This window comes from Saccharopolyspora rhizosphaerae (genome assembly GCF_003931915.1).
In the GTDB taxonomy this organism is placed as follows: Bacteria; Actinomycetota; Actinomycetes; order Mycobacteriales; family Pseudonocardiaceae; genus Saccharopolyspora; species Saccharopolyspora rhizosphaerae.
Genome location: NZ_RSAA01000002.1, coordinates 1 through 115343 on the forward strand (window position 1 = coordinate 1; position 115343 = coordinate 115343).

Annotated in this window: 94 protein-coding genes, 1 pseudogene and 1 riboswitch (1 of these 96 running past the window's edge); of the genes and pseudogenes, 39 read left to right on the forward strand and 56 right to left on the reverse strand. The window is 70.8% G+C overall.

Going from position 1 to position 115343, the window contains the following annotated elements; all coding sequences use genetic code 11:
* From EIL87_RS27295 to EIL87_RS02425, 6 genes are all read right to left on the reverse strand, one after another.
* Positions 1–107: adenosylhomocysteinase (locus EIL87_RS27295; protein ID WP_148101511.1), on the reverse strand; the 107-nt coding region annotated here is incomplete at its 3' end.
* A 48-nt stretch (positions 108–155) separates the two neighbouring features.
* On the reverse strand, positions 156–3722 hold the full coding sequence (gene metH, locus EIL87_RS02405) for a methionine synthase (protein WP_125088484.1): 3567 nt from the start codon (positions 3720–3722) through the stop codon (positions 156–158).
* A gap of 18 nt (positions 3723–3740) precedes the next feature.
* Entirely contained in the window at positions 3741–4715 is a 975-nt protein-coding gene (locus EIL87_RS02410) for a carbohydrate kinase family protein (protein WP_125088485.1), read from the reverse strand.
* Between the two features lie 93 nt (positions 4716–4808).
* Positions 4809–6011: a methionine adenosyltransferase gene (metK, locus tag EIL87_RS02415; protein ID WP_125088486.1), complete on the reverse strand. Its 1203-nt coding sequence runs from the start codon at positions 6009–6011 to the stop codon at positions 4809–4811.
* A gap of 75 nt (positions 6012–6086) precedes the next feature.
* A complete protein-coding gene (locus tag EIL87_RS02420) occupies positions 6087–7787 on the reverse strand; it encodes a glycine/sarcosine N-methyltransferase (protein ID WP_125088487.1) in 1701 nt (566 codons plus the stop codon).
* Positions 7788–8505: 718 nt separating this feature from the next.
* Complete coding sequence (locus EIL87_RS02425) at positions 8506–10212, reverse strand: AMP-binding protein (protein ID WP_125088488.1); 1707 nt, start codon at positions 10210–10212, stop codon at positions 8506–8508.
* 269 nt (positions 10213–10481) lie between these two features.
* Here EIL87_RS02425 and EIL87_RS02430 point away from each other — a divergent pair, with 269 nt between their 5' ends.
* From EIL87_RS02430 to EIL87_RS02445, 4 genes are all read left to right on the forward strand, one after another.
* Positions 10482–12224: a glycoside hydrolase family 2 protein gene (locus tag EIL87_RS02430; protein WP_125088637.1), complete on the forward strand. Its 1743-nt coding sequence runs from the start codon at positions 10482–10484 to the stop codon at positions 12222–12224.
* A gap of 8 nt (positions 12225–12232) precedes the next feature.
* Positions 12233–13246: an aldose 1-epimerase family protein gene (locus tag EIL87_RS02435; protein WP_125088489.1), complete on the forward strand. Its 1014-nt coding sequence runs from the start codon at positions 12233–12235 to the stop codon at positions 13244–13246.
* 71 nt (positions 13247–13317) lie between these two features.
* Positions 13318–14154 (forward strand): alpha/beta fold hydrolase, encoded by an 837-nt coding sequence (locus tag EIL87_RS02440; protein ID WP_125088490.1) that lies wholly within the window; start codon positions 13318–13320, stop codon positions 14152–14154.
* A gap of 72 nt (positions 14155–14226) precedes the next feature.
* Positions 14227–15771 (forward strand): acetolactate synthase large subunit, encoded by a 1545-nt coding sequence (locus EIL87_RS02445; RefSeq protein ID WP_125088491.1) that lies wholly within the window; start codon positions 14227–14229, stop codon positions 15769–15771.
* A gap of 60 nt (positions 15772–15831) precedes the next feature.
* Here EIL87_RS02445 and EIL87_RS02450 read toward each other — a convergent pair whose 3' ends face one another.
* Complete coding sequence (locus EIL87_RS02450) at positions 15832–16893, reverse strand: 2-oxoacid:ferredoxin oxidoreductase subunit beta (RefSeq protein ID WP_125088492.1); 1062 nt, start codon at positions 16891–16893, stop codon at positions 15832–15834.
* Entirely contained in the window at positions 16890–18770 is a 1881-nt protein-coding gene (locus EIL87_RS02455; RefSeq protein WP_125088493.1) for a 2-oxoacid:acceptor oxidoreductase subunit alpha, read from the reverse strand. The genes EIL87_RS02450 and EIL87_RS02455 overlap by 4 nt, the downstream gene beginning before the upstream one ends.
* Before the next feature lie 352 nt (positions 18771–19122).
* Between EIL87_RS02455 and EIL87_RS02460 the strand changes: the two genes are divergently transcribed.
* Together EIL87_RS02460 and EIL87_RS02465 are read left to right on the forward strand one after the other, a co-directional pair.
* Positions 19123–20055, forward strand: coding sequence for an alpha/beta hydrolase (locus tag EIL87_RS02460; protein ID WP_125088494.1), 933 nt, complete (start codon positions 19123–19125; stop codon positions 20053–20055).
* A gap of 56 nt (positions 20056–20111) precedes the next feature.
* Entirely contained in the window at positions 20112–21470 is a 1359-nt protein-coding gene (locus tag EIL87_RS02465) for a dihydrolipoyl dehydrogenase family protein (RefSeq protein ID WP_125088495.1), read from the forward strand.
* Between the two features lie 152 nt (positions 21471–21622).
* On the opposite strand, the gene EIL87_RS02470 is transcribed toward EIL87_RS02465, so the two are convergent.
* Positions 21623–22858, reverse strand: coding sequence for a sensor domain-containing diguanylate cyclase (locus EIL87_RS02470; RefSeq protein ID WP_125088496.1), 1236 nt, complete (start codon positions 22856–22858; stop codon positions 21623–21625).
* A gap of 127 nt (positions 22859–22985) precedes the next feature.
* On the opposite strand from EIL87_RS02470, the gene EIL87_RS02475 reads away from it, so the two are divergent.
* Positions 22986–23621 (forward strand): GntR family transcriptional regulator, encoded by a 636-nt coding sequence (locus tag EIL87_RS02475; RefSeq protein WP_125088497.1) that lies wholly within the window; start codon positions 22986–22988, stop codon positions 23619–23621.
* Positions 23622–23667: 46 nt separating this feature from the next.
* On the opposite strand, the gene EIL87_RS02480 is transcribed toward EIL87_RS02475, so the two are convergent.
* Both EIL87_RS02480 and EIL87_RS02485 read right to left on the reverse strand, forming a co-directional pair.
* The gene (locus tag EIL87_RS02480) at positions 23668–24378 is read right to left on the reverse strand and encodes a TetR/AcrR family transcriptional regulator (RefSeq protein ID WP_125088498.1); all 711 of its coding nucleotides are present in this window, start codon (positions 24376–24378) and stop codon (positions 23668–23670) included.
* A gap of 237 nt (positions 24379–24615) precedes the next feature.
* Complete coding sequence (locus EIL87_RS02485; protein ID WP_125088499.1) at positions 24616–26367, reverse strand: acyclic terpene utilization AtuA family protein; 1752 nt, start codon at positions 26365–26367, stop codon at positions 24616–24618.
* A gap of 187 nt (positions 26368–26554) precedes the next feature.
* Here EIL87_RS02485 and EIL87_RS02490 point away from each other — a divergent pair, with 187 nt between their 5' ends.
* Complete coding sequence (locus EIL87_RS02490) at positions 26555–27358, forward strand: crotonase/enoyl-CoA hydratase family protein (RefSeq protein WP_233575966.1); 804 nt, start codon at positions 26555–26557, stop codon at positions 27356–27358.
* A 195-nt stretch (positions 27359–27553) separates the two neighbouring features.
* Here EIL87_RS02490 and EIL87_RS02495 read toward each other — a convergent pair whose 3' ends face one another.
* Positions 27554–28438, reverse strand: coding sequence for a LysR family transcriptional regulator ArgP (locus EIL87_RS02495; RefSeq protein WP_125088500.1), 885 nt, complete (start codon positions 28436–28438; stop codon positions 27554–27556).
* A gap of 66 nt (positions 28439–28504) precedes the next feature.
* Here EIL87_RS02495 and EIL87_RS02500 point away from each other — a divergent pair, with 66 nt between their 5' ends.
* The gene (locus EIL87_RS02500) at positions 28505–29119 is read left to right on the forward strand and encodes a LysE/ArgO family amino acid transporter (RefSeq protein ID WP_407690507.1); all 615 of its coding nucleotides are present in this window, start codon (positions 28505–28507) and stop codon (positions 29117–29119) included.
* A gap of 406 nt (positions 29120–29525) precedes the next feature.
* Here EIL87_RS02500 and EIL87_RS02505 read toward each other — a convergent pair whose 3' ends face one another.
* On the reverse strand, positions 29526–30413 hold the full coding sequence (locus EIL87_RS02505) for a crotonase/enoyl-CoA hydratase family protein (protein ID WP_125088501.1): 888 nt from the start codon (positions 30411–30413) through the stop codon (positions 29526–29528).
* Positions 30414–30499: 86 nt separating this feature from the next.
* On the opposite strand from EIL87_RS02505, the gene EIL87_RS02510 reads away from it, so the two are divergent.
* Positions 30500–31192 carry a histidine phosphatase family protein gene (locus tag EIL87_RS02510; RefSeq protein ID WP_125088502.1) on the forward strand — a complete coding sequence of 231 codons (693 nt, stop codon included), beginning with the start codon at positions 30500–30502 and terminating at the stop codon, positions 31190–31192.
* Between the two features lie 18 nt (positions 31193–31210).
* Here the strand turns inward: EIL87_RS02510 and EIL87_RS02515 are convergent, their stop codons facing one another.
* From EIL87_RS02515 to EIL87_RS02525, 3 genes are read right to left on the reverse strand one after another with little or no spacing between them, the layout of a single operon-like run.
* Positions 31211–32167 (reverse strand): LLM class F420-dependent oxidoreductase, encoded by a 957-nt coding sequence (locus EIL87_RS02515; protein ID WP_125088503.1) that lies wholly within the window; start codon positions 32165–32167, stop codon positions 31211–31213.
* Between the two features lie 20 nt (positions 32168–32187).
* The gene (locus tag EIL87_RS02520) at positions 32188–33717 is read right to left on the reverse strand and encodes an acyl-CoA synthetase (protein ID WP_125088504.1); all 1530 of its coding nucleotides are present in this window, start codon (positions 33715–33717) and stop codon (positions 32188–32190) included.
* Between the two features lie 42 nt (positions 33718–33759).
* Entirely contained in the window at positions 33760–34416 is a 657-nt protein-coding gene (locus tag EIL87_RS02525; RefSeq protein WP_125088505.1) for a PaaI family thioesterase, read from the reverse strand.
* 184 nt (positions 34417–34600) lie between these two features.
* Here EIL87_RS02525 and EIL87_RS02530 point away from each other — a divergent pair, with 184 nt between their 5' ends.
* Positions 34601–35383: an IclR family transcriptional regulator domain-containing protein gene (locus tag EIL87_RS02530; RefSeq protein WP_233575967.1), complete on the forward strand. Its 783-nt coding sequence runs from the start codon at positions 34601–34603 to the stop codon at positions 35381–35383.
* Between the two features lie 73 nt (positions 35384–35456).
* Here EIL87_RS02530 and EIL87_RS02535 read toward each other — a convergent pair.
* A pseudogene (locus EIL87_RS02535) lies at positions 35457–36266 on the reverse strand (glycine/sarcosine N-methyltransferase); the annotation flags it as partial.
* Positions 36267–36645: 379 nt separating this feature from the next.
* Here EIL87_RS02535 and EIL87_RS02540 point away from each other — a divergent pair.
* Positions 36646–37665: a glycoside hydrolase family 43 protein gene (locus tag EIL87_RS02540; RefSeq protein ID WP_233575968.1), complete on the forward strand. Its 1020-nt coding sequence runs from the start codon at positions 36646–36648 to the stop codon at positions 37663–37665.
* Between the two features lie 66 nt (positions 37666–37731).
* On the opposite strand, the gene EIL87_RS02545 is transcribed toward EIL87_RS02540, so the two are convergent.
* The 4 genes from EIL87_RS02545 to EIL87_RS02560 all read right to left on the reverse strand — a co-directional run bounded on the left by EIL87_RS02545 (position 37732) and on the right by EIL87_RS02560 (position 46090).
* A complete protein-coding gene (locus tag EIL87_RS02545; protein WP_125088508.1) occupies positions 37732–39183 on the reverse strand; it encodes a glutamate synthase subunit beta in 1452 nt (483 codons plus the stop codon).
* The gene (gltB, locus tag EIL87_RS02550) at positions 39176–43738 is read right to left on the reverse strand and encodes a glutamate synthase large subunit (protein ID WP_125088509.1); all 4563 of its coding nucleotides are present in this window, start codon (positions 43736–43738) and stop codon (positions 39176–39178) included. Before gltB ends, EIL87_RS02545 begins: the two co-directional genes overlap by 8 nt.
* A gap of 432 nt (positions 43739–44170) precedes the next feature.
* Positions 44171–45442: a glycosyltransferase family 87 protein gene (locus EIL87_RS02555; protein WP_233575969.1), complete on the reverse strand. Its 1272-nt coding sequence runs from the start codon at positions 45440–45442 to the stop codon at positions 44171–44173.
* A gap of 162 nt (positions 45443–45604) precedes the next feature.
* Positions 45605–46090 (reverse strand): MarR family winged helix-turn-helix transcriptional regulator, encoded by a 486-nt coding sequence (locus EIL87_RS02560; protein WP_125088510.1) that lies wholly within the window; start codon positions 46088–46090, stop codon positions 45605–45607.
* A gap of 44 nt (positions 46091–46134) precedes the next feature.
* Here EIL87_RS02560 and EIL87_RS02565 point away from each other — a divergent pair, with 44 nt between their 5' ends.
* Entirely contained in the window at positions 46135–47775 is a 1641-nt protein-coding gene (locus EIL87_RS02565; protein ID WP_125088511.1) for an FUSC family protein, read from the forward strand.
* Here EIL87_RS02565 and EIL87_RS02570 read toward each other — a convergent pair.
* Positions 47676–48395, reverse strand: a complete 720-nt coding sequence (locus tag EIL87_RS02570; RefSeq protein WP_125088512.1) for an ABC transporter ATP-binding protein — start codon at positions 48393–48395, stop codon at positions 47676–47678. The genes EIL87_RS02565 and EIL87_RS02570 overlap by 100 nt on opposite strands.
* Positions 48368–49213, reverse strand: a complete 846-nt coding sequence (locus tag EIL87_RS02575; RefSeq protein ID WP_125088513.1) for an ABC transporter permease — start codon at positions 49211–49213, stop codon at positions 48368–48370. The genes EIL87_RS02570 and EIL87_RS02575 overlap by 28 nt, the downstream gene beginning before the upstream one ends.
* Before the next feature lie 272 nt (positions 49214–49485).
* On the opposite strand from EIL87_RS02575, the gene EIL87_RS02580 reads away from it, so the two are divergent.
* Complete coding sequence (locus EIL87_RS02580) at positions 49486–50121, forward strand: 4'-phosphopantetheinyl transferase family protein (protein ID WP_125088514.1); 636 nt, start codon at positions 49486–49488, stop codon at positions 50119–50121.
* Between the two features lie 133 nt (positions 50122–50254).
* The gene (locus EIL87_RS02585; protein WP_233575970.1) at positions 50255–50731 is read left to right on the forward strand and encodes a MarR family winged helix-turn-helix transcriptional regulator; all 477 of its coding nucleotides are present in this window, start codon (positions 50255–50257) and stop codon (positions 50729–50731) included.
* A 186-nt stretch (positions 50732–50917) separates the two neighbouring features.
* Here EIL87_RS02585 and EIL87_RS02590 read toward each other — a convergent pair whose 3' ends face one another.
* Positions 50918–52444, reverse strand: a complete 1527-nt coding sequence (locus tag EIL87_RS02590; RefSeq protein ID WP_125088515.1) for a 3-hydroxyacyl-CoA dehydrogenase — start codon at positions 52442–52444, stop codon at positions 50918–50920.
* 196 nt (positions 52445–52640) lie between these two features.
* On the opposite strand from EIL87_RS02590, the gene EIL87_RS02595 reads away from it, so the two are divergent.
* Together EIL87_RS02595 and EIL87_RS02600 are read left to right on the forward strand one after the other, a co-directional pair.
* A complete protein-coding gene (locus EIL87_RS02595) occupies positions 52641–53849 on the forward strand; it encodes an acetyl-CoA C-acetyltransferase (RefSeq protein ID WP_125088516.1) in 1209 nt (402 codons plus the stop codon).
* A gap of 245 nt (positions 53850–54094) precedes the next feature.
* Complete coding sequence (locus EIL87_RS02600) at positions 54095–54556, forward strand: PPOX class F420-dependent oxidoreductase (protein ID WP_407690508.1); 462 nt, start codon at positions 54095–54097, stop codon at positions 54554–54556.
* Between the two features lie 39 nt (positions 54557–54595).
* On the opposite strand, the gene EIL87_RS02605 is transcribed toward EIL87_RS02600, so the two are convergent.
* From EIL87_RS02605 to EIL87_RS02620, 4 genes are all read right to left on the reverse strand, one after another.
* The gene (locus EIL87_RS02605) at positions 54596–55258 is read right to left on the reverse strand and encodes a DUF998 domain-containing protein (RefSeq protein WP_125088518.1); all 663 of its coding nucleotides are present in this window, start codon (positions 55256–55258) and stop codon (positions 54596–54598) included.
* Between the two features lie 64 nt (positions 55259–55322).
* Complete coding sequence (locus EIL87_RS02610; protein WP_158628569.1) at positions 55323–56447, reverse strand: DUF6923 family protein; 1125 nt, start codon at positions 56445–56447, stop codon at positions 55323–55325.
* Entirely contained in the window at positions 56417–57184 is a 768-nt protein-coding gene (locus EIL87_RS02615) for a bestrophin-like domain (RefSeq protein WP_125088520.1), read from the reverse strand. Before EIL87_RS02615 ends, EIL87_RS02610 begins: the two co-directional genes overlap by 31 nt.
* A complete protein-coding gene (locus EIL87_RS02620; protein ID WP_125088521.1) occupies positions 57181–57459 on the reverse strand; it encodes a helix-turn-helix domain-containing protein in 279 nt (92 codons plus the stop codon). Before EIL87_RS02620 ends, EIL87_RS02615 begins: the two co-directional genes overlap by 4 nt.
* 561 nt (positions 57460–58020) lie before the next feature.
* Here EIL87_RS02620 and EIL87_RS02625 point away from each other — a divergent pair.
* Genes EIL87_RS02625 through EIL87_RS02635 form a run of 3 tightly spaced genes read left to right on the forward strand, consistent with a single transcriptional unit; the run spans position 58021 to position 61932 of the window.
* Entirely contained in the window at positions 58021–59433 is a 1413-nt protein-coding gene (locus tag EIL87_RS02625) for a family 2B encapsulin nanocompartment shell protein (protein ID WP_125088522.1), read from the forward strand.
* 58 nt (positions 59434–59491) lie between these two features.
* Positions 59492–60871: a family 2B encapsulin nanocompartment shell protein gene (locus EIL87_RS02630; RefSeq protein ID WP_233575971.1), complete on the forward strand. Its 1380-nt coding sequence runs from the start codon at positions 59492–59494 to the stop codon at positions 60869–60871.
* Between the two features lie 17 nt (positions 60872–60888).
* A complete protein-coding gene (locus tag EIL87_RS02635) occupies positions 60889–61932 on the forward strand; it encodes a family 2 encapsulin nanocompartment cargo protein polyprenyl transferase (protein WP_125088523.1) in 1044 nt (347 codons plus the stop codon).
* A 65-nt stretch (positions 61933–61997) separates the two neighbouring features.
* Here the strand turns inward: EIL87_RS02635 and EIL87_RS02640 are convergent, their stop codons facing one another.
* Together EIL87_RS02640 and EIL87_RS02645 are read right to left on the reverse strand one after the other, a co-directional pair.
* Positions 61998–63320: a purine-cytosine permease family protein gene (locus tag EIL87_RS02640; RefSeq protein WP_125088524.1), complete on the reverse strand. Its 1323-nt coding sequence runs from the start codon at positions 63318–63320 to the stop codon at positions 61998–62000.
* Positions 63311–63425: riboswitch (TPP riboswitch) on the reverse strand. Its footprint overlaps the gene before it by 10 nt.
* A gap of 38 nt (positions 63426–63463) precedes the next feature.
* On the reverse strand, positions 63464–65008 hold the full coding sequence (locus EIL87_RS02645; protein WP_125088525.1) for a helicase HerA-like domain-containing protein: 1545 nt from the start codon (positions 65006–65008) through the stop codon (positions 63464–63466).
* Positions 65009–65250: 242 nt separating this feature from the next.
* Between EIL87_RS02645 and larE the strand changes: the two genes are divergently transcribed.
* The 4 genes from larE (at position 65251) to EIL87_RS02665 (ending at position 69147) form a co-directional block, all read left to right on the forward strand.
* Positions 65251–66069 carry an ATP-dependent sacrificial sulfur transferase LarE gene (gene larE / locus EIL87_RS02650; protein ID WP_233575972.1) on the forward strand — a complete coding sequence of 273 codons (819 nt, stop codon included), beginning with the start codon at positions 65251–65253 and terminating at the stop codon, positions 66067–66069.
* A complete protein-coding gene (larB, locus tag EIL87_RS02655; RefSeq protein WP_125088527.1) occupies positions 66066–66728 on the forward strand; it encodes a nickel pincer cofactor biosynthesis protein LarB in 663 nt (220 codons plus the stop codon). The genes larE and larB overlap by 4 nt, the downstream gene beginning before the upstream one ends.
* Entirely contained in the window at positions 66725–67861 is a 1137-nt protein-coding gene (gene larC / locus EIL87_RS02660; protein WP_125088528.1) for a nickel pincer cofactor biosynthesis protein LarC, read from the forward strand. Before larB ends, larC begins: the two co-directional genes overlap by 4 nt.
* A 284-nt stretch (positions 67862–68145) precedes the next feature.
* On the forward strand, positions 68146–69147 hold the full coding sequence (locus tag EIL87_RS02665; RefSeq protein ID WP_125088529.1) for an alpha/beta fold hydrolase: 1002 nt from the start codon (positions 68146–68148) through the stop codon (positions 69145–69147).
* Positions 69148–69153: 6 nt separating this feature from the next.
* Here EIL87_RS02665 and EIL87_RS02670 read toward each other — a convergent pair whose 3' ends face one another.
* From EIL87_RS02670 to ligD, 4 genes are all read right to left on the reverse strand, one after another.
* Positions 69154–71223 carry a xanthine dehydrogenase family protein molybdopterin-binding subunit gene (locus tag EIL87_RS02670; RefSeq protein WP_125088530.1) on the reverse strand — a complete coding sequence of 690 codons (2070 nt, stop codon included), beginning with the start codon at positions 71221–71223 and terminating at the stop codon, positions 69154–69156.
* Positions 71220–72206, reverse strand: coding sequence for an FAD binding domain-containing protein (locus tag EIL87_RS02675; RefSeq protein WP_125088531.1), 987 nt, complete (start codon positions 72204–72206; stop codon positions 71220–71222). Before EIL87_RS02675 ends, EIL87_RS02670 begins: the two co-directional genes overlap by 4 nt.
* Entirely contained in the window at positions 72203–72697 is a 495-nt protein-coding gene (locus tag EIL87_RS02680; RefSeq protein ID WP_125088644.1) for a 2Fe-2S iron-sulfur cluster-binding protein, read from the reverse strand. The genes EIL87_RS02675 and EIL87_RS02680 overlap by 4 nt, the downstream gene beginning before the upstream one ends.
* 623 nt (positions 72698–73320) lie before the next feature.
* Entirely contained in the window at positions 73321–74160 is an 840-nt protein-coding gene (ligD, locus tag EIL87_RS02685; RefSeq protein WP_125088532.1) for a non-homologous end-joining DNA ligase, read from the reverse strand.
* 164 nt (positions 74161–74324) lie between these two features.
* Here ligD and EIL87_RS02690 point away from each other — a divergent pair, with 164 nt between their 5' ends.
* The 3 genes from EIL87_RS02690 to EIL87_RS02700 all read left to right on the forward strand — a co-directional run bounded on the left by EIL87_RS02690 (position 74325) and on the right by EIL87_RS02700 (position 77067).
* Positions 74325–74549 carry a hypothetical protein gene (locus tag EIL87_RS02690; RefSeq protein WP_125088533.1) on the forward strand — a complete coding sequence of 75 codons (225 nt, stop codon included), beginning with the start codon at positions 74325–74327 and terminating at the stop codon, positions 74547–74549.
* A gap of 210 nt (positions 74550–74759) precedes the next feature.
* The gene (locus EIL87_RS02695; protein ID WP_125088645.1) at positions 74760–75560 is read left to right on the forward strand and encodes an exodeoxyribonuclease III; all 801 of its coding nucleotides are present in this window, start codon (positions 74760–74762) and stop codon (positions 75558–75560) included.
* 85 nt (positions 75561–75645) lie between these two features.
* Positions 75646–77067: an amidase gene (locus EIL87_RS02700; RefSeq protein WP_125088534.1), complete on the forward strand. Its 1422-nt coding sequence runs from the start codon at positions 75646–75648 to the stop codon at positions 77065–77067.
* A 321-nt stretch (positions 77068–77388) separates the two neighbouring features.
* Here the strand turns inward: EIL87_RS02700 and EIL87_RS02705 are convergent, their stop codons facing one another.
* On the reverse strand, positions 77389–78048 hold the full coding sequence (locus tag EIL87_RS02705) for a hypothetical protein (RefSeq protein WP_125088535.1): 660 nt from the start codon (positions 78046–78048) through the stop codon (positions 77389–77391).
* Positions 78049–78465: 417 nt separating this feature from the next.
* Here EIL87_RS02705 and EIL87_RS02710 point away from each other — a divergent pair, with 417 nt between their 5' ends.
* Positions 78466–79917, forward strand: a complete 1452-nt coding sequence (locus EIL87_RS02710) for an MFS transporter (RefSeq protein WP_125088536.1) — start codon at positions 78466–78468, stop codon at positions 79915–79917.
* A gap of 10 nt (positions 79918–79927) precedes the next feature.
* Positions 79928–80503, forward strand: a complete 576-nt coding sequence (locus EIL87_RS02715; protein WP_125088537.1) for a TetR/AcrR family transcriptional regulator — start codon at positions 79928–79930, stop codon at positions 80501–80503.
* Positions 80504–80520: 17 nt separating this feature from the next.
* On the opposite strand, the gene ssuE is transcribed toward EIL87_RS02715, so the two are convergent.
* Positions 80521–81081: an NADPH-dependent FMN reductase gene (gene ssuE, locus EIL87_RS02720; protein WP_125088538.1), complete on the reverse strand. Its 561-nt coding sequence runs from the start codon at positions 81079–81081 to the stop codon at positions 80521–80523.
* Between the two features lie 359 nt (positions 81082–81440).
* Between ssuE and EIL87_RS02725 the strand changes: the two genes are divergently transcribed.
* The 4 genes from EIL87_RS02725 to EIL87_RS02740 all read left to right on the forward strand — a co-directional run bounded on the left by EIL87_RS02725 (position 81441) and on the right by EIL87_RS02740 (position 85886).
* Positions 81441–82691: an aminotransferase family protein gene (locus tag EIL87_RS02725; RefSeq protein ID WP_125088539.1), complete on the forward strand. Its 1251-nt coding sequence runs from the start codon at positions 81441–81443 to the stop codon at positions 82689–82691.
* Positions 82692–83058: 367 nt separating this feature from the next.
* Positions 83059–83568: an ATP-binding protein gene (locus EIL87_RS02730; RefSeq protein ID WP_125088540.1), complete on the forward strand. Its 510-nt coding sequence runs from the start codon at positions 83059–83061 to the stop codon at positions 83566–83568.
* Positions 83569–83640: 72 nt separating this feature from the next.
* Entirely contained in the window at positions 83641–85464 is a 1824-nt protein-coding gene (locus tag EIL87_RS02735; RefSeq protein ID WP_125088541.1) for a transketolase, read from the forward strand.
* Positions 85465–85685: 221 nt separating this feature from the next.
* Positions 85686–85886 carry a DUF2795 domain-containing protein gene (locus EIL87_RS02740; protein WP_125088542.1) on the forward strand — a complete coding sequence of 67 codons (201 nt, stop codon included), beginning with the start codon at positions 85686–85688 and terminating at the stop codon, positions 85884–85886.
* 16 nt (positions 85887–85902) lie between these two features.
* Here the strand turns inward: EIL87_RS02740 and EIL87_RS02745 are convergent, their stop codons facing one another.
* Both EIL87_RS02745 and EIL87_RS02750 read right to left on the reverse strand, forming a co-directional pair.
* Positions 85903–86181 (reverse strand): DUF3040 domain-containing protein, encoded by a 279-nt coding sequence (locus EIL87_RS02745; RefSeq protein WP_125088543.1) that lies wholly within the window; start codon positions 86179–86181, stop codon positions 85903–85905.
* 223 nt (positions 86182–86404) lie between these two features.
* Complete coding sequence (locus tag EIL87_RS02750) at positions 86405–87421, reverse strand: MBL fold metallo-hydrolase (protein ID WP_125088544.1); 1017 nt, start codon at positions 87419–87421, stop codon at positions 86405–86407.
* A 176-nt stretch (positions 87422–87597) separates the two neighbouring features.
* On the opposite strand from EIL87_RS02750, the gene EIL87_RS02755 reads away from it, so the two are divergent.
* Together EIL87_RS02755 and EIL87_RS02760 are read left to right on the forward strand one after the other, a co-directional pair.
* Positions 87598–88224: a FadR/GntR family transcriptional regulator gene (locus EIL87_RS02755; RefSeq protein WP_125088545.1), complete on the forward strand. Its 627-nt coding sequence runs from the start codon at positions 87598–87600 to the stop codon at positions 88222–88224.
* A 57-nt stretch (positions 88225–88281) separates the two neighbouring features.
* Positions 88282–90126, forward strand: a complete 1845-nt coding sequence (locus EIL87_RS02760) for a CocE/NonD family hydrolase (protein ID WP_125088546.1) — start codon at positions 88282–88284, stop codon at positions 90124–90126.
* Between the two features lie 272 nt (positions 90127–90398).
* Here EIL87_RS02760 and EIL87_RS02765 read toward each other — a convergent pair whose 3' ends face one another.
* From EIL87_RS02765 to EIL87_RS02780, 4 genes are all read right to left on the reverse strand, one after another.
* Complete coding sequence (locus EIL87_RS02765; RefSeq protein WP_125088547.1) at positions 90399–92162, reverse strand: acetyl/propionyl/methylcrotonyl-CoA carboxylase subunit alpha; 1764 nt, start codon at positions 92160–92162, stop codon at positions 90399–90401.
* Positions 92163–92226: 64 nt separating this feature from the next.
* Positions 92227–92466 (reverse strand): acyl-CoA carboxylase subunit epsilon, encoded by a 240-nt coding sequence (locus tag EIL87_RS02770; protein WP_125088548.1) that lies wholly within the window; start codon positions 92464–92466, stop codon positions 92227–92229.
* Between the two features lie 22 nt (positions 92467–92488).
* The gene (locus tag EIL87_RS02775) at positions 92489–94129 is read right to left on the reverse strand and encodes an acyl-CoA carboxylase subunit beta (RefSeq protein WP_125088549.1); all 1641 of its coding nucleotides are present in this window, start codon (positions 94127–94129) and stop codon (positions 92489–92491) included.
* Between the two features lie 186 nt (positions 94130–94315).
* Positions 94316–95527 carry a TetR/AcrR family transcriptional regulator gene (locus tag EIL87_RS02780; protein ID WP_233575973.1) on the reverse strand — a complete coding sequence of 404 codons (1212 nt, stop codon included), beginning with the start codon at positions 95525–95527 and terminating at the stop codon, positions 94316–94318.
* A 431-nt stretch (positions 95528–95958) separates the two neighbouring features.
* On the opposite strand from EIL87_RS02780, the gene EIL87_RS02785 reads away from it, so the two are divergent.
* Positions 95959–97305, forward strand: a complete 1347-nt coding sequence (locus tag EIL87_RS02785; protein WP_125088550.1) for a DUF2252 domain-containing protein — start codon at positions 95959–95961, stop codon at positions 97303–97305.
* 3 nt (positions 97306–97308) lie between these two features.
* Here EIL87_RS02785 and EIL87_RS02790 read toward each other — a convergent pair whose 3' ends face one another.
* The 4 genes from EIL87_RS02790 to EIL87_RS02805 all read right to left on the reverse strand — a co-directional run bounded on the left by EIL87_RS02790 (position 97309) and on the right by EIL87_RS02805 (position 101249).
* Positions 97309–97986: a GNAT family N-acetyltransferase gene (locus EIL87_RS02790; protein WP_125088551.1), complete on the reverse strand. Its 678-nt coding sequence runs from the start codon at positions 97984–97986 to the stop codon at positions 97309–97311.
* A gap of 57 nt (positions 97987–98043) precedes the next feature.
* The gene (locus EIL87_RS02795; RefSeq protein ID WP_125088552.1) at positions 98044–99423 is read right to left on the reverse strand and encodes a type I glutamate--ammonia ligase; all 1380 of its coding nucleotides are present in this window, start codon (positions 99421–99423) and stop codon (positions 98044–98046) included.
* 123 nt (positions 99424–99546) lie between these two features.
* A complete protein-coding gene (locus EIL87_RS02800) occupies positions 99547–100149 on the reverse strand; it encodes an FMN reductase (RefSeq protein ID WP_125088553.1) in 603 nt (200 codons plus the stop codon).
* Entirely contained in the window at positions 100146–101249 is a 1104-nt protein-coding gene (locus EIL87_RS02805; RefSeq protein WP_125088554.1) for an LLM class flavin-dependent oxidoreductase, read from the reverse strand. The genes EIL87_RS02800 and EIL87_RS02805 overlap by 4 nt, the downstream gene beginning before the upstream one ends.
* 186 nt (positions 101250–101435) lie before the next feature.
* Here EIL87_RS02805 and recQ point away from each other — a divergent pair, with 186 nt between their 5' ends.
* Both recQ and EIL87_RS02815 read left to right on the forward strand, forming a co-directional pair.
* Positions 101436–103301, forward strand: coding sequence for a DNA helicase RecQ (gene recQ / locus EIL87_RS02810; protein ID WP_199740213.1), 1866 nt, complete (start codon positions 101436–101438; stop codon positions 103299–103301).
* A gap of 62 nt (positions 103302–103363) precedes the next feature.
* Entirely contained in the window at positions 103364–104167 is an 804-nt protein-coding gene (locus EIL87_RS02815) for an SAM-dependent methyltransferase (RefSeq protein WP_125088556.1), read from the forward strand.
* 799 nt (positions 104168–104966) lie between these two features.
* On the opposite strand, the gene EIL87_RS02820 is transcribed toward EIL87_RS02815, so the two are convergent.
* The gene (locus EIL87_RS02820) at positions 104967–105170 is read right to left on the reverse strand and encodes a DUF4236 domain-containing protein (RefSeq protein WP_125088557.1); all 204 of its coding nucleotides are present in this window, start codon (positions 105168–105170) and stop codon (positions 104967–104969) included.
* Positions 105171–105469: 299 nt separating this feature from the next.
* Between EIL87_RS02820 and EIL87_RS02825 the strand changes: the two genes are divergently transcribed.
* Positions 105470–106087, forward strand: coding sequence for an acyltransferase (locus tag EIL87_RS02825; RefSeq protein ID WP_125088558.1), 618 nt, complete (start codon positions 105470–105472; stop codon positions 106085–106087).
* A gap of 25 nt (positions 106088–106112) precedes the next feature.
* Here the strand turns inward: EIL87_RS02825 and EIL87_RS02830 are convergent, their stop codons facing one another.
* From EIL87_RS02830 to EIL87_RS02870, 9 genes are all read right to left on the reverse strand, one after another.
* Complete coding sequence (locus EIL87_RS02830; RefSeq protein WP_233575974.1) at positions 106113–107600, reverse strand: acyl--CoA ligase family protein; 1488 nt, start codon at positions 107598–107600, stop codon at positions 106113–106115.
* A 218-nt stretch (positions 107601–107818) separates the two neighbouring features.
* Positions 107819–109201, reverse strand: coding sequence for an MFS transporter (locus EIL87_RS02835; RefSeq protein WP_125088560.1), 1383 nt, complete (start codon positions 109199–109201; stop codon positions 107819–107821).
* A gap of 147 nt (positions 109202–109348) precedes the next feature.
* Positions 109349–109873 carry a dienelactone hydrolase family protein gene (locus tag EIL87_RS02840; protein WP_125088561.1) on the reverse strand — a complete coding sequence of 175 codons (525 nt, stop codon included), beginning with the start codon at positions 109871–109873 and terminating at the stop codon, positions 109349–109351.
* Between the two features lie 13 nt (positions 109874–109886).
* Positions 109887–111521 (reverse strand): thiamine pyrophosphate-binding protein, encoded by a 1635-nt coding sequence (locus EIL87_RS02845; RefSeq protein ID WP_125088562.1) that lies wholly within the window; start codon positions 111519–111521, stop codon positions 109887–109889.
* 18 nt (positions 111522–111539) lie between these two features.
* Complete coding sequence (locus EIL87_RS02850) at positions 111540–112316, reverse strand: SDR family oxidoreductase (RefSeq protein ID WP_125088563.1); 777 nt, start codon at positions 112314–112316, stop codon at positions 111540–111542.
* Between the two features lie 12 nt (positions 112317–112328).
* Positions 112329–113075: a 3-oxoacyl-ACP reductase family protein gene (locus EIL87_RS02855; RefSeq protein ID WP_233575975.1), complete on the reverse strand. Its 747-nt coding sequence runs from the start codon at positions 113073–113075 to the stop codon at positions 112329–112331.
* Positions 113069–113869: an alpha/beta fold hydrolase gene (locus EIL87_RS02860; protein ID WP_233575976.1), complete on the reverse strand. Its 801-nt coding sequence runs from the start codon at positions 113867–113869 to the stop codon at positions 113069–113071. Before EIL87_RS02860 ends, EIL87_RS02855 begins: the two co-directional genes overlap by 7 nt.
* Complete coding sequence (locus EIL87_RS02865) at positions 113866–114648, reverse strand: aspartate dehydrogenase domain-containing protein (protein ID WP_125088564.1); 783 nt, start codon at positions 114646–114648, stop codon at positions 113866–113868. The genes EIL87_RS02860 and EIL87_RS02865 overlap by 4 nt, the downstream gene beginning before the upstream one ends.
* Positions 114645–115343: the 3' portion of a VOC family protein gene (locus EIL87_RS02870; RefSeq protein ID WP_125088565.1), read on the reverse strand. 237 nt of this gene lie beyond the right edge of the window; the window shows 699 of its 936 coding nt (coding positions 238–936); its start codon lies beyond the right edge, outside the window — the gene reads right to left on this strand; it ends in the stop codon at positions 114645–114647. The genes EIL87_RS02865 and EIL87_RS02870 overlap by 4 nt, the downstream gene beginning before the upstream one ends.

Here is a 115343-nt window from a genome sequence, read left to right on the forward strand (position 1 = left end):
GGCATCTCGTGCTCGGCCAACCGGATCTGATGCCGACCGGACTCAGCCAGCCCCAGGTCCTTCACGGCGAACTCCAGGCCGTTGACCTTCTGCAGCTTGACGCTCATGACTTCCCTTCTGTTACTTACTGATTGGCAGCTGATGGACCAGCGGAATCAGGTGTTGAAGTACTTGGCTTCCGGGTGGTGCGCGATGATCGCGTCCGTCGACTGCTCGGGGTGCAGCTGGAACTCCTCGGAGAGCACGACCCCGATGCGCTCGGCCTCGAGCAGGTCGACCAGCTTGGCGCGGTCCTCGATGTCCGGGCAGGCGCCGTACCCGAAGGAGTAGCGGGCGCCCCGGTAGCCGAGCTTGAAGAACTCGCGCACGTCGGTCGGGTCCTCCTGCGCCACGTTGCCGCCGTTGGCCCAGGCCATCTCGCGCCGCACGCGGCGGTGCCAGTACTCGGCCAGCGCCTCGGTGAGCTGCACACCCATGCCGTGCACCTCCAGGTAGTCCCGGTAGGCGTTCTTGGCGAACAGCTCGTTGGCGTAGTCGGCGATGGGCTGGCCCATCGTCACCAGCTGGATCGGCAGCACGTCGACCTGACCGGTCTTCTCGGCCTGCTCCCGCGTGCGGAAGAAGTCGGCCAGGCACAGTCGGCGGTCGCGCTTCTGCCGGGGGAAGAAGAACCGGTGCCGCTCCTGGGCGTCGGGCTCTTCCTTGTCCAGCACCACGAGGTGGTTGCCCTCGGTGACGCACGGGAAGTAGCCGTAGACCACCGCCGCGTGCTGCAGGATGCCCTGCGTGGACAGCTCGTCGATCCAGTGGCGCAGCCGCGGCCGGCCCTCGGACTCGACGAGTTCCTCGTAGGTCGCTCCCTCGCCCTTCTTGGCGCCGCGCAGGCCCCACTGGCCGAAGAACGTGGCGCGCTCGTCGAGCAGCTGCAGGTAGTCGTTGACCGAGACGCCCTTGACCACCTTCGAGCCCCAGAACGGCGGGGTCGGGACCTCGACGTCGGCGGCCACGTCGGACCGCGTGGTGTCGTCGTAGCCCGGCTCGTCACCGGCCTCGGCCTTGCGCTTCTCGGCGATGCGCTGGGAACGCGCCCGGCGTTCCTTGCGCTCGGCCTTCTTGGCCTCCTCGGCGGCGTCCTCCTCCGGGGTCTCGCCGCGCTTGATGGCCATCAGGCGGTCCATCAGGTGCAAGCCCTCGAAGGCGTCCTTGGCGTAGCGGACGTCGCCCTCGTAGACCTCGTCGAGGTCCTGCTCCACGAAGGTGCGGGTCAGGGCCGCGCCACCGAGCATCACCGGGTACTTCTCGGCCAGCCCGCGGGAGTTCATCTCCTGCAGGTTGTCCTTCATGATCACGGTGGACTTCACCAGCAGACCGGACATGCCGATCGCGTCGACCTTGTGCTCCTCAGCGGCCTCGATGATGGCGTTGATCGGCTGCTTGATGCCGATGTTGACCACGTCGTAGCCGTTGTTGGAGACGATGATGTCGACCAGGTTCTTGCCGATGTCGTGGACGTCGCCCTTGACCGTGGCCAGCAGCAGCTTGCCCTTGCCGCCGGAGTCGTCCTTCTCCATGTGCGGTTCGAGGTAGGCCACCGCCGCCTTCATGACCTCGGCCGACTGCAGCACGAACGGCAGCTGCATCTGGCCGGAGCCGAAGAGGTCACCGACGACCTTCATGCCGCCGAGCAGGTCCTCGTTGATGATCGCCAGCGGGGCCTTCTCCTGCATGCCCGCTTCGAGGTCCTCTTCGAGGCCGTTGCGCTCACCGTCGATGATCCGCTTCTGCAGGCGCTCGAACAGCGGCAGCTTGGCCAGCTCCTCAGCGCGCGAGGCGCTGGAGGACTTGGCGGTCTGGCCCTCGAACAGCTGCATGAGCTTCTGCAGCGGGTCGTAGTCCCCGTCACGCCGGTCGTAGACCAGGTCCAGGGCGACCTTGCGCGGCTCCTCGTCGATCTTGTTCATCGGCAGGATCTTCGAGGAGTTCACGATCGCCGAGTCCAGCCCGGCCTCACGGCACTCGTTGAGGAACACCGAGTTGAGCACCTGGCGGGCCGCCGGGTTCAGACCGAAGGACACGTTGGACAAGCCCAACGTGGTCTGGACCTCGGGATGGCGCCGCTTGAGCTCCCGGATGGCCTCGATCGTCTCGATGCCGTCCCGGCGGACCTCTTCCTGACCGGTTGTGATCGGGAAGACCAGGCAGTCGATGATGATCGCGGACTCGTCGAGACCCCAGTTGGTGGTGAGGTCCTCGATCATCCGCTCGGCGACGCGCAGCTTCCAGTCCTTGGTGCGCGCCTGGCCTTCCTCGTCGATGCAGGTGACCACGACGGTCGCACCGTGCTCGCGGACCATCTCCATGACGCGGTGGAAGCGCCCGCCCGGTTCGGTGCCGTCCTCGTAGTTGATCGAGTTGACCGCGCAGCGCCCGCCCAGGTGCTCCAGGCCGGCCTCGATCACGTCGGGCTCGGTGGAGTCCACCATGATCGGCAGCGTCGACGCGGTGGCCAGCCGCGAGGCCAGCTCCCGCATGTCGTGCGTGCCGTCGCGGCCCACGTAGTCCACGCACAGGTCGAGCATGTGCGCACCCTCGCGGGTCTGGGCCTTGGCGATCTCGACGCAGTCCTCGTAGCGCTCCTCGAGCATCGCCTCGCGGAACGCCTTCGACCCGTTGGCGTTGGTGCGCTCACCGACGTTGAGGATCGAGGCGTCCTGCTGGAACGGGACGCTCTGGTACACCGAGGACACCGACGGGATGATCTCCGGGGTGCGCGGTGTCGGAGCGGTGCCGCCCACTGCCTCGGCCACCGCGCGGACGTGCTCGGTGGTCGTACCGCAACAGCCGCCCGCCAGGCGCACGCCGTAGTCGCGGACGAAGCCGGCCAACGCTTCGGCCAGCTCGTCGGGCTGCAGCGGGTACACCGCGCCGTTGGGGCCCAGTTCCGGAAGACCGGCGTTGGGCATCACCGACAGCGGGATCCGCGAGTTCTCCGCCAACACCCGCAGGTGCTCGCTCATCTCGGCCGGACCCGTCGCGCAGTTCATGCCGATCATGTCGATGCCGAGCGGTTCCAGCGCGGTCAGGGCCGCGCCGATCTCCGAACCGACCAGCATCGTGCCGGTGGTCTCCACCGTGACCTGCGCGATGATCGGCCGCTTCTGGCCGGTCTCGGCCATCGCGCGCTTGGCGGCCACGATCGAGGCCTTGGTCTGCAGCAGGTCCTGCGAGGTCTCGACCAGGAACACGTCGATGCCACCGTCGAGCATGCCCAGGGCCTGCTCGTAGTAGGCGTCACGCAGCTTGGCGTAGGGGGCGTGCCCCAGGGTGGGCAGCTTGGTGCCCGGCCCCATCGAGCCCAGCACGAACCGCTTGCGGTCCGGCGTGGAGTACTCGTCGGCGGCCTCCCGGGCCAGCCGCGAACCGGCCTCGGCCAGCTCGCGGATGCGCTCCGGGATGTCGTACTCGGCCAGGTTGGCCCAGTTGGTGCCGAAGGTGTTGGTCTCGATCGCGTCCGAGCCCGCTTCCAGGTAGCCCCGGTAGATCGAGGTCACCACGTCGGGCCGGGTCACGTTCAAGATCTCGTTGCAGCCCTCGAGGTTGGAGAAGTCGTCCAACGTGAGGTCGTAGGCCTGCAACGCGGTGCCCATGCCGCCATCGGCGACGAGGACTCGCTCGTCGATGGCAGCGAGGAAACCGCTGGGATCGTTGTGCCGGTCTGACATGCCGCTACTCCCCGTTCGTCAGCGCAGCTTCGGCCCGATGTCGGCCGCAGCTTCGTCGCCGTAGGCCTCGGCGATGCGGGCCAGGAACGAGTCCCGTTCGACGTCGTACTCCTGCGGACCGTCGGTCTCCAGGGACACTGTCGCGAGGGTGCAGCCCAGCTGCAGCGAACGCTCCAGGCTCAGGCCACCGCCCAGTCCGGCGAGGAAGCCCGCGCGAAGCGCGTCACCGACACCGGTCGGGTCGCCCTTCTGCTTTTCCTTCGGGGGCTCGACCAGCAGCGTCGGCTCGCCCTTGGCCTTGACCTGCACGCCCTTCGGGCCGAGCGAGGTGACCCACTTGCCGACCCGGCCGAGGACCTCGTCCTCGCTCCAGCCGGTGCTCTGCAGCAGGAGGCCGTGCTCGTACTCGTTGGTGAACAGGTACTGCGCGCCGTCCACGAGTTTACGGATGTCATCGCCTTCCATGCGGGCCAGCTGCTGGCCCGGGTCGGCGAGGAAGTCGTAGCCGCGGTCGCGGCACTCCTGGGTGTGCCGCACCATCCCGTCGGGGTCGTTCGCCGAGATCACGACGATGTCGAGGCCGCCGAGGCGGTCGGCGACGGGCTTGAGCTCGATCTCGCGAGCCTCGGCCATGGCGCCGGCGTAGAACGACGCGATCTGGTTGTGGTCGGTGTCGGTGGTGCACAGGAAGCGCGCGGTGTGCTTCGTCTCCGAGACGTGCACCGACCCGGTGTCCACGCCGTGCCGCTCGAGCCACGCGCGATAGTCGTTGAAGTCCTGGCCGACCGCGCCCACCAGCGTCGAGGTCACACCCAGCTTGCCGAGACCGAAGGTGATGTTGCCGGCGATGCCGCCACGACGCACCTCCAGCTCGTCCACCAGGAACGACAGCGAGACCTGCTCCAGCCGGTCGGCCACGAGCTGGTCGGTGAACCTACCGGGGTAGGACATCAGGTGGTCGGTGGCGATCGAACCGGTCACCGCAATCCGCACTTGGATAACTCCTTCACCAGGGCAGGCTGCGGGACACTGCCGTTGGGCGGCGCCCCGCAGCCTGCGAACAGCTTCGTCGGTATGGGGGGTTGTTTACAGACCCGCGGCGCTCTTCAGGGCCTCCGCGCGGTCGGTGTTCTCCCACGGCAGGTTGACGTCGCTGCGCCCGAAGTGACCGTAAGCGGCGGTCGGGGCGTAGATGGGCCGGAGGAGGTCGAGGTCACGGACGATCGCGCCGGGGCGCAGGTCGAAGACCTCGTTGATGGCCGCCTGGATCTTGACCGGGTCGACGTTCTCGGTGCCGAAGGTCTCCACGAACAGGCCGACCGGAGCCGCCTTGCCGATCGCGTAGGCGACCTGGACCTCGATGCGGCCGGCCAGGCCCGCGGCGACCGCGTTCTTGGCCACCCAGCGCATGGCGTAGGCCGCGGAGCGGTCGACCTTCGACGGGTCCTTGCCGGAGAAGGCGCCACCACCGTGGCGGGCCATGCCGCCGTAGGTGTCGACGATGATCTTCCGGCCGGTCAGACCGGCGTCACCCATGGGGCCACCGACGACGAAGCGACCGGTCGGGTTGATCAGGACGCGGGCGTCGCCCGAGTCCAGACCGGCGCGCTCCAGCTCCGGCGCGATGACGTGCTTCTGGATGTCGCCGACCAGCTGGCCGTCGAGGTCGATGTCCTCGGCGTGCTGGGTCGACAGCACGACCGTGTCCAGGCTGACTGCCTGGTCACCGGCGTACTCGACGGTGACCTGGGTCTTGCCGTCGGCACGCAGGTACGGCAGCGTGCCGTCCTTGCGGACGTTGGTCAGGCGGCGCGACATGCGGTGCGCCAGGGTGATCGGCAGCGGCGCCAGCTCGTCGGTGTCGTTGCAGGCGTAGCCGAACATCAGGCCCTGGTCGCCGGCGCCCTGCTTGGCGATCTCGTCCTCGCTGCCCTCGACGCGCTTCTCGTGCGCCTCGTCAACGCCCTGGGCGATGTCCGGGGACTGCTTGCCGATCGCGACGTTCACACCGCAGGTGGTGCCGTCGAAACCCTTGATCGAGGAGTCGTAACCGATCTCCAGGATCTTCTCCCGAACCAGGCTCGGGACGTCGATGTTGGCCTTCGTGGTGACCTCGCCGGCGACGTGCACCTGGCCGGTGGTGACCATGGTCTCCACGGCGACGCGCGAAGCCGGGTCCTGGGCCAGCATCGCGTCCAGGATCGAGTCGCTGATCGCGTCGCACATCTTGTCCGGGTGGCCCTCGGTCACCGACTCACTCGTGAACAACCGGCGGTTGATCTCACTCACGACTGCTCCTCACCTCACAAGCTCTGCAGCTTTTGATCCTTGCGTACGGTATTCAGGTCCTTCACCCGGGGGACCTCATGCACGGGCGTGGATGATGCCCCACGCGAGGTTGCCCGCCTTGCCCCCGGACACCCAGTTCTTCAGACCGGCCTTCATCTTGGTGCGGTAGGCGTCACTGATCTTGTCGGCCAGATCACCCTCTCGGGCTTCCAGTTCCTGCAGGACCCGGCCGTAGTGGGTGGCCAGGTACTCGGTCAGGTCCTCGAACTCGAAGTTCTGCAGACCAAGACGGGCCAGCTCGCGGCGGTAGAAGCCGGGCGAACCCATCGTGTCCAGGCTCAGCCGATCGAGGATCGGGCCGAGATCGGCGCGCTTGGCGGTGTCGGCCGCCATCGGGTCGGTGAACAGGAAGGACCCGGTCGGCTTGAGGACGCGGACGACCTCTTCGAGCACGCGGGGACGGTCACCGCTGTGCAGGATCGCGTCCTGGGACCAGACGATGTCGAAGGCGTTGTCCTGGAACGGGATGTCTTCGAAGGAACCGTCCTTGACCTCGATGAGCTCGTCGAGGCCTTCCGCCCGGTTGAACTCGACGTTCCGGGCGTTCTCGACCTCGGAGAGGTTGAGGCAGGAGACCTTGCAGCCGTACGTCCTGGCCAGGTAGCGGGCGGCACCACCGTAGCCCGAGCCGATGTCGAGGACGCGGGTCTCCGGCGTGATCTCGACCTGAGAGGCCATCCGCTCGACGGTCCGGCGGGAAGCGGCGTCGATGTCCTCGGTCTCCGAGTTGTAGAGACCGATGTGGATGTCGTTGCCGCCCCAGACGTGGTAGTAGAAATTGTCCGCGTCTTCGGAGTTGTAGTAGTCGCGGGCGGTGTGCACCGCGTTCGAGTAGACGTCGGAGAGTTCCTCGTCCGGACGGTACTTCTTCTCCGCGACGTGGATGTAGAAGTCCGGCTCGCCTTCCTGGTAGGTCTCCTGGAAGTCGCCGTAGGTGTCGATCCGCTGGAACCCGACCTCACGCATGAGCCGCCGCATGTAGTTCTTCCGCAGCGGGTACATGTTCAAGAAGAATTCGGATTTGTCGGGGAAGGTGTACTTGAACCTCGCCAGACCTTCATCGACGTAGTCCGGCTCCGCGGAAACGTCCTCACCCGCGTAGTAATAGGTGTGCTTGGAGCTGAATCCGTCGTCCAGGATGGAGTCGTAATTCCGCTGGTCGATGATCAGAACGCCGTCGTGCTTGAGCATGGCGTAGAACTCGGCGAGGGTCTTCCGGCGGTCCCGCTCGGAGAACAGGTGCGTGAACGAGTTCCCCAGGCAGATGATCGCGTCGTATTCGCCGTGGACGTCACGATTCAGCCAGCGCCAGTCCGCGTTCACCACGCGCAGGATGTGGCCGCCGTACTCGAGCCCGTTCTGGAAGGCCTTGGCCAGCATCTGCGGGCTGCCGTCCGCGGAGACCGTCTCGAAGCCCTCCTCGAGCAGCCGCACCGAGTGGAAACCGGTACCCGTGGCCGCGTCCAGGACGGACTTGACACCGCGAGCCTTGAGCTGGTCGATGAAGAAGCTGCCCTCGCTCTCGTAGCGCTTCTTCCAGTCGATCAGATCGTCCCACTTCTCCACGAATCCGCCGACGTACTCGTGGGTGTAGTGGTCCGACTCGCGGACCTCCAGCGGATTGTCGCCGAACACCTGCTCTTCACGGGCCACCAGATCGGCCGTGTCAGGCGAACCAGCCCCGTTAGAAGTCAGGTCGTCCACGCTCTTGGCCATTTTCACTCCCACCACTCACGTTGGTCATGCGCCAGCCCGCGAACTTCAGGCATGCGCAAATCCGTGCCCCGAGCATGTGTCTCGCGGCCGTGCGGGTCGCCACTGCGAAAAAAGGCAACACCTCCGACCGGCGCGGGCAGCCGAGAAAACGCTCAAGGCCGCAGCACCAACGCCGATCGCACTCGGTCGGCACCCTTGCCAACCGGCGCAACGCATTTCCGTGCGTCGCTTAACCAACCTAGGCGAAGGAGATCACGAAGCAAGCGTACGAACGTGTGACGGTAATCACCGCAATGCGATGATTGCGTGATTCGCGTTGTCACCCTGGGTGAAAAAATGCGCTATCACCAGGGCACTCTCGAGATGATTTTGGCGCCGGTAACGATCACGTGAGTGCAAAAAATCTTGATGAGATGTACACTAACGCGCGCCTGATGTAGCACAAAGTTCGCGCCACATCAAGAGTTCCGACCGACAAAATTCTTGTGAATAGCCGGAGCGGCGGTTGACTTTTTGCTCCTCGCACTACTTCCATCGAAGAGCGGAGCACGGATGTTACGGTGTTCGCCCGCGCAGCGCCATAGCTTTTTCCGGAGTGTCAGTCAATTGGTGCACCCGCCCTGGGATCGCCGGACCGATCCAGCGCCCGGACCAGCGAGGAGCACCGCCGACCGGGAGGGCTCAGGCCCCGGCCCGGACGGCGGCCCTGCGCCTCGGTTCAGCTCCTGAGACCGGGGAAGTCCTCGTCGCGGTACTCGGTCCGCACCCGCTCCCCCGACGCGTGGAGCTCGTTCTCCCGGCCGCGCAGCTCGACCCGCCGGATCTTGCCGGAGATGGTCTTGGGCAGCTCGAAGAACTCGAGCCGCCGCACCCGCTTGTAGGGCGCGAGGTTCTCCCGGGCGAAGCGCAAGATCGACTCGGCCGTGCGCTCGTCGGGTTCGTGGCCGGGCGCCGGCACCACGTAGGCCTTGGGCACCGACAGCCGGACGGGGTCCGGTGCGGGCACCACCGCGGCCTCGGCGACCGCCTCGTGCTCCAGCAGCACGCTCTCCAGCTCGAACGGTGAGATGCGGTAGTCGGAGGCCTTGAACACGTCGTCGGTGCGCCCGACGTAGGTGATGTAGCCGTCCGCGTCCCGCGATCCGACGTCCCCGGTGTGGTAGTGCCCACCGCGGGTGACCTCGTCGGTGCGCTCGGTGTCGTCGGCGTAGCCGGTCATCAGCCCCACGGGGCGGGGCTGCAGCGCCAGGCAGATCTCGCCCTCGTCGGCCTCCTCGCCGGTCGCCGGGTCCAGCAGCACCACGTCGAAGCCCGGCAGCGGCCTGCCCATCGACCCGAGCCGCACCGGCTGGCCGGGGGTGTTGGCGACCTGGACGCTGGTCTCGGTCTGGCCGAAGCCGTCGCGGATGGTCACCGACCACGCCCGCCGCACCTGCTCGATGATCTCCGGGTTCAGCGGTTCCCCCGCCCCGACGACCTTCTCCGGCGGCGTGCGCAGCGACCCGAGGTCGGCCTGGATGAGCATCCGCCACACCGTCGGGGGTGCGCAGAAGCTGGTGATCCGGCAGCGCTGCACCTGCTCCAGCAGGCCTGTCGGGTCGAAGCGCGAGTAGTTGTAGATGAACACCGTCGCCTCGGCGTTCCACGGCGCGAAGACGTTGCTCCAGGCGTGCTTGGCCCACCCCGGCGAGGAGATGTTGAGGTGAACGTCACCGGGTTCCAGGCCGATCCAGTACATCGTGGACAGGTGGCCCACGGGGTACGAGGCGTGCGTGTGCTGGACGAGCTTCGGCTTCGCCGTGGTACCGGACGTGAAGTACAACAACAGCGGGTCGTCCGCCCTGGTAGGACCGTCGGCGGTGAAATTCGTCTCCGCTCCGGCGCTTTCGGCGTAGGAGTGCCAACCGGTCACATCGGACCCGACGGCGATGCGGGTGTAGTCACCCGGCACGTCTGTGAACTTCGTCGCGTCGTCCGATGTGGTCACCACGTGGCGCGCCCTGCCACGGTCCACCCGGTCGCGCAGGTCCGCCGCTCCCAGCAGCGGGGTGGCGGGGATGATCACCGCACCGAGCTTCATCGCCGCCAGGATCGTCTCCCACAGCTCCACCTGGTTGCCCAGCATCAGGATCAGCCGGTCACCGCGCGCGACGCCGAGCCCGCGCAGCCAGTTGGCCACCTGGTTGGAGCGGGCGGTCATCTCGGCGAAGGTGATCTTCTGCTCCCCGCCGCCCGCGTCGACGATCCACAGCGCCAACGCGTCCGGGCGCCGCTCGGCGATGGAGTCGAACCACTCCAGCGCCCAGTTGAACTCCTCGAAGCGCGGCCAGCGGAAGCCCTCCCGCGCCGCGTCGTAGTCCTCCCGATGCTGCAGCAGGTAGTCGCGCGCGCTCAGGAACGCCTCACCAGACGATGTCGCCGGCACTCCGGCCCCCAATCTCCTCGGCTGCGCTGCCAGGAGCTGAAGTGGACCATGACCGCGGTGGGATCGGCCACCCCGACGTGCCGTCGTGATTGCTCCGATTTGCGGGTCCTGGCTCGTCAGCGTTGACTCTTCGTGCGGTTGTGGTCACTGTTGTTGATTACTGGTGATTTCCTTTCGGAATTTCCGGCGTCAAGGAGGACTCCGTGTTCCGACCCGTCACGACGATCATCACTGCTCTCCTGCTCACCTGCTCCGGAGTACCAGCATCGATGGCCACCGCCGAACCCGCTTGGCAGCCCGCGGAACCACCGCTGACCACCCCGTGGACCGACGAGGTCGGCCCGGACAACGCCCTCCCCGAGTACCCGAGACCGCAGCTGACCCGCGAGCGCTGGCTCAACCTCAACGGCCTGTGGGACTACACCGGCGGCGAGAACCCCACCGAGCAGATCCTCGTCCCCTACCCGCCGGAATCCGCGCTGTCCGGGGTGCAGCGCCACGACGACGAGATGGTCTACGAGCGCACCTTCGACGTGCCCGCCGACTGGGCCGGGCAGCGGCTGGTCCTGCACTTCGGCGCCGTTGACCAGCGCGCCGAGGTCTCGGTCAACGGCAAGCAGGTCGCCGTGCACGAAGGCGGGTACACCGCCTTCTCCGCCGACATCACCGGCGCCGTGGAACCCGGTGCGCCGCAACGGCTCACCGTCGCGGTCTCCGACGGCAACGAGACACAGCCCTACCCGGTGGGCAAGCAGCGCAACGATCCCGGCGGCATCCTCTACACCGGGGCCTCCGGCATCTGGCAGACCGTGTGGCTCGAACCCGTCGCTCCCGCGCACGTCACCGGACTGGACATCACCCCCGACCTGACCGGCTTCGACCTCACCGCCTCGACCTCGACGAACGACGGCGAGCAGGTCGAGGTCGCGGTGCGCGACATCGAAGGCGCGGAGGTCACCCGCACCACCGGCCCGGCCGGGCGACCGGTGCGCGTCGACGTCCCGCAACCGCGCCTGTGGACCCCCGAGGACCCGCACCTCTACGACCTGACCGTGCGCTTGCTCGGCGCCGACGGCACCGTGCTCGACGAGGTCGGCAGCTACACGGGTCTGCGCACGACGGGCCTGGTCCACGACGAGCAGGGCCGGCCGCGGCTGGCGCTCAACGGCGAGGTCGTCTTCCAGCACGGCCCGCTGGACCAGGGCTACTGGCCGGACGGCATCTACACCGCACCGACCGACGAGGCGCTGCGCTCCGACCTGGACCGGACCAAGGAACTCGGCTTCAACATGGTCCGCAAGCACGTCAAGGTCGAGCCGGCGCGCTGGTACTACTGGGCCGACCGGCTGGGCCTGATGGTGTGGCAGGACATGCCGTCGCTGCCGATCGACCTGGACATCCCACCGGAGGACAGCCCGCCGCCCTCGGAGGAGATGAAGGCCCACTACCGCGCTGAGTGGGTCGACGTCATCGACCAGCTCCGCAGCTCACCGTCCATCGTGGCGTGGGTGCCGTTCAACGAGGGCTGGGGTGAGTTCGACACCGCCGAGATCACCGACCTGACGCGGCGCACCGATCCCTCGCGGGTGATCAACGCCTCCAGCGGCGTCAACTGCTGCTACTCGTTGCCCGACAGCGGCGCCGGGGACATCTACGACGACCACACCTACGTCGGTCCGGGCGCACCGACGATCAAGGACGGCCGGGCGGTCGTGGACGGCGAGTACGGCGGGCTCGGGCTGGTCGAGGAAGGCCACCTCTGGCCCGGTGAGCCCGGCGCCTACGAGATGACCGAGAGCCGGGAGCAGTTGACCCGGCGTTACGGCGAAGTCAGCGACGAGCTGGTGCGCATCATCGAGGCCCACGGCTTGTCCGCGGCGATCTACACCCAGACAACCGACGTCGAGAACGAGGTCAACGGCTTCCTCACCTACGACCGGAAGGTCATGAAGCCGGACGTGGCGTCGGTGCGCGAGCACAACCTGGCAGCCATCGAGGCGGGGAGCCGGTGAGGAGTTCGATGGGATCGACGAAGATCAGCAGACGCAGCGCGTTGCTCGGGACGGCGGGCGCAGCCGGTGCGGTGGCGGCCCTGCCCGCCACGGCGCAGGCCGCGCCCAGCGGTCCCCCGACCGCGAGCGGCCACCTCTACGAGATCGGCACCGGACGGCAGCGCGTGCTGATCGGCGGCGTGGCGGCCTCGGTGCTGTCCTGGCAGGTCGATGGGCAGGAGATGCTGCTGACCCACGACCCCGACGACGTCGGCGAGGGGTACCAGGGCAAGACGATCCTGCCGTGGGCCAACCGGATCGATCACGGCTCCTACACCTTCGACGGGGAGGAGCTGCAGGTCGCGATCAACGAGCCGGATCGCGACACGGCCCTGCACGGGTTGATGAGCTTCGTGGAGTGGTCGCCGGTCCGGCACCGCTCCGATTCGGTGGTGCTCGAGCACGTGCTGCCACCGGACTACGGCTACCCGTTCCAGCTGGCGTTCCGCATCGAGTACCGGGTCGACGACCGCGGTTTCGCCAGCACCCTGCACGCGACCAACGTGGGCCGGCGACCGGCGCCCTTCGGCACCGCCAACCACACCTACCTGGCGGCGGCTCCGGGGACCAGCGTCGACGACATCGTGCTGGAGATCCCGGCCGACACCTACTACGAGGTCGACGACCGGTTGATCCCGACCGGGACCGCCCCGGTGGACGGCACCGACTACGACTTCCGCACCGCCCGGCCGATCGCGCGGACCACGATGGACACCGCGTTCACCGGCCTGCACCACACCGGCGGCGAAGCCGTGGTGCGCTTCCGGCGACCGGACGTCGACGTCGAGCTGTGGGTCGACGAGAACCACCGGTACCTGCAGGTCTACACCGACGACGACCCCAGCACCGACCGCCCGGCGCGGGCGGGGCTGACCGTGGAGCCCATGACGTTGGCGCCCAACGCCTTCGTCACCGGTGACGGGTTGATCGTCCTGCGACCGGGCCAGACCCACACCGGAAGCTGGGGCTACCGCCTCGCCTGACCGCTCGGGTCGCCGGGGGTGGGCCGCTCCAGCAACGCGGTCGGCCCCCGGCGACCCGTTAGGGTGGGCGGGTGGCCGAACACATCCAGATCCCCACGCCGGCAGGCAAGTTCGACGCGTTGACCGCAGGACCCGAGGACGGGCGCCCGGTGCTGCTGCTGCACGGCTTCCCCGAAGCGGCGGTCGAGTGGAGCGAGCAGCTGGGCGTTCTGGGCGGGGCCGAGTGCTTCGCGGTGGCTCCCGACCAGCGCGGCTACTCCCCCGGTGTCCGGCCGGAGCAGGTCGCCGAGTACCGGGTGGAGGAGCTGGTCGGGGACGTGCTGGCCATCGCGGACCACTTCGGGTGGGAGCGCTTCGACCTCGTCGGCCACGACTGGGGTGCGGCGGTGGCGTGGTCCACCGCGGCCGAGCACCCCGACCGCGTCCGCACCCTCACCGCGGTGTCGATCCCGCACCTGGACGCCTTCACCCGGGCGGTGCGCGAGGACGAGGACCAGCAACAGCGCTCGGCCTACATGCAGGCGCTGCGCTCCTCCACCGCCGAGAAGACGCTGCTGGCCGACAACGCCGCCAAGCTCCGCCGGATCTACTACCCGGGCGTCCCGCAGCACCACGTCGACGACTACGTGCAGCGGCTCACCGAGCCGGGCGCGCTGACCGGTGCGCTCAACTGGTACCGGGCGTCGCGGTTCAACGGCGAGATCGGGCCGATCACCGTGCCCACCCTCTTCGTGTGGAGCACCGAGGACGTGGCGGTCGGCTCCACCGCCGCGCTGGCCACCGAGCAGCACGTGACCGGCCCGTACCGGTTCGAGATGCTGCAGGAGGTCTCGCACTGGATCCCCGAGGAAGCGCCGGACTCGCTGACCCGGTTGCTGCTGCAGCACCTGCTGGCCCACCCGGAGTGATCTCTTGCCGGTGGCGGTCCGGGCGGTGAGCATGACATCCGTCCGGTTTTCCGACGCGCCGTAGGAGTGCTCGTGAAGGGTTCCGAAGGCCTGCTGGCCACCGCCGCAGCCGCTGGGGTCGACGTCTGCTTCGCCAACCCCGGCACCACCGAGATCCCGCTGGTCGAAGCCTTCGACCAGGTCCCCGAGGTACGGGCGGTGCTGGGCCTGTCCGAGGGCGTGGTCACCGGTGCCGCCGACGGCTACGGTCGGATGACCGGCAGGCCCGCGCTCACCCTGCTGCACCTGGGTCCGGGCTTCGCCAACGGTATCGCGAACCTGCACAACGCGCGTCGGGCTCGTACGCCGATCGTCAACCTCATCGGTGAGCACGCGTCCTGGCACCAGTCCGCCGACGCCCCGCTCCACAGCGACATCGAGTCGCTGGCCAAGCCGGTGTCGGGCTGGGTGGGTCGCACGAGCTCGGCCGCCGCGGCCTCCGGCGAGTTCGCCGAGGCCTACCTCGCGGCGCTGCGGAACCACTCCCCCGCCACGCTGATCGCCGCCGCCGACCACATGTGGAGCCAGGGCGGCGTGCCCGCCACCGCACCCGCTGCTCCGCAGCGCCCGCAGGGGGACGAGCAGCAGATCGCCGAGGTGGCCAAGGTGCTCGCGGCCGGACGCCGTCCGGTGCTGCTTCTGGGCGGACAGGTCGTGGAGAGCCCCGAGGGCATCCGCACCGCCGTCCGGATCGCCGCCGCCGCAGGTGGGGCGGTGCTGGCCGAACGCGGCAGCGCCCGCGTCGAACGCGGACCAGGCATCCCGCCGGTGCCGGTGCTGCCGTACTTCCCGGAAGCGGTGACCGAAGCGCTGCAGGGTTACTCCGACCTCGTCCTCGTGGGAGCGCGCACCCCGGTGTCGTTCTTCGGCTACAAGGGCCAGCCCAGCCACCCGCTGCCCAGCGGGATGGCGGTGCACGAACTGGCCGACAGCGACGCCGATGCGCTCCACGCCCTGGCCGCTCTGGCCGAGCGGACCGGCAGCGCGGCGGAGGAGCCGCCGCACGCCGAGCGCCCGGAGGTGGTGGCTCCGGCGGGTCCACTGGACGCGGACGCGATCGCGGCGGCGATCGTGCTCACCCAGCCGGAGAACTCGATCATCGTCAACGAGGGCGTCTCGTCCTCGGCGTCCTACCCGGCGATCGCCGACGCCGCGCCCGCGCACTGCGAGCTCTCCCAGACCGGCGGCGCCATCGGGATGGGCATGCCGGTGGCCACGGGTGCCGCGATCGCGCGCCCGGACCGCCCGGTGATCAACCTGCAGGCGGACGGCAGCGCCGCCTACACCGTCCAGGCGCTGTGGACCCAGGCCCGCGAATCGCTCAACGTCACCACGGTGATCTGCTCGAACTCCCGGTACCGGATCCTCGACCACGAGCTGCAGCGCGCGGGCATCGACGACCCCGGTGCCGCGGCGGCATCCATGACCAGCCTGGCCGACCCCGCCGTCGACTGGCTGTCCGTGGCGCGGGGTTTCGGCGTGGAAGCCGTTCGCGTCACCACCGGCGAGGACCTGCTCAAGGCCCTCGGCCGGGCCCACGGGGAGCACGGCCCCCACCTGGTCGAAGCCGTGCTCTGACGCCGACGAGCCCCACCGCGTGGTGCGGTGGGGCTCGTCGTGGTCGTGACCCTGGACCGGTCAGATGGTCCAGGTGTCGTTGCCCGTCAGCAGCTTCTGCAGGTCGGCGGGTTTGCCCGCCTGCGCCTGGGAGACCTGCTCGCGGGCGAGGTCGTCGTAGGTCGGCCGCACCGTGTTCCGGAAGATGCCCGTGATCGCCGGGTTGAGCTCCTGGCCGCCGAGGCGGGACAAGGCGAAGGCCAGCGACGGGTCCTCCCGCTCGGCGTCGTGCACCACGACGTCGTCGAAGTCCACTTCGGACAGCTTGGCGACGCGCAGGCCGTCCGCGCCCTGCACCACGCCGTACTGCTCGTCCTCCGGACCGAACACGATCGGCTCGCCGTGCTGGAGGGAGACGATCCGGCGCTGCCGCTCCTCGTTGTCCTTGAGGACGTCGAAGGCGCCGTCGTTGAAGATCGGGCAGTTCTGGTAGATCTCCACCAGCGCGCTGCCCCGGTGCTCGGCGGCGGCCTTGAGCGTCTCGGTGACGCCGGCCCGGTCCGAGTCGATCACCCGCGCCACGAACGAGGCCTCCGCGCCCAGCGCCAGCGACACCGGGTTGAACGGGTGGTCCAGCGAGCCCACCGGGGTGGACTTGGTGACCTTGCCGACCTCGCTGGTCGGCGAGTACTGGCCCTTGGTCAGCCCGTAGATCCGGTTGTTGAACAGCAGGATCTTCAGGTTCACGTTGCGGCGCAGCGCGTGGATGAGGTGGTTGCCGCCGATCGACAGCGCGTCGCCGTCACCGGTGACCACCCACACCGACAGGTCCTCCCGGGAAGTCGCCAGGCCGGTCGCGATGGCCGGGGCGCGCCCGTGGATGGAGTGCATCCCGTAGGTGTTCATGTAGTACGGGAACCGGGAGGAGCACCCGATGCCCGAGATGAACACGATGTTCTCCCGCTTGAGCCCCAACGAGGGCAGGAAGCTCTGCACCGCGTTGAGCACGACGTAGTCACCGCAGCCGGGGCACCAGCGCACCTCCTGGTCGGACTTGAAGTCCTTGGCCTTCTGCGGCGCATCGGCGGCCGGCACCCCGGCCAGTCCGCCCAGCGACGGCATTCCCAGCTCGGTGGCGGTCACGCGGACACCCCCTGCACGACATCGATGAGCACGTTCTGCAGTTCTTCTGCTTGGAAGGGCAGGCCTGCGACCTTGGTGTAGGACTGCACGTCGACGAGGTAGCGGGCGCGCAGCAGCGTCGCCAGCTGGCCGAGGTTCATCTCCGGCACGATCACCTGGTCGTAGCCGCGCAGCACCTCGCCGAGGTTGGCCGGCATCGGGTTGAGGTGGCGCAGGTGCGCCTGGGCGACCGGCAGGCCCTGGGCCCGCACCCGCCGGCACGCCGCGCCGATCGGCCCGAACGACGAGCCCCAGCCCAGCACCAGCACCCGGGCCTCGCCCGAGGGGTCGTCGACGGTGACGTCGGGGACGTCGATGCCGTCGATCTTGCGCTGCCGCAGCCGGACCATGTGGTCGTGGTTGTCCGGGTCGTAGGAGATGTTGCCCTTGCCGTCGGCCTTCTCCAGGCCACCGACCCGGTGCTCCAGCCCCGGCGTGCCCGGCACCGCCCACTCGCGGGCGAGGGTCTCCTCGTCGCGCACGTACGGCCAGAACTCGCCCGAGCCGTCGGCGGCGTTGGGTTCGGTCGCGAACCGCACGCGCAGGTCCGGCAGCGAGGACACGCCCGGGATCAGCCACGGCTCGGAGCCGTTGGCGATCGCCCCGTCCGACAGCAGCAGCACGGGCGTGCGGTACTCCAGCGCGATCCGCGCCGCGTCCAGCGCGATCTCGAAGCAGTCCGCCGGCGAGCACGGCGCCAGCACCGGCACCGGCGATTCGCCGTTGCGGCCGTGGAGCGCCTGCATCAGGTCGGCCTGCTCGGTCTTGGTCGGCAGACCGGTCGAGGGCCCCCCGCGCTGGATGTCGCACACCAGCAGCGGCAGCTCCAGCGTCACCGCCAGACCGATCGTCTCCGACTTCAGCGCCAGACCCGGACCCGAGGTGGTCGTCACACCCAGCGAACCGCCGAAGGACGCGCCCAGGGCGGCACCCACACCGGCGATCTCGTCCTCGGCCTGGAACGTGGTGACGCCGAAGTTCTTGTGCTTGGCCAGCTCGTGCAGCACGTCCGAGGCCGGGGTGATCGGGTAGGTGCCCAGGAACACCGGCAGCTCGCTGCGCTGCCCGGCGGCCACGATCCCGTACGCCAGCGCGGCGTTACCGGTGATCTGCCGGTAGGTGCCCTCCGGCAGCTTGGCCGGGGCGACCTCGTAGGTCACCGCGAAGGACTCGGTGGTCTCGCCGTAGTTCCACCCGGCCCGGAACGCCAGCACGTTGGCCTCGGCGATGTCGGGCTTCTTGGCGAACTTCTCCCGCAGGAACCGCTCGGTGCCCTCGGTCGGCCGGTGGTACATCCACGACAGCAAGCCCAGGGCGAACATGTTCTTGCACCGCGCGGCGTCCTTCTTGCCGAGCCCGGTCTCCGCCAGCGCACCCTGGGTCAGCGTCCCCATCGCCACCCGGTGCACCGCGTAGAGGTCGTCGAGGACCTCGCCCTCCAGCGGGTCGGCGTCGTAGCCGACCTTGGTGAGGTTGCGCTTGGTGAACTCGTCGGTGTTGACGATGAGGATCCCACCATGCGGAAGGTCCGCGAGGTTCGCCTTCAACGCGGCCGGGTTCATCGCCACGAGCACGTCCGGCCGGTCACCCGGGGTGAGGATGTCGTAGTCGGCGAAGTGCAGCTGGAAGCTCGACACACCCGGCAGCGTGCCCGCGGGGGCCCGGATCTCGGCCGGGAAGTTCGGCAGCGTGGCCAGGTCGTTCCCGAAGGCCGCGGCCTCCGAGGTGAAACGATCGCCGGTCAGCTGCATGCCATCACCGGAATCACCGGCGAAGCGGATGACGACCCGGTTGAGCTGCCGGGTGCCGTTCGTCCGGTGTCCGTTCGTCGCGCCCAATTGATCCGTTCCCCTTCAATTGCAGGCAACGTTCGTCTAGTGGCGAACGATACAGGTAGTGGCGTGGCGGCGATCACGGAGTCGATCTTGCCGATCACCGTCTGCACGCCCCCACGCGGAACGATCCAGTTCCGGATTCCCGCGCAGGCTGGAGGACCTGTATCGATGGTGCAATCCCGGACTGCGCGGACGCCACGACGGGGAGACCGGGAATACTGTGATCTGCCACACGATCAGCACTTCTCCTGGCGTGCGGCGACGATCGCTCAACTGGCCGATGCCCAGCTGGGCCCCCGTCGGCTTACATCTCAGGCCGGACCACCAGTCCGGTCGAGCCCGACGTGGAGGAACCATGCCGCTGCATCCGGAAGCCGAGTCGTTCGTCGCGCAGATCCGGGAGCTGGCTCCCGACCTCGGTGGCGAGCTGGCCGATGCCGCGACGGCCCGCCGCTCGGCGAGCGCGCGTGGCCGGCAGCGCCCGCGGCCGGACGTCCAACGGGTCGAGGAGCGGCTCATCCCGGGCTCTTACGGGGTCGACGTGCCGGTGCGGATCTACTGGCCGAGCACCGAGGTCGGCGTGCCGGTGGTCGTGTACTTCCACGGCGGCGGCTGGGTCGTCGGCGACCTGGAGACCCACGACAGCTTCGCGCGGTCGATGGCCAACGGGACGGGTGCGGTCGTGATCTCCGTGGACTACCGGCTGGCCCCGGAGCACCGCTACCCCGCGGCTGTCGAGGACGCCTACTCCGCCACCGTGTGGGCCGCGGCGCACGCCGAAGAGCTCGGCGGTGACGCCTCGCGCCTGGCCGTGGCCGGTGACAGCGCGGGCGGAAACCTGGCGACGGTCACCGCGCTGCAGTGCCAGGAGCGCGGAACCCCCGACTTGGCCTTCCAGCTGCTGCTCTACCCGGTCACCGACCACGACTTCAGCACACCGTCCTACGTGGACAGCGGCCCGGACTGCCTGCTCACCAAGCAGGACATGATGTGGTTCTGGGACGAGTACGCGCCGGACCTGGAGGTTCGCGACCACCCGCACGCCTCCCCGCTACGCGCCGACGACCTGACCGGACTGCCACCCGCGCACGTGCTCACCTCGGGCAGGGACCCGCTGCGCAGCGAGGGGCAGCGCTACGCCGAACGGCTCGCGGAAGCGGGCGTGCCGACGTCGACCCAGCACTGCCAAGGCCTGTTCCACGGCTTCGCCCCGGACGCCGAGCGCATGCCGGTGGCCGCTGCGGCGATGCGCGAGGTCTACGCGGTGGTCCGCGCCGCGCTCGGCTAGCGCTTGCGCGCTCCCGGTGGTGCGCTGGAGCTACGCGCGGAACGGGGGTGACCGAGGTGACTGACGAGGTCGATGTCGTGGTGGTCGGCATGGGACCCGGCGGCGAGGACGTTGCGGCCAGGCTCGCACGTGCCGGGTTGTCCGTGGTCGGCGTGGAATCACGCCTGGTCGGCGGCGAGTGCCCGTACTACGCGTGCGTGCCCACCAAGATCATGGTGCGTGCGACCGACGCGCTCGCCGAAGCCCGACGGGTGCCGGAGCTGGCGGGGTCGAACACGGTGACGCCGGACTGGTCGCCGGTGGCCGCGCGCATCCGCGACGAGGCCACGACCGGGTGGAACGACGAGGCCGCCGTCCGCCGCTTCGAGGACGCCGGAGGCCGGCTGGTGCGCGGCGTCGGCAGCATCACGGCTCCGGGCGAGGTGACCGTGGGTGAGCAGGTGCTGCGCGCTCGGCGCGCCATCGTGCTCAACCCGGGCACCGAACCGGCGGTCCCGCCCATCGAGGGCTTGGCCGGCACCCCGTACTGGACCAACCGCGAAGCCGTGGCCGCCGAACGGGTCCCGCAGTCGCTGATCGTGCTGGGCGGCGGCCCGGTCGGCATGGAGTTCTCGCAGGTCTTCGCCCGTTTCGGAGCCGAGGTCACCCTCGTCGAGGCCAAGCCGCAGCTGTTGCCGCTGGCCGAGCCCGAAGCCGCCGAGGTCATCACCGACTGCCTGCTGGAGGAAGGGCTGCGCGTGCGGGTGGGCAGCACCGTGCAGGGGGTGCGGCACGACGGGACCTTCCACGTCACGACCGAGGGCGAGGAGTTCGAGGCCGAAGCCCTGCTGGTGGCCACCGGTCGGCGCACCGACCTGCGTGCCCTGGGCGTGGCGGCGGTGGGACTGGACGACTCGGCGGGGACGATCGACGTCGACGAGCGGATGCGCGCCGCCGACGGCGTGTGGGCGGTGGGCGACGTCACCGGCCGTGGCGCGTACACGCACACCTCGGTGTACCAGTCACGGATCGCGGCGGCCGACATCCTGGGGGAGCCCAGCCCCCCGGCCGACTACCGCGCGATGCCCTCGGTGACCTTCACCGACCCGGAGGTGGCGTTGGTCGGGCTCACCGAGACCCAGGCCGTCGCCGAGCACGACCGCGTCCGCACCGCGCTGTCCCGGTTGCCCGAGTCGCCCAGGGGCTTCATCCACAAGGTCGGCAACGAGGGGTTGGTGAAGCTGGTGGCCGACACCGGGCGCGGCGTGCTGGTCGGCGCCACGGTCGTCGGGCCCGCCGGCGGCGAGATCGTCGGCGCGCTCGCCGTCGCGGTCCACGCCGAGGTCCCCGTCGCGAGCCTCAACGAGATGATCTTCGCCTACCCCACCTTCCACCGAGCGATCCAGCCAGCGCTCGAAGAGCTCGCAGCGTCCTAGTGGGCGCGACGGGAACCGCGTGCTCCAGGGTGTGGCGATCACACCGGCGCCGCCGCAGGTTCTGAAGGCGTCGTGGCGGGCACGCCGGGCCGCCGCGCGTTCGAACGCAGCAGAGTGGCGAACCGCCACGCGGAGCGAGCTTTCACCGGGGGCTAGTCGCGGCCGCCGCTGCGGTTGCGCTTGCGCTCGTACATGTCCTGGTCCGCCGCGTGCAGCAGCTGATCGCGGGTCACCTCGGGGTCGTTGGTGATGGCGTGGCCGACGCTGGTGCGCAGCTCTACGGTCCGGCCGCCGATGGTCACGTCCCTGTTGAGCTGCTGCTCGATGCGGTCACGCAGCGCCGCGGCCTCGGCCGCGGTGTTGACGACGGTCACCACGACGAACTCGTCGCCCCCGATGCGGGCCACCGCGTCGCCTCCGCGCACGGCGCCCTGCAACGCCTTGGCGGCGGCGACGATGACCTTGTCGCCGGCCAGGTGGCCGTAGCGGTCGTTGAAGGGTTTGAGGTCGTCCAGGTCGGCGAGCACGACCAGCAACATCCCGTCCCCGCTCGCGATCCGCTTGAGCCCGAGGTCCATCAGGTCGGACAGCAAGGTGCGGTTGGCCAGCCCGGTGAGCGGGTCGTGCAGCGCCAGCTGCGCCAGGTGCGCGTCGGCGAGCCGGCGTTCGCCGACGTCGTCGTACTGGCTCACCACGAACGCGGGCGCTCCGTCGGCACCGGGAACGGCGGTGGCGCGGATCAGCATCCAGATCGGGTGGCCCTTCTTGTGCCGGTAGCGCTTCTCGATGCTGAGGGTCTCCACGACGCCGTGCACGAGGTCCTCGAGCAGGGCAGGGCCCCGGTCGTCGTCCTCCTCGTAGGTCACCTCGCTGAAGTGCATGCCGACCATCTCGTCGCGGGTGTAGCCGAGCATGTCGCAGAGCGTGTCGTTGACCTCGGTCCAGTGGCCCTTCAGGTCCAGCAGCGCCATGCCGATCGGCGCGTTGTGGAAGCTGCGCTGCCAGAGCAGTTCCGCCTCGCGACGGCGGGTGATGTCCTGGCTCTGCGACAGGAAGCGGACGGGTTCGCCGTTCTCGTCGCGGATGAACGAGCGCGACACCAGCACCCAGATCACGCTGCCGTCGGCGCGGATGTAGCGCTTCTCCAGCGGTTCTTCCGCTTCGATCGGGCCTTCGTCGTCGATGTCGTCCGGGTGTGTGATGGCCCGGTAGTCGAGTCCGATCAGCTCATCCCGCGCATAGCCCAGCATTCGGCAGAACGCCGCGTTGACGTGCAGGTACTTGCCCTGCAAGTCGAGGATCGCCATGGCCGCTGCCGACTGCTCGAAGAGCGTCTGCCACAGTGCGGCGTCGGCGTGCTCGCCGCTCGGCTCCGAGGGGATGGACATACGGAACGAACCATAACCGCCGGGCAGCAGGACCGCATCGAACGACGGGGACGACGGCTACGCGCAGGGCGCTGAACACGGTGCGTTACGATCCGGCCACGGTTCAGTCGAGCGCGGAGCGTGTGCGATGGCGGGAACTTCGGTGGGGCGCGCCGCCGATCAGATCCGGCGGATGATGCGCAACCAGGAGCTGCTCCCGGGCCAACCGCTGCGCCAGGAAGCCCTGGCCGAACAGCTGGGCGTCAGCAGGGTCCCGGTCCGGGAAGCGCTCAAGTCGCTGGAAGCCGAGGGCGTCGTCCGCCACCGGCCGAACGTGGGCTACACGGTGACCCGCCTGTCGGCCGACGAGCTGCAGCAGTCCTACCTGATGCGCGCCGCGCTGGAATCGACGGTGTTGCGCCGGGTCCCGCAGCTCACCGATGCGCAGCTGTTCGAACTCCACGAGCTCAACGAGCGCATCGAGACCGCGTCGGAGGCGGCCGACGTCTCCCGGATGACCGAGCTCAGCCACGACTTCCACTTCGCCGTCTTCCGCACCTCCGGCTTGGACCTGATCGTCGACGAGATCGAGCGGATCTGGCGGATGACCGAGCCGTACCGGGCGGTCCACCTCTACGACCAGGCGGTGCGGCGGAAGCTGGTGCGAGAGCACCGCATGCTGATCGACGCGCTGCGCAACGGCGAGCTGGCCGCTGCGATCTCGATCCTGGACTCCCACCGGCACTCCGCGTCCGGCGCCGAGGTCGTCGTCCCCGCCGGGTAGGAGCTGCGCGGCACGCAGAGCTGCTCAGGTCCTGCCCGCACGACCCTCAGAGCGATTCGATGCGAGCCGCGATGCCGTCGAGCACCCGGCGCAGGCCGTACTCGAACGGCGCGTCGGACTCGCGCGGGCGGTGCTCGGCCATGGCCGACAACACCTCGGCGACGGTCGGGAACCGCTCCTGCTGCCCGTGCTCGGCCAGCAGCTCCAGGCTGACCATCTTCGACCTGCCGGGCGCCCGTTCGGGCCTGAACGGCGCGCTGCCGCGCACGAACCCGTTCACCAACAGCACGGTGTTGAGCATCTCGGCGTGGTCGAGCCCGGTGCCGCGCAACGCCGCGAGCCCGGCTTCCAGGTAGGCGACCTCGTTCGGGCCCATCACCCGCGGCTTGGTCACCAGCGTCAGCGCCCAGGGATGGCGTTCGAAGACGCTGACGTTGGCCCGCGCCCACGTCTCCATCGCCGAGCGCCAGCCGGTCCGCTCGCCGATCTCCGGTGGAGCCCCGATCGCGGCGTCGAGCATCAGGCTGATCAGGTCGTCCTTGCTCGGCACGTAGCGGTACAGCGACATGGTTCCCGCGCCGAGCTCGGCTGCCAGCCGTTGCATCGACAGCGCTTCCAAGCCTTCGGAGTCGGCGAGTTCCACGGCGCCGTCGACGATGCGCTGCAGGCTCAGCGTGGGTTTCGGCCCCCGCGGTGGGCGGGCCGCGCTGCCCCAGAGCAGCTGCACGCCGCGGGACTGGACGTCTCGATCGGTCATCGCGGTCCATCCTCGTGCTCGACGTCGGCGTGTTCGCCGCGCGTAGAGGCTACGCCGATCGGGTTACGCGCCCCAACTTCCGCGTGGCACGTCGCGCCCCACGAGTCCGGTTCGGCGGCATCACCCCCAGCCGATGCCGCCGAACCGCCCCGACCCCGTCGCGCACGCACTCCCCCATTGCGTGCAACATACGCACATTAGCGTACGACCTTCCCGCGCGTGATCGAAATCCGATGTTCACAGGAGCTCGACCGGGACGTCGACGTGACGAGCCCGCAGGAACTCGCCCACCGCCTTGCCGATCGGGTCGACGCGCAGGTTGCTGGAACCGCCGGTGCCCAGCAGACCGCGCAGCACGAAGTGCACGGCACGCAGGTTCGGGAACTCGTGGCGCACGATGTCGAGGCCCTTGGCCTCGGGCATCAGGCGGCGCAGCTCCTCGGCGCTGAGCGCGCTGCGCAACCACGGCCAGGCAGCCGGATCCGTCACCCACAGCCCGACGTTGCTGTTGCCGCCCTTGTCCCCGGCCCGGGCGTGCGCGAGGCGTCCGAGCGGCACGCGCCGCGTCCGCGCGGGTTCGAGCTCGTCAGGCTCGGGATGCCCGGGCTGCACCACGTGCTCGGTCCTCGGCGGCGGTGCGACGGGCAGGCGCGTGCCGTCGTCGAGCACGACGACGTGCTCGACGACGTCGACGTCGACCAGCGCGGGCCAGTAGTCGACGCGGGTGCTGGGCGTCGCGGCCTGCCGAGCGGCGGTGTCGGTGAAGAAGCCCGGGATGCTCGACAGGTACAGCTCACCGATGCCGGAGACGAGGCGTTGCAGCGGTTCGCGTTCGGCGGCGGTGGCCATGATGCGCACCTGCACGGTCGCGTCCCACTGCCGTTGCGGATCGTCCGCGGCGGTCCCGAGCGCGCAGACGTCCAGTTCGGCGTCGGCACCGGCGAGCAGCGAGGCGGCCTGTTCCCGGACCAGCGCGACCTTGTCGTCGATGTCGAGCCCGGTGGCGTAGAGCGTGGTGACGATCTGGTGGCCGATCGGGGCGAACAGCGCGACCTTGGTGGTGGGCGGCGGTGGCGATCCGGTCGTGCCGGACAGCTCGACCCGGTCCGGACCGACCTGGCGCAACCGCACGGTGTCGAGGTGCGCGGTGACGTCCGGGTTGAGGTAGCGGGGTCCCTGGATCTCGTAAACCAGTTGCGCGGTCACGGTGTCCACGGTGACCGCGCCGCCGTCGGTGGAGTGCTTGGTGATGGTCGTGGTGCCGTCGGCGCTGATCTCGGCGATCGGGAAGCCGGGTGCTGCCGCACCGGGTATGGAGGCGAAGCCGGAGAAGTTGCCGCCGGTCGCGTGCGGACCGCACTCGATGACATGGCCCGCGACCACGGCAGCGGCGAGCCGGTCGAAGTCGGTGCGTTCCCAGTCGTGCCACCAGGCGGCCGGACCGGTGGTCAGCGACGCGTCGGTCACCCGCCCGCAGACCACGACGTCGGCTCCCGCGCCCAGTGCGGCGGCGATGCCCCAGCCCCCGAGGTAGGCGTTGGCGGCGACCGGACGCACGCCCCAGTTCGCGAGCGGCTCCCCGGTGTCCATGCTCGCCAGCTCGTGCCCGCCGGCCTGCAGCTCGTCCAGCCGTCCGAGGACGTTGTCGCCTTCGACGTGCGCGACCCGCAGGCCCACCCCCGCCTCGGCGATGAGCCGCCGGGTCGCTTCCGCCAACCCCGACGGGTTGAACCCGCCTGCGTTGACGACCACGCGCGTCCCGCGCTCGGCGATCGCGGACAGGTGCGGACCGAGCTGCTCCAGGAAGTACTCGACGTAGCCGCGGGAGGGATCGCTGCGGTGCCGCGCGGCGAGCATCGCGAGGGTGAACTCGGCTAGGTAGTCACCGATGAGCACGTCGACCGGCTCCCCGGCCATCGCCTCGTCGAGCGCACTGCGCCGGTCCCCCAGATAACCGGAGAAACCCGCGATCCGAATCGGCCCAGCCATCGATCCACCTCATCCGGGGTTGGCGAACTCCACGGTGACGCTAAGCACAGTGAGGCGACCGGCACAAGCAGGCGACCGGGCGGTGATCTTGACGCGCGCACGGCAGCGGCTTACCGTTCGCCAGGACCGCCGCGCGGCGTTTTCGCCTTGCTGCGCGCGGTTTTCGCGACCTTCCTGGAGGAATCCCGTGTCGACAGCAGAGCGGATCAGCTGCACCGTGACCGACGGCGTGGCCGACGTGCGGTTGAACCGCCCCGACAAGCTCAACGCCCTCGACCAGCCAATGTTCGAGCAGCTGGTCGCCACCGGGGAGCGCTTGCGGCGGGATTCCAGCGTGCGCGCGGTCGTGCTCTCCGGTGAGGGACGGGCTTTCTGCGCCGGGCTGGACTTCAGCATCTTCGGCGAGCTCGCCGAGGGGTCCCGCCCCGCGCGGATGGAGACCGACGGCCCGGCCAAGGCGCTGGGGCAGCAGGCCGCGCACATCTGGACCCTGCTGCCGCAGCCGGTGATCGCAGCCGTGCACGGCGTGGCGTACGGCGGTGGCCTGCAGGTCGCGCTGGGAGCCGACATCAGGCTGGTCTCCTCCGACGCGCAGCTGTCGGTGATGGAGATCAAGTGGGGCATCAACCCGGACATGACCGGCACACAGGTGCTGCCGGAGCTGGTGGGCCGTGACATCGCCAAGGAGCTGACCTTCACCGGCCGCGTGGTCGGTGGCGAGGAGGCCGTGGCGCTGCGGCTGGCCACGCGGGTCGAGGGCGACCCGCACGCGGCGGCGCTGGCGCTGGCGGGCGAGATCGCGAGCAAGAGCCCGGAGGCGGTCCGCGAGTCCAAGCGCCTGCTCGACCTGGCCGGACGGGTGTCGCTCGCCGAGGGCTTCGAGGCCGAGCAGGTCGCGATCCACTCCTTGATCGGCACGCCCAACCAGCACGAAGCGATCGCCGCCAACCTGGAGAAGCGACCCCCGAAGTTCACCGACCCTGCTCAGTGAACTGTTCGGGAATCGCGCTGCGTGGCGGTGCCGGTGGCAGGTTCTGAGCGGCTCCGCGGACTCCGTGGCCGCTCCTCGAGCACGTCCATGCACGGCGTCGCGGCGTACTCGTCACGAAGCCGCTCAGAACCTGCGGCGGTGCGGGGTGAGTCGCACACCTGAAGATCGCGATTCAGCGCGGTTTCTCAGAAGACGCTAGTCCAGGGCGTTTTCGGCGCCTTCCTGCACTGCTCGGGCTACTGCTGCCAGGGCTGGTGAGTCCAGTTTCCACTGCTGCCAGTGCAGGGGGACGTCCATGCCGTGGCCCGGTGCGATGTCGACCAGCGCACCGGACCGCAACAGGGGTTCGGCCTGCACGCGCGGCACCATGCCCCAGCCCAGGCCCACCTGGATGGCTTCGACGAAGCCCTCGGACGAGGGCACGCGGTGACGCGGTCCGGGCGCTCCCCCGCCTCGCCTCACCTTCCGGGCGAAGGCGTCCTGCAGGTCGTCGTGGTTGTCGAAGATCAGGACCGGGAGCTCGTCGAGCACCTGCTCGAGGGGGAGCCGGCCCTTGCGGCGCGGCGCCACGCACGCCAGGTAGCGCATGTGCCCGAGCCGGCGCACCGAGCAGCCCTGGACCGGGTCCGGGGTCGACGTCACCGCCGCCATCACCCGGCCTTCCCGCAGCAGGCTCGTGGTGTGCCCCTCGTCGGCCCGGTGCAGTTCGAAGCAGATGCCCAGTTCGTCGGGGACTCGAGCCAACGCGGGGACGAACCAGGTGCTCAGCGAGTCCGCGTTCACGGCGATGGGCAGCGTGCTCGGGGCACCGCTACCGGACATGCCGAGCTCGGTGGTGAGGTCCTCCTCCACCCGTGCCAGTTGACGGGCGTAGCGCACCACGACCTGGCCGGACCCGGTGAGCTGGACCGGCTTGCTGCGGATCAGCAGGACCCGCCCGGTGCGCTGCTCCAGGGCTTTGACCCGCTGGCTGACCGCGGACGGGGTGACGTGCAGGGCGGCGGCCGCGGCGTCCAGCGTGCCGCAGTCGACGATGGCGAGCAGGGTCCGGACGTGCTCCAGCGGCAGGTCGAGGTTCACATCTGCTCATGGTAGTTAAGAATCATTAGCTGTACTGCAGGGCACTGCCCGCTTAGCGTCGACGGCGTGGCTGAAGCACTGCTCCCGATGTCGGCGGGTTTCGCGACCTGCCTGTCCCTGATCGTCTCGATCGGCGCCCAGAACGCCTTCGTGCTGCGCCAAGGCCTGCGCAGGCACGCGGTGCTGCTGGTCGTGGCGATCTGCATCGCCTCGGACGTGGTCCTCATCGCCGTGGGGGTCGGCGGGTTCGGCACGCTGGTGACCCGGTCGCCGCTGCTGCTGACCACCTGCACCGCGATCGGTGGCGTCTTCCTGCTGACCTACGGATTCCTCGCCGCCCGCAGGGCCTTCCGGCCTTCGGCCGCGCTCGACGCCTCCCCCGGAGGCACCCGGTCGCGCCGCCGCGCGGCGCTGACGTGCCTGGCCATGACGTGGCTGAACCCGCAGACCTACCTGGAGACCATCCTGCTCATCGGCTCGGTGGCAGCCGGTTACGGCGCCCTGCGGTGGGCGTTCGGAGTCGGGGCGCTGGCCGCGAGCTGCGTGTGGTTCGTGGCGCTGGGGTTCGGCGCGCGGCTGCTGACCGGGTTCTTCTCGCGGCCGTCGGCGTGGCGCGCCCTGGACGGGGTGATCGCGGTGATGATGGTGTCGTTGGGGACCGGGCTGCTGATGGGCCTGTGACCTGTGGATTCATCCACAGTGGTCACTCATCGGTGTTGCCCTGCAGCGCCTTTCGACCGCGATCACCTGATCGTGTAGCCGCCTTTCGCTCGCGTTCCCGACCCGGTCGGCGCACCATGGGCACGTGCGTTCGACGACGAAGTCCAGCCAGGTTCCGCCGACCCACCGCTCCCCTGACCGACCGGTCCCGTCCCGCGACCCCCTGCCGCGGGTGAGGCGCGCCGAGGGCGCAGCGCCTCCGCACCCTCGCACGTCGTGGGTCCGGCCGGGGGAACGGCGCCGGGCCGTGGCCCGGGAGCCACCGCCCGGTGCGCGGTGATGCCCCGCGCTCGGAGCGCGACGACACCTCGACGGCCGGTGTCCCCGGCGACGTGCTGCTTGACAACTCCAGAGAGACTGCGGGGCGTCAGACCCCCTCCGGGCGGGCAGGCCACTCCGGCATGAAGTCGGGGTAGTCCTGGCTCACCCGGAGGGGGAACTCCGGGGCGCGCTTGGCCAGGAACGACCCGACGCCCTCGGCCGCGTCGGCTCCGGCGCCGAGCACGTTGATCCCCTTGGAGTCCAACCTGTGCGCCTCCCACGGGGAGTCCGCCGAGAACATGCCCCACATGAGCTGGCGGGCCACCGCGACCGACACCCCGGAGGTGTGCTCGGCGATCTCCCGGCAGATCGACCGGGCGGTGGGGATCAGCTCGTCGTCGGCGACCACCCGGGACACCAGCCGCCCCGACAGCGCCTCGGCGGACCCGAAGATGCGCCCGGTCGCGGCCCACTCCATGGCCTGCGAGATGCCCACCACGCGCGGCAGGAACCAGGAGGAGGCCGCCTCCGGAAGGATGCCGCGCCGGGTGAACACGAAGCCGAACTTGGCGCTCTCGGCGGCCAGGCGGATGTCCATCGGCAGGGTCATCGTGACGCCGACACCGACCGCTGCTCCGTTGAAGGCACCGATGACCGGTTTCCGCATCGCCGCGATCCGCAACGCCACGGTGCCGCCGCCGTCCCGCGGCACACCGTCGACCTCGCCGAGCTCGCTGTAGGCCTCGGCCCGCACGTGGTTGGCCTCGCCGTTGAACGTGTCCTCGCCGGCGCTCAGGTCCGCGCCCGCGCAGAACGCCCGCCCCGCACCGGTGACGATCACCGCACGCACCCCGTCGTCGGAGTCGGCCTCGTCGAACGCCGCGATCAGCTCGCCGCGCATGACGTGCGTGAACGCGTTGAGCTGCTCCGGCCGGTCCAAGGTGATCGTGGCGATCTGCTCGGAGACGGAGTAGTCGATCTCGGTGTAAGTCATCGCACCATCCATTTCGCGGGTTTGAAAACGGGCTTGCGCAGTGGAAAGGTCCGGCGTGCACCACGAATCGCAGAAAGCGGGGCAGCATGGCCGAGGTCGCGTACCGGCAGTCCGCGTTCACACCGCCCGCCGGGTCCACCGACATCTTGTTGGTCCGGCACGGCGAGTCCGCCCCGGCGGTGCCTGGCAAGCCGTTCGACCTCGTTGACGGCCAGGGCGATCCCGAGCTGGCCCCGAACGGCCGGGTGCACGCCGAGCGCGTCGGTGACCGGCTCGCGGACGAGCGCATCGACGCCCTCTACGTGACGAACCTGCGGCGCACGGCCGAAACGGCGGCTCCGCTGGCTGCTCGGCTCGGGCTCACGCCCCGCGTGGAGGCGGGCTTGCGGGAGGTCCACCTCGGCGAGTTCGAAGGCGGGCTCTTCCGCCAGAAGGTCGCGCAGAACGACCCGGTCATCCAGCGGATGCACGCCGAGGGCCGGTGGGACGTCATCCCCGGCGCCGAACCCCCCGAGGCGCTGCGCGAGCGCGTCACGGCAGCCGTCGCACGGCTGGCCGCCGCCCACCCCGACCAGCGGGTCGCGGTGTTCACGCACGGCGGTGTGATCGGGGAGGTGCTCTCCATCGCCAGCGGCAGCCTCCCGATGGCGTTCCTCGGCGCGAGCAACGGCTCGATCTCGCAGGTCGTGGTCACCGAGAAGCGTTGGATCGTCCGGTGTTTCAACGACACCGCTCATCTGGGCGGCGGGCTGGAGCAGCAGCCCGCCGCCCTGAGCTGACTCATCGGCCAACGCGGCCTACTTCAGTCCCAGCGCCCGCACGGCCTCGGTCGGATCGCCCGGAGCGACCAGGGCGATCGCCGGCGTCGTCACGCCGTTGTCGACGTACTGCTGCACGCGTTCCCGGCAGTACTGCGCCGGACCGTGCACCACCAGGTCGTCGACGACGCTGTCCGGGATCGCCGCCAGCGCCGCCTTGCGGTCGCCCGCGTCCCACGCCTGCCACATCGGCGTGAACTCGTCGCGCCCCAACCACTCGTGGAAGGCCCGGTAGACCGGCACGTTCATGTACGCGGCGATGTGCCGGCGAGCCAGACCGCGCGCGGTCTCCGGGTCCACGTCGGGCATCACGAAGATGCGGGCCACGACCTCCTTGTCCGGGCCGCCCTGCTGCACGTGGGGCACGACGGCGCGCACGTCCTCCGGCGAGAGCCAGTTGATGATCGCGCCGTCCGCCTCCCGGCCGGCCAGCTTCAACATGCCGGGCCGGAGCGCCGCGACCAGCACCGGCGGCACCGGATCGGCCACCAGTCCCGCGGTGAAGCCCTTGACCTCGAAGGTGTCGTAGGACTCGGTGACCTTCTCGCCCCGCAACGCCTTCCGCAGGAAGCGCACGGTGTCGCGCACCCGCTTGTAGGGCTCCTCGAAGGGGATCCCGTTCCAGCGTTCCACGATCACGTTCGACGAGGTCCCCACGCCCAGCGCGAACCGCCCCGGGGCAGCCGCCGCCATGGTGGCGGCGCTCATCGCCAAGGTCGCCGGACCGCGGGTGTAGACCGGCACGATCGCGGTCCCCAGCCGCAGCTGCGGCGCCCAGGTGGAGGCCAGCGCCAGCGGGGTGAACGCGTCAGCACCGTTGGCCTCCGACGACCACACGTCGGTGTAGCCGAGGTCGGGCAGCTCGGCGATGAGCTCGCGCTGCTCCGGCAGGGAGAGCTCGGGCAGCGGAACGCTGATGCCCCAACGTCGATCCACGGGTGTTTCCTCTCAGTTCCTCAGGTGTAGCGAGCCTTGAGCTTGCCCTTGACGAGCTTTCCGGTCGGTGTGCGCGGCATGTCCTCGACGAAGTCCACGCTGCGCGGCACCTTGTAGTGCGCCACCCGCTCCCGCGCGTGGTCGATGATCTGCCGCTCCAGTTCGGGGCCCGGTTCCACGCCCGGAGCGGGTTGCACGACGGCCTTGACCGCCTCCCCCATCTCGGGATCGGGGACTCCGAATACCGCGACGTCGAGGATCGAGGGGTGCAGCGCCAGCACGTCCTCGACTTCCTGGGGGTAGATGTTCACCCCGCCGGAGATGATCATGAACGCCTTGCGGTCGGTGAGGTACAAGAACCCGTCCTCGTCGACGTAACCGAGGTCGCCCATGGTGGCCCAGTTGAGGTGCTCCGGGTGCTTGACCGAGCGGGTCTTGTCCGGGTCGCCGAGGTACTCGAACTCGATCTCCTCGCGCTCGAAGTACACCGTGCCGACCTCGCCGGCGGGCAGCTCGTGCCCCTCCTCGTCGCAGACGCGGATGACGCCCAGGACGGGCTTGCCGACCGACCCGGGCTTGTCCTGCCACTGCGCGGAGTCGATCATGGTCATCCCGACGCCCTCGGTCGAGGCGTAGTACTCCTGCAGGACCGGGCCCCACCAGTCGATCATCGCGCGCTTGACCTCCACCGGGCACGGCGCAGCGGCGTGCACGGCCACGCGGTGGCTGGAGAGGTCGTAGCGGTGGCGGGTCTGCTCGTCGAGCTTGAGCATCCGCACGAACATCGTCGGCACCCACTGGCTGTGGGTGACCTGGTAGCGCTCGATCGCCCGCAACGCCTGCTCGGGGTCGAAGCGCTCCATCATCACGACGGTCCCGCCGAGGGCGTGCACGGAGGCGCAGTACCGCAGCGGCGCCGCGTGGTAGAAAGGCGCCGGCGAGAGGTAGACGGTGTTCTCATCGAAGCCGTAGAAGCCGCGCAGCACGTCCACCAGGATGTTGCCCGGCTCGTGGACCTGCCGGTCGGGCAGCTCCGGCCGGATCCCCTTGGGACGCCCGGTGGTTCCGGAGGAGTACAGGAGGTCCGCACCGCAGGGCTGCACGGCCGGGCGCTCGGTCGAGGCCGCGGCGAGAGCTCGCTCGTAGTCGTCGTACCCGGCCACGGCACCGCCGTAGGCGAGCCGGACCTGCACCCCGGACGTGAGCTCGGCGACCTGCTCGGGCAGCGTCCCCAGGCCGGCCGACACGACCATCGCGCTGGCACCGGAGTCGTTGACGATGTAGGCGACCTCGTCGGGTTGCAGGTGGTTGTTGACGGCGCACACGTACATGCCCGAGCGCACCGCCGCCCAGTAGACCTCGAACGCGTGCGGGTTGTTGTCGGAGAGCACGGCGACCACGTCGCCCTTGGACAGCCCGGCCTCGCGCAGCGAATTGGCCAGGCGCAGCGAGCGCTCGTCGAGCTCGCGATAGGTCAGCACCTCGCCCGATCCGGCCATGACCAGGGCCGGCTTGTCGGGCGCCGTGGCGGCGTGGACACCTGGGTACATGCGGCTCCTCCTTGAACCTCGCGTACCGCTTTTCGACTTACCTCACTTGACGAGCCCCTCGACCTTCCCGAAGAGGCGGCTGGACTGCTCGGCGTTGGGCACCACGAACTTGCCCTCGGCTTCCACCAAGACCGTGTCCGGTGCGTCCGCGGTGCAGATCGTGGCCCTGGACTCGGTCCACCGACCGTCGACCCGCTCGACGCGGCCGACGATGCGCAACGGCGTGGTCAGCGGCACCGGCCGCCGGTAGCGCAGCGACAGCTGCACGGTCATGCCAGGCGGGGCTCCACCTGCGGCGTGGGCGTGCCCGAGGATCTGGTCGAGCAGCATCGCGCTCATGCCGCCGTGCACGTAGCTGGGCGGTCCCTCGTAGGCCAGGCCCAGCGTGCAGGTGCCCACGGCTTCACCGTCGACGATCTCCACCCGCATCGGCGGGGCGATCGGGTTGCCGGGACCGACCGCCGGGCTGTACAGGCGGCGGGGCCGACGGCCGTCGTCCACCGCCGCCATCTGGCCGCGCTCACGCCGCACCGCGTCCAGCGGGGGCACCAAGGCCTGCACCTGCGCTTTGATCTCCCGCAGGGTCTCGGTGTCCGCCTCGGTGGACACGGCGGCGTCGGTGAGTTCTCTCAGCGCGGAACCGAGGTCCCGCACCGCCTGCCGGCGTTCCCGCAGTTCGTCTTCGCTCTCGGCGGCCACGTTGGCTGATCCCTCCGGGTTCACGATCAGGTTGCGACCTTCAGTTAAACCTGTCGCCCGGCCTCCAGTCCAGACAGACCGGCCGGTCGGTATGAACTACCGTCCGGAATCGAACCACGGCGAGCGGGCGATCGCCCAGCGCACGACACCGGATAGGCTGTTGCGGAGCGAATCGGGAGGTGTCGTGCCCCAAGAGCGTGGAGAGCACTTCGTCCGCGCCGTGGAGCGGACCATGTCGGTGCTGCGGGCGTTCACGCCGGAACGTGCGGAGCTGTCGCTGACCGAGGTGGCCCAGGCGGCCAACCTCGACCGGGCAGGCGCCCGCCGCATCCTGCTCAGCCTGGTCGAACTCGGCTACGTCCAGCAGACCGACCGGCACTACGCGCTGACACCGCAGGTGCTGGAATTCGGCCACGCCTACCTGAGCAGCCGGTCACTGCCGCAGATCGCCGAACCGCACCTGCAGGAGCTGACCCGGCAGGTGCGGGAGATGACCGCGATGGCGGTCCTGGAGGGCACCGAGATCCGCTACATCGCGCAGGTGCCCAGCCCGAAGCTGCTGTCGGTGGCGATCCCGGTCGGCTCCCGCTTCCCGGCGCACGCGACCTCGATGGGCAAGGTCCTGCTGGCCGCGGTCCCCCCGGAGCAGCTGGAGGCCAGCCTGCGCTCGATGGAGCTGGCTCCGGTGACCCCGCACACGGTCACCACCCGCGAGGAGCTGCTGGCCGAGCTCGCCGCAGTGCGCAGGCAGGGCTTCGTGATCTCCGACGACGGCCTGGAGGAGGGCCTGCGGGGCGTGGCCGTCCCGCTCCGCGACGCCGACGGCAGGGTGTTCGCGGCGATCAACGTCTCGCTGGACAAGCACAGCTCCACCGAGGAAGGCGTCCAGCGCGAGGTCGTGCCGATGCTCGCGCGCACGGCCAGCCGGATCGAAGCCGACCTGCGAGTGCGGCCCGGGGGCCGGTGATCTCACCGGCCCCCGGGCCGCACTTCCAACCCCGTGGCGGGTCTGCTCCCGGAGATCAGGCGTCCGGGTCCTCGACGTAGGTCTTCTCCGCGACGTGGATGAAGAAGTCCGGCTCGTCCACCGGCTTCTCCTGGAAGTCGCCGAACGTGTTGATGCGCTGGAAGCCGACGTCGCGCAGCAGGCCGCGCAGGTAGTCCTGGCGCAGCGGGTACATGTTCAGGTAGTACTCGCTGCCGTCCGGGAACTCGTAGCGGTACCGGGCGAGGCCGTCGTCGACGTGGTCGGGCACCGCTTCGACCTCGGTGCCGCAGTAGTAGTAGGTGCTCTTGCCCCCGGCCTTGCCGTCCAGCAGCGCGTCGTAGTTGCGCTGGTCGATGATGAGCACGCCGTCGTGCTTGAGCATGGCGTAGAACTCGGCGAGCGCCTTGCGGCGGTCGTGCTCGCTGAACAGGTGGGTGAAGGAGTTGCCGAGGCAGATGACCGCGTCGAACTCGCCGTGCACGTCGCGGTTCAGCCAGCGCCAGTCCGCGTGGACGACGCGCAGCAGGTGACCGCCGTTCTCGAGACCGTTGCGGAAGGCCTTCACCAGCATCTGCGGGCTGCCGTCAGCGCTGACCGTGTCGAAGCCGGCCTCCTGGAGACGGACGGAGTGGAAGCCGGTACCCGTGGCCACGTCCAGCACGCTGCGCACACCGCGCGCCTTGAGCTGGTCGATGAAGAAGCGCCCCTCCCCTTCGGCGCGGCGTTCCCAGTCGATCAGGTCGTCCCACCTGTCGACCATGCCGCCCACGTACTCCTGGGTGTAGTGGTCGGTCTCGCGGACTTCCAGCGGGTTCTCGCCGAAGGCCTGCTCGCGGATCTCGGTCAGGACGTTCTCGGTCATGCTCCCGTTTCCTCGAATCGTCGAAAATGGTGCGGTGCGCGCGTCCGCCGAATTCACCTGCGGAATTCCGACGTGCTCGACGTTAGTCCGACGCGGACGAACAGCAAGTCACCCGCCACGCCGCAGCGGTGCGGAAAGCGCGGTCGAGGAGGCATTCCACACGCCACAATTCGCGCTCTGACCAGTGGATCCACCAGCGATCACCGCACCTCGGAAATCGGGGCGATCCGTCCTTCCGACCGGTTCGCCCACCGAACGCGCCGATCGCTGGGTGAACGCAGCACCGATCACCGGAACGGTTTACCCGAGTCGTTTCGAATGCCACGCCGAGGGCCGGAAATGGTACGGCCCGCTCGACATTCGACGCACGGTGGGTGGAGTGCGACACCGATCCGCCCTCTCCCGCCGGCTCCTGCTGTCCGGAGCACTGGCCGCCGGAGCGCTCACGATGACCCACACCACAACCGCGCGGGCCGCACCTGCCCGCTTCCGCAACCCGCTGGCGCTCCGGCGCGCCGACCCGCACGTCCACCGGCACACCGACGGCACCTACTTCTTCACCGCGACGGTTCCCACCTACGACAGGGTCGTGCTGCGCCGCTCCACGACCTTGCAGGGGCTCGGCGACGCCGAGGAGCACGTCCTCTGGCGCAGGCACGACAGCGGGGAGATGAGCAAGCACGTCTGGGCTCCGGAGCTGCACCACGTGGACGGGCGCTGGTACGTCTACTTCGCGGCCGGCAGCGCCGAGGACATCCAAACCATCCGGATGTACGTGCTGGAGAACGCCCACCCGGACCCCCTCGCGGGCACCTGGGTCGAGCGCGGTCGGGTCAGCACGCCGTGGGACACCTTCTCGCTGGACGCGACGACCTTCGCCCACCGGGGAGTGCGCTACCTGGCGTGGGCGCAGCGCGAGCCCGGCATCGAGACCAACTCGAACCTCTACCTCGCGCCGATGGTCGACCCGTGGACGCTCGCCGACGAGCCGGTGCGGCTGTCGGTGCCCACCCACGACTGGGAGGTGCGCGGTTACCGCGTCAACGAGGGCCCGGCGGCACTGGTGCGCCACGGCCAGGTCTTCCTGACGTTCTCGGCCAGCGCCACCGACAGCAACTACTGCCTGGGGCTGCTGACCGCACCGGCCAACGCCGACCTGCTGGACCGGCGCTCGTGGCGCAAGACCCCGGAGCCGGTGTTCACCACCAACCCGGCCACCGGCCAGTACGGACCGGGCCACAACAGCTTCACCACCGCCGAGGACGGCACCGACGTGCTCGTCTACCACGCACGCCCGTACGACGCCGAGGTCGGCGACGTCAACCGGCACGCCCGCGTGCAGACCTTCGGCTGGAACCACGACGGCACACCGGACTTCGGCGTCCCGGTCCCGGACTGACGGCACGAACGACCAGTGCCCCGGCCGCAGGGCCGGGGCACTGGTCTCAGGCGCTCGTGCTCGCGCTCAGGCGATCGGGCGTTCCGTCGGCTCGATCGGAGCCGGCAACACGTCCCGCCCGGTGAGGTAGCGGTCCACACCGGCGGCCGCGGAACGGCCTTCGGAGATGGCCCACACGATCAACGACTGGCCACGCCCCATGTCGCCGGCGCTGAACACACCGTCCACACTGGACATGAAGCTCTCGTCGCGGGCCACGTTGCCGCGCGGGTCGAGCTCCACGCCCAGGTCCTCGAGCAGGCCGGGCTTCTCCGGGCCGACGAAGCCCATCGCCAGCAGCACCAGCTGGGCCGGGATCTCCCGCTCGGTCCCGGGCATCGGCTCGAAGCCGTTGTCGGTCTTCTGGACCTCGACCAGCCGCAACGCCTTCAGCCTGCCCTGCTCGTCACCCACGAACTCCTGGGTGTTGACCGAGTAGAGGCGCTCGCCGCCTTCCTCGTGCGCCGAGGTGACCCGGTAGAGCATCGGGTAGGTCGGCCACGGGTGCGCGTCGCTGCGCTCGGTCGGAGGCTGCGGCATGATCTCCAGCTGCGTGACCGAGGCCGCACCCTGGCGGTGCGCGGTGCCCACGCAGTCGGCGCCGGTGTCACCACCGCCGATGACCACGACGTGCTTGCCCTCGGCGTGGATGGGAGCACGCTCGAAGTCGCCCTCCTGCACCTTGTTCGCCAGCGGCAGGTACTCCATCGCCTGGTGCACGCCGTCCAGCTCCCGGCCCGGTGCGGGCAGGTCGCGGGCGTGGGTGGCCCCACCGGCGAGCACCACGGCGTCGTACTCGGCGTGCAGCTGCTCCACGGTGACGTCGACACCGACGTTCACACCGGTGCGGAACTCGGTGCCCTCGGCTCGCATCTGGCCGAGGCGCCGGTCGAGGCGCTTCTTCTCCATCTTGAACTCGGGGATGCCGTAGCGCAGCAGCCCGCCGATGCGGTCGGCCCGCTCGTAGACGACCACGCTGTGGCCGACGCGGGTCAGCTGCTGCGCGGCGGCCAGGCCGGCCGGGCCGGAACCCACGACGGCGACCTTCTTGCCAGTGCGCTTCGGCGGCAGCTGCGGCGTGACGTAGCCAGCCTCCCACGCCTTGTCGATGATGGAGATCTCGACCTGCTTGATGCTGACCGGGTCGTCGTTGATGCCGACCACGCACGCCGCCTCGCACGGGGCGGGGCACAACGTCCCGGTGAACTCCGGGAAGTTGTTGGTGGCGTGCAGCCGCTCGATCGCGGTCTCCCAGTCGTCCCGCCACACCAGGTCGTTCCACTCGGGGATCAGGTTCCCCAGCGGACAACCCTGGTGGCAGAACGGAATTCCGCAGTCCATGCAGCGGCCGGCCTGCTTGTTGAGCCGCGGCTCCTCGAACTCCAGGTAGACCTCGCGCCAGTCCTTGATGCGCACGTCCACCGGGCGACGCTGGGGGTTCTCCCGCGGCGTCGTCATGAATCCCTTGGGGTCAGCCATGAGCCGCCTCCATGATCGCCTCGTTGACGTCGCGCCCTTCGCGCTCGGCAGCGCTCTGCGCTTCCAGCACCCGCTTGAAGTCGCGCGGCATGACCTTGCCGAACCGCTCGACCGCTGCGTCCCAGTCGGCCAGCAGCTCGCGGGCCACTGCCGATTCGGTCTGCTCGTAGTGCCTGCGGATCCGGTCGTGCAGGAACTCACGGTCTTCGTCGTCCAGCGCGTCCAGGTCGACCATCTCGGGGTTGACCCGCTGCGGGTCCAGGTCCAGCACGTAGGCGAGGCCCCCGGACATGCCGGCCGCGAAGTTGCGCCCGGTCGTGCCCAGGATGACCGCACGCCCACCGGTCATGTACTCGCAACCGTGGTCGCCGACGCCTTCGACGACCGCGACCGCACCGGAGTTGCGCACGCAGAAGCGCTCCCCGACCACGCCGCGCACGAACAGCTCACCGCTGGTGGCGCCGTAGAGCAGGACGTTGCCGGCGATGATGTTCTGCTCGGCGGCGAACGGCGCCTTCGGGTCGGGGCGGACGACGATGCGCCCACCGGAGAGGCCCTTGCCGACGTAGTCGTTGCCGTCCCCGAGCAACCGCAGCGTGATGCCCCGCGGGACGAACGCGCCGAAGGACTGCCCGGCGGAACCGGTGAACGTCACGTCGATGGTGTCGTCCGGCAGGCCTTCCCCGCCCCAGCGGCGGGTCAGCTCGGACCCGAGCATGGTGCCCACGGTCCGGTTGACGTTGCGCACCGGGAGGTCCAGGCGGACGGGGGTGCCTTCCTTGAGCGCACCCTCGGACAGCTGGATCAGCGTGTTGTCCAGCGCCTTCTCCAGACCGTGGTCCTGCTCGGTGGTCTGGTGCAGCGAGGCGCCCTTGGGCAGCTCCGGGACGTGCGTGATCGGCGCGAGGTCCAGGCCCTGGGTCTTCCAGTGCCGCACGGCCTCGGAGGTGTCGAGCAGCTCGGCGTGCCCGATGGCCTCCTCGATGGACCGGAAACCCAGCTCCGCCAGGTACTCCCGCACCTCCTGGGCGACGAACTCGAAAAAGTTCACCACGTACTCGGCCTTGCCGGAGAACTTCTCGCGCAGCTTCGGGTTCTGCGTCGCGACGCCCACCGGGCAGGTGTCGAGGTGGCAGACGCGCATCATGATGCAGCCCGAGACCACCAGCGGCGCGGTCGCGAAACCGTACTCCTCGGCGCCCAGCAGCGCGGCGACGACGACGTCGCGCCCCGTCTTGAGCTGACCGTCGGTCTGCACCACGATCCGGTCGCGCAGGTCGTTGGCCAGCAGCGTCTGCTGCGTCTCGGCCAAGCCCAGCTCCCAGGGGCCACCGGCGTGCTTGATCGACGACAGCGGCGAAGCACCGGTACCGCCGTCGTGGCCGGAGATGAGCACCACGTCGGCGTGCGCCTTCGACACACCCGCCGCGACCGTGCCGACCCCGACCTCGGAGACCAGCTTGACGTGGATCCGCGCCCTGGGGTTGGCGTTCTTCAGGTCGTGGATCAGCTGGGCCAGGTCCTCGATCGAGTAGATGTCGTGGTGCGGCGGGGGCGAGATCAGACCCACGCCCGGCGTGGAGTGCCGGGTCTTGGCCACCCACGGGTACACCTTGCCGCCGGGCAGCTGACCGCCCTCGCCGGGCTTGGCGCCCTGCGCCATCTTGATCTGGATGTCGTCGGCGTTGACGAGGTAGTCGCTGGTGACGCCGAAGCGGCCGGAGGCGACCTGCTTGATCGCCGAGCGCCGCGAGTCACCGTTGGCGTCCGGGGTGAACCGGTCGGCGTCCTCGCCACCTTCACCGGTGTTGGACTTGCCGCCCAACCGGTTCATCGCGATGGCCAGCGTCTCGTGCATCTCCTGCGAGATGGAGCCGTAGGAGATGGCGCCGGTGGCGAAGCGCTTGACGATGGAGGAGACCGGCTCGACCTCCTCGATCGGCACCGGCTTGCGCTCGCCTTCCTTGAACTTGAACAACCCGCGCAGCGTCATCAGGTCGCGCGACTGGTCGTCGACGGCCTGGGTGTACTCCTTGAACACCTCGTAGCGACCGGAGCGCGTCGAGTGCTGGAGCTTGAACACCGTCTTCGGGTTGAACAGGTGCGGCTCGCCCTCGCGCCGCCACTGGTACTCGCCACCCACGGCCAACGATCGGTGCGGCGCCTGGACGCCGTCCTCCGGGTAGGCGCGGCGGTGGCGTTCGGCGACCTCCTGGGCCAGCACGTCGAAGCCGACCCCGCCCAGCCGCGAGGTGGTGCCGGTGAAGCAGCGGTCCACGACCTCCTGGCCGAGACCGATGGCCTCGAAGATCTGCGCACCGGTGTAAGAGGCCACAGTGGACACGCCCATCTTGGACATGGTCTTGCGGACGCCCTTGCCCAGCGCCTTGATCAGGTTCGAGGTGGCCTGCTCGGCGTCGGTCCCCTTGATCACGCCGGTGGTCACGAGGTCCTCGACGGTGGCCATCGCGACGTACGGGTTAACGGCAGCGGCTCCGTAACCGATGAGCAGAGCGACATGGTGCACTTCGCGGACGTCGCCGGCCTCGACGATCAAGCCCACCTGGGTGCGTTCCTTCTCGCGCACCAAGTGGTGGTGCACGGCGCCGGTCGCCAGCAGCGACGGGATCGGCGCCCGCTCGGCGTCGGCCTTGCGGTCCGACAGCACCAGGACGTGCGCTCCGTCAGCGACGGCCGCGGAGACCTCCTCGCAGATCTCGTCGAGCCGCGTGCGCAACGCCTCGCCCCCACCGGAGACCTGGTAGGTGGCGTCGATGACGGCGGGCTTGAGGTCCGGCCGGTCACCGTCGTCGTTGATGTGCACGATCTTCGCGAGCTGCGCGTTGTCGAGCACCGGGAAGGGCAGCACCAGCTGGTGGCAGGCCTCCGGCGCGTGGTCGAGCAGGTTGTGCTCAGGCCCGACGTGGGTGCTGAGCGAGGTCACCAGCTCTTCGCGGATCGCGTCCAACGGCGGGTTGGTGACCTGCGCGAACAGCTGGGTGAAGTAGTCGAACAGCTGCCGCGGGCGCTCCGAGAGCGCCGCGAAGCCGGTGTCGTTGCCCATCGAGCCGATCGGCTCCGCACCGGTGGTGGCCATCGGCTGCAGCAGCACCCCGAGTTCTTCCTGGGTGTAGCCGAAGACCTGCTGCCGGTGCACCAGCGAGTCGTGCGAGGGCAGTTCGCGCTCGCGGTCGGGCAGGTCGCCCAGCCGCACGACTCCCTCGTCCAGCCACTCCTGGTACGGGAACTCCTCGGCGAGCTCGCCCTTGATCTCGTCGTCGTCGATGATGCGGCCCGCGTCGGTGTCGACGAGGAACATCCGGCCCGGCTGCAGCCGGCCCTTGCGGACGACCTTCTCCGGTTCGACGTCGAGGACGCCGACCTCGCTGGCCAGCACGACCAGACCGTCTTCCGTGACCCAGTAACGACCCGGGCGCAGACCGTTGCGGTCGAGCACCGCGCCGATCTGGGTGCCGTCGGTGAAGGCGACCAGCGCGGGCCCGTCCCACGGCTCCATCAAGTAGTTGTGGAACTCGTAGAACGCCCTGCGCTTGGGGTCCATCTCGGCGTGGTTCTCCCACGCCTCCGGGATCATCATGAGCACCGAGTGCGGCAGCGAACGACCGCCCAGGTGCAGCAGTTCCAGGACCTCGTCGAAGGTCGCCGAGTCGCTGGCCTCCGGGGACGCGATCGGGTACAGCCGCGTCAGCTCACCCGGGATGAGGCCGGTGTCGAGCATGCTCTCGCGGGTCCGCATCCAGTTGCGGTTGCCTTTGACGGTGTTGATCTCACCGTTGTGCGCGATGAACCGGTAGGGGTGCGCGAGCGGCCACGACGGGAAGGTGTTCGTGGAGAACCGCGAGTGCACCAGGCCGATCGCGCTGGCGAAGCGCTCGTCCCCGAGGTCGGGGTAGAACGCGCCCAGCTGCGCCTCGGTCAGCATGCCCTTGTAGACGATGGTGCGCGCGGAGAGGCTCGGGAAGTACACGTCGGCTTCGTGCTCGGCGCGCTTGCGCACGCAGAACGCCCGACGCTCGAACGCCAGCGCCGATTCGGCCTGACGGCCGTCCTTGGCGCCGATGAACAGCTGCCGGAAGTTGGGCATGGTCTCGCGCGCCGCGGTGCCGGCGCAGTCCGCGGCGATGGGCAGCTCGCGCCAGCCCAGCAGCCGCAGGCCTTCCTCGTCCACGATGCGCTCGATGACGGCCGCGGCTTCCTCGGCGGCGGTGTCATCGGCGGGCAGGAACGCGGTACCGGCCGCGTAGGTTCCGGCTTCGGGCAGCTCGAACGGCACGACCGCGCGGAAGAACTCGTCCGGGATCTGGGTCAGCAGCCCGACGCCGTCGCCGGTTTCGGGGTCGGCACCCTTGGCGCCGCGGTGCTCGAGGTTGCGCAAGGCCGTCAGTGCTTTGTCAACCAGGTCGTGACTCCGCCGTCCGCGAAGGTCGGCGACGAACGCGACACCGCAGGCGTCGTGCTCATGGGCCGGGTCGTACAGACCGCCGGCCTGGGCGCTGCGCTGCGCCACGCTTCTTGCATGGTGGGATTGGGGCATCGGACCTCCCGTCGACAGGCTGCGGCGCGCAGCAGGGAATCACTCACCCACTGCGAGCCGCGGGAGCCTTTGGGGGCACTGACAGATAAGGATGCGCCGTTGCACTCTTGGTCAGTTTGAGGCACTGTACATACCGAGCGGCGTGAAAGCTACCGCTAGGTAACACGAAATTGCGGGAACATGACGGCTCTCAGACTCTGAGACGCCGTTGTCGCAAGGCCGGAGCCCGAGGCATTGTGCACCAGGCATCTGTCCTCAGGCGACAGCTGGCGATCTTCCGTGGCGTTGTTCACGATCTTCTTGCGCAGCACCGAATGGTGCCCGCGTCGCAGCTCACGCCCTTCGGATTCGGTTCAGAACCACGCCCCTGCGTCATCGCCGCCGCACCGTCTGTGCGCGCGGAGGCAGAATCACCCGGATGTGAACGGCTTTTCACACACCCGCTGGTTCCGGAAGAGGAGCCGGCTGCGCGACGCGCACCCGTTCGTGACGGACGTGACGCACCAGGAGCAGGACGAGGAGCAGTCCCAGCACGGCGTAGGGGTTGCCGAACAGGTGCGCCACCACGTCCCACGGAGGCCCGCTGGGCATCCAGTTGAACGCCGCCGCGAGCACGGTGACCAGCGTCCACCCCGCCGTCACCAACCAGCCCGTGCTGCGCCGACGGACCGCGTAGCCGAGCAGCACCAGCAGTCCTGGCGCGCACCACACCCAGTGGTCCGACCACGACGTGGGCGAGATCAACAGCGCCAGCAGCGCGTTCGCCGACACGGCGAGCGTCGGTTCCACCCGTCGGAACACGAAGAGGACGGCCACCGTCACGCTGACCGACAGCACCAACCACAGCGCGTTCTGGGCCAGGGCGGGCATTTCGAAACGCGACAGCGCACCCATGATGGATTGGTTGGTGTGGAAGGCCGATCCGCTGACCCCGTGCGCAGGCCCCTTGCCGAACCAGTAATCCACGGCCGCGGAGAAGTTCAGCGCGAAGCCGGAGAGCGTCGCGAGACCCGCGGTGGCCACGGCGACGACCGCGGCTCGGTAGTCCCTGCGCACGACGAGGAACAGCACGAACGCGGCCGGGGTGAGCTTGATGGCGGCGGCGATCCCGATGAGCGTTCCGCGCGGCCAACGGGGTGATTCGGCCAGGCAGTCGGCCAGCACCATGCCCATCAGCAGGATGTTGACCTGCCCGAGGCCGAACGAGGAGTAGACCGGCTCCAGGAACAGCGTCAGCGGCAGCAATGCCATGGCCACGGCCACGGCACCGCGTGCGCCGACGGCCGGCCACAGCCGCCGCAGGACCAGGTACAGCGAGCCACCGATGGCCAGCAGGTCCAGCAGGTAGAGCACCACCAGCCCGACGCTGAAGGGCAGCAGCGCCAGCGGCGCCAACGGCGCGAGCGCGAACGGCGGGTACACCCAGGGCAGGACACGACCGATGCTCACCGTCGGCGCGGTGTTCATGATGTCGCCGCCGGAGAGCCAGGTGTGCACGGCCCAGCGGTAGACCTGGTAGTCGATGGCCGACTCCTCGCCGATGCCTGCGCGGGGCGTCAGCAGCAGCAGGCCGAGCGCGGCCAGCACCAGCGGAACGCACAGCAGCGTGATCGCGCGTGAGTTCGCGACCACGAAGGCGCGCAGGCGGTCGGGCAGACCGCCGAGGTTCAGAGCAGGAACGGAGCCGATCCGTACCGTGGCCACCCTGTGTCCTCTCGTCCGAGCGGGCACCGGGCACTCGCCTGCGTGATCGCTCGATCACACCCGGTTCGCCGAGCCGCAGGGAATTCCCCCGGTGAAAGCCGGAAAACCTTAACCCACGGGACGCGTGAACCAGCACTCGCCTCGCCGGGAAGAACCGGAGGTTCAACCACCCAGGTCGATCGGATCCAGGACCTTCGCGAGCAGTTCACCCAGCTGGGCAACCTCGTCGTCGGAGAGCGGGCCGAGCAGCGCCCGCTCGCGCTCCAACTGGGCCGGGAAGGCGCGGTCGATGACCGACCGACCGCGGTCGGTGAGCCGCACGTCGACCTCGCGCCGGTCGCGCGCCGAGGTGCTGCGGGTGATGAGGCCCTCCTCCTCCAGCCGCGCGAGCCGCTTGGTGGTGGCCGCTCCGGACGACAGCGTCTCCTTGGTCAGCTGGCTGGGGCGCAGCCCGCCGCCTGCCCGGCGCAACGCGCTGAGGACTTCGAACTCCATCCGGGACAGCCGCAGCTCGTCGAGGACCTCGTCGTCCAGCTGGTTGGTCAGCGCCGCGAGCCTGCGCACCCGCCCGATCACCTCGATCGGAGCGAGGTCCAGCTCGGGGTAGTGCTCGCGCCACTGATCGCGGATCCGCCCGACGACGTCCACGGCCACACTCCTTCACGGGTAAAACACCTTGTAACATTTTACGCGTGAATGGTTCATTGCTCCAGACCTTGCGCACCCGGGACGCCCTGCGGATCACGCGGATGCACGGAGGCGTGCTGGTGCCGGCACTGCGGGTCGGCGTGTCCTACGCGGTGCCGATCCTGGCGCTGCTGGCCTCGGGGCTTCTGGAGCTGGCTCCGTTCGCGGCGCTGGGCGCCTTCACCTCGCTGTACTGCCGCGTCGACACCTACGCGCGCCGGGCTCGGCTGCTGCCGGTCGTAGCGGTGGGCCTGACGGCGAGCGTGGCCGCCGGGGCGGTGGCCGCGGCGGCCGACGCCGGAGGGGTGGTCAAGGTCCTGGTCCTGGCCGCGGTGGCGACGCTGTCGAAGCTCCTCGCCGACGTGCTCCGGCTGGGGCCACCCGGCGGGCTGATGTTCGTCTTCGCCGCCGGCGCGGCCGCCTACTCACCGCAGACCTGGGACGGTTTCACCGCCGCGGTCGCGGCCGCCGCCGCCTCGGCCGCGCTGTCGTTCCTGATCAGCATGCTGGGCGCACTGCTGCACCCGACCGGGCCGCACCGGCTGGCCACGGCCCGAGCGCTGCTGGCGGTCGCCGACCACCTCAAGGCACCCAGCGCCGCGTCGCGCCGCCGCGCGCACGCGTCGGTGCACCAGGCGCTGACCGCGTTGCACGAGCGGGAAGGACGTGCGGTGGCCCGGCTGCGCGGGCACCTCGCGCACGCGGTCCACCTGCTGCACCACCCGGCCGAGGAGGCCGACGAGTTGCGCGCGGTGGGCAGGCGGCTGCGCTGGGGCAGCATCGCGACCCCGGTGCACGACCGGACACCGCCGCGCCCGGTCCCGGCGGAGCGCGCCCGGCTGCGGGCGTTCCGCACCAACGCGGCGCGCATGGTGGTGGCCTCAGTGGTCACCGGCCTGATCGCCTCGACCTTCCAGCTCGACCACGCCTACTGGGCGGTGGTCTCGGTCAGCTCGGTGCTGCAGTCGCACAACACCGCGACCACCTGGCAGCGCGCCCTGCAACGCAGCGGGGGCACGGTCGCGGGAGGTCTGCTGGCTCTGGGGATCTTCGCGACCGACCCGTCGCCGGTCGGGCTCCTCCTGGTGGTCGTCATCTGCCAGATCGCGGCAGAGCTGGTGGTGATGGCCAACTACGGTCTCGGCCTGACCTTCGCGACGCCGTTGGCCTTGTGCCTGGCGGCGCTCGGCCACCCCGCCGACCACTTCCACCTGGTCGCCGAGCGGGTCGCGATGACGCTGTTCGGGGCGCTGCTCGGGGTCGCGATCTGCCTGGTGCTGACCAACGGGCAGGCGCGAGCGCGGTTGCGCCGGGCGTTGGAGGACTGCCGCCGCGCCACGCAGGACCTCCGCTCCTCCCCCACCGACCCCGACGCGCGCAACGGGCTGCTGCGGGCGGTGTTCGCGTTGCGGGACGCGCACCTGGTCGCCGCGGGGGAACCGCTGGGCCCGCCCCACGGCGACCAGGAGGTGCTCGACACCGAGCACGAGGCCTACCGGCTGCTCGCCGCCACCACCGGTTCACGTCCAGTGGTGGCGGACCTCGCTCATCCGACGCCGAGCCGGGCCAGCAGCTCGGCGCGCAGCGACACGAACTCGGGGTCACCGACCTCGCGCGGACGGGGCAGGTCGAGCACGCGGTCGTAGCCGATGCGGCCTTCATCCATCACCAGCACGCGGTCGGCGAGCAGCAGCGCTTCCTCGACGTCGTGGGTCACCAGCAGGATCGCGCAGCCGTGACGCTTCCACAGCTCCCCGACCAGCTGCTGCGCCTTGAGCCGGGTGAGCGCGTCCAGCGCCGAGAACGGCTCGTCGAGCAGCAGCAGGTCCGGCTCGCGGACCAGCGCGCGCGCCAGCGAGGTCCGTTGCGCCTCACCACCGGAGAGCACCTTCGGCCAGACGTCCACCCGGTGACCGAGGCCGACCTCCTCCAAGGCGGCCACGGCCCGCTGCTTGTCGGGACGACCGGGCAGACCGAGGACCACGTTGTGCCACACGCGCTTCCAGGGCATCAGCCGCGGCGCCTGGAAGGCCACCGCGCGGCGCTGGGCGACCTCGACCTCCCCGGTGACCTCCTGGTCGAGGTCGGCGAGGATGCGCAACAGCGTCGACTTGCCGCACCCGCTCGGTCCCAGCAGCGCGACGAACTGGCCGGGCTCGATGTCCAGGTCGAGCCCGTCGAGGACGGTCCGGTCACCGAAGCGGCGTGAAAGCCCCCGGACGACCGCCGGTTTCGTGCTCACTTCCCGCTGAAGGCCGGTCGCCACGCCAGCACCACCCTTTCCAATCCACGGACGACGAAGTCGGCGACGAGGCCGAGCAGGGCGTAGAGCACGAGGCAGACGACGATGACGTCGGTCTGGAAGAACTCGCGCGCGGTGTTCATCTCGTAGCCGATGCCGGCGGTGGCGTTGATCGTCTCGCCGAACACCAGCGCCAGCCAGGCCGATCCGAGCGCGTAGCGCAAGCCCACCAGGGCGTTGGGCATCGCGGCGGGCAGGATGACGTGCCGCACCTGCGCCAGCGGCCCCAGCCCCAGCGTCTTGGCCGCTTCGACGAGCCCGGCGTCGACGTTGCGGATGCCGCCGTAGATGTTCATGTACAGCGGGAAGGTCACCGCGAGGGCGATCAGCACGATCTTGGGCTCCTCGCCGATGCCCAACCAGATGATCAGCAGGGGGATCAGGCCGATCACCGGCACGGTGCGCAGCATCTGCATCGGCGCGTCGATGAGGTCCTCGCCGCGCCGGAACAACCCGGAGAGGGTCGCCAGCACGGTGGCGGCGACGACGCCGATGACCAGGCCGCCGCCGACGCGCTGGAGCGAGACCGCGATGGCCTCCTGCAGGCGCCCTTCGGCGAACATCTCCCCGCCGGTCGCCACGACGGTGGCCGGGGAGGCGAGGGTGTCCTCGCTGAGCACTCCGGCGGCGCTGAGCGTCTGCCACAGCGCCACCAGTGCGAGGGGGCTGAACAGCTTGAGGACCCAGCGCGGGACGCGAGGTTCGCGCCGCGCGGAGCGGGTCCGCACCGTGGTGACGGCGATGCGGTCGTCCGTCGGCACGGGTGTCAGGTGTGTGGTCATGAGGGCTCCACGAACGTGAGCGGACATGCGGAGACGGCCACCGGAGACGGCTCAGGACGGTGGCGCGAGGAAGAGCGGGTGAGAAGAGGTCAGGCGCGACACAGCGCCGAGGACACGCGGGAGTAGTCCACGTAGCCCCGGATCGTCAGTGGCACCGACGGGATCATGGCGATCACGCTAGACCGGGCTGCGCGCTGTGTAAACGGCGCTCCACGGAATGGGACCAGGGGGCGTCCTGCCTGGTCAGCGACCAGATGAGCTAGGTTGTCGGGGTGATCGAGGAGCTCGTGCCCGTCGAGGTGGCCACCGCCGAGACCTTCGACGACCCGCCCGAGGCGGAGCTGTTCGACGCCGAGGCGGAGGAGATCGCCACCGCGGTCGCCAAGCGACGCCGCGAGTTCACCAGCGGCCGCTGGTGCGCGCACCGCGCGATGCGGGCGTTGGGGGTCGAGCCGGTGCCGCTGTTGCGCGGCGAGCGCGGCGCTCCACGATGGCCCTCGGAGGTCGTCGGCAGCATCACGCACTGCGCCGGCTACCGCGGCGCGGCCGTGGCGCGCAGCCGCGAGGTGCGTTCGGTGGGCATCGACGCCGAGGAGCACCAACCGCTGCCCGGCGGGGTGCTCGACGTGGTGTCCCGCCCCGAGGAACGCGAGCACCTCGCCGAGCTCGCCGCACGCGACCCGGGCACGTGCTGGGACCGAATCCTGTTCAGCTGCAAGGAATCGATCTACAAGACGTGGTACCCGGTCACCGGCGAGTGGCTCGGCTTCGAGGACGCGACGCTGGAGTTCGGCGCGGGCACCTTCTCCGCGCGGCTGCACAAGAGCGCCGCGGGTCTCACCGGGTTCACCGGCCGCTGGCTGGCCCGCGACGGACTCGTGCTCTCGGCCATCGCGCTGCAGGGATGAGGCGGGCGCCCTTCCGCGCCTCCGCCGGGCGCGACCGGCCCGGGGGAGTGGATTGCCTTACCTACAAACGATTTTCAAGAAAATGTCTTCGTGTAACATGGATCTCTCGGATCCGCAGTGAAGGAGCAATGCGTTGAACGAGGCGATCAGCCCGGACAGCACCGTCGGCGACGACGAGATCGTCACCTGGTGGGGCTTGGTCATCGAGGGGTACCACGTCACGGCCGACAAGCTGGCGACCGCGATCATGGACGGGTACGGGCTGCCCATGGCTTCGTTCGACATCCTGCTCCGGCTGGTGCGCTCACCCGACCACCGGATGCCGATGACCAAGCTCGCCCGCGAGGCGGCCTTGAGCAGTGGCGGGTTCACCAAGGTCGCCGACCGGTTGGCGAAGGCCGACCTGATCCGCCGCGTGCCCAGCGAGACCGACCGCCGGGTGACCTACGCCGAGCTCACCGAGCACGGTCTCGACGTTGCCAACCGCGCTCGGACCACCTGCGCCCGGGTCCTGCGCGAACACGTGCTGGCCCCGCTCGGCAAGACCGACTCCGAAGCGCTCGCCCAGGCCATGCGCACCCTCCGCGAAGCCAACACCCCGCAGGACTGAGGGCCTGGTGAAGAACGCGGCGCACCCGTAGGCGCGGAGCGGCTCCGCGGAGACCACACCGGGACGCCGCGTTGGCGACGCTCGCGGAGCCAGGGGGCAGGGAGTCGGGGGGGCACGGAGTCCCTGCGCTCTCCCCAGCCGAGGGTTCCTGCTACCCACACCGCTGAGCGGTGCGTCGCAGAACCTCTAGAGCACGTCGGCGACCGCGGTCCCTGCTTCGTCCAGCGCCAAGCCCAGGTCGGCGCGTTCGACGAGCCAGCGGCTGGGCCGGTACCGCGGGTCCCCGGTGGCCGAGTGCAGCGCCCGCAGGACGGTGAGGACGCGGCGCACCCCGACCTGCTGGCCCCACTCCAGCGGGCCTCGCGGGTAGGCCAGCGCGAGGCGCACCGCGGTGTCGATGTCGGCCGGCGTGGCGAGGCGCTGCTCGGCGATGAAGCAGCTGGTGTTGACGATCGACGCGAGCAGCCGCTGGGCGATCATGCCCGGCGCGTCGCGCACGATGGTCACCGCGCGCCCGGTGGCGGCCAGCGCCGCCCACGCCGCGCGCGCCACGTCCCGGTCGGTGGCCGGGTGCACGGTGAGCGTGCAGCGGGTGGCGGTGCTCAGCGGGTCGACGCCGCAGACGAGCTCCGCCGGCAGTTGCGCCGACAGCGCGGCCGAGGCTGCGCTGTGCCCGTAGGGCGTGAGCAGCACGACCGCCGCCGAGCTCGGTTCGTCCTCGCGCTCGACCGGGATCCCCGCGTCGGCCAGCGAGTCGAGCAGCGCGGCGTCGTCGGACCACACGGGTCGGCTGGTCGGCTCGGGCGCGGCGGGTTCGGTCCGTTCCTGCTTGACGCCGTCCTCGTAGCGGTAGAAGCCCTCCCCCGTCTTGCGGCCGAGCAGTCCGGCCTCCAAGCGGGAGCGGGTGATCGGCGACGGGCGCAGTCGCGGATCGCCGTAGTAGCCGTGGAAGATGCTCTCCATCGCGGGGTGGGTGACGTCCAAGCCCGTGAGGTCCATCAGCTCGAACGGGCCCATCCGCAGCCCCAGCATGTCGCGCGCGACGCGGTCGACGTCCTCCGGTGCTGCCAGGTCTTCGCTGAGGATCTGCAGCGCTTCGGTGACCAGCCCGCGCCCGGCGTGGTTGACCAGGAAGCCCGGGGTGTCGGTGGCCCGCACCGGGGTGTGGCCAAGCCTGCGGACCAGCTCGGCGAGCGCGTCGGGCAGGTGCGCGGCGGTGCGGGCGCCGGGGACGACCTCCACCAGCCGCATCAGCGGCACCGGGTTGAAGAAGTGCAGGCCGGCCAGGCGGCTCGGGTCCTGCAGCGCGGTGGCGATCGAGGTGACCTGCAACGAGCTGGTGTTCGTGGCGAACACGGCGTGCTGCGACAACGCGCGTTCGAGCTTCGCGAACAGCTCGCGCTTGGTCTCGAGGTCTTCGCGGACCGCCTCGACGACCAGGTCGCACTCGGCCGGGTCCAGCGCGTCCGAGAGCGGGACGAGGCGCCCGCTCGCGGCCTCGGCGTCCTCGGCGCTCATCCGGCCCTTGCCGACCAGCTTGTCGTACATCCGGCCGATCTCGGTGACCGCGGACTCCACGGCGTCCGGCCGCGCGTCGGCGAGCTGCACGGTGATGCCCGCGGCGGCGCAGATCTGGGCGATGCCGCGTCCCATGACGCCGGTGCCGATCATCCGCACGGTCGTCACGCGCTCCGCCCACTCACCCGGCAGCATGGTCGACTCCTCCGTTGGCGCACACCTGTTGCGATCAGCTTCGCACGCCTCGCCGAGAGGGTCCAATACCGAATTGCCTCCCCGGTGAGACGATCCTCCACATAATCGCCGCAGCTTACGGTCCGCGCCGCGGCTGTGCTACCAACGAAAAAGACGACGTCAGGAACGGCGGCGTGCCAACGCGAAGGAGCAAGCGATGCGCGAAGCGGTGATCTGCGAGCCGCTGCGGACCCCGATCGGCCGGTTCGGCGGGGTGTTCAAGACGGTGCCGGCGGTGGAGCTGGCCGCAACCGCCATCCGGGGGCTGCTGGAGCGCACCGGGCTGCCCGGTGACGCCATCGACGAGGTTGTCCTCGGCCACTGCTACCCCACCTCCGACGCCCCGGCGATCGGCCGGGTCGCCGCGCTGGACGCAGGCCTGCCGGTGGAGGTCGGCGGCTCCCAGATCGACCGGCGCTGCGGCTCGGGCCTGCAGGCCGTGGTCGACGCGGCGATGCAGGTGCAGACCGGGGTCAGCGACGTGGTGCTCGCTGGTGGCGCGGAAGCCATGAGCAGCGCGCCGTTCTACACCACCGAAGCCCGCTGGGGCGTGCGCGGCAACGGGCTGCAGCTGCACGATTCGCTGGCACGGGGCCGCACGACCGCCGGCGGGAAGGACCACCCGGTTCCGGGCGGCATGCTGGAGACCGCGGAGAACCTGCGCCGCGAGTACGGGATCCCGCGCGAGGAGCAGGACGAGCTGGCGCTGCGCTCCCAGCAGCGCGCCGCCGAGGCCCAGCAGGCCGGGCGCTTCGACGACGAACTGGTGCCGGTGACGGTGCGCTCCCGCAAGGGCGACGTGGTCGTCGACAACGACGAGCACCCGCGCCCGGACACCACCCTGGAACAGCTGTCCGGGCTCAAGCCGGTGCTCGGCAAGGACGACCCGGAAGCGACCGTGACGGCGGGCAACGCCAGCGGTCAGAACGACGCCGCGGCGATCTGCGTGGTGACCACCCCGGAGAAGGCCGCCGAGCTCGGTCTGCGCCCGCTGGTGAAGCTGGTGTCGTGGGCCCGCGCCGGGGTTCCGCCGCGCACCATGGGCATCGGCCCGGTGCCCGCGACGGCCACGGCGCTGCAGCGCGCCGGGGTGAGCCTGTCCGAGGTGGACCTGATCGAGCTCAACGAGGCGTTCGCCGCGCAGGTCCTGGCCTGCACCCGGGAGTGGGAGTTCAAGCCCGCCGACTTCGACCGGCTCAACGTCAACGGCTCGGGCATCTCGCTGGGGCACCCGGTGGGCGCCACCGGCGGCCGCATCCTGGCGACCCTCGCCCGCGAGATGCAGCGCCGGGAGGCCCGCTACGGCCTGGAGACGATGTGCATCGGCGGCGGCCAAGGCCTGGCAGCACTCTTCGAGCGCGTCTAGTCCACAGAGGAGGAACAGCGCGGCTCCGCGGCTCGGACGCGGAGCCCGTTCTCCAGGCGCGGGACAGCGGTCACCGCTCCAGGTCCGCGCGCCTTCGTGGCGAGCACGCCGCGCACGGGCCGTGCACCAGGGCGGCACTGCGCTCCTTTCCAGGGGCTTCCTCGGGCACCGCCGAGCGGAGCGGCCCATGACCGGAGGCTCTAGGCTGGGCGACGTTCTCAGCGATCTGTTCCGAGGAGCTGTTCATGGCGATCGCCACCGCTGACAGGGTCGACCGCGAGGGGCTGCTGGAGTTCGTGCGGCCGAGGCACAAGGCGGTCCTGGTGACCACCCGCTCCGACGGGAGGCCGCAGATGTCGCCGCTGACCTGCGGTGTCGACACCGCAGGTCGCCTGGTCATCTCGACCTACCCGGAGCGGGCGAAGACGCGCAACCTGCGCCGCGACCCGCAGGCGTCGGCATGCGTGCTCTCGGACGAGTTCAACGGCCCGTGGGTGCAGGTCGACGGCACGGCCGAGGTGCTGGACATGCCCGATGCGCTCGAGGGCTTGGTGGAGTACTTCCGGTGCATCTCCGGCGAGCACCCCGACTGGGACGAGTACCGGGAGGCCATGGTCCGCCAGGACAAGTCGTTGATCAGGATCACCATCGAGAGCTGGGGCCCGATCGCCACCGGCGGCTTCCCGCCCCGGCTGGCCCAGGACTGAGCCGACCGCCTGGCGTCCACGCTCCGCGCGGGCGGGACGTCAGGCGGTCCGGACGCGAACCTGGAAGGCGCGGGAGAACCGCGCGCTCCGCAGGAACAGCGAGATCACGAGCAGCCAGCCGAACCCGGCCCCCAGGGCGGTGCGCTGGTACAACCCGGCGTAGGGCTCGAGGTCGGACCACCCGAGGAAGCCGAGCGACGCGAGCGCGAGGCACGCGACGGCGACCGCGGTGGTGGCGTAGCAGTAAGCGGCCCACCACGGCTCCTCGGTGGCCCACAACAACCGGCCGAGCACCCAGCTGGCGGCAGGCAGCCCGAGCTGCACCACCACGGAGAACACCTGGTGGAGGATTCCGCCCGCGGTGACCACCGACGCTCCACCGGACGGGTCGGGCGGGGAGAAGCCGGCGCCGATGAGGCCGATCCCCACGGCGATCACCAGACCGGGGACCCACCAGCCACCGCCCAACCGCAGCAGCGCGCACCGCACACCGAAGGCGAAGCTGGCGATGAGCACACCGCTCGTCCCGGAGTTCACCGCTTGCGCCCACCCGAGGGCACCGGTGGCCAGTGAACTCACCGGGTGGCTGAGCGGATCGTGTCCTGACCGCAGCGAACCGATGACCAGGGACGCTGCCACGAACAGCACCGCGCCCGCGGTACCGCAGCGGAGCAGGGTCCGCTCATCCCGAGCCTGCAACATGCGCGGCAGCCTAGCGGGCGCTGCAGGAGTGAGCTCGTGGTAGTCACCTTCCGGGGCGTCCGGATCACCCGCGTCCCAGCCTGCGGACTGCGGCGCTGCCGCCGATGAGCAGCACCAGCCCGGCCACCGCCCACCGCCGCTTCTCCTCGGTGGAGTGCTCCGCCTCGTCCACCTCCGCTTCCTCGGGTTCCACTGCGGGGGAACGCTTCTCAGACTCCGGAGTGGGCTCGACGGGCGGCGGCACCGGCGCCCGGGTGGGACTCGCGGTCGGCGACGGGACCTCCGCCGGTTCCGGGGGGACCGAGGAGGTGGTCGGAGGTGCCGGCTCCGAGGCCCCGGTGGGCGGCGGCGGTGGCAGCGGAGGCGGCGGACGTGGTGGTGGCGGCGGCGTTCGCCGCAGGCAACCGGCGGCGTCGGAGCTGGAAGTCGGCGCCAGCTCGGCCAGTTCCACCAGCTGACCGTCCGCCTCGACCCGGTACACCCCACCGCCGCGGTTCGCCGTGAAGTGCAGCGCTCCGTCCGGGTCGATCACGACCGAACCGTAGCTGTCGGGCGGCAGGGTCGGCAGCCACAGCACCGGCTCGGCGACCCCGGTGCTCAGGTCGAGCCGCACGACCGCGGGGGTTCCGGTGTAGGTCTGGGCGACGCCGCGGAGGAAGCCGTCCGGGCCGACGTCGAAGTCGTCGAGGGAGAACGGACCGTGCCGCTCCTCCAGCGCGATCGACGAGAGCACGTGCCGGTAGGTCGGGCTTCCCGGATCGATGTCCACTGTGTACAAGCGGTCTCCCTCCCCGACGTACCAGCGGTTTCCGCGGACCGCTCCGGCAGTGGGGTGGTCGAGGACGTTCCACGGGGTGTCACCGCGTCCGGCGATGACCGGGCCGAGGTCCAGCGGCGGATCCTCCGGTCGCAGCGCGACGACGTGCCCGCCGTCGTCGAAGCCCTCGGCGATGCCGTAGGCCCAGCCCTGCTCGGGCGAGTAGCCAAGCGCGTTCACCCGGTGCGGCAGCACCCCGACGCGCGTGCCGGCGAAGTCGGGCAACCGCACCCGGTGCAGCACCGACCTGCCGGCCTCGGTGCGGACCTGCAGCGCCTCGCACGCCGGGGCAGCGTCGGCCGCCGGGGACACCCCGCCCGCCAGCAGGGCGAGGAGCACGGCTAGTGCCGCTCGAGGCGGTCGAGCGCCCACTGGAACGCCTCCGGTTCGATGCGGGACCCACCGCTGAACGGGTTCTGCAGCTGGAAGATGGCGAACAGCAACAGCGCCAGCGCACCGGCCAGCGTGGACACGAGCACGATGTGCGGGAACAACCGCGTGCCGCCGAAGAGGTTGGGCAGCAGCACGCACGCCAGGCTGCCGACGACGAGCACGAACCAGACGACCGCCACCACCCCTCGGTCGACGGCGCGCGTGAGGCGTTCGTGCCGCTCGGCGTAGACCTCGTCGAGCGCGTCCAGGGCGTTGGCCTTGCGGCCCTCCTCGAACTCGCCGTCGGCCTGTGCGCCGAGCACCGACGCCCGGATCCGGTCCAGGTGGTGCCAGCCCATGCCGCCGACGGGTTCGCCGCGCCGCATCGCCGGCCACTCGTCGCGCACCACCACCTGGAGGTAGTGCGCGCCGTGCTCGCGGACCTCCGCGGCCGCCGGACCGGGCAACGACTCCACCGCCCAGGACACCGAGATCAGGCCCTTCGCTTCGTCGAAGGCACCCTTGCGCGCATCGGTGACGGCGTCGAACAGCGTCACGAGCACGAACGCGAGGACGACGGCCTGCAGCCCGCTGACGATGGTGAACACCTGCCCGGCGGCGTCGTTGTTGCTCGGCCTGCCCTCGTCCTGCCCGATCCTGCGCACCAGGTAGCCGATCAGCGCAGCCCCGACCGCAGCACCGAGCACCCAGAGGGCCCCGGTGAGGACCAGGTTCACTCCGCGACCCCCGCCGCGGTCTCCCGCCCGGAGTCGGGTCGTCGCGGGGCGGGCACCCGTGGAGCTTCCGGCTCCAGCAGCTCGCCGACTTCGCAGTCGAGCACCTGGCAGATGACGTCGAGGTCTTCCAGCTTCAGGCTCGCGGGGGTCTTCGACCACAGGCCGGACATCTTCCCGGCGGAGATCACCAGGCCGTGCTCGGCGAATCTCCGCTGCAGGTCGGTGGCCTTCCAGATACCGCGCTGCGCCGCAACCAACCGCAGGTTCCACTTCACGCGAAATCGCCTCCTGGAGAATTCAGCTGACCGGTTCGCCGACCCTGATGGACCTTCACGGATTCCGATCGAATCCGGAAAACGCCCGGCCGAACCACTTCCCGAACAATACGCCGCAGACCCCTCAGAAATGGATAACCCGATTCGTGGAATTCGAGTTCACATCTGCGTCGCCCCGATGGAGCAGCACTGCCCTGAATGACCCCTCGCGCGCCTCGCACTACGCCACCCGACTGAGCAGAATTCCGGAAACTTCGGACGTGAGAGACGTTTCACGACACACTCAGCCGCGCAAGGGGAAGATCAGGTGATCATGCCGCTCCCCCTGCGCTGACCACCGCGTATTGGTCCGTTCAGCACTTTCGGGTGACTGTACGGCCGAGCGGCGGTGGTGCTAGCGTTCCGATCGGAAACGACGCCAACGCGACCGTTCCGGCGCAGCCAACAATTTCTTCTGCCCCTTTCCCCATTTCCGACGACAATCGTCGAATCCTCCTTTCCACTCGCGTTCGAGTCGACCCCGTCGAAGCTTTTCCAGCACTACGATTGGTGGTTCCCCCTGTGACTGCGACCGATCCGACCAACCCCGTCGACACCGAGGCGGCCCAGCTGAGCCTGAGCACGGCCGCGGCCCGCAACCTGGCGACCACGACCAAGTCGGTCCCGCAGATGCAGGGGATCACCTCGCGGTGGCTGCTGCGGATGCTGCCGTGGGTGCAAGCGGCCGGCGGCGTGTACCGGGTGAACCGGCGGCTGAGCTACACGCTCGGGGACGGCAGGATCACCTTCAGCAACACCGGCGCGGACGTCCGCGTCATCCCCCAGGAGTTGCGAGAACTCCCGCTGCTGCGCGGCTTCGACGACGAGGCGGCGTTGCGCGCGTTGGCGGACCGGTTCGTGCAGCGCCAGTTCGAGCCGGGCGAGGTGATCGCCCACTCCGGCGACCCGGCCGAGGAAGTGGTGCTGATCGCGCACGGCAAGGTCAACAAGATCGGCACCGGCGAGTACGGCGACCAGACCGCTCTGGAGGTGCTCGCCGACGGCCAGTACTTCGGCGCGCACGTGCTGGCCGGCGAGACCGGGGAGTGGGAGGCCAGCTACAAGGCCGTGACTCCCTGCACCGTGCTGTCGCTGAACCGGCAGACGTTCCAGGAGCTCAACGGCTCCTCGGAGTCACTGCGCGAGCACGTCCGGCAGGCCCTGGCCGGGCCGAGCCGCCCGCACAACCCGCACGGCGAGGCCGACATCGACATCGCCTCGGGCCACTCCGGCGAACCCGCGCTGACCGGCACGTTCGTCGACTACGAGCTCTCGCCGCGCGAGTACGAGCTCAGCGTCGCCCAGACCGTGCTGCGGGTGCACAGCCGCGTCGCCGACCTCTACAACCAGCCGATGGACCAGACCGACCAACAGCTCCGGCTCACCATCGAAGCACTGCGCGAACGCCAGGAGAACGAACTGGTCAACAACCGGGAGTTCGGGCTGCTGCACAACGCCGACCTCCGCCAGCGCATCCCCACCCGCACCGGGCCGCCCACCCCGGACGACCTCGACGAGCTGCTGGCGCTGGTGTGGAAGGACCCGGGCTGCTTCCTGGCGCACCCGCGCACCATCGCCGCGTTCGGGCGGGAGTGCAGCAAGCGCGGCCTGTACCCGCAGAGCATCGACCTCGGCGGGCACCAGGTCCCGGCGTGGCGGGGCGTGCCGATCCTGCCGTGCGACAAGCTCCGCGTCAGCGACAAGCGCACCAGCTCGGTGATGCTGATGCGGCTCGGCGAGCAGAACCAGGGCGTCATCGGCCTGCACCAGACCGGCCTGCCCGACGAGCACCGGCCCGGGCTGTCCGTGCGGTTCATGGGCATCAACCAACAAGCCGTCATCTCCTACCTGGTGAGCGCCTACTACTCGGCTGCGGTGCTGGTCCCGGACGCGCTCGGCGTCCTCGAGCACGTCGAAGTGGGCCGCGAGAGCTGAGCGCGCGGGCCGGTCGACCGCCGGCCCTCCTCGTCCCGACCAGAGGAGTTGAACCACCGTGACCTCGACCGAGCCGCCCGCTCTGAGCCTGAGCACCGCGGCTGCGCGCAAGCTGTCGACCACCACCAAGACCCCACCCCAGATGCAGGGCAGGAGCCCGCGGTGGTTGCTGCGGATGCTGCCCTGGGTCGACATCGACGCCGGCACCTACCGGGTCAACCGGCGGCTGACCTACGCCTCCGGCGACGGCCGGATCACCTTCACCAACACCGGCGACCAGGTGCGGGTCATCCCGCGCGAGCTCACCGAACTGCCGCTGCTACGCGGCTTCGACGACGACTCCGCGCTGGTCGCGCTCGCCGAGCGGTTCGTGCAACGGCACTACGAACCGGGTCAGCTGATCTCGGTGGCCGGTGAGCCGGCGACCGAGGTCGTGCTGATCGCCCACGGCAAGGTCGAGGAGGTCGGCGCGGGCGAGTACGGGCACGACACCGTCGTCGACACCCTGGCGGGTGGCGCGTTCTTCGGCTCGCAGGTGCTGGCCACGGCGCAGTCCACGTGGGACAGCACCTACCGCGCCGTCACCCCGTGCATCGTCCTCGCGCTGGACCGCGCGGCCCTGCACGAGGTCACCCGGCAGTTCGACGAGCTGCGGGCGCACGTGGCCGCCGAGTACGCCTCCGCCGCTCCCCCGACCAACAAGCGCGGTGAGGCCGACATCGCGCTGTCCTCAGGGCATTCCGGCGAGGTCGCGCTCCCGGGCACGTTCGTCGACTACGAGCTCGAACCCCGCGAGTACGAGCTCAGCGTCGCCCAGACCGTGCTGCGGGTGCACAGCCGCGTCGCCGACCTCTACAACCAGCCGATGAACCAGACCGAGCAGCAGCTCCGGCTCACCGTCGACGCCCTGCGCGAACGTCAGGAGCGCGAACTGCTCACCAACCGGGACTTCGGACTGCTGCACAGCGCCGACCTCCAGCAACGCTTGCACACCCGCGCCGGCCCGCCGACACCGGAAGACCTCGACGAGCTGCTCTCACGGCGGCGCAAGTCGCGGTTCTTCCTCGCCCACCCGCGCGCGATCGCCGCGTTCGGCCGGGAGTGCACCCGCCGCGGCCTGTACCCGCAGACCACCGAGGTGCAGGGGCAGGTCGTGCAGGCCTGGCGCGGGGTGCCGATCCTGCCGACCGACAAGATCCCGATCAGCGGCAAGGGGACGACTTCGATCCTGTGCATGCGCACCGGCGAGGACGACCACGGCGTGGTGGGCCTGCGCCAGACCGGCATCTCCGAGGAGCTCGAACCCGGGATCTCCGTGCGGTTCTCGGGGATCAACGAACAGGCGGTCATCTCCTACCTGGTCAGCGCCTACTTCTCGGCCGCCGTCCTGGTCCCGGACGCGCTCGGCGTCCTGGAGAACGTCGAAACCACCCGCTGAGCGAAGGGATCGCGCAGATGACCACGTTGCAGCAGGACGCGAACCGGGCCGGACAGGCCTTCGAGGCGCTCACCACCAGCAGGACCATGGTCGAGCCCGCTCTGCGGGCGGCCGTGGACCGGCTGCCGGACCGGATGCGGCAGGTCGCCGGTTACCACCTGGGCTGGCTCGACGAGCGCGGCAACCCGGTGCGCGCCGACCGGGGCAAGGCGCTGCGGCCGACGTTGGTGCTGCTGAGCGCCTCGTCGGTCGGGGGTGATGCCGCCGACGCGGTGCCGGCGGCGGTGGCGGTGGAGCTGGTGCACAACTTCTCGCTGCTGCACGACGACGTGATGGACGGCGATGTCACGCGACGACATCGACCCACGACGTGGACGGTGTTCGGCAACGCCACGGCGATCCTGGCCGGCGACGCGTTGCTGTCGCTGGCGGCCGACGTGCTCGCCTCGTCGCAGCACTCGGAGGCGGCGAGCGCGGTGCGGATGCTCAGCGGCGCGGTGCTCGGTCTCATCGACGGGCAGAACTCGGACCTGGAGTTCGAGACGCGCGCCGACGTCGACGTCGCGCAGTGCCAGCGCATGGCCCGCGAGAAGACCGGAGCGCTGCTGGGTTGCGCGTGCGCGCTCGGCGCGCTCCACGGCGGCGGCAACTCCGAGCAGATCACCAGGATGCGCAGCTTCGGTGAACGGCTGGGCCTGGCCTTCCAGCACGTCGACGACCTGCTGGGGATCTGGGGCGATCCGGCGACGACGGGCAAGCCGGTCTTCTCCGACCTGCGGACCCGCAAGAAGACGCTGCCGGTGGTCTCCGCGCTGACCTCGGGCACCAGCGCGGGCAGGCGGCTGGCCAAGCTCTACTACCGGGACTCGCCGCTGATCAGCGGCGAGTTGGCCCAGGCCGCGGAGCTCGTCACGCTGGCCGGGGGCAGGGCGTGGAGCCAGACCCAAGCCGACGAGCTCCTCGCCGCCGCCCTGTCGGACCTCCGCAAGGCGGACCCGGACGACGACGCGGCCGAGTCGCTGGCCGCCCTCGCCCACCTGGTGGCCCGCCGGGATCACTGATCCCGGTCCGGAAACGGACGGCTCCAGCCGCGCTGCCCCTCCCGGCTGGAGCCGTCCCCCGGGCCTCAGGAACGCCGGATCCTGGCGATCAGCCCGATGACGCGGGCCGCCACCGCGGAGATGAGGAACGAGGTCAGCGCCGCGCTCATCCAGGTGGGAACGGTGACGCCGACGGCGTCGCGGACGCCGGTCCAGAAGGTGGTCCACCACCCCAGTTCGCCGGGGTTGATCAGCTGGAACGTCGCGAAGCCCAGCGTCCAGGCCAGCAGCATCCCCCACCGCGAGGGCGCCTGGTCGGAGAGGTCCCACTCGCGGCTGCGCGCGTTGTGGAAGTAGTCCACCGCCAGCACGCCGAACATCGGCACGAACACCGAACCGATGAGCAGCAGGAAGTTGGCGAACTGCTCGATGTCGATCGTCAGGGCGGCCAGCGTGCTGATCACTCCGACGAGCAGGCTCAGCACGCGGCGGTCGGTGCGCGGGCGCAGGTTCTGGATGGACACCGCGGTCGAGTAGGTGTCGGCGAAGGACTGGTCGACCTCCCGCAGGACCAGGACCGCGAAGAACAGCACGCCGAGCGGCGCCGCCAGCAGCGGGTCGAAGGCCTTGTCGCCGTTGAACCCGACCAGCGCCAGGCCGAGCAGTCCCAGCAGGTAGCAGGCGATCTGGGTGACCGAGTAGCCGACCGTGGCGGCGGTGAACGCGCCTCGGACGGACCGGGAGTGCCGCGAGTAGTCCGAGGCGACCGGCAGCCAGGACACCGCCACCGCCAGGGCGGCGTCGGCGCCGGGCCAGAAGCCCTCCCAGGACCCCTCGTGCATCGGCGGCAGCGGCTCGCGCAGCAGCTGCACGAAGAAGTAACCCATCGCGAGGAGCACGGCGATGCTGACGTAGCGGCGCAGCAACCGCAGCGCGCCGAGCGGGCGCAACGTCAGGGCCGTGGTGAGCGCCCCGGCGATCAGCACGTACAGCCATTGCGGGCCGCCGCCGAACAGCGCCTCGGCGCCTTGGGCGATCACCAGCAGCTCGAAGGTGCCCCAGCCGACCAGCTGCAGGATGTTGAGCACGGTCGGGATGTAGGACAGGCGGGTGCCGAACAGGCCGCGCAGGAGCATCATCGCCGGAGCACCGGTGCGGGCACCGGGGATGGCCGCGATGCCGACCATGACGCTGCCCAGCACGGTGCCGACGAGGGTCGCCGTCACCGCGGCCAAGAACGACAGCTGCGGCACCCCGGCCGGTGCGAGCACCGCGAGGGCGCCGCTGAAGCCCAGCAGGCTCACGCCGAGGTTGCCCCAGAACGCGCTCTGGTCGAGCACGCCCAGCGTTCTCGGAGCCGGTTCGTCCAGGGTGTTCGGAACTTCGGAACGTTCGACGTCAAGCGCCATCAACAGCTCCCTACGCCGGCATTATCCGGACAGGTTCTGCGGTCGGTGGCGCGGTGCGTTGCCACCCTCTCAGCCCGGTGCGCCCGAGCTCCCGCGTGGATCAGTCGGGCAGGACCTTACCTGATCGAGTGACGCGCTGTCGCTCAGCGCCTCCGGCGGTTGCCGAACAGACCTCGGGTGATCTCGCGTCCGGCGGCGCTGGCGGCTGACCGGAAGAACGAGCGCACGGCGGGGTTCGCCATGGCCTTCTGGAACAACCCCGCCTCCTCGCCTCCGCGCTGCTCCGGAGCCGTTCCCCCGGGCTCAGCCCCGGACTCGCCTCCGGGCTCGGCCGCAGGGTGAGCGACCTTCGCGGTGAGCTTCTCGTAGGCGGACTCGCGGTCGATCGTCTCGGAGTACCTCCCGTGCAGGTCTGAGGACCGGGCGGCCTCCCGCACCGCGTCCTCACCGATGCTCGCCATCAGCGAGCGCGGTGGCCGCAGCCGCGTCCAGGCCACCGGCGTCGGCGCCCCGGTCTCCGACAGCACCGTCACGATCGCTTCGCCGGTGCCGAGCGAGGTCAGGGCCTCTTCGAGCCGGTAGTGCTCGGTGGTCGGGTAGGTCTTCACCGTGCGCGACAGGGCCTTCTGGTCCTCGGGCGTGAACGCGCGGATGGCGTGCTGGACGCGGGCGCCGAGCTGGGAGAGCACCGGGTTGGGCAGGTCGGTGGGCAGCTGGGTGCAGAAGAACACGCCCACGCCCTTGGAGCGGATCAGCTTCACGGTCTGCTCGATGCGCTCCAGGAACGCCTTGGAGGCGTTGTCGAACAGCAGGTGCGCCTCGTCGAAGAAGAACACCAGCTTCGGCCGGTCCAGGTCACCCGCCTCGGGCAGCTCCTCGAACAGCTCGGCCAGCAGCCACATCAGGAACGTGGAGAACAGCACCGGGTTGGTCTGCACGTCGTCGAGCTCGAGCAGGTTGACCACGCCCTTGCCGTCGACCTGCCGCAGCAGGTCGGCCACGTCGAGCTCCGGTTCGCCGAAGAACTCGTCGCCGCCCTGGGCTTCGAGGTTGGACAAGGCGCGCAGGATCACCCCGGCGGTGGCCGCCGAGACGCCACCGATGCCCTTGAGGTCCTCCTTGCCCTCGTCGCTGGTCAGGTACTGGATGACCGAGCGCAGGTCCTTCGTGTCGAGCAACGCGAGTCCGCGCTGGTCGGCCCAGTGGAAGATCAGCCCGAGGGTGGATTCCTGGGTGGCGTTGAGGCCGAGCACCTTGGACAGCAGCAGCGGCCCGAAGCTGGTGATCGACGCGCGGATCGGCACACCTCGGCCGCTGGTGCCCAGCGACAGGAACTGCGCGGGGTACGCGGTGGGCTGCCAGCCGTCTCCGACGTCCTGAGCGCGCGCGGTGATCTTGTCGCCGGTTTCCCCGGGGCGGGCGAGGCCGGACAGGTCGCCCTTGACATCGGCGAGCACGACCGGGACCCCGGCCTCGGAGAGCTGTTCGGCCAGCAGCTGCAGCGTCTTGGTCTTGCCGGTGCCGGTGGCGCCCGCGACCAGCCCGTGCCGGTTGAGGGTGGCCAGCGGGATGCGGACCTGGGCTTGGGCGTCGGCCTCGCCGTCGACGACCACCGCCCCGAGGTCCACGGCCGCACCTCCGGTCCGGTAGCCGGATGCGATCTGCTGGGCAGCGCTGTTGTCGGTCACCGCGATCTCCTCCCGTCGGCACGTCCCCCTCGGAAGGTAGGTCGCCCCGACGGCGGCTCCCGGGAGTGCCACTCGGTCGAGGGACACGTGGGCGCGTCCGCCACTAGCACCCCGAACGAGACGCTGGAAGGTTCGTTGACCACCGGAAATATCTCCTCCGGAGGCATGGGACCGCTCGCCCGGTGGAGTTAGAGTCTGGTCAGACCACCGGGGTCCACCGAGCGTGCGTGAGGAGTGAGGTCGTGACGGGTTTGGACCGCCTGCGGGCCCGTGTCGGCAATGAGGACGCCCTGGTCGTGGCGTTCTCGGGCGGTGTGGACTCGGCCCTGCTGGCCGTCGTGGCGCACCAGGTGCTGGGCTCGCGGATGCTCGCGGTCACCGCGGTCTCGCCGAGCCTGGCGGCCGAGGAGCGCAAGCAGGCCAAGCGCTTCGCCCGCGAGCACGGCTTCGCCCACGTCGAGGTCTGCACCGACGAGGCCGACCGCCCCGAGTACGCCGCCAACGACGGGAACCGCTGCTACCACTGCAAGTCCGCGCTGTTCGACGCGCTGGAACCGCTGGCGGCGGCCATGGGCGCGAACATCGCGCTGGGCACCAATGTGGACGACCTCGGCGATCACCGTCCCGGCCAGCGCGCGGCGGCGCAGCGCGGTGCGGTCGCGCCGATGGTCGACGCCGAGCTGACCAAGGAGGAGGTCCGGGAGGCCAGCACCGCGCTCGGACTGTCCACTGCGGACAAGCCGGCGGCTGCCTGCCTCGCGTCGCGGGTCGCCTACGGCGATCCGGTGACCCCGGAGGTGCTGGCCCGGGTCGAGCAGGCCGAGGCCGCCATCCACGAGCTGGGCTTCCCGGTCTGCCGGGTCCGCGCGCACGGGCAGGGCACGGTGGCGCGGCTGGAGGTGCCGGCGGAGGACATCGACCGGGCCGCAGCGCACCACGCCGAGCTCGACGCCGCGGCCCGCGACGCCGGGTTCGACTTCTGCGCGCTGGACATGGCCGGGTTCTCCAGCGGCCGGATGAACGTGCTGCTGGAGCTGCTGCCCACCCGGACCGCGTCGTGAAGGGTTTCACCGACCTCGGCTACGCCCGCGTCGACACCGACCGGGAGGCCCGCCAGGGTCTGCCCGAGGTGGTCTACGGTCCGGGCAAGCGGCCGGAGGAGATCACCGGCATCGTCACCGAACTGCTGGCCCGCAGCACCGGGCCCGTGCTGGTCACGCGGGTGGAGCCCGAGGTCGCGGCGGCGGTGGACGTGCCGGGCGGCAGCTACGACGAGACGGCACGGCTGCTCGCGTGGCGTCCCGCGGCCGACCGGGGTTTCCAGGTGTGCGTGGCCACGGCCGGCACCTCGGACTGGCCGGTCGCCTCCGAAGCCGAGGCGGTCGCCTCGGCGATCGGCCTGCGCACGCACGTGGTGCGCGACGTCGGTGTGGCCGGCATCCACCGCCTGCTGGCGGCGGAGGAGGACTTGCGGCAGGCCGATGCGGTGATCGTCGTCGCGGGCATGGAAGGCGCGCTGGCCAGCGCCGTCGGCGGGCTGGTGTCCTGCCCGGTCATCGCGGTGCCGACCTCGACCGGCTACGGCGCCTCGCTGGAGGGCGTGACCGCGCTGCTGGCGATGCTCACCTCGTGCGCCGCCGGGCTGACCGTCGTCAACATCGACTCGGGTTTCTCGGCGGCGATGGCCGCGCACCGCCTGGCCGCGGTGGCACGGCGATGATCGTCTGGCTCAACCCCGCCACGGGGCTCTCCGGCGACATGCTCCTGGGCGCGCTGCTCGGGCTCGGCGCCCCGCTGGAGCGGGTGCGGGCGGCCATCGAGTCCACCGGGCTGACGGGGTGGTCGCTGAGCACCGAGCAGGTGCAGGTGGACGGGATCGCGGCGACCCGGGCGGCCGTCGCCGTCGACGACGACGCCCCGGAACGCCACGCCGCGGAGCTCATCGAGCTCGCTTCCCGAGCTCATCCGGAACCCGTTGCGGCAATGGCGGTTTCGGCCCTGGAAGCGATCGCTCGGGTGGAAGGTGCGCTGCACGACCGGGATCCGGCCGAAGTGCACCTGCACGAGGTCGGCGGACTGGACACCATCGTGGACACCGTCGGCGTGGCGGCAGCGCTGCACGCGCTGTCGGTCACCGCGGTGCACTCGGCTCCGATCACCCTGGGATCAGGCACGGTCCGCTGCGCGCACGGGGAGCTCCCCGCCCCCGCGCCCGCGACGCTGCGGCTGCTGAAGGGTGCTGCGGTGGTCGGCGCTGACCTCGCCGGGGAGACGGTGACCCCGACCGGTGCCGCGCTCGTCGCGGCCATGGGCACCCGGTTCACCCCGCCTCCGGCGATGACGCTCGGCGCGACCGCCTACGGCGCGGGCGCCAAGCGGTTCCCGCAACGCCCGAACGTGCTGTCGGCCTCGCTGGGCTCGCCGCGGTCGGAGTCCAGCACGATGGTCGTGGTGGAGTGCACCGTCGACGACGTCACCGGCGAAACGCTGGGACACGTGGTGGACAGGCTGCTCGACGCGGGTGCGGCCGACGCGTGGACGAGTCCGGCGACGATGAAGAAGTCGCGTCCGGCCCACGTCCTGCACGTGCTGTGCACCTCCGCCGCCGAGGCGGCGCTGACCGAGGTCGTCCTGGCCGAGACCGGCACCCTCGGTGTCCGCAGGCACGAGGTCCAACGCACCGCGTTGCCCAGGCACACCACGACCGTCGACGTGCGCGGGCACCAGGTCCGCGTCAAGCACGGTCCGCACCGCAGCAAACCCGAGCACGACGACGTCGCTGCTGCGGCCGACGCCCTCGGCCTCCCGCTGCGCACTGTCGCCGAACTGGCGCTGCGAGCCGTGCGCGACTGACTCACGGCCACTGCGGGCACTGCCGTGGCACGCGGGACCGCTGCGGACTCACGTCGATCGTCGTGATCACGGGTGGGACCGCGCTCGTGGCCCTCTCTTCCCCTCGGGCCCGCCGCCCTGATCGCGAGGCTGCCGCTCTCCTCGGGGCGTGCCGGACTCCGCGCCCTCATCACCACACGACACCGCCGGGAACACCGCGCCGACCCTGATCTCCTCGGAGTCGGCGACGAGGCGTGCCGACCGCGTCGGTGTCACTATCCTGGGCGCCGACGACTGGGGGCTGCATGACGGACGAGGACAAGACCGGTCGCCCGCGGCGGCGCGGGCGCCGGGCATGGCGCGTGGTCGCCGTGGTGCTGGCCGCCGTGGTGCTGGTGGGTGCCTTCGCGCTGCGCACACCGTCGCCGGTGGGGCACTGGAACTCCAAGGCAGGGCACGACGCCTTCCTGGCCGACTACCGCACGGCGTGGGAAGCGATGCCCCCACCGACCGAAACCCTCGACGTGCGAACCGGTTTCGGCGTCGTCCGCGTCTACCGGTACGAAGGCGCCGAGAACTCCCGCGCACAGCACCCACTTGTGCTGCTGCCGGGAAGGGAGTCGCCCAGCCCGATCTGGGCGGACAACATGCCTTCGCTGCTGCGGCTCGGCGACCTCTACGTCGTCGACCTGCTCGGCGAACCGGACATGAGCGTGCAGGAAGCGCCGATCGAGGACTTCGAGGACAACGCCGCCTGGCTCGACCAGACGCTGGCCGCGCTGCCCGAGGAGCGCTTCTACCTGTTGGGCCTGTCGATCGGCGGCTGGACGGCGACGAACCTCGCCACCCACCACCCCGGCCGGGTCGCCGGGCTGCTGCTGGTCGACCCCGCCTGCACCTTCGCGGCCATCCCGCTCGAGACCGCGATCCGCGCGATCCCGGCCTCGGTGCCCTGGTTGCCCAAGGCGTGGCGGGACTCCTTCGCCTCCTACACCGCCGGTGGCGCTCCCGTCGAGGACGAACCGCTCGCACGGCTGACCGAGACGGCGATGAGGACCTACACGATCAAGCTCCCGCAACCCTCGCTCATCCCGGAGGAGGAGCTGGCCGCGCTGGACGTCCCCGTGCTGGCGGTGCTGGCCGGGAAGTCGGTCATGCACGACACCGCTGCGGCAGCGCAGGTCGCCGAGCGGGTGCTGCGGGAGGGCACCGTGGTCGTCCACCCCGACGCCTCGCACGCCGTGGCCTCTGAGGAGCCCGAGGCGATCGTCGCCGAGATCGACCGCTTCGTCGCAGCCCACCAGTGACCGGCCTCAGCCGGTCAGGAGCTTGTCCGGGGTGATGGGCAGGTCCCGGACCCGGGTGCCGGTGGCGTGGTGCACCGCGTTGTCGACCGCGGCCGCCGCACCCACGATGCCGAGCTCGCCGATGCCCTTCGTGCCCATCGGGTTGACGTGCGGGTCGTCCTCGTCGACCCAGTCGACCTCGACGTCGCCGATGTCGGCGCAAGACGCGACGTGGTACTTCTCCATGTCTTGGTTGATCACGTGCCCGAAGCGGGGGTCGACGTGCGCCTGCTCGTGCAGCGCCATCGACACGCCCATCGTCATCCCGCCGAGCAGCTGCGAGGCACCGGTCTTGGCGTTGACGATGCGGCCGGCGGCGAAGATCCCGAGCATGCGCGGCACCCGCACCTCGCCGGTGTCGCGGTGCACCCGGACCTCGGCGAACTGGGCCCCGAAGCTGTGCATCGACCACTGCCCGCTGTGCGGGTTGTCCGGCGTCGCGCCCGTGACGACCGCGCCTCCTTCCGGAACGGGTTGACCTTCGGGCACCTCCTCGCGGAGCCGGCGCGCCGCGTCGACGATCGCCGACCCCCAGCAGGTGATCCCGGTCGAACCGCCGGCACCGGAGGCCCAGGGCAGGTCGGTGTCGCCGATGCTCACCGTGACCCGGTCCAGCTCGGCGCCCAGGGCGTCGGCGGCGATCTGGGTCAGCGCGGTCCAGGCACCGGTGCCGATGTCGGTCGCTCCGATCAGGACCCGGTACCGGCCGTCCGGCTGGGCGTGGATGGTCGCCTGCGTGCCGGGCATCGAGTTGACCGGGTAGGTGGAGGCGGCGACACCGGTGCCCACCAGCCACTCCCCCGCGCGGCGGGTACCCGGTGCCGGGTCGCGGTCGGCCCAGCCGAACCGGCGGGCGCCTTCGCGCAGGCAGACCACCAGGTTGCGGCTGGAGTACGGCAGGCCGCTGTCCGGGTCGGTGTCGGGTTCGTTGCGGATGCGGAACTCGATCGGGTCGAGCCCGCAGGCGATGGCCATCTCGTCCATCGCGGTCTCCAGGGCGAACATGCCCGGGCACTCGCCGGGCGCCCGCATCCAGGTCGGCACCGGGAGGTCCAGCCGTGCCAGGCGATGGGTGATCCGGCGGTTCGGCGCGGCGTACATCATGGCCGTGGGCGTGCCGGCCTGTTCGGTGAAGTCCTTGAGCCGCGCGGATTGCGCGACCACGTCGTTGCCGACGGCGGTCAGGTGCCCCTCGGCGTCGGCACCGAGCCGGATGCGCTGGATCGTCGCGGCGCGCGGGCCGACGATCGGGAAGCTCTGCTGCCGGGTGAGCACGAGCTTCACCGGGCGCGGCTGGACCCGCTGCGCCGCCAGCACGGCGGCGACCAGGTGCGCGTGCGCCGGCCCCTTGGAACCGAAACCACCACCGACGTGCGGGGCCACCACGTGCACGTTCTCCGGGTCGACGCCGAAGAGGTCGGTCAACGCGTCGCGCACCCAGTGCACGCCCTGCGTGGAGTCGTAGACGGTGAGCGCGCCCTCGGACCACACAGCGGTGGTGGCGTGCGGCTCCAGCGCGATGTGGTGCTCCTGCGGCGTGGTGTAGACGGCGTCGTGCACGACGTCCGCCCGGACCAGCGCGGCGTCGAGGTCGCCTTGTTCGCGGTCGTCGTCGGCCGCCACGAGGTCGTCCCGGTCGGCGCTCAGGTGGACGTCGTGCTCGGCCTGCTCGTACTCGACCCGAACGAGTCCCGCTGCGGCGCGGGCGCTTTCGGAGCTCTCGGCGAGCACCACGGCGATCGGTTGACCCCGGTAGCCGACGTCCGGTGATTGCAGCACCGCGAGCTCGGCGTCGTCGGTGGAGGCCAGCTCGGGTGCGTTGTGGTGGGTCACCACGTCGAGCACGCCGGGTTCCTCGAGCGCCGCGCCGGTGTCGATGCCGGTGATGCGGCCCCGCGCGATGCGGGACTGCACGAGGTGCGCGAAGACGGGGTCGTCGACGGGGTGTTCGGTGGCGTAGAGGGCGCGGCCCCGGACCTTCGCCTCGCCTTCCAAGCGGTCGACCGCGGTGCCGACGACGCGGGTGGCGGTGCTCATCGCCGCACCCCCGCCAGGTCCGACAGCGCTCCGGTGATCATGTTCCGCACCAGCTGGACCTTGAACTCGTTCCCGGGCAACGGGTCCGCTCCCTCCAGTTCTGCGTCGGCGGCGCGGCGGAACGCCTCGGCGGTGGCGGGTTCCCCGCGCAGCGCCGCTTCGGCGGTCGTGGCACGCCAGGGCTTGTGCGCGACCCCGCCGAGCGCGAGGCGCACGTCGCGGACGGCACCCTCGACGACGTCGAGCGCGGCCGCGACCGAGACCAGCGCGAACGCGAACGACGTGCGGTCGCGGGCCTTGCGGTAGCGGGAGGTGGTGGCCATCCGCAGCGGTGGTACGTCGACCGAGGTGATCAGCTCGCCGTGCTCGAGCACGGTGTCGCGCTGGGGTTCGCTGCCGGGCAACCGGTGCAGGTCGATCAGCTCGATGCTGCGCGGCCCGGCCGGCCCGACGGTGTTGACCACCGCGTCGAGCGCGACCAGCGCCACGGCCATGTCCGAGGGGTGCGTCGCCACGCAGTCGCGGGAGGCTCCGAAGATGGCGTGTTCGCGGTGGAAGCCGTCGAGCGCGGAACACCCGCTGCCGGGGTCGCGCTTGTTGCACGGCGTGCTGACGTCCTGGAAGTAGCCGCACCGGGTGCGCTGCAGCAGGTTCCCGCCGGTGGTGGCCAGGTTGCGCAGCTGAGCGGAGGCTCCGGCCAGCACCGCCTGCGACAGCACCGGGAAGCGCTCCCGCACCAGCGGGTTCGCCGCCAGCGCGCTGTTGGTCACCGAGGCCCCGATGCGCAACGTGCCGTCGTGGTCCTCGACCTGGTCGGAGGTCAGCTGCCGCACGTCGACCAGCACGTCGGGCGCGGTCACCTCCAGCTTCATCAGGTCGACGAGGTTGGTGCCGCCCGCCAGGAACTCGGCGCCGGGCGTGTCGGCGAGCGTGCTCACGGCCGCGTCGACGTCCGTGGCGCGCTGGTAGTGGAAGGGCCTCATCGGGCCACCGCCTCGCTGAGCGCGCGCACGATGTTGGCGTAGGCGCCGCAGCGGCAGATGTTGCCGCTCATCCGCTCCCGGATCTCCTCGTCGAGGTCGGTGTCGTCGGCGGTGACCGCGCTCGGTTCGCCGGCCTTCAGCTCCTCGATCGCGGCCACGGCCGAGACGACCTGGCCGGGTGTGCAGTACCCGCACTGGAAGGCGTCGTGGCGGATGAACTCGCTCTGCACCGGGTGTGGTCGGCCGTCCTCACCGAGACCGTCGGCGGTGCTCAGGTGCGCTCCGTCGTGGGCGACGGCGGGCATCAGGCAGCTGTTGACGCGCCTGCCCTCGAGCAGGACGGTGCACGCCCCGCACTGGCCGTGGTCGCAGCCCTTCTTCGGGCTGGTGATCCCGAGTCGTTCTCGCAACGCGTCGAGCACGGTCGTGCGGGTGTCGACGGTGAGCCGGTGCTCCGTTCCGTCCACGAACAGCGTGATGTCGGCGTCCACGATGCCTCCCTCGTCGTGCCTGAACCACGCGTACCCGCACACCCGCCAGCCCATGCACGTTCCACAGCCACCCGATCGGTCCGCTGTTCGACGCGGAGCAGTGCGGTCCTCATCGACCGGCGCACCTCAGCCGGTCCAGGAGCACGGCGGTGTCGGTGCCCCACCACTGCGGCACCCCGTCCGCCCGACCCAGCGATCCGAGCACCCGGTGACCCACCACCCGATCACCGCCCTGATCCGCCGCCTGATCACCCGGTCCCCAGAGCCCGAGGGCTCCGAACGCGGGCCGGCTCCTACCACCCGGGACACTCCCGGAAAGCTCATCGACCCACCAGAGGCCCGCTCGTCGACTTCCGTCACCCCGGTGACCCACCACCCGATCACCGCCCTGATCCGCCGCCTGATCACCGCGGTACCGCGCGCGCCACGACGGCCCGTGCTCGCGACAACGGCAGCGTCCGCCGACAGGGAAACGCGCCTCGTCTGCGCCCGGTCCTCGGGGTCGCGACTACCCCGGTACCCGACCGGGTCATCCGTTCCCGTCACCGGGGGCTCCGTGCCCCTCCTCCCCCGAGTCCCGTTCGACGGAGCGAACCGGCGTGTCCGGAAGCCCGGGTGTTCGATCAATGCAGGTCGCGCCACGGGTCGGACTTCTGAGCGAGCCTGCGGGCCATGTTGGCCAGCCCGTAGGAGCGCGGGTGCACCCGGCCGAGCTCGTCGAGATCGAGCGGGGTGGCCGCCGGCGCACCCGAGCGAGCTCGCAGCGAGTAGGGCGCGATCATGGTCTGCCCGTAGGCGTTGCGGTTGATGTCGAGGAAGATCCGGTCGCCGCGCTTGTTCTTGCGCTGCTCGGTGGTCAGCCGGTCCGGGTCGTCGTGCGCCGCTCGCTCGGCGAGGTCGCGCATCTGCGAGCGCACCTCCTCGAAGCCCAGTTCGCCGTCGAGCGGCCCCGCGATGTGGAAACCCTTGCCGCCGGTCGCCTGGAGGTGCGGCGCGAACCCGGAGTCGGTGAACAGCCGGCACAACCCCCGCACCACGGTCCGCAGCTCGGCGATGTCGGTGTCCTCCGGCGGGTCGACGTCGAGCACCGCCAGCACCGGACGCTCCAGGTCCTCTACAGTGGACAGTGCGATGTGGAACTCCAGGCACGCCTGGTCGGCGAGGTAGAGCAGCGCGTCCTCGCTGTCGAGCAGCACGTGGTGCACCGGGGACCCGCCACCGCGTTGCGGCACCGACGCCCGCGGGATCCAGTCCGGGAAGTGGCTCGACGCCTCCTTCTGGAAGAACCCTCCCGCGTCGATGCCGTCCGGGAAGCGCCGCAGCGTCACGGGTTTGTCCCGCGCGTGCGCGAGGAGCGGTTCGGAAACCGACCGGTAGTAGTCGAACACGTCTTGCTTCCGGAAAGCATCTTGCGGGTAGAGCACCTTGTCCGGGTTGGACGGTGCGTCCTGGTTCAGCGGCATGACCCCGTCGTACCCGGGCCGCGAGGTGCCCAACCACCTGGTCGTGAGCGGCGTTCGCAGCACATCGTTAAAACGTTCGGGTGACAACGGGAACCGTTGGCCGTTGGATTTGTTCCTATGGGCTGTAAGGGACTGCGCCGAACGCCGACCAGTGGAGAACCACGATGCAGCAACACGTCCACGCAGAACTCATCGGCGGCCCGGAGGACGGGCGATCGTTCATCATCCCCGCGGTCGACGCGGACTTACCCATGGGCGAGTTCGCCTTCCCCTCCCCCCGCGACGGAGAAGCACCCTGCTCGCCCTACGCCCGCTACAACCGGCGCGACCAGCGCCCCGACGGGGTCTGGCGCTACCAGTACGCCGGAGAGCAGAGCGTCGCGACGTAGGGGTTGCTTCGCGTGAGGGTGCAGGGGCAGGAGCTGGGCGCCTCGACTCCGCGCGCCGCTCTCGAGGCAGGTCGGTAGCGGCGTCCCGGCGAACTCGCCGCGAAGCCGCTCAGAACCCGGGCCGGTGCCGGTTGGGCCCCACACCTGGCGCAGCGGCTCCTCCGCGATCCGCAGGCTGGGAGCGTCGGTGACGTGTGCGAAGCTGCGGCCATGCGCATCGCCACCTGGAACGTCAACTCGGTCGGGGCCCGGCTGCCCAAGCTGCTGGACTGGCTGGGCACGGCCGAACCGGACGTGGTGTGCCTCCAGGAGATCAAGTGCGCCGAGGACGACTTCCCGTACGACGAGGTCGGCGAGCTCGGTTACGAAGTCGCCGCGCACGGGACCGGCCGGTGGAACGGCGTTGCCGTCCTCTCCCGCGTCGGGGTGACCGAGGTCCGGCGGGGGCTGCTCGACCAGCCCGGCTTCCTGGCCGAAGGCTCCCTGTTCGAAGCTCCGGAACCCCGCGCCATCGCCGCGACCTGCGGTGGCGTCCGCGTCTGGTCGGTCTACGTGCCCAACGGCCGCGAGGTCGGCCACGCCCACTACGAGTACAAGCTGCGGTGGCTGGACGCGCTGCGCGCCACCGCCGTCGAGGAGCTGGCCGGCGACCGCCCGTGGGCGGTGCTGGGCGACTTCAACATCGCTCCCGAAGACCGCGACGTGTGGGACATCGCCGCTTTCGACGGCTCCACCCACGTCACCGCCGAGGAGCGCAAGGCGCTCACCGCGCTCAAGGGCGCCGGCCTGACCGAGGTCTACCCGCGGGCGTTGAAGTACGACGTACCGTTCACCTACTGGGACTACCGGGCGCTGCGGTTCCCCCACAACCAGGGCATGCGCATCGACCTCGTCTACGGCAACGCTTCGCTCACCGGCCGGGTCACCGACGCCTACGTCGACCGCAACGCGCGCAAGGGCAAGGGCACCTCCGACCACGCGCCGGTGGTCGTCGACCTCGCCTCGAGCTGACCGCTGCGTTCGTGATCACCTCCGCGCTCCCGGCCCGTCCGGGGCGTTATGTTGCGGACGAACCACCGGCGGGAGGAGCCCCCACGTGTCCGATTCGCTCTGCCACCGCACGGCCGGTGAGCTGGTCGCGCTGATCCGCACGCGCGAAGCCTCGGCGCGTGAGGTGGTGCAGGTCCACCTCGAGCAGATCGAGCGGCTCAACCCCGAGGTCAACGCCCTCGTCTCGGTCGACCCCGAGCGGGCGCTGGCGGCCGCGGCCGAGGCCGACGAGCGGCTCGCCTCGGGCGCCGAGGTCGGGCCGCTGCACGGCCTGCCGATCGCGCACAAGGACACCCACGACACCGCGGGCATCCGCACCACCTACGGTTCGCCGCTGCTGGCCGACAACGTCCCCGACCGCGACGAGCTGGTCGTCGAACGGCTCAAGGCGGCCGGCACTGTCGTGGTGGGCAAGACGAACGTCCCGGAGTTCGCAGCCGGGTCGCACACCTTCAACCCCGTCTTCGGCACCACCGCCAACCCGTACGCGCGGGACCGCTCCGCGGGCGGCAGCAGCGGTGGAGCGGCAGCCGCCCTGGCCTGCCGGATGCAGCCGTTGGCCGACGGCAGCGACATGGGCGGATCGCTGCGCAACCCGGCTTCGTTCAACAACGTCGTGGGGCTGCGCCCCGCACCCGGCCGGGTGCCGACCTGGCCGGACGCCGCGGCGTGGTCGACCCTGTCGGTGCAGGGACCGATGGCGCGCACGGTCTCCGACGCGGCGCTGATGCTCTCGGTGATCGCCGGCCCCGACGACCGCAGCCCCCTCTCCATCAGCGAGCCCGGGTCGGTCTTCGACGGGCCGCTGGACTCGGACCTCAGCGGCCTGCGGGTGGCGTTCTCGCTGGACCTGGGCGGCGACCTGGTGGTCGACCCGCAGGTGCGGGCGGTGCTGGAGCCGACCGCGCAGGTGCTCGCCGACCTCGGCGGCGCGGTCGAGGAGGCGTGGCCGGACCTCACCGGCGCCGACGAGGTCTTCCGCACGCTGCGGGCCTGGCAGTTCGAGCTGGCGCTCGGTGAGCTCCGCGACGCCCACCCCGAGCGGATCAAGCCGAGCCTGCGCGACAACATCGACGCCGGACGTGCGCTGACCGGCGCCGACGTCGGCCGCGCCGAACGGCTGCACACCGAGCTGTACCACCGCGTGCGCGAGTTCTTCACCCGGTACGACGTGCTCGCGCTCCCCGTCAGCCAGGTTCCGCCGTTCGACGTCGAGCTGGAGTTCCCGACCGAGATCGGGGGTGTCGCCATGTCCTCCTACCTGGACTGGATGCGCTCGGCGTACTGGATCTCGGCGACCGGGTGCCCGGCGATCTCCGTCCCCGCCGGGTTCACGCCCGAGGGCCTGCCCGTCGGCCTCCAGCTCGTCGGCCCGCACCGGTCCGAGCGCAGGCTGCTGGAGATCGCCCACGCCTTCGAACACGCCACCCAGCACGTCACCACCCTCCCCGCAGTGGCGACCCGTTAGGCCCGTTCGGGCGTGCTCCGCGTGCCGGTGCCGGTCGCAGAACCTGACGGCTCCGTGGACTCCGCGCCCCTGCCGCGCACAGACGCGGCGTCCTGGCGTCCTCACCACGAAGCCGCTCAGCACCTGCGGCAGTGCCGTCCGACTCCCCACTTCGAACCCTCGCGCGAAGTTCGACCGGGAACTTCCGGCGTCGAACCTCGCGCGAAGTTCGACGGACAGACACCCCGCCCGGGAGCGGGGGCCCGGTGCAGCGGGCCCGCCGCACCCCGAGCAGGTCCTGGCGCACGCACCGCCGCGCGGAGCGACCACCCTCACCCAGACTCACTCCCGGTCGGGGGAGGTGGCGTGGTCGTAGTAGCCGAGCACGCCGGTGGCGCCGTGCAGGGCGAAGCCGGCCTCGGGTGTGGCGGGATCGCCTGCGGTCTCGACGACGCGACGCATCGTGGTGGTGACGAGCTCGTCGAGGGCTCGCCACCGTCCTGCCGGGTCGTCGGGCGGGGTGGCGTCCTCGGCGAAGTCCGCGGCGCACCGGTCGAGCCCTTCGCGCAGCAGCCGCACCTGCTTGAGGAACCCGGCCTGACCCCACCCGGGGACGAGCTCGTCGGCGTGCGAGACCAGCAGCCCGGCCATGTGGGTGATGTCCTCGACGTGGTCACCGAGCCACTTGCGCCGGCGGTGGATCGAGCCCAGCTGCGGCCACCGCTTCCGCGCGGCCTGCCGGGTCCGGCCGGTCACCGCGCTCAGGTCGGCCAGGCTCGCCCCGAGCCACACGCTCTCGGCCGCCGCCGACTCGGTGTGCTGCGCGGCGGCCTCGGCCACCAGCTCCTCGACGTCCAGCGCGACACGGAGCCGCGCGAGCGAGTCCACCCGCCGCCACCGCTCGTCGCCGTAGTCCGAGCCCTTCTCGCCGGGGTCGGCGACTTCGACGGTCATCTCCCCGGCCAACCGCTCGACGAGCCGAACGGCTTCCTCCTCCACCATGACGACGACCTCCTCCTGTGAACCTGAGGTTCACACTACCACTGTGAACCTCAGGTTCACAGATTCGAAGCTCGAATCGCCACTCGAACTTCGCGCGAACGTCGACCCCCGCCCGCGCCGGAGTGCACGCGCCCCCGCTGCTACCAGCGCCGATGCGCCAGCGACACGACACCGAGCCGCCGTTCGCCGCAGTGCGGGCGGAGTCATCAGCCCGGCGGTACCCCTCCAGCCTCGGCCGGTGGGCGTTTCGCGTGGGATCGCATCGCATGTCCGCACTCGAGAGTCCTCTGTGGACGGCATGGCGGTGAATCTTCGTGGCTGACGGGTGGAACGAGACGCCCATCGGCTTGCTTCCGGTGGTGAACACAGGTTTACTCATCGGGTGAACACGAGTTCACGCCTCGAGCAAGGAGTCTGATGAGCGCCGCCCGGTCCGCTTCGTCCGCTACGCGCAGTTCGAAAGTCGTCATCTTCGTGCTCGCCTCGTGCGGCATCGCGGTGTCGCTGATGCAGACCCTCGTCGTCCCGCTCCTGCCCGAGTTCCCGCACCTGCTGCACACCACCGCCGCCAACGCCGGATGGCTGGTCACCGCACCGCTGGTCGCCGGAGCGGTCTGCGCGCCGGTCACCGGGCGGCTCGGCGACATGTACGGCAAACGCCGGATGCTGCTGTTGTCGCTGGCCACGATGGCGGTGGGCAGCGCGATCGGCGCCGTCAGCGACGAGTTCGCCGCGGTGCTGGTCGGCCGCGTGCTGCAGGGCGCCGCGGTCGGCGTGGTGCCGCTGGGCATGAGCATCATGCGCGACGAGCTGCCCGAGGAGGAGGTCGGCTCGGGCGTGGCACTGATGAGCGCCACCCTGGGCATCGGCGGCGCGGTCGGGCTCCCCCTCACCGGCGTCGTCGCCCAGGAGCTCAACTGGCACTGGTTGTTCGCCGGCGCGATGGTCTTCGCCCTGGTCGAGATCGCCCTGATCCTCAAGGTGGTGCCCGAGTCGTCGCTGCGGACCGGCGGGAAGTTCGACCTGCTCGGCGCGCTGGGCCTGTCGGTGGCGCTGACCTGCCTGCTCCTGGCGATCTCCAAGGGCAACGAGTGGGGTTGGTCGAGCGCGCTGGTGCTGGTACTGCTCGCCGTGTCGGCGGTCGTGCTGCTGCTGTGGGGCGCCTACGAGCTGCGCACCCGCGCCCCGCTGGTGGACCTGCGGGTCTCCGCCCGCCCGACGGTGCTGCTGACCAACATCGCGTCGGTGCTGGTGGGCATCGCCATGTTCACCGGTTTCCTGGTCGGCTCGCAGCTCCTGCAAGCACCGCCGGCCACCGGCTACGGCTACGGCTTGTCGCTGGTGGTGGCGGGTCTGGTGCTGCTGCCGATCGGCGCTGCCATGGGCCTGTTCTCCCCGGTCTCGGCCCGGATCTCGCGCCGCTGCGGGCCGCGCACCACGCTGATCATCGGCGCCTGCGTCCTCATGCTCGGCAACCTCGGCGGTGCGCTGCTGCACGGCCCGCTGCCGGTGGTGATCATGAACCTGACCATCGGTTCCATCGGCGGCGCGCTCGCCTACGGCGCGCTGCCGACTCTGATCATGCGCTCGGTCCCCGACACGGAGACCGCCGCGGCCAACGCGCTCAACAGCCTCGCCCGCTCGATCGGCACCTCCAGCTGCAGCGCGATCGTGGTCGCGCTCACCACCGGTTCCCTGGTGCACGTCGCCGGCGGGACCTACCCGTCGGTCAGCGCCTACTCCGCGGTGTTCGCGGTCGCGGGCGGGGCGGCCCTGGTGGCCGCACTGATCGCCGCGGCGACGCCGGGACCGGCTCGGTACGAGGCTGTTACCCCGAGGGTGCCCGTCGCGGTGGGCGGCTCGCGCTAGCCTGAAGTGCATGACCACCGCCGGGTCGATCGAGGAGCAGCGCCGCGACGCGTGCGCCACGCGGGAATCCATCCTGAAGGCGGCCAGACGCCGCTTCTCCTCGTGCGGTTACGCCGACGTGACCTTGCGCGACATCGCGGCGGACGCCGAGGTCAGCGCCGCGCTGGTGGTCAAGTACTTCGGCAGCAAGGAAGACTTGTTCGCGCAGGCCTCGGGTTTCGAGCACGACGCGGAGAAGCTCCTCGACTGCGAACTTCCCCGCCTCGGCGAGCACCTCGTGCGCACGTTGCTGGACTACCACGAGCGCACCCAGGGAGACCCGCTGGTGCGCGCGGTGTTCACCTCGTCGCGCCCGGCCGGCGGGAGGTTCCGCGACAACTTCGAGTCCCAGCTGGTCACCCGCCTCGCGGAACGGCTCAGCGGACCGCGGGCCCGGCTCCGCGCGGAGCTGGTGTGCAGCCACCTCATGGGGCTCGGCGCCGCCCGCCTGGTGCTGCGCACCAAGGCGATCAGCGCCGAACCCACCGAAGAGCTGGTCGCCCTCACGGCCCCGCTGATCCAGAACTGGATCGACAACCCGCTCTGAGCGGGAGTCCCGCCAGGTCAGGCCGAACGGCCGAGGGCCGTCGCGTGCGGGATCCCGTCGAGCGCCTTGGTGAACTGCTCGATGACGTCGGCGAGCGGAGCGGCGCTCTCCTCCTCGACGGTGAGCTGCCCGTCGACCAGCGAGAGGTGCTTGTCGAGCAGGAAGAAGCTCTGCACCGCGTGGCGCGCGCCCAGGGAGTGCACGACGGGCCGCAGCGCGTAGTCGATGGCCAGCACGTGCGCGACGCTGCCACCGGTGGCCAGCGGCAGGACGGCCTTGCCGGCGAAGCCGAACTGCGGCAGCAGGTCCAGGAACGACTTGAGCAGCCCCGAGTAGGCGGCCTTGTAGGTGGGCGTGGCCAGCACGATCCCGTCCGCCTCGGCCACCTTGGCGACGGCGGAGCCGATCGCGGGGTCGCTGACGTCGGCGCTGAGCAGCGCCTCGGCGGGAAGGGTGCGCACCCGCAGGTGATCGGTGGCGCGCCCGGCGGCGGACAGCCGCTGGGCGATGTGCTCGCCGACCTTCTCCGTCTTCGAGGTGCGCGACGGGCTTCCGGAAATGATCAAAACCGTGGACACGGACTTCTCCCCTGTTCCTGGTCTCGGGCGGGAACTGGCCGACCGTGGCCAGCTGCCGCAGCGGACCGTTGCCGGGTTTCGCCGGATGGCGGCGTCTCCCCTGACTGCGCGGTGCCGTCAGGAACGACAGCCCTGCGTCTTCACGCGTTGCAGATCCACGTGCGTCCGCCTGCTGAGCCTCCGAGAAGTCACGAGACCATCGTCTGGGCGCCGCTGTTGCGGTGTCAACGAACGGTCGCCGGATCTCACAGGGCGGACGTCAGCGGCGGAACTCGCCACTGCCGACCCGCGTCGCCTCTGGCCATCCGGGTGTCCGGGCGACGAAGCTGTCCGGTGAACCACGAAGGAGGAGAACCACCATGTCATCAAGCCCGACCGCGCTGTGGCACCCGTTCGCGGACATGTTCGAGGTCAAGAGCAGTTCGTTCTGCGTCACCAAGGCCGAGGGCGTCTGGATCTACGACGACGCCGGACGCCGCTACCTCGACGGCACCGCGAGCCTCTGGTACGCCAACGCGGGACATGGCCGCACCGAGATCGTCGAGGCGGCAGCGGCGCAGATGCGGGAGTTGGAGTCCTACTTCGTCTTCAACGACTACACCAACCCGCCCGCCGAAGCCCTGGCCACGCGCCTGTCCGAGCTCGCGCCGATGCCCAACCCCAAGGTCTTCCTGGCGACCGGCGGTGGCGAGGCGATCGACACGGCCGCGAAGCTCGCCCGGCAGTACTGGGCCCAGCGCGGGCAGCCGCAGCGCACCCACATCCTCAGCCGCGGCAACGCCTACCACGGCACCAACGGCATGGGCACCAGCATCGGCGGCATCGAGGCCAACCAGGCCGGGTTCGGGCAGCTGGTGCCGGAGACCGGCCGGGTCGTGCACGACGACGCCGAGAGCCTGCGGGAGGCCATCGACAGGATCGGCGCGGAGAAGATCGCTGCGTTCTTCGCCGAGCCGGTGATGGGTGCCGGCGGCCTCTACCCGCCGGAGCCGGGCTACCTGGAGGCCGTTGCCAAGATCTGCTCCGAGCACGGGATCCTGTTCGTCGCCGACTCCGTGATCTGCGGGTTCGGCCGGGTCGGCACCTGGTTCGGCGTGGAGCGCTGGGGCCTGCAGCCCGACATGATCACCTTCGCCAAGGGCGTGACCAGCGGGTACCTGCCGCTGGGCGGCGTCGTGGTGGCCGAGCACGTCGCCGACCCGTTCTGGAACGAACCGGGCCGGGTGTTCCGCCACGGCGCCACCTACTCCGGGCACCCGACCGTGGCGGCGGCGGCGCTGGCCAACCTCGACATCCTCGAGCGGGAGCAGCTCATCACCCGCTCCGACGCGTTGGAGGGCCCGCTGCACGAGGCGCTCAAGCAGGTCGCCGACCACCCCGCGGTGGCCGAGGTGCGCGGCGGGGTCGGCCTGCTCGGCGCCGTCGAGCTCACCGCCGAGCAGCTGCAGGCGGGCGCCCTGCCGAAGCTGCAGAAGAAGATCCGCGAGCTCGGTGTGATCGTCCGCCCGCTCGGCAAGGCGCTGGCGGTCTCGCCGCCGCTGATCGTCACCGAGGAGGAGATCGGCCTGATCGGCAAGGCCTTCGCGGAAGGGCTTGACTCGCTGGTGTGAACGACCGGGGCGGTCGCGACACTCCGTGGCCGCCCCGACACACCAGCCACCCGATCGTCTTTCACCCCCTCGGTTATTACAGGGGCCACCTCTTCGGAACTTCCCCGTTGCGGAACCGATACGTCCGAAGGTGGTCTCGACCGCCTTTCGTCACGTACGTTTTTCACCAGATCGTGCATCGTCGCAGATGGTGAAGGCTGTCAGCGGCGATGGCGCTGTCGCGGCGGCCCGCCGGAACCCGGGCCGAGGAGCGAGGAACAAGGCCACACGCAAGGGGCCCCTGCGCACGAGCCGCCCAGTAGAGTTGGCAAAATACGGCTTCCGGGTGATCGAAGCGCAGTGGGGGCGGACGGAGGAACTCAGCCAGGTGAACACTCAGACCGCACAAGTCGACGACCTCCGACTGATCGCGCTTCCCAGCGCGGTGAACTGCACCGAGATGTTCGTGCGGTTCTCCTTGGCCGAGTGGAGCCTGCGCGAGATGGTCGACACCGCCACGCAGCTCACCGGCGCCCTGGTCACCGCAGCGGTCGACGCCGCCGACCAGAAGAACCCCGGCTTCATCACCGTCCGCCTGCGCCTGAGCGGCGAGAGCCTCGTCGCCGAGGTCCAGGACGAGCAGGCCACCGTTCCTCCGCAGCTGGCCCCGGGCTTCGCCGACGGTCGTTGCGGTGCCACTGCGCTGCGCACCGGCGGCACCCTGGTGTGGTGCGAGATGCCGCTGCCCAGCGGCGTCAAGGCCGACTCGGTTCCGCTGCCCCGCCGCTCGCGGAAGAAGAACGCGATGGCTCCGCAGACCACCGAGGAGACCGCCGAGGTCGACCCCGAGGTCATCAAGCGGTTGCTGTCCGGCCTCAGCAACGGCGGACTGGACTGACCCACCCGCCGGAGCACGTGCGGTGACCTGCGCGGTGTTTCGCGCGCCGGAACCCTGGGCACCTTCCGGGGCATGGACCAGGCAACGTTCCGCTCCGAACTGGCACAACAGCTGCGGGTGGACTCGGTGCGGGCCAGCACCGCCGCCGGATCCGGGCACCCGACCTCCTCGATGTCGGCCGCCGACCTCATGGCGGTCCTGCTCGACGGGCACCTGCGGCTGGACTTCGACCGTCCGGACAACCCCGCCAACGACCACCTGATCTTCTCCAAGGGGCACGCCTCCCCGCTGCTGTACTCCGCGTTCAAAGCGGTCGGCGCCGTCGAGGACGACGAGCTGCTGACCTTCCGCGAGTTCGGCAGCAAGCTCGAAGGCCACCCGACTCCGATCCTGCCATGGGTGGACGTGGCGACGGGCTCGCTCGGCCAAGGCCTGCCCATTGGAGTGGGTCTGGCGTTGGCAGGCAAGCGGCTGGACCGGCTGCCCTACCGGGTGTGGGTGCTCTGCGGCGACAGCGAGATGGCCGAGGGCTCGGTCTGGGAAGCCCTCGAGCACGCCGGACACCAGCAGCTGGACAACCTGATCGCGCTGATCGACGTCAACCGGCTCGGCCAGACCGGGCCGACCATGCACGGCTGGGACCTCTCGGCCTACGCGGCCCGCGCGCAAGCGGCCGGCTGGCGCACCATCGAGATCGACGGGCACGACCTGGAGCAGATCGAGTCCGCGTACTCCGACGCGGAGATGAGCGACGGACGCCCGGTCGCCATCCTGGCGAGGACCGAGAAGGGCAAGGGCGTCTCCGAGGTCTCCGACAAGCTCGGGTTCCACGGCAAGCCCCTGGCCCACGCCGAGGAGGCGATCGAGGAGCTGGGCGGGCAGCGCGACCTGCGGGTCAAGACTGCCAAGCCCGAAGGTGACGCGGTCCCGCACGTCTTCGACACCGGCAGCGGCGGCCTGCCCGCCTTCGACGAGGGCACCGAGCTGGCCACCCGCAAGGCCTACGGGCAGGCGCTGGCGGCGCTGGGCGACCGGCGCGGCGACGTGGTGGCCTTGGACGGCGAGGTGTCGAACTCGACCTTCTCCGAGCTGTTCCGGGACAGCCACTCGGACCGCTACTTCGAGATGTACATCGCCGAGCAGCAGATGGTCGCCGCCGCGGTGGGCATGCAGGTGCGTGGGTGGTGCGCGTTCGCCTCGACCTTCGCGGCGTTCCTCTCCCGCGCCTACGACTTCGTCCGGATGGCCGCGATCAGCCGGGCGGACCTGCGGTTGATGGGATCGCACGCCGGGGTGGCCATCGGTGAGGACGGCCCGTCGCAGATGGCGCTGGAGGACCTCGCGGCCTTCCGGGCCGTGCACGGCAGCACCGTGCTCTACCCGTGCGACGCGAACCAGACGGTGCAGCTGGTGGCGGCGATGGCCGACCTGTCCGGGATCAGCTACCTGCGCACCAGCCGGGGCGCGATGCCGGTGATCTACCCGCCGGACGAGGAGTTCCCGGTCGGCGGCTCGAAGGTGGTCCGCAACGGCTCGCACGTGACGCTGGTGGGCGCCGGAGTGACCCTGCACGAGGCGCTCAAGGCAGCGGACCAGCTCGCGAGCGAGGGCATCGAGGCCCGCGTCATCGACCTGTACTCGATCAAACCGGTGGACACCGAGACGCTGCGGCGGGCCGCGGACGAGACGGCCGGGCTGGTCACCGCCGAGGACCACTGGCCCGAGGGCGGTCTCGGTGAAGCCGTGCTCAGCGCGCTGGCCGACCGGCCGGCACCGGTGCGCAAGCTCGCGGTGCAGGCGCTGCCGGGTTCCGGCAAACCGGCCGAGCTGCTCGGCCAGGCCCGCATCGACGCCGCGGCCATCGCCGAGAAGGCTCGCGAGCTGGTGTCCTCGTGAGGGTTTCCGCGCGATGATGGAGGGTGGCCGGACCAACCGGCCAGGAGCTGTTCTCGAAGGCGGCGGAGCCACGGGACCCGCCCGGCACCGCCGCGGTTGTCTGAGCGGCTTCGTGGCGAGCACCCGCGCGTGGACGGCGCGGGGCCACGGAGCCGCTCAGGTTCTGCCACCGGCACCGCCACCCCCAGCAGTTCCCCCACCAGGCCTGGAACGGAGGAGTCATGGTTCTGGCTGATCGCGCGGACATGCTCCGGGTGCTGTGCCACGTGCGGTTCCCGGCGACGAAGCGGGAGATCGCGCAGCAGTGCGAGGACCTCGGTGCCGGTCCGGAGCAGTTGGACCGGCTCGACGAGCTGCCCGAGGGCACCTACGTCGAAGCCGACACGGTGCTGCAGGCCCTGCCGCACCCGCTGCACGAGTGAAGGTCCTCAGAGGACGTCAGGGTTCGCCGTGCCGGCGCGCGGCGAACCCTGCTGCCAGTGCGCCCGCTGCCGTGATCACGCCGAGGGCGGACGCGGTCCACACCAGGCCGCTCGCCAGCGACAGCAAGGACAGCATCGCGGTCAGCGTGAGCGCGGTGCACACCAGCAGCGTGCGCAGTCCGCTCCAGCCGTGCCCGTCCTGGAAGCGCTCGAACTGCTCCGCGAGCTCAGGGTCTGCGGCCACCAGCGCCGATTCGATCTCGGCGAGCCTGTCCCGCTCGTGCTTGCTCAACATGACGAGCTCCTAGTGACGTCCCCTTCGACCCCAACGAGGTACTCGCTCCTCCACCGCCGCAGGCGGCCCGTGGAGCCCATCCAGGCTCGCACGTGATCACCCGTCGCCCCTACGCTGCAGTCGGGTGATTTTCGGTGCGGAGGACACGCCCCGCGCGGTTACGGGCCGTGTCCGGTGATCGCTCTGCACGCCCCTGCTCGAGCGGTGGCGCACGAGGCAGGACTCACGCGTAGTGCACGACCCCTTCGACGCGCTGCGCGCCCAGCTCGTCCTGCAGGACGAGGACGTCGAGGTGGGCGGCGGTTTCGAGGACCGCCATCATCTGGTTGAACACGTCGAGCTCGTCGAAGGCGCGTTCGCGGCGGGTCCAGGTCAGCGCTCGCGCCGCCTCGTAGGCGGTGGTCGCGCCGGCCGACACCACGGCGGCGGTCGCGGCCAGGCGGGCGTCGTGGTGCGCCAGCAGCTCGTCGACCCGCGCGTGGACGCTGTCGGTGACCGGCCCGTGCGCGGGCAGCAGCCGCATGTCCGGCATGCCGCGCACCAGGCGCAGCGAAGCCAGGTAGTCGCGCAGCGGGCTGGCGGTGGGGGCCTGCTCGAAGCCGATGGACGGGGTGATGTGCGGCAGCACGTGGTCCCCGGCGAACATCAGGCCGGCCTGCTCCTCCAGGAACACCAGGTGCCCGCGGGTGTGGCCGGGCGTGGGCAGCGCGCGCAGCGGCCGGTCCGTCAGTCCGAGGTCGCTGGAGGCGTCGATCCAGGCGTCCGGCTCGTCCCAGATGTGGTTGCGCGGGGCGTCGTCGCGCAGGCTCAGCAGCGCGTCGCGCACGGGCTTGGCGCCGTGCTCGGCCAGCATCTCCAGCTGGCGGTCCATCGACCGGTGCTCCGGCGACATCAGGCGGGCGATCGTGTCGCGCTCACCTTCGCCGAGCAGCACCTGGGAACCGTGTTCGCGGCGCAGCGCGAGCGCCTGCGTGTAGTGGTCTCGGTGGGCGTGGGTGACCAGGAACCGGGTGATGTCGCCCGGCCCGGCGCCGATCTGGGCGAGTGAGGAGGTCAGCTGCTCGCGCGAGGCCTCCAGGGCCCAGCCGCCGTCGACCAGGGTCAGCGAGTCGCCGTCGGCGATGGCGTAGACGTTGACCGCGCGCAGGCCGTCGTTGGGCAGGGGCAGCGGGATGCGGTGCACGCCCGGCGCCACCTCGAACGCACCCGGCTCCATCCACTCGTACCGCGATTCACCCATGCTCAGACCTCCAGACACCCGACCTACCAGCTCTACCACACATACCAACCGGTTGGTGTGTGTCCGCGCTCACTCCTCGCGTAGACTCCGCGGAGCTCGCCGCAGCTGCTCCACTGCGGACCGCGGCCGGGCGTGACCTTGTTGCGGCGTTGGTGTCGAGGACGGGCGGAGACCGCGTGTCGTTGCCGGACGAGCTGGCCGAGCAGCTCCTGGGGTCGATCATCGACGGGACCTACTCGCCCGGGGGCGCGCTGCCGTCCGAAGCGGAGCTCGCGGAGCTGTTCTCGATGAGCCGGCTGACGGTGCGCGAGGCGATCAAAGCGCTGCGGGTGCAGGACGTGGTGCGCATCGAGCGCGGACGAGGCACCTACGTCAACCCGCCCACCCGGTGGACCTCGCTGCACGCGCTGGTCCGGGCGGCGACCTCCCCCGGTGCCGTTCCCGAGGTGGTCACCGCGCTGCACGAGGCCCGGCGGGTGCTCGAGAGCGGGGCGGCCGAACTCGCCGCGCTCCAGCGCACCGACGCGGACCTGACCCTGCTGCGGCAGCACCTGCGGGAGATGGCCGAGGCGGCGGACGCGGAAGCACGCTGCGCCGCGCACCTCGCGTTCCACCGGGCGATCGCGCACGCCACCGGGAACCCGCTCGTCCCGCTGCTGTTCGAGCCGTTCACCCGCGCAGCGCCCGCTGCGAGCGACACGGCCCGGCACGAAGCGCTGCTGGCGGCGATCGAGGCCCACGACCCGGCGGGGGCCCGCCGATCCGTGGACGCCCACCTGCACGTCCGCGGCACCCGGACGTGATCCGCGTAACCTCGTGAGCCGTCCGTCGTTGATCTCCCGGATTCCTGGGAGGTCTGGATGCGTCGCTCGTTGCTCGCCCTGCTCCTCGCGTTGTTGGCCGCTCTCGCCGGTCTGCCCGCGGCCCACGCAGCTCCGAACCCCGCGTGGAGCGCCCGCGGTGAGGACTACCCGGGTGCCGTCGCCGAAACCGACGTGCCCGTGCCGATGTCGGACGGCACGGTGCTGCGCGCCGACGTCAAGCGACCGGCTGGCGCCGACGGCGAGCCGGTCGACGGTCGCTTCCCCGTGCTGGTCACCATCACCGCTTACAACAAGACGATCATCAGCGGTCCGGGAGCCGCCGCGATCGGCGACCCGGACTACTTCGTCAAGCGCGGCTACGTGCACGTCTCGGTCGACGCGCGCGGGACGGGTTCCTCCGGCGGCGACTGGCAGGCCTTCAGCGCGCGGGAGAACACCGACGCCGGCGAGATCGTGAACTGGGCCGCCTCCCAGGAGCGCCCGTGGAGCGGCGGCTCGGTCGGCATGCTCGGCGCCAGCTACATGGGCATCAGCCAGCTGCTCGCCGCGGGCAACCAACCGCCGGGCCTCAAGGCGATCTTCCCGCAGGTACCGGCGATGGACACCTACCGCGACGTGGTGGCCTCCGGCGGCGCCCTGGACGTCGGGTTCATCCCGCTGTGGCTGGGCCTGGTCACCGCGACCGGCCTCGTCCCACCGGCTTACGGCCCCAGCGAGCCGGACAACGCGCTGCAGATGTACCTCGACCGCGTGCAGGGCGCGACGAGCTTCACCGCACCGACGCTGCTGGAAGCCACGCTGGGCCTCAACGCCGCCTTCGACGGGCCGTTCTACGCCGAACGCTCCCCCGCCGGCGTCCTCGACCGCATCGACGTGCCGACCTTCCTGATCGGCGGCGAGTACGACCTGTTCCAGCGCGGCACGCCGATGGTGTTCGACCACCTCCGGCAGCGCGGCGTCCCGGTCAAGATGGTCCTGGGCCCGTGGGACCACCTGGAGGGCAGCCGCGGCGACATCTCCGAGGCCGGTCACGGCACGCTGCAGGAGCTCCAGCTGCGCTGGTTCGACCACCACGTGCGCGGGGACGCCGATCCGTCCCTCGACGCCGACATCGCGCCGCTGACCTACTACGAGATCGGCTCCGGCCAGTGGCACGAGGCCGACCAGTGGATCGACGAGCAGCGCGCCCGCAGCTTCCAGCTCTCCGGCACCTCGCTGCCCGGCGTGCCGGGTCGGCTCGTGGACGCCGACCCGGAGCCGGGGCAGACCACGGTCGCTCCGGTGCCGGTGTCCGGGCTGTGCACGCGCTCGACGAACCAGTGGACCGCCGGGCTGCCCAACGCCGTGGGCATCGCCCAGCTCTGCCACGACAACCGCTGGAACGACGTGTCCGGCGCGGTGTTCGAGACCGAGCCGGTGGACGAGGCGGTGCGCCTGCGCGGGCCGATCAACGCCCGCCTGCGGGCCTCGACCCCGACCGGCAACGGGATGTTGTCGGTGTCGGTGTCCTCGGTCGCGCCCGATGGCGCGGTCGACCGGCTCACCGGCGGCTGGCAGGTGCTCTCGCACCGCGCTCTCGACGAGTCCCGGTCGCGCTACCTCGACGGTGAGCTGATCCAGCCGTTCCACCCGTTCACCAAGGAAGCGCAGAGCCCTCTGGAGCCCGGTGCGGTCGAACCGGTCGACGTCGAGGTGTTCCCGACCGGCGCGGTGATCCCGCCCGGGCACAAGCTGCGGGTCTCGGTGCAGGCCTTCGACGTTCCGCACCTGCTGCCGACCGTGCGGGACCTGCCCGCCGCGCTGTCGCCGGTCACCCTCCACACCTCGCCGGAACACCCGTCGGAGATCACGCTGCCGGTGATCCCGGCCTCGGCGGGGTGACCTGCCCCGGCCGGGACCCCGGGGCGGGTCGTCGCGGTAGACCTGGTGTCCGCCCGGTCCGGGACGACCACCGGTAACACCGGGACCCCACGCCCGGCGTGCAGCACGTGAGTTCCGGGAGAACCCGCGTTCGCCCAAGAGGAGGGAGGTCCCGGAGGAACCTCCCTGCACGGCGGGAGCGCACGTCCGCTCCCGGTGTGGCGGTGAAGGGGTGGAACGACGGAGGGGCGGCAGTTCCGAGTGGAACTGCCGCCCCTCCGAATTCGTCCGGGTTACTTGATCTCGCAGAGGGCGGTGCCCTGGGTGACCGAGTCGCCGGGCTTGGCCGTGAGACCGGTGACCGTGCCGGCCTTGTGGGCGTTGACCGGGTTCTCCATCTTCATGGCCTCCAGGACGGCGATCTGGTCGCCCTCGGCGACCTCCTGCCCGTCCTCGACGGTCACCTTGACGATCGTGCCCTGCATCGGGGCCGCGACCGCGTCTCCGGAGGCCGCCGCACCCGATCCGCCGCCGGCGCGCTTGCGCGGCTTGGCCTTGGCCGCCGACGGGGAAGAAGGCGCGGCGAAAGCCGCCGGCAGCGAGACCTCCAGCCGACGACCGCCGACCTCGACGAGGATCGTCTGCCGCTCCTCGCCCTCCTCAGCGGGCTCGGCGCCGCCGCTGTGGGGCTCGATGGTGTTCTCGAACTCGGTCTCGATCCAGCGGGTGTGCACGGTGAACCCGTCGGAGCCCACGAACGCCGGGTCGCGCACGATCGTCCGGTGGAACGGCAGGACCGTGGCCATGCCCTCGACCTGCATCTCGTCGAGCACCCGGCGAGCGCGCTGCAAGGCCTGCTGCCGGTCGGCGCCGGTCACGATGACCTTGGCCAGCAGCGAGTCGAACTGGCCGCCGATGACGCTGCCGGTCTCCACGCCCGCGTCGACGCGCACGCCCGGGCCCTGCGGGGCCACGAACTTGGTGACGGTGCCGGGAGCGGGCAGGAAGTTGCGGCCGGCGTCCTCACCGTTGATGCGGAACTCGATGGAGTGCCCGCGCGGCTCCGGGTCGGCGCCGAGGTGCAGCTTCTCCCCCGCCGCGATGCGGAACTGCTCGCGGACCAGGTCGATGCCGGTGGTCTCCTCGGAGACCGGGTGCTCGACCTGCAGCCGGGTGTTGACCTCCAGGAACGAGATCGTGCCGTCCTGCCCGACCAGGAACTCCACGGTGCCGGCGCCGTAGTAACCGGCCTCCGAGCAGATCGCGCGGGCGGCCTCGTGGATCCGGCTGCGCTGGTCCTCGCTCAGGAAGGGCGCCGGGGCCTCCTCGACGAGCTTCTGGTGGCGGCGCTGCAGCGAGCAGTCGCGGGTGCCCACCACGACGACGTTGCCGTGCTTGTCGGCGAGCACCTGCGCCTCGACGTGGCGCGGGCGGTCGAGGTAGCGCTCGACGAAGCACTCGCCGCGCCCGAAGGCGGTCTCGGCCTCGCGGACGGCGGAGGCGAACAGCTCCGGGATCTCCTCGATCGAGCGCGCGACCTTCAGGCCACGACCGCCACCGCCGAAGGCCGCCTTGATGGCCACCGGCAGCCCGTGCTCCTGGGCGAAGGCGACGACGTCGTCGGCGCCCGGCACCGGGTCCTGGGTGCCCGGCACCAGCGGTGCCCCGGCACGGGTGGCGATGTGCCGCGCGGTGACCTTGTCACCGAGGTCGCGGATGGCCTGCGGCGACGGGCCGACCCAGATCAGATCGGCGTCGAGCACGGCCTGGGCGAAGTCGGCGTTCTCCGACAGGAACCCGTAGCCCGGGTGCACCGCGTCGGCACCGGAGCGCTTGGCGACGTCGATGATCTTGTCGATGTTCAGGTAGGACTCGCCGGGCGTGGAACCGCCCAGGGCGAAGGCCTCGTCGGCGAGCCGCACGTGCTGCGCGTCGGCGTCCGGCTCCGCGTAGACGGCGACCGAGGCGATCGCCTCGTCCTGGCAAGCGCGGATGACCCGCACCGCGATCTCACCGCGGTTGGCGATCAGGACCTTGCTGATCGGCGTCACGTCCACAGTGTCAACTCCTCGATTTCCCGGCGCGACGCCGGAGCAGGCGGACAACGTCAAGTCTGGAGGGTCAGCCCGGCAGCGCCGAGGCTCGCCACGCGTGCGGTCCCGGGCGCAGCGGGCTACGCCCCGCGGGGTGGCGCACCCGCGCGACCGGATCGCCCCACAGCGACATCGGCTTCGCCGCGTCCTCGGGTGTCTGGGCGGCCGCCGCGCCCGCCAGCGCCGCGGTCAGCGCCGCGATCTCGACGTCGTCGGGATCGCCGCGCACGATGCGCAGCACCGGCCGTTGCGGGGTCTGCTCGCTCATCGGAAGCTCCTCACCTCGCCGATCACAGCGGGATGTTGCCGTGCTTCTTGGCCGGGAGGCTGGCGCGCTTGTCCTTGAGCATGCGCAGCGACCGGGCCACGTAGCCGCGGGTGTAGGACGGCGGGATGACCGAGTCCACGTACCCGCGCTCGGCGGCGGCGTAGGGGTTGCAGAGGGTGTCCTCGTACTCCTGCTGCAGCCGCGCGCGCAGCGCCTCGACGTCCTCCCCGTTGGCGGCGGCGTCGGCCAGCTGCCGCCGGTAGAGGATGTTCGCCGCACCCTGCGCCCCCATGACCGCGATCTGCGCGGTCGGCCAGGCCAGGTTGATGTCGGCGCCGAGGTGCTTGGAACCCATCACGTCGTAGGCACCGCCGTAGGCCTTGCGCGTGATCACGGTGACCAGCGGGACGGTGGCTTCGGCGTAGGCGTAGAGCAGCTTGGCGCCGCGCCGGATGATGCCGTTCCACTCCTGGTCGGTGCCCGGCAGGAAACCCGGGACGTCGACGAAGGTCAGCACCGGGATGTTGAAGGCGTCGCAGGTCCGCACGAAGCGCGCGGCCTTCTCGCTGGCGCCGATGTCCAGGGTGCCCGCGAACTGGGTGGGCTGGTTGGCCACGACACCCACGGGCTGGCCCTCGACCCGCCCGTAGCCGGTGATGATGTTCGGCGCGAACAACGCGGAGACCTCGAGGAACTCCTCGTCGTCGACCACGGTCTGGATGACCTTGTGCATGTCGTAGGGCTGGTTCGGCGAGTCCGGGACCAGCACGTCCAGTTCGCGGTCGGCGTCGGTGATCGCGTCGGAGATCGCCCCGGTGCCGGTGTCGGCCCCCTCGAAGAGCGGGGGCTCGGAGAGGTTGTTGCTCGGCAGGAACGACACCAGTTCCTTGACGTAGCCGATCGCGTCCTCCTCGTCGGAGGCGAGGTAGTGCGCGTTGCCGGAGCGCGAGTTGTGGGTGTGCGCGCCGCCGAGCTCCTCGAAGGTGACGTCCTCACCGGTGACGGTCTTGATGACGTCGGGCCCGGTGATGAACATGTGCGAGGTCTTGTCGACCATCACCGTGAAGTCGGTGATCGCGGGCGAGTACACCGCGCCGCCCGCGCACGGGCCCATGATGAGCGAGATCTGCGGGATCACGCCCGAAGCGTGGGTGTTGCGCTTGAAGATCTCGGCGTAGAGACCCAGCGCCGCGACGCCTTCCTGGATGCGGGCGCCGCCGGAGTCGTTGATGCCGATCAGCGGGCAGCCGGTCTTGAGCGCCAGGTCCATGACCTTGACGATCTTCTCGCCGAAGACCTCGCCCAGCGAACCGCCGAAGACGGTGAAGTCCTGCGAGAACACGCACACCTTGCGGCCGTCGATGGTGCCGTAGCCGGTCACCACGCCGTCGCCGTAGGGGCGGTCGGCGTCCATGCCGAAGTTCGTGGAGCGGTGCCGCGCGTGCTCGTCGAGCTCGACGAACGAACCCTCGTCGAGCAGCATGTCGATGCGCTCGCGGGCGGTCTTCTTGCCCTTCTCGTGCTGCTTGGCCACCGCGCGCGCCGAGCCGGCGTGCACGGCCTCGTCGTTCCGCCGGTACAGATCCGCCAGCTTGCCGGCGGTCGTGTGGATGTCCGGCACGTCAACCGGCGGCTGACCGACCGGCTCCGTCGCGCTGCTCATGCAACCAACCTGTCCTCGTTACCTGCTCGGTCCCAGTATCCGCGCGGACCTGGTCTCGCCGGAGGTTAATTGTCCCGCCGCGATCGAGTCAAACCTGCAAGTGACCGACCGCTAGTCCTGCTGTCCCCTCCCAGGCGGTTTCTCCTGGCTCTTCCCGCGCTAAGTGAACGGCGCCTAGCGCCGGCCTCACGCCTCGACGGGCGTCTCCAGCATCAGGGCGGAGCCCACCCGCAGCACCGCCCTGGCGTCGCGGACCGCACCCGTGCGCGCCATGTCGTTGGCCGCGGTCAGCGCCGCCTGCACCAGGATGCGGGAGCGCACCGGGTCCAACTCGGGACGCGCCTCGCACAGCAGCCCGACCCACTCGGCGACGTAGGCGTGCTGGGTCTGGCGCGCGCGGTGCCGTTCGTCCGGTGGCAGGTGCCCGACCTCGCTGACCAGGATGTCGATGAAGCCCCCGTGGTCGAAGGCGAAGCGGATGTAGGAGCGCAGCAGCGCCCGCAGCGCCTCGGCGGGGTCGGCCTTGGTGGCCAGGGTCCGCTCCAGCTCGACCTCCAGCCAGGCGTTGCCGCGGGTGATCACCGCGCTGAGCAGCTCCTGCTTGCTGGCGAAGTAGTTGTACAGGCTGGGCCCGGCGATGCCGGCCGCCGCGCCGACGTCCTCGGTGGTCACCTTGCCGTAGCCGGCTTCGGCGAACAGGCGGGTGGCCGCCGCCAGCAGCAACCGGCGGCGCGAGGCCCGGCCCGCGAAGCGCTCCAGCTGCTCGGGGTGGGTCTCGGGGCGGGGTGCGAGCTCCTGCGGCGGACGGTTGCCGATGATCACGACCATCTCGGCGAGCAGCTGCTCGAACTCCCGCCGCGCGAGCTGCACCTGGTGGTAGGAAGGGCTGGTCAGCACGCTGAACGCGCACCAGGCCCGGAACCGCGCGTCGGCGTCGGTCAGCTCGGGCCGGAACGCGCGGGCGAGGCCGGTCAACCCGCGAGCGACCTCGCGCAACTCGCCGCGCAGCACGTCGCGACGTTCCTCGGGGAGCCGCCGCGACTCCCGCTGCCAGAGCACGCCGAGCTGGCGGTGGTCGAGCGCGGCGGCGGCCAGCCGGGACACCACCTGCTCGACGTCGCCGGGCTCCGCGGTGATCTCGACGAACGGGTGCAGCTCGTCGAGCACCACGTGGGTCAGCAGCTGCTGCTTGCCCGCGAAGTGCCGGTACAGCGCGGAGGAGCCGACGCCGACGGCGTCGGCGATGTCGCTCATGCCGACCTGGTCGAAGCCCTCGCGGTAGAACAGGTCGGCGGCCGCGGCGGTGATCATCGCTCGCCGGTTCCGGGGTCGCGTGCCGCGCGCAGGCGGGCTGCCCACCTCGGCCATGACCACCTCCGCTCGCTCCGGGCGCCGCATCCGCCAGAGGTTATTTCGCCACCCCCTGCGGGACAACCTCGCCTCCTCCCCGCACACCCGGGCAGCGACCGCGACACTGGGCACAGGATCCGCTGAGTCCTACGTGGACGCGACTCGTGCTCCCGATGGCCGAGGCCCTCGCGGACAGCGCCTGCTCCAGGGTGCGGAGTGTCTGGCACACCGGGTACCGCACCCCGGGGGCACCGTCGACTTCGCGCGTATTTCGACGGGAACTTCGGGCGTCGAAGTTCGCGCGAAGTTCGACGTGGGGCAGCCGGTGTGCCGTGACCTCGTGATCTCGTGTTCCGGCGCGGATCGCGGGCGGTACACCAACGGGGCTGGTCTGGCTTCCTCGGCGCTGCCGGGCGGGACGGTCTTCCCACGCGCTCTAGGCTGGGGAGGCCTCGCACCGATCACAGTGGACGGGAACCATGTCCGAGCTCGCTCGCCGCCTCGACGTCGCCGACACCGGTGCCCGCCGCGCGTGGATCGCCGACGTCCTCGTCGACGCCTTCTCCGACCTCATGCGGCGCGACCCGGCAGCCTTCCGCACCAAGTTCCGCAAGATGGCGGCCGATCCGTTCGCGTTCTACCGTGGCAGCGCGTGCCTGTTCTACGCCGACGTCGACCGGCTGGCCGACCCGTGGGCCGACGAGCGCACCAGCAGGGTGTGGATCCAGGGCGACCTGCACGCGCAGAACTTCGGCACCTACATGAACGCCGACGGCGTGCTGGTCTTCGACGTCAACGACTTCGACGAGGCCTACCTCGGGCACTTCACCTGGGACCTGCAGCGCTTCGCCGCGAGCCTCGCGCTGCTCGCCTGGAGCAAGGCGCTGCCGGACAGCGACATCGTCGCGTTCGTCCGCCATTCCGCGAGGTCGTACCTGGACCAGGTGCGTGCCTTCGCCGCGCAGGACCGCGACTCCGAGTACTCGCTGCGCCTGTCCACGACCGGGGGCACGATCCACGACCTGCTGCAGCAGACCCGCCTGCGCAGCCGGACCGAGCTGCTCCACCGGCTCACCGAGGACCAGGGGTACAGCCGGCGGATGCGCAGCGGCCCGACCACCCGCCGGCTCGAGGACGCCGAGCGCAACCGCGTCGAGGAGGCCTTCGCCCGCTACCTGGAGACCGTCCCGCAGGAGAACCGGATGCGGGACGTGGCCTACACGATCAAGGACGTCGTCGGCTCCAGCGGTTTCGGCATCGGCAGCGCAGGCCTCCCCGCCTACAACGTCCTCATCGAGGGGCCGACGGAGGCCCTGGAGAACGACCTCGTGCTGTCGATGAAGCAGGGCAACGTGGCGGCTCCCTCGCGGGTGGTCACTGACGAACGCATCCGGAGCCACTTCCAGCACCACGGCCACCGGACCGCCCTGTCGCAGCGGGCGCTGCAGGCGCACGCCGACCCGCTGCTCGGGCACACCGAGATCGACGGCGTCGGCTACGTCGTCGACGAGCTCTCGCCCTACGAGTCGGACCTGGAGTGGGGTGAGCTGACCGAGCCCGGCGACATCCTCCCGGTGCTGGACTACCTGGGCCGGGCCATGGCCAAGGTCCACTGCGTGTCGGACGCCCAGTCGGACACGCAGCTGGTGGACTTCCAGACCGAGGAAGCGATCCTCGCGGTCGTCGGCGACCGCGAGGAGGAGTTCGTCGACTGGCTCGTGGAGTTCGCTCTGGGCTACGCCGACGTCGTCCGCGACGACCACCGGCTGTTCGTCGACGCCTTCCGCAACGGCGAGATCGGCGAGGTCACCGCCACGGCCCGGTGAGCCTCAGGCGGGGGCGCGCAGCGCTCGGAACCTCGGGCGGCGGTGGATCCGGAACCCCATCCGCTCGTAGAGGGCGATGGCGCCGGTGTTGCCGGCCACGGCGTGCAGGAACGGCTGCTCGCCGTGCGCGCGGACCTCGTGCACCAAGGCCTTCACCAACCGGGAGGCCAGACCTCGGCCGCGGAAGGCCGGGTCGGTGCACACCGCGCTGATCTCGCACCACCCCGGCGGTCGCATCCGCTCGCCCGCCATCGCCACCAGTCTGCCGTCGTGGCGGATCCCCAGGTAGGTGCCGAGTTCGACGGTGCGGTCCACGAACGGACCGGGCTTGGTGCGCCGGACGAGATCGCGCATCTCCGGGACGTCGTCGGTGGTCAGGCGGACGGCCTCGGGTTCGGGAGCTCCGACGACGCCGTCGTCGACCATCTGGACGCCGGGCAGGTCCTCGAACGCCTCCCAGCCCGCGGGCGCGGTGCGCGAGTCTCCGGTGATGACCGCCTCGCCGCCGGGCCCGACCAGCTTCGCCGCGTCCGCCCACGCCGCCGGGTCGGGCTCCTCGGGCAACCCCAGGAAGGGCGCGACGTCAGGCGCGTAGCGCACGGCGTCGCCCGTCCGTTCGGCGAAGCGGGCGTGCTCGCCGTGCAGCGAGTGCCACACCGGGTTCTGCAGCGGGTCGGACACGGTTCTCCCCCATGATCGGTCGTTCCGCAGCAACCGCTCGCGGCCCGGAGTTGTTCCCTACCAGGTCCAACGGGTGGCCGCGGCCACCTCCTCGGGCGTCGCGTCGGCGAAGCGGTCGGCTTCCCCGCGGCGGACGGTGAGGAGGGCGTCGTGCAGCTCCGGTTCGAGCGCCTCGGCCAGCACCTCGGAGGACGCGAGCGCGTCGGCGGCCTCGGCCGGTCCCTCGGGGAGGCGTTCGACGCCGGCTTCGGCGCGGTCGTCCTCCGAGAGCAGCGCGGGGTCGCCGGTGACCTCGTCGGGCAGGGTCAGCTCCTCGCGCACGCCGGCGAGTCCGGCGGCGATCACCGCGCCGACCGCCAGGTACGGGTTGGCAGTGGCGTCGAAGCACTTGACCTCGGCGTTCGCGGCCCAGGACTGGGTGCCCTCGGTCCCGGTGATCAAGCGCACAGCGGCTTCGCGGGCCTCACGTCCCCACACCTGCCAGATCCCCGCCCACCGGGAGGGGCCCAGCCGCAGGAAGCTCGCCGGGTTGCCGGCTCCGATGGCCACCAGCGCGGGCAGTTCGCGCAGCACCCCGGCCAGGAACGCCTCGCCTCGCCCCTGCAGGCCGTACCGGCCCGGGCCGCCGGCGAAGAGGTTGCCGTTCGCGTCGTGCACCGAGAGGTGCAGGTGCGCGCCCGATCCGGCGCCACCGGGGATCAGGCAGGGAGCGAAGCTGGCGCGCCAGCCGTGCCGGCGGCTGACCGCGCGGATGGTGTGCCGGGTGAGCACGGCGTCGTCGGCGGCGCCGACGGGGTCCTTCGCCGCGACCGACATCTCGGCCTGCCCGAGGGCGTACTCGGGGTGGAACTGCAGCACCTCGAGGCCTTGCTCGCGCATCGTGCGCACCAGCGCGAGCCCGTAGTCGGCGAGCGCTTCCAACCGGACCTGGCCGTAGCCGGAGCCGCTGATCGCCGGCACGAACTCCTCGGTGCCGGGTTCGGCCAGCACCCACTCGTGCTCGAAGGCGGCCGACACCGACAGCCCCGTCGAGGCCGCCGCCGCGGCCTGCCTCGCCGCGAACGCGCGCTGGCAGGCGACGAACCGCGGCCCGTCCTGGGTGAACTTGTCCGCCGGCGCCCACGCCCAGCCGTGCATGGCCACCAACCGGGTGAGCCGGGAGATGTCCGGGACCAGCCGCAGATCGCCGTCGGGCCCACCGAGGTGGGTGCCGCGCAGCATCACGTCGTCGAAGGTGAAGGTCTCGAAGCACGGTGAAGCGCCGAGTCCGTAGCGGGCGAGCTCGGACAACCGGTCCAGCGGCGCGGTCTTGACCCGCACGATGCCCGCGTTGTCCACGAAGGACAGTTCCACCAGCTCCACGCCCTCGGCCCGCAACCGAGCCGAGGCGGGCACCAGCTCGGCCGGCTCCGCGGCCGGGATCCGATCGCCGCTCATGCACCCACGGTAGTCGCGATCGCGCGGCGGGCGAGCGCATTTCGCGCGAACGGCCCTCCAGCCAGGGGTGGCGGACCTCCCGCGCGGGAGGTCCGCCACCCCGTCGACCGGGTGATGGCTCGGTCAGCCCTGCCGCTGGGCGAGGAGTTGTTCGAAGGGAACGGGGTCCTCGAACGGGTCCGTGGCCTGGGTGGCGGGGCGCTGTTCGAGGAGTGCCGCGAACTCGTCGGCGGCGCGGTCGATGCGCTCGGGCAGCGCGCTGCCGCCTCCGGTGGCCCAGTCCTCCGAGGCCGCGTAGACCGAGGTCGGTGCGACGAGGGCGTGCAGGTAGGCGAACATCGGCCGCATCGCGTGCTCCAGCGCCAGCGAGTGCCGCGCCGAACCGCCGGTCGCACCGATGACCACGGGCTTGCCCGCCAGCGCGTCCTGGTCGAGCACGTCGAAGAAGGACTTGAACAGCCCGCTGTAGGACGCCTGGAAGATCGGGGTGACCGCGATCAGCCCGTCGGCCCGGCGCACCGCGTCCAGCACCTCCTCCAGCTCAGGGCCGGGGAACCCGGTGACGAAGTGGTTCGCGATGTCCTTGGCGTGCTCGCGCAGCTCCACGGTCCGGGCCTGGACCGGGGTGGTGCGCGCGGTGGCCGCGGCGAGCCGGTCGGCCAGCATCCGCGTCGACGACGGGGTGCTCAGCCCCGCCGAGACCACGACGATCGCGCGCTCGCTCATCCCGCTTCCTCCTGCTGCTGGTCGGCCTGCTGCTGCGCGGCGAGCAGGGACTGGTGGGCGGGGGCGTCCGGGACGTGCGCGGGCTTGAGCTTGGCGAACTCCTCGCGCAGCACCGGCACGACCTCCTCGCCGAGGATGTCCAGCTGCTCCAGCACGGTCTTGAGCGGCAGGCCGGCGTGGTCCATGAGGAACAGCTGGCGCTGGTAGTCGCCGACGGTCTCGCGGAAGCTCAGCGTGCGGTCGATGACCTGCTGCGGGCTGCCGACGGTCAGCGGGGTCGTGGTGCTGAACTCCTCCAGCGAGGGCCCGCCGCCGTAGACCGGTGCGTGGTCGAAGTAGGGCCGGAACTCGCGGACGGCGTCCTGGGAGTTCTTGCGCATGAACACCTGACCGCCGAGGCCGACGATGGCCTGGTCGGCCTTGCCGTGCCCGTAGTGCTCGAAGCGCTGCCGGTACAGGCGCACCATGCGCTTGGTGTGCTCGGCGGGCCAGAAGATGTTGTTGTGGAAGAAGCCGTCGCCGTAGTAGGCGGCCTGCTCGGCGATCTCGGGCGAGCGGATCGAGCCGTGCCAGACGAACGGCGGAACGCCGTCGAGCGGTCGCGGTGTCGAGGTGAACGACTGCAGCGGGGTGCGGAACTTGCCCTCCCAGTCGACCACGTCCTCCCGCCACAACCGGCGCAGCAGCGCGTAGTTCTCGATCGCCAGCGGGATGCCTTGGCGGATGTCCTGGCCGAACCACGGGTAGACCGGGCCGGTGTTGCCGCGGCCCATCATCAGGTCGACGCGGCCGCCGGCGAGGTGCTGGAGCATCGCGTAGTCCTCGGCGATCTTGACCGGGTCGTTCGTGGTGATCAGCGTCGTGGAGGTGGACAGGATGAGGTTCTCGGTCCGGGCCGCGATGTAGCCGAGCATCGTGGTGGGCGAGGAGGCCACGAACGGCGGGTTGTGGTGTTCGCCGGAGGCGAAGACGTCGAGCCCGACCTCCTCGGCCTTGAGCGCGATCCGGACCATCGCCTGGACGCGTTCGGCTTCGGTCGGGGTCCGGCCGGTGGTCGGGTCAGTCGTGACGTCGCTGACCGAGAAGATCCCGAACTGCATGTGAACTCCCTACCTGGCCCCAGCCCGCGTCATTTCCTACGAGCTTCAACTACTCGCGAGAACGAGTCTTCCCGACGAAGTATTCCAGGTGCCTCTCGACCTCGCCCAGTCCTACCCCACCGTCCCTCCCGCTCCGGCCTGCCGCCGGTGTGTGCGTGCCCGGACGCGTCGGGCGCGCTGCGTAGGATGCCGCCCGTGGCGTCTCCCGAAACCGCGACCGACCAGACCACCGAGGCCCTCCAGGTCCTGCAGCGGGTCTTCGGCTACGACTCCTTCCGAGGAACGCAGCAGGAGATCATCGACCACGTCGTCTCGGGTGGCGACGCGCTGGTCCTGATGCCCACCGGTGGCGGCAAGTCGCTGTGCTACCAGATCCCCGCCCTGGTGCGCTCCGGCGTGGGCGTCGTGGTCTCGCCGCTGATCGCCTTGATGCAGGACCAGGTCGACGCGTTGGCCGCGCTCGGCGTGCGCGCGGGCTTCCTCAACTCCACGCAGAGCCCCCAGCAGCGCCGCGAGACCGAGACCGCCTTCCTCGACGGCGAACTCGACCTGCTCTACCTCGCTCCCGAGCGGCTGCGGCTGGACTCGACGCTGGACCTCCTCGCGCGCGGTGAGGTCGGTGTGTTCGCCATCGACGAGGCGCACTGCGTCGCCCAGTGGGGCCACGACTTCCGGCCCGATTACCTGGCGCTGTCGGTGCTGCACGAGCGCTGGCCGGACGTGCCGCGCATCGCGCTGACCGCGACCGCCACCCCGGCCACCCGCCGCGAGATCGCGACCCGGCTCCAGCTCACCGAGGCGCGGCACTTCGTCGCCGACTTCGACCGGCCCAACATCCAGTACCGGATCGTGCCCAAGAACGACCCGCGCAAGCAGCTGCTGCAGCTGCTGCAGACCGAGCACGCGGGCGATTCCGGCATCGTCTACCGGCTCTCGCGCGCCGAGGTCGAGCGCACCGCCGAGTTCCTCACCTCGCACGGCATCACCGCGCTCCCCTACCACGCGGGCCTGGACAAGGAGGTGCGCGCCGAGCACCAGTCCCGGTTCCTGCGCGAGGACGGACTGGTCATGGTCGCCACCATCGCCTTCGGGATGGGCATCGACAAGCCCGACGTGCGGTTCGTGGCGCACCTGGACCTGCCGAAGTCGATCGAGGGCTACTACCAGGAAACCGGCCGCGCCGGCCGTGACGGGCTGCCGTCGACGGCGTGGATGGCCTACGGCCTGCAGGACGTCGTCCAGCAGCGCAAGCTCATCGACCACTCCGAGGGCGACGAGGCGCACCGCCGCACGCAGAGCAGGCACCTGGACTCGATGCTGGCGCTGTGCGAGACGGTGCGCTGCCGCCGCGCGCAGCTGCTCGACCACTTCGGCCAGCAGGCGGCGGGCGAGTGCGGCAACTGCGACACCTGCCTGAACCCGCCGGAGTCCTGGGACGGCACGGTGGCCGCGCAGAAGTTGCTGTCGACCGTGGTGCGCCTGGACCGGGAGCGCCACCAGAAGTTCGGCGCCAAGCAGGTCGTCGACATCCTGCGCGGCAAGAAGACGCAGAAGGTCGAGCAGTTCCGGCACGACGAGCTCAGCGTCTTCGGCGTCGGCGCCGACCTCAGCGACACCGAGTGGCGCGGGGTGATCCGGCAGCTGCTGGCGCAAGGCCTGCTGGCCGTCGAAGGCGACTACGGCACGCTGGTGCTCACCGGCACCAGCTCCGAGGTGCTGCGCCGCGAGGAGCCGCGACCCGTCTGGCTGCGCACGGAGCCCAAGCCGACCCCGGCGGCCACGGCCAAGGCCCGCGACACCAAGCGCGCACCGCAGGAGATGCCCCCGGAGGTCGAGCCGGTGTTCCAGAAGCTGCGCGCGTGGCGGAGGGAAGTGGCGCGCGAGGAGGGCAAGGCGCCGTTCATCATCTTCCACGACTCGACGCTGCGGCAGATCGCCACCGTGCAACCGTCCACGTTGGACGAGCTCGCGACGGTCAGCGGTGTCGGCGAGGGCAAGCTCAACCGCTACGGGCGTGGCGTGATCGAGGCCCTGACCGCTCCGGATCAGTGACACAGGTCCCGACCGGGCGTCTACACTGCCCCGAGGCATCTGGTGCGGATGGGGGCTGAGTGATGGGTGAGTGGTCGACGAGCACGCCGGTCCGAGGGATCAACACGACCGTCGCGCACAACGCGCGGGTCTGGAACTACTGGCTGGGCGGCAAGGACCACTACGAGGTCGACCGCCAGGTCGGCGACCACATCCACTCGCTGTTCCCGCTGATCGCCGACGTCGCCCGCGCGGACCGGGGTTTCCTCCAGCGCGTGGTGGCGCACCTGGCCGGTGAGGTCGGCATCCGCCAGTACCTCGACATCGGCACCGGGCTGCCGACGGCCGACAACACCCACCAGGTCGCGCAGCGGATCGCTCCGGACTCGCACGTGGTCTACGTCGACAACGACCCGCTGGTGCTCACCCACGCCCGCGCGCTGCTGACCAGCTCACCGACCGGGCGCACCGACTACATCGAGGCGGACGCCCGGCACACCGAGGAGATCGTGCGGGCGTCCGCGCGCACGCTGAACTACCAGCGGCCGGTGGCGGTGATGCTGCTCGGGATCCTCAACTTCATCTCCGACACCGACCAGGCCCACGACATCGTCCGCCGGCTGGTGGAGGCGATCCCGTCCGGCAGCTACGTGGTGATCACCCACCCGACGACCGAGCTGGACGGCGAGGCCAACCGCGAGGCGATGGCCTTCTGGAACAAGAACGCCACTCCGCCGATCACCGCCCGCAGCGGGGAGCAGATCGCCGCGTTCGTCGACGGACTGGAGGTCCTCGAGCCGGGCCTCGTCTCCTGCGCGCTGTGGCGCAACGCCGCGGAGTTCGCGACCAGCGTTCCCCAGTACGGCCTCGTCGCCCGGAAGCCCTGACCCGCGGTCGACACCCGCGGTGCGGCAGGCCGGGAGAGCTGACCACGCTGCGACCCGCAGTGCGGAGGCCCGACCTCGACCGCGCAGGCGCACCACCTGTGACGTGGCTCTCCGCCGCCAGCGGTGGGATCGAACACCGGATCGCCTTGCTCAGCCGTGCTGACCAGGGACTTCATGCCTCTGTGCGAAACGTCACGATTGAACGTGCGCCGACCCGTTTTGGCTGGTCGCACATGAACACTTTTGTCACCCTCCGCAGTCGATTTTGGTTTTGAACCCTGCGGGTCCCCTGTTGGCGTGAGGGTCGCTTGAAGGCACGACTACCCCTGGTTACCTTCGGTCGTGGCGAGTTGAGGAGCGGTTACGGCGGCCAGCCTTCCCCCGTCGCACCGGACCCCCGAACGGATGCGATCGCTCCCGTTCTCGCTACTCCCGGTAGTAGAAGTTCGACCGAAAGAGGAAGCCGTGTTCCGCCAGCGTCTCCTGAAGCTGCTGCCGGAGTCCACCCGCGAGGACCCCAGCCGCCTGACGCACGCCCTGGCCGCCGCTGCGGTGTTGGCCATGGCAACGATCGCCCCGACCACTCAGGCGCTCGCAGCACCCGCCCCCGAACCTGCGCCGGCCGCCGCCCCCGCGGCAGCCTCGCAGACCACCCCGTAACACCCGAAGACCGAAACGCCCCGAAGCCAGAGGTGGGCCGGACCGTTCCCCCGCGGTCCGGCCCACCTCTTCCCACTTCAGAGGCCTCTCGTCCCGGGGCCTTCTCAGCACCCCCTTGTCCGGGGCCCTCTTCGCGAGGTCAGCGGCGCCACCTGCTCCGGGAGGTGCGCCGCTTGCTCCGGAACGTGTAGTGCCCGGGGCCCGGCGTGTCGAAGGTCGTCTTGCCGTGCGTCATGTTCCGGCTGAACCGGCCGAGCTTGAAGCCCCACGACGTGACGCGCGCGTTGTGGATGTTGAGGTAGACCGGCCCCAACCTGAGCCTCCGGTGCAGGTGAAAACCCATGACTCGCACCTCCGCAGAACGTTCGCTCCGGCGCAGGCGAGCGGTACCCGCCGTGGCCGCCTTTCCTCCACCCCATCACACCACCGACGACCTCGGCCACGAAGACGATCTGCGCTGGATCCGGCTTTCCCGGCGGAGAACGGACTGCGATGAGAACCCCGCCTGCGGATGACCTGGGACTCGGTGAGGTGTTCGAGCCGGGACCGGCGGGCGCGTTACAGTAGCTTCCCTACTGCTGGGTAGGACCGCTGAGCGGGCCGTGTCGGAGCGCGGATTGCGCCGTTGTTCGAGGTCGATGGATGAACCGTTGGGTGGGCCGGCTGACGCGGGCGTGGTGGCGGTGGGCGCGCAACGGTGCCGCGATCACGGCGCGCACCCGGGAAGGACGCGCGTTCCAAGGGCTGGGGGCCCGCAGCCACCTGGCGTTCCCCCAGGGAGCGCTGACCGGGGCCGAGCGCATCCGCATCGGAACCGACTGCATCATCAACGAGCACTCCGTGCTCTCCGCCGGGCTGCCCGGCGCGCGGTTGGGCGAGGGCGATCCGATGATCGTCATGGGCGACCGCTGCGTGCTCGGGCGCAACTCCGAGATCCTGGCGATGTCGTCGGTGGTGCTCGGTGACGACGTGTGGACCTCCAGCCGGGTCACGATCGTCGACCACCACCACCGCCACGACCTCACCGACGTGCCCGTGGCGGTGCAGTGGCCGCTGCCGGTGCGGCCGGTGATCATCGGTTCCGGCACGGTGATCAGCACCGGGTCGGTCATCCTCGCCGGGGCGCAGATCGGCGAGAACTCGATCGTCGCCTCGGGCGCTCAGGTGACCGCCGGGGTCTACCCGCCCCACAGCGTGCTCGCCGGTGTTCCCGCGCGCGTCATCCGCACCCACGCCCCCGTCGAGGCCGACGTCGGGTGAACGACGTCCGGAGCCGGCAAGGACCTCAGCCGGACTTCGCCCTGGCGCGCAGCACGTTCTTCTGCAGCTTTCCGGTCGAGGTCTTCGGCAGCTCCCCGAAGAGGACCTGCTTCGGCGCCTTGAAAGCGGCGATCCGGGAGCGGACGAACTCGATCAGCTCCGCCTCGCCGGCCTCGGAATGCTCGCGCAGGCTGACGAAGGCGATGGGCACCTCGCCCCACTTCTCGTGCGGCGAGGCGACGACAGCGGCCTCGAGGACGTCGGGGTGCGCGGTCAGGGCGTTCTCGACCTCGATGGAGGTGATGTTCTCCCCACCGGAGATGATCACGTCCTTGATCCGGTCCCGCAGTTCCACGTAGCCGTCGGGGTGGCGAACGCCGAGATCACCGCTGCGGAACCAGCCGTCGAGCGTGGCGTTCTCGGTGGCCTCGGGATCGCGGTAGTAGCCGAGCATGACGTCGTTGCCGCGCAGCAGGATCTCGCCGGGCGTCTGCCCGTCGGCGGGAACCTCCTCCCCCTCAGGATCGGTGACGCGGACCGGTTCGGCCACCACGTTGGCGATGCCCTGCCGGGCGATCAGCCTCGCGCGGCGCTCCGGCTCGACGGTGTCCCACTCGGGTTGCCACTCGCAGACCACGGCGGGCCCGAACGTCTCGGTGAGCCCGTAGAGGTGGCGGATGTCGAAGCCGAGCTCGCTCATCCGCGCCAGCAGCGACGGCCAGGGCGGCGCACCGCCGGCGAAGACGCGCAGCACGTGGTCGAGTTCCCGGGCGTTGGGGTGTTCGGCGAGCATCGCCAGAACCGTCGGGGCGGCGCAGAAGTGGGTGATGCCCTCGGCGAAGATCGCCCGCCAGAGCTCCCCGGGGTCGACCTTGCGCAGGCAGTGGTGCACGCCGCCGGCCGCGGTCACCGCCCACGGGAAGCACCAGCCGTTGGTGTGGAACATCGGCAAGGTCCACAGGTACTGCGAGGAGGTGTCGAGCTTGGCGTGGTAGGCCATCGCCAGTGCCTGCAGGTAGGCGCCCCGGTGGTGGTACATGACGCCTTTGGGCCGACCCGTGGTGCCGCTGGTGTAGTTGATCGACAGCAGGGACCGCTCGTCGGTGACCTCCACTCGGTGCGGGTCGGCGGAGTCGACGAGCTCGTCGTAGGAGGAGGAGTCGATCACCGGGACCGACGGTTCCCCCAGCACCTCGCGGTACTCGGCGTCGACCAGCACCAGGCTCGCCCCGCTGTGGTCGAGGATGTAGGCGATCTCGGACGGGGCGAGGCGAGTGTTGAGCGCGACCAGCACCGCACCGGCCAGCGGGACGCCGTAGTGCGCCTCCAGCAGCAGGTGCGTGTTCGGGGACAGCACCGCGACCCGGTCACCGGGCTGGACCCCGCGTGCCGCCAGCAGTCCCGCCAGCCGTTGCGCCCGGTCCCACAGCTGCGAGTAGGTGTCCCGGCGGTCGCCGTCGACGACCGCCGGACGGTCGGCGAACACCGCCGCCGCACGTTCCAAGAAGGACACCGGACTCAGTTCCCGAAAAGCGATCCCGGTCAACGCGTAGCCTCCCTCTCACCCGTCCTCGGGGTGCGCGGAGCATAACCACCCGGATCGTCCCGGGGCGAGACCTCGACGGACCGCCACGGCGGTCGAGCACTTGTCCCCACGAGGAGGTGCCGCCGACCGCACCGGGCGTTCAGGCCCGCGCGGACCGGCGGCACGGGGGACTCATCGCGGCCGGCTCACGGCGAGAGCTCTTCGAGCGTGCGCCCCTTGGTCTCCTCGGCGAACACGGCGGTGATCACCGTGGCGACCAGGGTGATGCCGCCGATCAGCGCGAACACCGTCGACAATCCCGTGCCGCCCGCGTAGACCAGGGCGACCAGGATCGGCCCGGTGATGATGCCCAGCCGGTTGAAGACCCCGCCCAGGCTGCAGCCCAGCGCACGGCTGCGGGTCGGGTACAGCTCGGGGGTGTAGAGGTAGAGGCTGATGTTGGCCGCGAAGCTGAACATCGCCGCGAAGGCCGAGAACACGGCGAGCTGGCCCGCCGATGTCACGCCCAGCACCGCGAGCACGCCCATCGCGACCGCGGTGCCGCCGAGGCCGACGCTGAGCACCGCGCGTCGGCCGAACCTGTCGATGGTCAAGGCGGCCAGCACGCAGCCGACGAGCCCGGCCACCGAGGCCAGCGTGCTGCACCAGAGGGCGGTGCTGATCGACAGCTGGAACACCTGCTGGTAGAGCGTCGGCAGCCACGACGTCAGGCCGTAGTTCGCCAAGTAGCCGACGAACCAGACCATCCAGACCACGAGGGTTCGCCGCCGGTAGCGACCGGTGAACAGGTCGCGCAGGACGCTGGTGCCGCTCGACCCGGCGTCCTCGGCCGCGACCACCCGCGAGGGGGCCGGCAGGTCCTTCCCGGTGGAGGCGCGGACCGCCCGCTCGATCCGGTCCACCACCTCCCGTGCCCGCGCGTGCTGGCCGCGCGCGACCAGCCAGCGCGGCGATTCCGGAACCTTGCGCTGCAGGAAGAACGCGGCGACGCCGGGAACCGCGGCGACCAGGAACAGCGCGCGCCAGCCCCAGTTCGGCACGATCCACGCCGAGGCCAGCGCTCCGACGGTGAGCCCGGCGGGGAAGACCACCTCGTACATCAGCACGAAGCGTCCGCGCTTCTTGGCACGGCTGATCTCGGCGATGTAGGAGGCCGCGGTGGGCACCTCCCCGCCGATCGCCAAGCCCTGGACGAAGCGCAGGACCAGGAACGGCAGCAGCGCCGGGCTCAGCGCCATGCCGAGGTTGCCGAGGGCGGTGATCACCACGCACAGCGTGATCACCCGGACCCGGCCGATCCGGTCGGCGAGCCAGCCCGAGGCCAGCGCGCCCAGCAGCATGCCGACCGATCCCACGGTGAGCGTGGTGGTGGCACCCGCGGCCGACAGCCCCCACTCGCGGGAGATCTCGGGCAGCGAGAAGGCGATGAGCAGCTGGTCGAACGCTTCGAAGAAGGTGACCACGCCGATGATCAGCCGGATGCTCACGTGCCAGCGCGACATCGGCAGCCGTTCCAGCCGGGCGGCGATGTCGTGCTGAGCGGCCAGGTCTGGGGCCGAGGTACTCATGCGTCCCTCCTCTGGGACACGCATGCCACGAAGGGAGCGTGACATGGCAGGGTAAGCGCCTGTGTGCTGCGGCGAGCCGGGTGGTCTCGCTGTGCGGCCTCCTGGGTCCGGAGGCCTGTTGGTGGGACGGCTGCAGACGGGTGCGCTTCAGCCGATCCGGGAGTCGATGAGTCGGACCGCTTCTTCCCACGAACCGCGCCGCTCCGCTCCGTCCAGCGGCTCGCACCCGGCAACTCCTCCGAGCCGGTGCTCGGCTGCGGCCCGGGTCGCGAGATCACCGCTGGTGCCCACGCCGAGCACGGCGGTGGCGCGCGCCGGGAACCCGAGGCGGGTGCTGAGGTGGTCGAGCGCACCGGCGACGTCGGCGGCGAGGTCCTCGGGGTCGAGCAGGGACATCGCGGCGTGCGCGGTGTCCGGGTGTTCCGGGCGGAACTCCTTCCCGCCGGTCTCGTAGTACAGGTAGGGAGCCACCGCGACGTAGCCGCGGCGGGCCAGGGCGCGGCAGCCGTCCTCGATCGGTGCGGTCAGGCCGTAGGCGTCGTGCAGCACCACCACGGCCGCGCCCGCTCGGGTGCGCGGGAAGCGGACGAACAGCGGTGCCGCGGTGCGCAGCACCCGGCGGCCCCGGTTGGCCGGTCCGTGAGCGTGGTGGTGGGCCGGTTCGGTGGACATCGCTGCGCCTCCTCTAGCTGGGCACGTGCACCGGGGGCACGAACGGGGACGGGGTGGGCTCCAGCGCCGTGACGTCGACCTCGACCACGTGCGGGCCGTGTTCGGCGACGGCCTTGGCGAAGACCTCCCCGAACGATTCCGCCCTGTTGACCAGCGCGTGCGGGATGTCCAGCGCCTCGGCGAGGCGCCCGAAGTCCGGGGTGAACAGGTCGACGCCGGAGCGCCGTCCGGCGTGCGCGTCCTGCATGTTGCGCAGCACGCCGTAACCGCCGTCGTTGAACACCACGAGCACCAGCCACGGCTGCTCCTGGGCGAGCGTGGCCAGTTCGCCGAGGTGCACGGCGAGCCCGCCATCACCGGCGAGCACCACCGTCGGCGCCTGCGGCACGCCGAGGGCGGCGCCGAGGCCGTGCGCCAGGCCTTGGCCGATGCCGCCACCGACCGGGAAGACGTTGGTGCTGGGCGCGTAGATCTCCAGCAGCCGGTTGCCCCACTGGCTGGAGGGGATCGTCACGTCCCGCGCGATCACCGACTCGGTGGGCAGAGCCTGCCGGATCGCATCGCAGAGCAGCGCGTACTTGCCGATCGCGGCGCGCAGTTGCGCGCGCACCGCGGAACGGGTGCGGGCGACCTCCTCCTGCCAGTGCCACTCCGCACCGGCGGAGCCGGACAACTCGGCGATGAGCTGCGGCAGCACCTCCTCGGCTGTTCCGACCACGCCCACCTCGGCCGGGTAGGCGCGGCCGATGGCGTCCGGGTCGACGTCGATCTGCACGTGTCCGGCGGGCAGCGGCAGCGCGTAGTGCCGGGTCTCGTTCGAGCGGAAGTGGGTGCCGATGGAGATCAGCAGGTCGGCGTCGGCCAGCAGCGGAGCGGCCTCGGGGTTCGCGGCGAAGTTGCCGATCACCAGGTCGTGGTCCTCGGGCACGCTGCCCCGGCCGGAGTTGCTGGTCAGCACACCGGCCCGCAGGAGTTCGGCGAGCTCGCGCACCTGCGGGCCCGCCGAGGCACCGCCCCCGCCGACCCACAGCAGCGGTCGTCGCGCGGAGCGGATCCGCTCGGCGGCCTCCCGGACCGCGGCCGGGTCGACCGGCGGCCCGGCCGCGCCCTGCTCGGCCGGGCACGGCTCGACCTGCTGCGCGGCGTACTGCAGGTCGATCGGCCACTCCACGCTGGCAGGTCCGGAGGGGACGGACAGCGCAGCCCGGACCGCGTTGCGGAGGGTGGTTCCCGCTGTTCGCGCGCAGCGGACCTGGTCGGCGTGCTTCGACACGGCGGTGAGCATCCCGAGCTGGTCCTGGGTCTCATGGATGACACCGCGTCCCTGGCCGAGGAACGGGGAGTCGATCTGGCCGGTCACGTGCAACACCCTGCTGCCGGCGGTCAGCGCTTCCACCATCGCGCCCGCCGCGTTGCCCGCGCCGGTGCCGGTGCTGGTGATCGCCACGCCGAGGCCGCCGGTGGCGCGGCTGTGACCGTCGGCGGCGTTGACCGCGGCGGCCTCGTGGCGCACCGGCACGAACCGCAGCTCGCGGCTCACCGCTTCCACCAGCGGGAGGTTGTGGACGCTGACCACGCCGAACGCGGTGTCGACGTCGTTGTCGCGCATGACCTGCACGAGCAGGTCACCGCCGTGGGTTGGGGTCATGGGAGTCCTCTTCGGGTTCTACAGGGAGCGGGCGACGCCGCCGCCCACGTCGATGGCGGTGCCGGTGAGGTAGGAGGCGCGCGGCGAGAGCAGGGTCAGGACCGGGAAGGCGACCTCCTCCGCCGTGCCCAACCGGCCCAGCGGGATGCCGCGGTCAGCGGCCAGTTCCGCGCTCCAGGCCGCGAAGTCCAGCGCAGAACCGGATCGCTCGTAGCGATCCCGCCACTGGCCGGTGTCGATCAGCCCCAGGCACACGGAGTTGACCCGGACACCTTCCTCGGCGAGATCACCGGAGAGCGTCTTGGTGAGGTTGAGCAGCGCGGCGCGCGCCGCGGACGTGGCCGCCAGCCGGCCCTCGGGCTGGCGAGCCAGGATCGCGTTGACGTTGACCACCGACGCGGCGTCGGACTCGCGCAACCACGGTCGCGCGGCCCGGAGCACGTGCAGCACGCTGAAGATCTTCAGGTCGAGCTCCTCGCGCCACTGCTGCTCACCGGTGTCGTCCCACCGCGCCATCAGCGAACGACCGGCGTTGTTGACGACCCCGTCGAGGCCGCCGAACACCTCGGCCGACCGCTCGACGAACCGCTGCACAGCGCGGTCGTCGAGGACGTCGCACGCTCCGAGGTGCAGGTTGCCGGGCGGTCCGTCGAGCGCTGCCTCGAGCTTGGTGACGTCGCGCGCGCAGGCGGCGACGTTGGCCCCCTCGGCGAGCAGCATCCGCGCGGTGGCCAGCCCCACGCCGGAGCTCGCGCCGGTCACCAGCACGGTGCGGCCGGTCAGGCCCAGGTCCATGGGTACTCCTCTTCATCGGCAGACGAATCCGCCGTCCACCAGCAAGGTTTGTCCGGTGATGTAGGCGGCGGCGTCGGAGAGCAGGAACCGCACCGCTCCGACCAGGTCTTCTGGCTGTTGTGGTCGGGGCAAGGCCCGGTTGATCCGGTAGAGGTCGTGGCGCTCGGCCGGAACCGCTTGCGTCGCTTCGCATTCGGTGATGCCGGGCGCCACCGAGTTCACGGTGATCCCGTCGGGTCCGGCGTCTCGGGCCATGGCCCGGGTCATCGCCACGATCGCGCCCTTGGACGCCACGTAGTGGGCCAGCCGTGGCGGGCCGTAGAAGGCGACGTCCGAGGCGATGTTGAGGATCCGGCCCTCGCCCCGGGCCCGCAGTTGCGGGTAGAGCACCTTGGACACCAGCCAACTGCCGCGCAGGTTGACCGACATGATGCGGTCGAACTCGTCAACGCCGATGTCCTGGAAGTGCTTGCCGCCGACGCCGTCGGCCAGCGCGGCGTTGTTGACCACCGCGTAGGCTCCGCCGAGCTCGGCGACCCGGTCAGCGAGCCGCTGCACCGACCCGGCGTCGGAGACGTCGGTGTCCACCCGGTGCACCGGCACGCCGTGGTCGGCGAGCTCGACGACGGCGCGGGCCGCGAGGTCCGGATCGCGCTCGGCGATCACCAGGTGCGCCCCACCTCCGGCGAGGTCGTGGGCGATGGCCAGTCCCAGACCCCGCCCTGCGCCGGTGACCACGATCAGCTTCCCGCTCAGCACGGCACCCCTCCCCTGGCGTCGACCTCCGCGAGGAAATCCCGCACGGCGGCGTTGAACTCGCCTGGCTTCTCCTGGTTGGCGGCGTGCCCGGCGTCGTCGATCTCGACGAGGCGGGCGCCGGGGATCCGTTCGGCCAGGGCCCGGCTCTCGGCCACACCGGTGACCTGGTCCTCGGTGCCGACGACCACCAGCGTCGGGGTGACGACCAGCGGCAGCCGGGCGGAGTGGTCGGTCGCGGCCATCACCCGGGCGGCGTTGCGGTAGCCGGGCAGCCGCACCCGCGACATCAGCGCGGTCACCCGCTCCACCACCGGCTGCTCGGCTCCGGACGCGGTCAGCCGCGGAGCCCGCACGGCGGCGAAGGCGCCCGCTCCGCGGGAGCGCAACTCCTCGACCCGCGCGCCCATCGCTGCGCGGCCCTCGGTGGTCCGGCCCGATCCCCGCGAGGAGTCGGCCAGCACCAGTGATCGCAGGAGCTCCGGTGCCCGGAGCGCCACCCGGGTCGCGATCACCCCACCCCAGGAGACACCGAGCAGGTGCGCTGGTTCGGCGTCGACCCCGTCCAACACGGCGATGACCGCGTCGGCGTAGGCGTCCAGGTCGGGTTCTCCGGGGAGGTCGGCGGACCGCCCGTAGCCGGGTGCGTCCCAGGCGATCACGCGGTGCCGGTCCGCCAGTCCGGCGAGCTGCGCGTCGAACGCCTCCGCCGCGCCGCCGATGCCGTGCAGCAGCACCAGGGGCGTGCCGGAGCCGGCTTCGACGACGTCCACATCGGACACCCTCGTGCGGATCACGCGAACGCCCCGGTGGGTGCGGCGAGACGCGCCACGGCGGTGAGCACCGCGTGCGGGACCACGCCGCTGGTGGTCGGGTTGCTCGGGGACGGGTGGTTGCGGACCTCGAACCGGTAGTCGCCCGCCCTGCCTTCGGCGGTGATGACGTGGCTGGTCAGCGACGCGTCCGGGTCGGCGACCACGGTGGCTTCCACCAGGTCCCAGTCGCCGATCGCGAGCGCCACCGAGGCCGCGACGTTGGCCGAGGCCGGGAACGCGGCCGTGACCTCGCGGGCCGGAGCCCGCATCAGCTGCACCGGTTCGGCGGCGGTGCGCAGCCGCTCGGCGGCGGGCTCGTCCATCCACGCCTGGACCAGGGCGGGCGCCTTCTTCGTGGTCACGATCCGGACCGCGTCGAGGCCACCCGTCCGGGCGGCCGCGGCGAGCACGTCGAGACCGCCGATCGCGCCGCTGCACAGGTGCAGCCGCCCGGGGCCGGTGTCGCGCAGCTTCGCCAGCAGTGCGTCGTCGGCCAGCGCCCCGACGGACACCACGAGCAAGTCGGTGCCGGCGGCCACGACGTCCGGGCCGAGGGCGGCGAGCGCGCGCTGCCCGGCGCATTCGACGACCAGGTCCGCCTGCGCGGTGGCCGATTCGACGTCGAGGACCGGAAGACCCGGCGGGTCGGTCTTCTCGGCGTGCACCACGCCGACGAGCTCGGCACCGGGGACCTCTCCGGCCTGCAGCGCGTGCGCGACCACGCTGCCGATCGCGCCGCACCCGAGGATCGCCACCTTCATCGCCGCACCCACTCCCCGTAGCCGGGGTCGGGCTTGCCCGCCATGTGCGCGCGGGCGTCCTTCGACGGCGGCCCGGCGGTGCCCCACTGGTCGGACAGCTCCGCGGTGCGCCGCCAGACGCGGCACAGCCAGGCGTCCTCCTCGACCTGCGCGACGTCGGAGGTGTACTCGCAGACCAGTCCGGCCGGATCGGCGAAGTAGGAGAACGTGTTCGAGCCCGGGCCGTGCCGTCCCGGCCCCCACAGCGGGGTGATGCCGTTGTGCTTGAGCCGCCCGATACCGCGCATGAAGTGGTCCATCGACGGCATCTCGTAGGCGACGTGGTTGACCGAGGTCCACTCCGCCTGGTTGAAGGCGATCACGTGGTGGTCGGAGTTGCACCGCAGGAACGCCATCTGGTGCTCCGACCAGTCCGAGATCCGCATGCCGAGCACCTGCGTGTAGAAGTCGCAGGCGAGGTCGATGTCCACGGTGTTGAGCACGACGTGCGCGACCTTGCGCGGCACCGCCGGCTGACCGTCGGGGTCCTGCGGGACGACGGCCTCGACGTTGCAGGACAGCTCGACCAGCCGGCCCTCGGGGTCGACGAAGCGCAGCCCGTACCCACCGCCGATCTGCTCCAGCGGTCCGGGTTCGGCGAGCATCGGGACCCCGAGGTCGGCCAGCCGCTTGCCGGCGAGGTCGATCTCGGCTGG

What these genes read in the sequence shown, in the direction of transcription:
- EIL87_RS02800 (WP_125088553.1), bottom strand. Translation starts at nt 100,149, where the DNA reads ATGAGCGAGCGCGCGATCGTCGTGGTCTCGGCGGGGCTGAGCACCCCG.
- EIL87_RS02850 (WP_125088563.1), bottom strand. Translation starts at nt 112,316, where the DNA reads ATGGACCTGGGCCTGACCGGCCGCACCGTGCTGGTGACCGGCGCGAGC.
- metH (WP_125088484.1), bottom strand. Translation starts at nt 3,722, where the DNA reads ATGTCAGACCGGCACAACGATCCCAGCGGTTTCCTCGCTGCCATCGAC.
- EIL87_RS02695 (WP_125088645.1), top strand. Translation starts at nt 74,760, where the DNA reads ATGCGCATCGCCACCTGGAACGTCAACTCGGTCGGGGCCCGGCTGCCC.
- EIL87_RS02635 (WP_125088523.1), top strand. Translation starts at nt 60,889, where the DNA reads ATGACCACGTTGCAGCAGGACGCGAACCGGGCCGGACAGGCCTTCGAG.
- ligD (WP_125088532.1), bottom strand. Translation starts at nt 74,160, where the DNA reads ATGCCGCTGAACCAGGACGCACCGTCCAACCCGGACAAGGTGCTCTAC.
- EIL87_RS02795 (WP_125088552.1), bottom strand. Translation starts at nt 99,423, where the DNA reads ATGAGCGGCGATCGGATCCCGGCCGCGGAGCCGGCCGAGCTGGTGCCC.
- EIL87_RS02760 (WP_125088546.1), top strand. Translation starts at nt 88,282, where the DNA reads ATGCGTCGCTCGTTGCTCGCCCTGCTCCTCGCGTTGTTGGCCGCTCTC.
- EIL87_RS02750 (WP_125088544.1), bottom strand. Translation starts at nt 87,421, where the DNA reads ATGGGTGAATCGCGGTACGAGTGGATGGAGCCGGGTGCGTTCGAGGTG.
- EIL87_RS02675 (WP_125088531.1), bottom strand. Translation starts at nt 72,206, where the DNA reads ATGAGGCCCTTCCACTACCAGCGCGCCACGGACGTCGACGCGGCCGTG.
- EIL87_RS02670 (WP_125088530.1), bottom strand. Translation starts at nt 71,223, where the DNA reads ATGAGCACCGCCACCCGCGTCGTCGGCACCGCGGTCGACCGCTTGGAA.
- EIL87_RS02825 (WP_125088558.1), top strand. Translation starts at nt 105,470, where the DNA reads ATGAACCGTTGGGTGGGCCGGCTGACGCGGGCGTGGTGGCGGTGGGCG.
- EIL87_RS02485 (WP_125088499.1), bottom strand. Translation starts at nt 26,367, where the DNA reads ATGGCTGGGCCGATTCGGATCGCGGGTTTCTCCGGTTATCTGGGGGAC.
- EIL87_RS02865 (WP_125088564.1), bottom strand. Translation starts at nt 114,648, where the DNA reads ATGAAGGTGGCGATCCTCGGGTGCGGCGCGATCGGCAGCGTGGTCGCG.
- EIL87_RS02470 (WP_125088496.1), bottom strand. Translation starts at nt 22,858, where the DNA reads ATGTCCATCCCCTCGGAGCCGAGCGGCGAGCACGCCGACGCCGCACTG.
- EIL87_RS02640 (WP_125088524.1), bottom strand. Translation starts at nt 63,320, where the DNA reads ATGGCGCTTGACGTCGAACGTTCCGAAGTTCCGAACACCCTGGACGAA.
- EIL87_RS02420 (WP_125088487.1), bottom strand. Translation starts at nt 7,787, where the DNA reads ATGGCCAAGAGCGTGGACGACCTGACTTCTAACGGGGCTGGTTCGCCT.
- EIL87_RS02590 (WP_125088515.1), bottom strand. Translation starts at nt 52,444, where the DNA reads ATGCTGCCGGGTGAGTGGGCGGAGCGCGTGACGACCGTGCGGATGATC.
- EIL87_RS02785 (WP_125088550.1), top strand. Translation starts at nt 95,959, where the DNA reads ATGTCCGAGCTCGCTCGCCGCCTCGACGTCGCCGACACCGGTGCCCGC.
- EIL87_RS02835 (WP_125088560.1), bottom strand. Translation starts at nt 109,201, where the DNA reads ATGAGTACCTCGGCCCCAGACCTGGCCGCTCAGCACGACATCGCCGCC.
- EIL87_RS02460 (WP_125088494.1), top strand. Translation starts at nt 19,123, where the DNA reads ATGCCGCTGCATCCGGAAGCCGAGTCGTTCGTCGCGCAGATCCGGGAG.
- EIL87_RS02820 (WP_125088557.1), bottom strand. Translation starts at nt 105,170, where the DNA reads ATGGGTTTTCACCTGCACCGGAGGCTCAGGTTGGGGCCGGTCTACCTC.
- EIL87_RS02480 (WP_125088498.1), bottom strand. Translation starts at nt 24,378, where the DNA reads ATGACCGATCGAGACGTCCAGTCCCGCGGCGTGCAGCTGCTCTGGGGC.
- EIL87_RS02840 (WP_125088561.1), bottom strand. Translation starts at nt 109,873, where the DNA reads ATGTCCACCGAACCGGCCCACCACCACGCTCACGGACCGGCCAACCGG.
- EIL87_RS02600 (WP_407690508.1), top strand. Translation starts at nt 54,095, where the DNA reads ATGGCGATCGCCACCGCTGACAGGGTCGACCGCGAGGGGCTGCTGGAG.
- EIL87_RS02740 (WP_125088542.1), top strand. Translation starts at nt 85,686, where the DNA reads ATGGTTCTGGCTGATCGCGCGGACATGCTCCGGGTGCTGTGCCACGTG.
- EIL87_RS02545 (WP_125088508.1), bottom strand. Translation starts at nt 39,183, where the DNA reads ATGGCTGACCCCAAGGGATTCATGACGACGCCGCGGGAGAACCCCCAG.
- EIL87_RS02665 (WP_125088529.1), top strand. Translation starts at nt 68,146, where the DNA reads ATGACGGACGAGGACAAGACCGGTCGCCCGCGGCGGCGCGGGCGCCGG.
- EIL87_RS02595 (WP_125088516.1), top strand. Translation starts at nt 52,641, where the DNA reads ATGCGCGAAGCGGTGATCTGCGAGCCGCTGCGGACCCCGATCGGCCGG.
- EIL87_RS02775 (WP_125088549.1), bottom strand. Translation starts at nt 94,129, where the DNA reads ATGAGCAGCGCGACGGAGCCGGTCGGTCAGCCGCCGGTTGACGTGCCG.
- EIL87_RS02815 (WP_125088556.1), top strand. Translation starts at nt 103,364, where the DNA reads ATGGGTGAGTGGTCGACGAGCACGCCGGTCCGAGGGATCAACACGACC.
- EIL87_RS02770 (WP_125088548.1), bottom strand. Translation starts at nt 92,466, where the DNA reads ATGAGCGAGCAGACCCCGCAACGGCCGGTGCTGCGCATCGTGCGCGGC.
- EIL87_RS02520 (WP_125088504.1), bottom strand. Translation starts at nt 33,717, where the DNA reads ATGTACCCAGGTGTCCACGCCGCCACGGCGCCCGACAAGCCGGCCCTG.
- EIL87_RS02690 (WP_125088533.1), top strand. Translation starts at nt 74,325, where the DNA reads ATGCAGCAACACGTCCACGCAGAACTCATCGGCGGCCCGGAGGACGGG.
- EIL87_RS02605 (WP_125088518.1), bottom strand. Translation starts at nt 55,258, where the DNA reads ATGTTGCAGGCTCGGGATGAGCGGACCCTGCTCCGCTGCGGTACCGCG.
- EIL87_RS02430 (WP_125088637.1), top strand. Translation starts at nt 10,482, where the DNA reads ATGGCCACCGCCGAACCCGCTTGGCAGCCCGCGGAACCACCGCTGACC.
- EIL87_RS02735 (WP_125088541.1), top strand. Translation starts at nt 83,641, where the DNA reads ATGGACCAGGCAACGTTCCGCTCCGAACTGGCACAACAGCTGCGGGTG.
- recQ (WP_199740213.1), top strand. Translation starts at nt 101,436, where the DNA reads ATGCCGCCCGTGGCGTCTCCCGAAACCGCGACCGACCAGACCACCGAG.
- EIL87_RS02510 (WP_125088502.1), top strand. Translation starts at nt 30,500, where the DNA reads ATGGCCGAGGTCGCGTACCGGCAGTCCGCGTTCACACCGCCCGCCGGG.
- EIL87_RS02745 (WP_125088543.1), bottom strand. Translation starts at nt 86,181, where the DNA reads ATGTTGAGCAAGCACGAGCGGGACAGGCTCGCCGAGATCGAATCGGCG.
- gltB (WP_125088509.1), bottom strand. Translation starts at nt 43,738, where the DNA reads ATGCCCCAATCCCACCATGCAAGAAGCGTGGCGCAGCGCAGCGCCCAG.
- EIL87_RS02845 (WP_125088562.1), bottom strand. Translation starts at nt 111,521, where the DNA reads ATGACCCCAACCCACGGCGGTGACCTGCTCGTGCAGGTCATGCGCGAC.
- EIL87_RS02505 (WP_125088501.1), bottom strand. Translation starts at nt 30,413, where the DNA reads ATGACTTACACCGAGATCGACTACTCCGTCTCCGAGCAGATCGCCACG.
- EIL87_RS02710 (WP_125088536.1), top strand. Translation starts at nt 78,466, where the DNA reads ATGAGCGCCGCCCGGTCCGCTTCGTCCGCTACGCGCAGTTCGAAAGTC.
- EIL87_RS02705 (WP_125088535.1), bottom strand. Translation starts at nt 78,048, where the DNA reads ATGGTGGAGGAGGAAGCCGTTCGGCTCGTCGAGCGGTTGGCCGGGGAG.
- EIL87_RS02575 (WP_125088513.1), bottom strand. Translation starts at nt 49,213, where the DNA reads ATGACCACACACCTGACACCCGTGCCGACGGACGACCGCATCGCCGTC.
- EIL87_RS02475 (WP_125088497.1), top strand. Translation starts at nt 22,986, where the DNA reads ATGGCGGGAACTTCGGTGGGGCGCGCCGCCGATCAGATCCGGCGGATG.
- larC (WP_125088528.1), top strand. Translation starts at nt 66,725, where the DNA reads ATGATCGTCTGGCTCAACCCCGCCACGGGGCTCTCCGGCGACATGCTC.
- EIL87_RS02780 (WP_233575973.1), bottom strand. Translation starts at nt 95,527, where the DNA reads ATGCGGCGCCCGGAGCGAGCGGAGGTGGTCATGGCCGAGGTGGGCAGC.
- EIL87_RS02805 (WP_125088554.1), bottom strand. Translation starts at nt 101,249, where the DNA reads ATGCAGTTCGGGATCTTCTCGGTCAGCGACGTCACGACTGACCCGACC.
- EIL87_RS02435 (WP_125088489.1), top strand. Translation starts at nt 12,233, where the DNA reads ATGGGATCGACGAAGATCAGCAGACGCAGCGCGTTGCTCGGGACGGCG.
- EIL87_RS02715 (WP_125088537.1), top strand. Translation starts at nt 79,928, where the DNA reads ATGACCACCGCCGGGTCGATCGAGGAGCAGCGCCGCGACGCGTGCGCC.
- EIL87_RS02725 (WP_125088539.1), top strand. Translation starts at nt 81,441, where the DNA reads ATGTCATCAAGCCCGACCGCGCTGTGGCACCCGTTCGCGGACATGTTC.